The sequence below is a fragment of the Vicinamibacterales bacterium genome (assembly GCA_041659285.1).
In the GTDB taxonomy this organism is placed as follows: Bacteria; Acidobacteriota; Vicinamibacteria; order Vicinamibacterales; family UBA2999; genus 12-FULL-67-14b.
Map to the genome: position 1 here is coordinate 461,017 of JBAZYO010000001.1, position 115,057 is coordinate 576,073.

Sequence of the window (115,057 nt, forward strand, 5' to 3'; positions counted from 1 at the left end):
CGATCGATCGGGTGGCCGCTGAGGTAGAGGCCCAGGGCCTCCTTCTCGTGCGCCAGCAACTCCATTTCGGTCCAGGGTGGCGCGTCCGGCAGCCGGATGATGGAGAGGCCGCCCTCTTCCCCGCCGCCAAACAAGTCGGCCTGGCCCTGTTCCTTGTCCCGCTGGGTGCGGTTGCCGTGCTCGATGGCGCTGTCGACCGCGCCGAACAGCTTGGCGCGGCCGGCCACGAGCGGCACGCCCTGCGGGATCAGGCTGTCGCACGCTCCTGAGCGGACCAGCGCTTCGAGCACCTTCTTGTTGACGAGGCGCAGGTCGAGCTCTTCGCACAGCTGATGGACCGAGGTGATGCGCCCGGTGCGCTCGCGGACCTCGATCAGGCTGCGGATGGCGCCTTCGCCGAGGCCCTTGATGGCCGTCAACCCGAAGCGCACGCCCTCGGGGACCACCGTGAAGTGCAGCTGGCTCTCGTTGATGTCGGGCGGCAGCACCTGGATGCCGCGCTCGCGCGATTCGCTGATGTAGACGGCGAGTTTCTCGGTGTTCGCGGCTTCGATGGTCAGCAGCGCCGCGGCGAAGTGCTTCGGGAAGTTCGCCTTGAGGTACGCCGTCTGGTAGGCCAGGAACGCGTAGGCGGTGGAGTGCGACTTGTTGAAGCCGTAGCCCGCGAAGAACTCCATCAGCTCGAAGATCTTGCTGGCCTTCTTCTCGTTGACGTTCTTGGCCAGCGCGCCGCTCATGAAGGCCTCGCGCTGCTTGGCCATGACCTTGGGGTCTTTCTTGCCCATGGCCTTGCGGAGCACGTCGGACTGGCCCATGGTGAACCCGGCGACCACCGAGGCCATGCGCATGACCTGTTCCTGGTAGGCGATGACGCCGTAGGTGTCGGCGAGGATCGGCTCGAGGGACGGCAGGTCGTATTTCACCTGGCTGCGGCCGGCCTTGCGGTTGATGTAGTCGTCCACCATGCCGCCCTTGAGCGGGCCGGGCCGGTAGAGGGCGTTCATCGCGATCAGGTCTTCGAGCCGCTGCGGCTTGGCCCGGCGCAGGATCTCGCGCATGCCCGAGCTTTCGAACTGGAAGATGCCGTAGGTCTGGCCGTCCACGAACAGCTGATAGGTCCGGGCGTCGTCGAGCGGGATGTTGTCGATGTCGAGCACGGTCCCTTCCGTGCGCTTGATCTCCGACAACGCGTCCTGGATCAGCGTCAGCGTGCTCAGGCCCAGGAAGTCCATCTTCAGGAGGCCGACGCGCTCGACTTCCTTCATCGCCCACTGGGTCGTGATTTCGTCGCGGTTGCTCTTGTAGAGCGGCGCGTAGTCGGTGATCGGCCCGGGCGCGATCACCACGCCGGCGGCGTGGACGCCGGCGTTCCTGGACACGCCCTCGAGCCGCTTCCCCATCTCGAGCAGGTCGTTGACGCGCGAGTCGTTCTTCGCCATGTCGCGAAGCACTGGGTTCTCAGCCAGTGCCTTCTCCAGCGTCATGTCGAGCGCCGGCGGAATCTGCTTGGCAATGCGATCGACGTCCGCGTACGGCATGTCCATCACGCGGCCGACGTCGCGGATGACCGCCTTCGCCTTCATGGTGCCGAAGGTGATGATCTGCGAGACGTTCTCGCGGCCGTACTTCGCCGTGACGTACTCGATCACTTCCCCACGGCGGCGCTCGCAGAAGTCAACGTCGATATCGGGCAGCGACACGCGCTCGGGGTTCAGGAAGCGCTCGAAAATCAGGTCGTAGTGGAGGGGATCGACGTCGGTGATGCGCAGCGCCCACGCCACCAGGCTGCCGGCGGCGGAGCCGCGGCCCGGCCCGACCGGGATGCCGTGGTCGCGCGCGTAGCGGATGAAATCCCACACGATCATGAAGTACCCGGGGTACTCCATCTTCTTGATCATGGCGATCTCATAGACCAGCCGCTCGTCGTATTCCGCGATGGTGTGCCGAAGCTGGTCCTTCTCGTCCAGCTGCCGGAGCCGCTCGAGCCGCTGTTGGTAGCCCTCGCGCACCACGTGCTCGAAGTAGTCGTCCAGCGTGTAGCCTTCGGGCACCGCGAACTTCGGCAGGTGGTTCTGGCCCTGCGGAATGGTCACGTTGCAGCGCTCGGCGATGAGCAGCGTGTTCTTCATCGCCTCCGGATAGTCGCCGAACACCTCGGCCATCTGCGCCGCGGTCTTCAGGAAGAACTGGTCGCCGTGATACTTCAGGCGATTGACGTCGTTCACCGACTTGCCGGTGCCGATGCACAGCAGGATGTCGTGCGGCTTGTGGTCGCCGTGGCGCAGGTAGTGCACGTCGTTGGTGACCACCAGCGGCATGTCGAGGTCGCGAGCGATCGGGATCAGGCCGTTGTTGACGATGCGCTGTTCCTCGATGCCCTGGAACTGCATCTCGAGGAAGAAGTTGCCCTTCCCCAGGATGTCGCGGTACTGCGCCGCCGCGGCCAGCGCCTTTCCGGCCTGCTCGGCGCGAATCCCGCTGGCGACCTCGCCCTTGAGGCAGCTGCTCAGGCCGATCAGCCCTTCGGCATGCTGCGCCAGGATCTCCTTGTCGATGCGCGGCTTGTAGTAGAAACCCTCGGTGTAGCCGGACGACACCAGCTTGATCAGGTTCTTGAAACCGATCTCGTTCTCGGCCAGCAGCACCAGGTGGTTCGCGGTCTCACCCGGCGTGCCGCTCTTGTCGCGGCGATCGCCGGGCGCGACGTAGACCTCGCAGCCGAGGATCGGGTTGATGCCGCGCTTGCGGGCGGCGTCGTGAAAGACCACCGACGAGAACATGTTGCCGTGCTCGGTCACCGCCAGCGCCGGCATCTTCAGCCGCTGGGCCTCGTCGAGCAGCTCGTCGATCCGGCACGCACCGTCGAGCAGCGAGAACTCGGTGTGCAAGTGGAGGTGGACGAAGTCTTTCATGGCCGCCCGTGCCCTATTCCCACTCGATGGTTGAGGGAGGCTTCGAGCTGATGTCGTAGACGACGCGGTTGATCCCGCGCACTTCGTTGACGATGCGCGAGGAGATCGCGGCGAGCAGCTCGTGCGGCAGGCGCGCCCAGTCGGCGGTCATGCCGTCGAGGCTTTCGACCGCGCGCACCGCCACCGTGAACTCGTAGGTGCGCGCATCGCCCATCACGCCCACGCTCTGCACCGGCAGCAGCACGGCGAAGCTCTGCCAGACCCGCTCGTACCAGCCGGCCTTCCGGATCTCGTCGGCGACAATGGCATCGGCCTTCTGCAGCAGCGCGATCTTGTCGCGCGTGATGTCGCCGAGGATGCGGACGGCGAGGCCGGGACCGGGGAATGGCTGGCGGACCAGGAATTCCTTGTCGATGCCGAGGTCGCGGCCGACGGCGCGGACCTCGTCCTTGAACAGCTCGCGCAACGGCTCCACCAGCTTGAACTTCATGCCGGCCGGCAGGCCGCCGACGTTGTGGTGGCTCTTGATCGTGGCCGACGGGCCGCGGACCGACACCGATTCGATGACGTCGGGATAGAGCGTGCCCTGCGCCAGGAAGTCGAACTCGCCCAGCGCCTGCGCCTTCTCGTTGAACACGTCGATGAAGGTGCCGCCGATCAGCTTGCGCTTGGTCTCGGGATCGGTGACGCCGGCCAGCCGCGACAGGAAGATGTCGGTGGCATCGACAAAGTGAACCGGCAGCGCCAGTTTCTTGTAGCGCTCGACCACCTGCTGCGCCTCGTTCAGCCGCAGCAGCCCGTTGTCCACGAAGATGCACTGCAGGTGATCGCCGATGGCGCGGTGGATGATCGAAGCGGCGACCGTCGAGTCAACGCCGCCCGACAGGCCGCACACGACGCGGCCGTTCCCCACCTGGGCCTTGATGCGCGCCGTGGCCTCGTCGATGAACGAGGCGATGGTCCAGTCGCCGGTGCACCCGCACACGCCGAAGGCGAAGTTGCGCAGCAGGTCCTTGCCGCGGTCGGTGTGCGCCACTTCCGGGTGGAACAGCAGCGCGTAGTAGCCGAGCTCCGGCGCCTCCATCGCGGCGACCGGGGCGTTGTTGCTGGTGGCACACACGGTGAAGCCCGGCGGCGCGGCGGCGACGAAGTCACCGTGGCTGGCCCACACCTTGAGCTCGTCCGGAATGTCCTTGAACATGCGCGACGCGCCCGGCTCTCGCCGGACGATGGCGTGACCGAACTCGCGATGCGCCGACCGCCCGAGCCGGCCGCCGAGCATCTCGGTCATCAACTGCATGCCGTAGCAGATGCCCAGCGTCGGCACGCCGAGGTCGAGCACCGCGCGATCGCAGTGCGGCGCGCCCTCCTCGTCCACGCTGCTGGGGCCGCCCGACAGGATGACGCCCGCGGGCCGCTTGGCCTTGATGGCGTCGAGCGGCGTGTTGAACGGGAGTATTTCGCAGTACACCGACAGCTCGCGTAAACGCCGCGCGATCAGCTGGGTAAACTGCGAACCGAAATCAAGAACGAGGATAGTTTGATGGGCCACGAAATCTCGAATGAGGGGTACGCCACTATTATAGGGCTGATGGGCCTCCTGGTCGCGGCGGTGATCGTGATTCTGCAGGCGGTGGCCGCCACCGTCGCGCCGCTCGACCCGCGCTGGGCAATTCCTTTCGACTCGCCGCCGGCCGCCGCCGCTGGTTTCGACGCCACGACGGCCTACGTGCCGCTCAAAGGCGGGCAATTGGTGGCGGTCGATCTCGATCGCGGCACGGTGCGCTGGCGCCTGGACGTGGCCACACCGTTCACGCCCGCCACCGGCGATGGGCTGGTGTTCACCAACACCGAGTCATCGATTGAGGCGCGCGACGCGCAAACCGGGGCGACGCGGTGGCGGACTCCCCTGCCCGGCGGCGCCGCCGTTCCTCTCTATTGGGACACCGGGTGGCTGCTCGCCTCCACGCCAAACGGCGATCTCGCCGCCTTTCGGGCATCCGACGGAAACCTGGTGTGGCGCCAGCCGCTGGGGTCGCCCTTGGCCGCCGCGCCGGTTCCCGCGCTCGATCGCCTCTACCTGCCGCTGGCCGACAACCGGCTGGTCGCCGTCCTGCTCGCCACCGGCGAGACCGCCTGGAGCCGCACGCTGGCCAGCCGCATCACCGGCCTGCTCGCGCTCGACGACCAGCTGGTACTCGGCACCACCGGGCACGACGTGGTGAGCGTGCGCCTGGCGGACGGCCGGGAGCGCTGGACGTGGCACGTGGGCGGCGACGTGTCGGGGCTGCCCTCCGCGGACCAGAAGCGCATCTACTTCGCGTCGCGCGACAACGTGCTGCGGGCCGTGGATCGCAAGAGCGGCAACCTGCGCTGGAAGGCATCGCTCCCGTCACGGCCGGCCGGCGGGCCGCTGCCGCTGCCCAATATGGTCCTGATGCCGCTGGTGTCGTCAGAGATCGCGGGGCTCGATCTGGAGACCGGCAAGCCCACCGTCACCGTGAAGGCCGCCGGCGAGATTGGGCCGCAGCCGTTCTTCCGGCCTGGGGCGCGAGCCACGGCCGTGCGGTTGGTGACGGTCAGCCGCGATGGTCAGCTGCAGGGGTTTGCGCAGCGGTTCGAGCCCGTTCCGGGTCTCATTGACGTGCTCCCGGGCGTGCCGGCCGTGCCTTAGCCACTGATTAAAGGAATACAGCCGCAGATTAGACACAGATTCGGCACAGATTCTTCGACCCCTTTCACGCCCCCGCATTTCGCGACGGCCAACGCCTCCGCTCCGGCCGCGGCGCGCGTCCTCATCACATCGCGTCCCGCCGGTTGCAGGCTGAGTCAGGCCCCTCGACCAGCCACCGTCTTTTACCCGGGACCAAACGCGACGGTCGCCTGCACCTCAGGGCGAGGCCCTCCTGGCACGCTCTACGACTTCCCGGATGGCTTCGACGACTTTTGCAGGCTGATCCACCGCGACGAAGTGGCCGCTGTTTTCAGCGATCACCTGCCGGCCGATGGTCGACTCTCCCGCCAACTCGCGGTGGAGCTCGACCCACGTCGAGTAGAGCACGGCCTCTTCACCCTGAGGCGGCGTCTCTTCTCGCCGCGTCAGGACGATGAGTGGCAGATTGCGCAGCGGCGTCTTCCTCGCAGCCACCCTTGCCTGCCGCATCTGGGCGAAGCTCTCCTCAACGGCTGCTGTCTCGGCGAAGATCGCATCGACGGCGTTGGTCCTGTAGCCGATGGCGGTTGCTGCCGGCTGACCGTCGGGTGGCAACACGTTCATTCCTGCGACGTCGACCGGCATTCCGGCCAGACGCATGATCCCCAACCGCGAAGCAAGCTGGAACAGGCGCAGAGGCATCGCGTTGGGCTTTGCTGATGGGGACCGGATGAACTGGTCCTCATGGGCGGGATCAACCAGCACGATGCCAGCCACTTCCTCAGGGTAGCGATACGCGTACAGGCGGACGTTGCACCCTCCAAGCGAGGCTCCCACGAGCACGTGGCGTTGGCACCTGTGCGTTTCGAAGAAGTTCGTGGAGCTCGGCCACCATCCGCCCGCTGTTTCGGGGCCGCGGGCCGGCATCGCTCCAACCGTACCCCGCGCGGTCGTAGGCGAGCGTTTGCGCGAACTCCGCCACTGCCGCCGCTCAGCCGACCATTCGTCGCGAGCTGGTGCTCGATGCCGTGTTGTCGGCCGTGCGTCGACGGCGGCCCCGCGGCACGCTGATCCACTCCGATCAGGGCACCCAGTTTGGTAGCGATGCGTGGCGTCGATTCTGCCGTTCAAATCATCTCGAACCGAGTATGAGCCGGAAGGGCAATTGCTGGGACAATGCCGTCGCCGAGTCGTTCTTTAGCAGCTTGAAGAAAGAGCGAATCAAAAAACAGATCTACAAGAACCGCGAACTCGCGATCGCGGACGTGGCCGACTACATCGATACGTTCTACACTCGCACCAGGCGTCATAGCCATCTCGGAGGGGTCAGCCCCGAGCAGTTCGAAGCGGCTCATAAGATGCGCCGGCAACGTCTCCACTGAATCCTGGGAACTCCACCGCGAGCGGCGGCGCCGGTCACGCGAAGGAGTCTAAACCATCGGCCGCTCGTCGGCTGCAGCGGCTTGTTAGGCGGCGCTTCGAGTGCTAGGCTGGCCCCATGACGATTAAGGCCCGAGTCCACGACGGGCGTTTGATAGTCGATGAGCCAACGAGCCTGCCGGAGGGCACCGAGGTGCAGTTACTCCCCCTCGACCCTGGCGACTGGCTCGACGATGCCGACCGCGCTGCTTTACACGAAGCCCTTGCGCAGTCAGAGGCCGATGTAAGGGCAGGCCGGTTGCTCGATGCCTCGGATGTCTTGAAGAGGCTCCGGCCGCGGTGAAGGACCGCCGCGTTCGCTTCACGGCGACCGCCGGCCAACATCTGGACCTCGAGCGCACCTGGTGGCTCGAAAATCGCGATCATCAGGAACTATTCGCCACCGAACTCGAATCTGCGGTGAAGATTCTTGCGCTCTTGCCTGGGGCTGGCACCCCGTACCTTCGGACCGGACTCCTTGGACTGAGGCGGCTCTACTTGCGTAAGATTGCCTGCCACATCTACTACACGTTCAATGACGATGAAGTAATTGTCCGCGCCCTCTGGGGCGCCCGCCGCGAGCGTGGTCCGATGATCGAAGAATAGGCCTTCGTTGTCGCCCGCCTAACGGACGGCGCATAAGCCGCGGCGACCGAATGTCCGCATGATGCCACAACAGCTGAACGCCGACGGCTTCATGCGCAGGTTAGGCCGCGCAATCAGACCTCTGGCCACATCGGCGTGAAATAGTACACACCAACTGCACAGGCAGTGACGCTGGCGATGAGAAGCGCCGGCACCATCCTGCTGCCCGCGATTCGTGCGAGCGCGGCTCGAAGGATGGCCGCTACGACGATTGCGGCGCTCACGTAAACCGCTTCGCCCAGGTTTGCCAACGTCTTCGGCAACGCGCCTGAGATGATCAAAGTTAGCCACACCGCGAACGGCACGAGAAAGACCGTCAGCTCCCACCAATGCCAGCGCACGAAGCGACGCGTGAACCAGACTACGGGTGCAACTACCGGCAAAGTGATTACCGCGTGACCCAACCAAAGGATGGCCAAGACGAGAATATCGTCATAATCCAAATAATTCACGATGTCGGCCTAACTGTATCTATGCTGCGAGGCCGTCGGCCCATTCCGACCTTCCATAGCCGAATCTACGCAGCAAAGGACACCAGGCATCAACTCTCTGGTGACAGCGCAAGGTGCCAGCGTTGCGGATGATAGCACTCCGATGGACCGCTGCCCGCGAGGGCCTTCGCTGCCAGATCCGGGGCCGGGCCATCCCGAGCACTGCCCACCATCAATCCAACACAAAGCGTTTGTAATCGAGCGACGGTCGGCCCGATTCGATTGAGTCCGATTGGATCAAATCTGCGCCAAATCTGCGGCTGTCTTCTTATCCGTGGCTGCTGATGGCCGCGGCAAGCCGAGTGATGCCCTCGGCGATCTGTTCGTGGCTGATGCCCGAGAATGACAAGCGCGCATACTGGTGTCCGCGGCCGTCCACGAAGAACGCGCTGCCGATCACGAAGCTCACCTTCTCCTTCAGCGCCCGCTCGAACAGTTCCCGATCATCGACGCCCTCGGGCAGTTCAATCCACAGGAAGAACCCGCCGCGTGGTGAGGTCCACTTGACCCGGCCCGCCAGCGCCGACTGCAACGCCTGCTCCATCACCGCCCGCTTGGCCTGGTAGTGCGCGCGCAAGCCGGGCGCGATGCGATCGACCACGCCCCGATCCATCGCGGCGTGCACGATGCGCTGGTCGAACACGCTGCTGCAGATGTCGGCGGCCTGCTTGGCCAGTTCGACCTTCTGCGCAATCGCCCGCGGCGCCACCATCCACGCCACGCGCAGGCCGGGCACCAGCACCTTGGAGAAACTCCCGAGGTAGACCACGCGCCCGTCAGCATCGTCGGCCTTGATCGGCCGCGTGTCGGCGGCGGTCGCGGCGTCTTCGAAGTAGATCGCGCCGTACGGATCGTCCTCGAGAATCACCAGGTCATGGCGCCGCGCGGCGTCGAGCAGCGCGAGCCGCCGCGCCCGGCTCATGAGCAGGCCCGCCGGGTTCTGGAAGTTCGGCGTCACGTAGATGAACTTCGGGGTCTGCCCCTTCGCCCGGATGCCGGCGATGGCGGCATCGAGCGCCGCCAGGTCGATGCCCTCGGCGTCCTGCGGCACGCCGGCGAAGCCGGCCCGCAGGTTATGAAACGCGGCGAGGGCGCCGCTGTAGGTCGGGAGCTCGACCAGGATGACGTCGCCCGGATCGATCAACACGCGCCCGACGAGGTCGAGGCCTTGCTGGGAACCGGTGGTGATGACCATGTCTTCGAAGGCGCCGGTGATGCCGCGGTCCTTCAAGGTCTTGGCGATCAGCTGTTCGATCAGCGGGCGATAGCCGCGGGTGGCGCCGTACTGGAGCACGTTGCCGTCGCGCCGGGCCAGCAGCTCGGCGGTGATCGACTGGAGGTCGTCCCACGGGAACACGTCCGGCGAGGGGTATCCAGCGGCAAGCGAGATCAAGCCGGGCACCGCCGCGCCGAGAATGCCCGAGCGGCGGATGGCCGATTCCTGGAAGTCCTGGGCGGCTTTCGACAACTGGATCATGCGCGTGTCACCTGCTGCAAATGGCCGGGTGGCTGCACTTCGACGCCGGAGGGCTGCAGCGTGCAATGCAGCCGGGCGTAGGTCGCCACGCCGGTGAGACCAACGAACTGGAACACCACGCCGCGGACCAGCCACGCGAACACCTGCAGCGGCAGGGCGGCAAGGCCCACAAAGGGCACGAACGCAATCAGGCCGAGCGCGGCCGTCGCCAGGATCGAGACGCCCGTCGCCATCAGCATGAGGGCGAGGATGGCGGCGAGCACCTGCCCGATCTCTTTCGTCCGCCGCCGCATCAGGCGCGCCACATGCGGCACGGCCTCGTGCACGGCGCAGTCTTCCGCGGCGACGACCAGCTGCAACAGCAGGTAGACGAAGTTGACGAGCGTCACGGCGAGGATCAACGCCAGCGAGGCCAGCGCGACGGTCACCGGGCCGTCGAGCGCGCGCGTCACCGGCGGCCCGAACACCAGCGCCATGTAGCCGCCGAAGAGGAGCGCGTAGACCACGGTGAGCCCGATGCCGAGCCGCAGGTAGCGGGAAAACAGCGACCGCACGCCGCCGGTGAAGCGCTCGACGGTGGACTGGTTGGCCGGCGCCAGCGACGACAGCCGCAGCGGCGGCAGCTCGATCGGGCCGGCCGCGCGGTCGCCGGCCAGGAGCACGGTCACGCTCCCCGCCTTCACCGCAAACATCAACACCGACCCACCGGAGAGCACGAGCCCGAGCGCGACCAGGAACGCCGCGAGCGCGACCGGTTGCGCCAGCAGCACGCCCACCATGGTCGAGAGGATCTGCCCCGGCTCGAGCCTGAGCATCTCGAGGGGATCGCCGCCCACCACGAGCGCGACCAGCATGAGGCCGCCGACGATCGGTACGGCCAGCAAGGTCTTGAACAGGGTATCGGCGACAAACTGGACGAGGACGACTTGCCAGTTGGCCGCGGTGACCAGCGCACCGCGCTTGAGCGCGAACTTCAACGAACGTGGGACGCTAGACAGATCCACATTCTACAATGGCGATGCGGATGGCCTTCCCACCCTTCGTCGCCCGGAGCGCCCAGAAGCTGGCCTTGGGCGGAGCCGTGGCCGCGCTGGCAATCGGGATCGCCGCGTTCGTGGTCGAGCGTACGCAATTGGGGGCCGACCTGGCCGCGTCCCGGGCGCGGCTGCAGGCCGAGGTGTCCGGCCAGTTCGCCGCGCTGGGCAACCGCCTCGACCTGGCCGTCCGGGCGGTGTCGCTCGACGCCAACATCGTCCGGCTGGCCGAGCAAGGTGATGCCGCCGCCACGCGCAGCCTGTTCGACCAGGCCGCCGCCGGCGCGCGCACCTCGGCCGAGCCGGTCTCGGTCACCATCTACGGCGCGCAGAATCAGCCCGTGGCGTGGGTGGGCCGATCCGAAGACGTGCCCGACGCCCGGCTGACCGGGCCGGCGTCCCTGTTCCTGGCGCAGAGCACGCAGGGCCTGCAACTGGTTCGCGTCCAGCCGGTGGTGGACGCCGCCGACCCGGCCCGCCACATTGGCGCCGTGGTCGCCGAGGCGCCGCTGTCGCGCCACGGCCGCGCGCCGATGGCCGGTGCCGGCTTCGCCATCGAGACCAGCATCGTGCCCGTCTCGTTGCGCCCGCAGTTCGAGGGCGCGTCCGACGCCGGCCCCGACTCGTTCATCATCCGTACGCCGGCCGGCACGCCGTTGGCGTCCGTGCTGCTGTCTGACGCCGACCTCGAAGGCTCTCGCCAGCTGATTCGCGATCGCCGCTTCGCGGCCGAGATCGCGCTGGCCGCCATCCTGTTGCTGCTCTTCGCCGGGCCGCTGCTCGATTGGCGGCGCGCCACGCGATCGGCGCCGGCCGCCGCCGGTCTCACGCTGGTGATTGCGCTCCTGCTCGTCGGCGCCCGCGCCGTCCTCTGGATCGCGACGCGCCGAGTGGGTCTCGCCGAACCGGCGCTGGTGCCGTCGGCGCCGTGGGCGCCGGTGTCGGCCCTGCTGATGGCGTCACCGCTGGACTTCCTGCTCACCGGCGCGACCGCGCTGGCGCTCACCGCGCTGGCCGCCTCCACCTTCACCCTCTGGCGCCTGGCCCATCGTCCGGGTGTGGGCGTGATCGTGGTGGACAAGCCGTCGCTCGGGTGGTTCTTCCTGACGGTGCAGGCCGCCGCCGGCGCGGTGGTCGTGGCGCTGCTGATCGCGTACGGGTCGTTCCTGCGGACGGACGTGTCGCAGGTGGCGGTGGACATCCTGCGCTTCGCGATCGAGCCGCGCGACTGGGTGCGCCTGTTGGTGGTGGTGGGCCTGCTCGCGTTGAACGCGGCCGTGGTGGGCCTGGCGGTGGTGGTCCTGCGCGCGGCGGCGTCACCGTGGGTCTTTGCGACCGCACCCCGTCGCTGGCGCGTGCGCGGCGCGCTGGCGTGGTTGCTGCCGGCGGCGTTGCTCCTGTGGCCGGGCGTCGACGTCTACGCGCCGCTCGCGCCCACGTTGACGGTCGTCGCGTTTGCGGCCGCCGCGGCCTGGACGCTGCATCACTACGGGCCGTGGTTGCCGCGCGGATCGCAGGCCACGCGGCTGCTGGTGTCGCTGCTGGCCCTCGTGCTGCCGTCGGTGGTGCTGTATCCGTCGCTGGTCGATGCGGCGGCGCGGGCCCGCCGGCAGTTGGTGGAAGAGCGATACGCGCCGGAGGTGCTGAACCAGCGTCCGGACGTCCGCCTGAAGCTGGTGCAGGCGCTGGCCGAGATCGATCGGATCGAAGCACTGGATGACCTGGTGAGCGCCAGCGAGCCGCCGCCGGCCGGTCCGCCACCGACGGACGCGGCGTTCCTGGTCTGGTCGCAAACCAGCCTGGCCACGCAGCGCCTGACCTCGAGCGTGGAACTGCACAACACCGCCGGCGCCATGGTGAGCCGGTTCGCCATGAGCCTCCCCGATCTCGTCCAGGGCCAGGTCTGGCAGGAGAAGTCGTGCGAATGGGAAATGCCCGAGGAGGTGTCGCCGTTCTTCTCGGTCGAGCGCCGGCTGCTGCATGCCGGCCGCGCGATCTGCGTCACCGGGCCAGATGGCCGTCGCCAGGTGGCCGGTTCGGTGGTCGTGCACTCGATGCTCGACTACGCCAACCTCTCCTTCATCTCGGCGCAGGATCCCTACACCGCCCTGATGCGCTCGGGACAACCGCGGCCGGAGCCGCGGCCGCGCGCCGAGGTCGATCTCTACGTCTACGGCTGGAGCCGCCGCGTCCTCTACAGCTCGGTTGAGACGGCGCCGCCGTTGACCGAAGAGGTGTTCCGGCGCGCCTACGAATCGCGCACCCCCTTCTGGACGACGATTCCTCGCGAGTCCGGTTCGCTCGACGTTTACGTGATGAGCGACCGCGCGGGCATCTACGTGCTGGGGACGGCCGAGCCGACGGCCTTCGGCCACCTGGTGACCATCGCCGAGCTGATCACGCTGGTGTTCGCGGCGTTTGTGCTGATGGCCGGCGGCGGAGTGGCGGCGAACTTCATCCTGGCGCGCGCGCCGGCGACCGGCCGCGCGCTGCTGGCCGAGGTGCGGGCGAGCTTCTACCGCAAGCTGTTCCTCGCCTTCGTGCTGTCGGCGGTGGTCCCGGTGCTGGCGCTCGCCCTGGTGTCGCGTGCCTACATCGCGTCCCTGATATTGGCCGACATCGAGAGCGAAGCGACGCGCCTCGCCACCGTCGCCAGCCGCGTCGTCGAAGACATGGGCACGCTGCAAATCGGCCAGGCGGCGGTGGACGACAACATCATCGTGTGGCTGAGCCGCGTGATCGCGCAGGACGTGAACATCTTCGAGGGCCCCAACCTGCTGGCGTCGAGCGAGCGCAACCTGTTTTCGTCGGGCCTGCTGCCCACCCGCACGCCCGGCGAAGTGTTCCGGGCCATCCTGCTGGATGGCCAGCCGTCGTACGTCGGGCGCGAGGTGGCCGGCGACCTCGAGTACCTGACCGCCGCCACGCCGGTGCGCCTCCAGGGCGGGCGCCAGGCGGTGCTCACCGTGCCGCTGACCTCGCGCCAGCAGGAAACGCAGGCGCAGATCGAAGAGCTCGATCGCCGCGTGTTGCTGGCGGCGCTGCTGTTCATCATGGTCGGCGCCGGCATCGGCTACTACATGGCCGAACGGATCGCCGATCCGGTGAACCGGCTGATGCGCGCGACCCGCCGCATCGCGCGCGGCGACCTCGACGCGCGGGTGCTGGCCACCTCGTCTGACGAGCTGCGGCGCCTGGTCGAAGCCTTCAACCAGATGGCCGCGGACCTGCAGCGGCAGCGGCAGGAACTCGAGCGTACCAATCGCCTCGCGGCGTGGGCCGACATGGCGCGCCAGGTGGCGCACGACATCAAGAACCCGCTGACGCCGATCCAGCTGAATGCCGAGCACCTGCGCCGGGTGCACATCGATCAAGGCCGTCCCCTCGGCGGCGTGATCGACGAATGCGTGAGCAACATCCTCGGCCAGGTGCGCCTGTTGCGGCAGATCTCATCGGAGTTCTCGAGCTTCGCCTCGTCGCCCGAACCGCGGCCGGTCGACACCAGCCTGTTCGAGCTGGTGGCTGAGATCATCGACCCCTATCGGTCGGGACTCGCCGGCCGCGTCGTCATCGACACGCACGTGCCAACCGGCCTGCCCCTGCTCCGCGTCGACCGGATGCTGGTGGGCCGGGCGCTGACCAACGTGCTCGAGAATGCGCTGCACGCGATGCCGGGCGGCGGCACGCTGACCATCGATGCCGCGCTGGCGCCGGGAGGCATGGTGCAACTGCGCGTGACCGACACCGGCATCGGCATGGATGCCGAGGCGATGGCCAAGATCTTCGAGCCGTATTTTTCGACGAAGGCGATTGGGACCGGGCTGGGGATGACGATCGCGAAGCGGAACACCGAGGCGACCGGCGGGTCGATTCAGGTGGCGTCGGAGCGAGGCCGCGGGACCACCGTGACCATGACGCTGCCGCTGGCCTAGCTGGCGTCTTCGTGGCGGGCCGCATCCGGCGAGCCCTGTTCGGTGGCCGGCTCGCTCCGCCTCTTCCCCATCAGCGTCCCGACGAATCCCGAAATGAAATAGGAATACGCCAGCACGATCAGCACTTCGTGCGGATAGGTGACCAGCAGCGCGATGCCCGCGGCCACCAGCAGCAGCAAACGGTAACCGCCGCGCATGCCGAGGTCGAAGGTCTTGAAGCTCTGGAAGCGGATGGAACTCACCATCAGGATCGCCGGCACCAGCAGCATCACCAGGCCGAGCCAGGCTTGGGGCTTCGCGGCCAGGGCCTCCGGAAAATAGAAGACGGTGGCCGCTACCAGCCCGGCCGCGGCCGGGCTGGGCAGGCCGATGAAGTAGCGCTTGTCGGTGTTGGTCTGGATGTTGAACCGCGCCAGCCGCAGCGCCGCCGCGGTCAGGTAGACGAAGCCGACCGCCCACCCCATGCGGCCGAGCGGCTGCAGCCCCCACTGAAACGCGAGCACCGCCGGCGCCATGCCGAACGAGATGAGGTCGGCCAGCGAATCGAGCTGCACGCCGAACTCGCTGGTGGTGCCAGTCATGCGGGCAATGCGGCCGTCGAGCATGTCGAGCACGACCGCCACGCCGATGAACGGCGCCGCGGTGATGAACTCGCCGCGCATGGCATGGACGACGCAGGCCCAGCCGCAAAACAGGTTGGCCAGCGTGAACAGGCTCGGCAGCAACGACACACCGCGCCGGATGCCACGGCGGTCGTGGCTGCGGTTGAAGGCGTGCAGACGTAGGGGCGAACCGTGCCGCGATTCCACTTTACGACTCCAGCGTTGCGAGCGTTGTCTCACCGGCGACGACCTTGTCGCCAACCTTCACGCGAACCTTCGCGGAAAGCGGCAGAAACAAATCCATGCGCGATCCGAACTTCATGACCCCAAACCGCTGTCCCCGTTCGACGCGGTCGCCGACCTGCAGCCGGCACACAATCCGGCGCGCCAGCACGCCGACGATCTGGCGGGCGACAATCGGGCCGCCCGGGCGGTCGAACCAGACTTCGGTCCACTCGTTGAGCTGCCCCGCCTCCTTGCGGTAGGCGGGCAGGAACTGGCCCGGATGATACTCCACGCGGGTCACGGTGCCGTCAACCGGCGTGCGGTTCACATGCACGTCGAGGGGCGACAGGAACATGCTGATGGTCTGCCACTCCCCGGGCGGTGCGCCCGGACCGGCCGGGTCGCCGGCGACCATGATGCGGGCGTCGGCGGGCGACACCACGAGGTTGGCGCCAACCGGCGTCGCGCGGTCGGGATCGCGAAAGAAGAAGACGAAGAACGCGGCGAGGACGAGGAACGGAATTGACCACGCGCGCCCAAACCAAAGTCCGGCGCCAAGCGCCAGCACCACGGCCGCGCCAATAAAGGGCAGGCCGGCCCGATCGATAAACATCCCTTTGATAATAAGACGCCGGGCGTGGTTTCCCGGAAAATATCGAGCACCTCGGTCAGGTGCTCTCGGGAAACGACGCCCGGCGGGGCCCCTAGGCTGGCAGGGGGGACGCGCTCGTGCTGCTGCTGCGGTGCTCCCGCAACATCGTTTCCATCCGGTCTTTGATGTGGAGTTTGCGCTTCTTGAGGCTGACTTCTTCGACTTGCTCTTCGTCTGACAGGTAATGCTTGGCCTCGAGTTCGTGCAGGCGATTCTCGAGTGTGTGGTGCGTGGTGGCCAATTCGCGGAACTCCTCGTTGGTCTCGAGGAGCCGGTACTTTAAGTCCTCAGCCATCTCTCCGCCTCCCTTCCGGGGTCGGTGCGGGAACGCTTGCCGCCCCTATATCCGGACTCTACCACCACGGTTTTGCGAATTAAAGCGGCAAGATTTATCGCGACGGGTTCCGCACCAGCACCAGGGCGTCTTCCACCGGCTGGGTGTAGTAGTTGCGCCGCACTCCGGCCTCGGTAAACCCGGCCCTGGCGTACAGGCGCAGCGCGGCCGCATTCGACCGCCGCACCTCGAGGGTGGCGCTTTCGGCGCCCATTCGGGCAGATTCGGCCATCACATCCGCCAGCAGGCGGCTGCCCAACCCTTGTCCGCGCAATTCCGGGAGGACGGCCAGGTTGTTGATGTGGATTTGCTCGGCCACCCGCCAGAAGGCGCAGAAGGCCGCGACCGGGCAGTCCGGCGTGCGGAGCACGAAGATGTAGCAGACCTCGGGGCGCTTCAACTCGGCCTCGTACCACTCGCGGGTCGTCGGGTTGTTGAACGAGGCGTCCTCGATCGCCAGCACGCCGTCGAGGTCGGCGGGGCTCGACAGCCGCTCCACGATCACGGGTGTTCCCGCCGTTCGCGTTCAATCTCGACGTCAGGCCGGCGAACGTAGATGGGCGCCAGCTGATGCGGCAGGCCGCCCTCGCCCCGGGCCGCGCGCGCCAGGGCCAGGCGCCCGATGGCGGGCGCCAGCGCCGGCGGCGTCCGCAGGGTCCAGTGCCCGCCTCCGGCTGCGGTGATCACGCCGGCGTCGCGCGCCACGGCATCGCCGATGAAGACCACCGGCCTGCCCGCGATGTGCGCGCGCCACGCCTCGAGAACGCTGGTGGGGTGGGCGGCGAGGGGCGGCGCCAGGGTCCGCCCGGCCGACACGTCGAGCAGCGTCGCGAACACATCGCCGCGCTGGGCATCCATCCAGGGCGCCACCAGGCTGATGCCGTCGGTGGCGGCCTCGGCGGCGAGCGCATCCAGGGCCGAGACGCCAATCACCGGCCGGCCAAGGGTCATGGCCAGGCCTTGCATCGTCGCCAGGCCGATGCGCAGCCCGGTGAACGCCCCGGGTCCGGTGGCCACCGCCAGCAGGCCGAGGTCGCGTCGCTGCAGGCCGGCCAGCGCGAGCGCCGCCTCCATCTCGCCCGGCAGCCGCTCGCTGTGCGAGCGCGCGGCATCCCCCGGCACGAGGGCCAGGAGCTGATCGTCGCGCAGCACGGCGACACTGCCGCCGCGAGTCGTGGTGTCGAGGGCGAGAATGACCATGGTCGGGAACCCAGCCATCGTATACTCGACCACACGCCTTTTCGAATCGCACCGTGTCCCAAACCCCATCCCCTGGCTCTTCGGTGAGCCCGTCGGGCGCGCAGCTGACGCCGGCCATGCGCCAGTATTTCGAGGCCAAGCGCCAGTACCGCCACGCCCTGGTCTTTTTCCGGATGGGCGACTTCTACGAGATGTTCTACGAAGACGCGCTGGTGGCGTCGCGGGCGCTCGACCTGACGCTGACCTCGCGCTCGAAAGACTCGACCGGCACGCCCGTGCCCATGTGCGGCCTGCCCTACCACGCGGCGGATGGGTATATCGCCCGCCTGGTGAAGAAGGGCTACAGCGTCGCCATCTGCGAGCAGATCGAGGACCCCAAGAAGGCCAAGGGCCTCGTCAAGCGCGACGTGGTGCGGGTGGTGTCGCCCGGGACCCTGACCGATGCGGCCTATCTCGACGCGCGCGAGCCGGCGTTCCTGATGGCCGTGGTCGCGACCGCCGACTTCACCAAGGCCTCGTCGGACAAAGCCGGCGCCGGCGGGCGGCCCGCCGAGTACGGCGTGGCGCTCGTGGACCTCTCCACCGGCGAGTTCGACGTCGCCGAGTACTCGGGCGTCGAAGGCCTGGCCTCGCTGCGCGCCGAAGTCGCCGTGTTGCGCCCGCGCGAGATCGTGGTGGCATCGGGCCACGACGTGCGCGCCCTCTTGCCGGAGGTCGCGCAGCAGGCGGTGCCGGTCACCGAGATCGACGGCTGGCATTTCGAGCTGGAATCCGCCCGCCAGACGCTGCTCGATCAACTGCGGGTCAGCGGCCTCGAAGGCTTTGGCCTCGAGCGGCGGCCGACGGCCGTTTGTGCCGCCGGCGCCTTGGTGCGGTACCTGCGCGACACGCAGAAGGCCGACCTCGCCCACGTGCGCACCATCCGCCTCCGGCAGGCGGCGGACGGCCTGCTGATCGACCCCACCACGCTCAAGCACCTCGAGGTGGTGGAATCGATGGAGGGCGGCCGTGCCGGCACGCTGCTCGACGAGATCGATCGCACCGTCACGCCGATGGGTGGCCGGCTGATGCGGGCCTGGCTGCTCCGCCCGCTGACCGCGCTCGAGCCGATTCGCGATCGGCTGGACGCCGTGGAGGAACTGGCCGCCAAGACCACCGAGCGCGGCAAGCTGCGCGACACGCTGAAGTCGATCCAGGACCTCGAGCGGCTGATCTCGCGGATCGCCCTCTCCACCGCCAGCCCGCGCGACCTGGTCGCCCTCGGCCGCTCGCTGGCCGCCGTGCCGCGCCTCGCACTCATGATCACGGAGTGCCAGGCGCCGCTGATCCGCAGCCTGGTCGGCGAGCTCGACGACCTGTCCGACGTGCGGCAATGGGTGGAAGCCGCGATCATGGACGAGCCGCCCGCGCTCGCCCGCGACGGCGGCTTCGTGCGCGACGGCTTCGACCAGGATGTCGACGACCTGCGCACCATCAGCCGGTCCGGCAAGCAGGTGATCGCCGAGATGGAAGCGGGCGAGCGCACGCGCACCGGCATCACTTCGTTGAAGGTCCGCTTCAACCGCGTCTTCGGGTACTACATCGAGATCTCGAAATCGAACCTGCACAACGTGCCGAGCGACTACATCCGCAAGCAGACCATCGCCGGCGGCGAGCGCTACATCACGCCGGCGCTCAAGGAATACGAGGAGAAGGTGCTGGGCGCCGACGAGCGCATCGTGACGCGCGAGCTCGAGATCTTCGAGACGCTGCGCACTCAGGTGTCGGCCGAGGCGCCGCGCGTGCTCGACACCGCCCGCGCCGTCGCCGGGCTCGACGTGCTGGCCGGCCTGGCCGAAACGGCCACCGTCTGCAATTACACCAAGCCACACGTCCACGACGGCGACGAGCTGGTGGCGGTGGACGTGAGACATCCGGTGGTGGAACGCCTCGCCGCCGGCGCGTTCGTGCCCAACGACATCGAGCTGAACGCGACCACGCACCAACTGGTCATCCTCACCGGCCCCAACATGGGCGGCAAGTCCACCTATTTGCGGCAGGTCGCCCTGCTCTGCCTGATGGCGCAGACCGGCTCGTTCGTGCCGGCGCGCGAGGCCAAGCTGTCGCTGATCGATCGCCTCTACGCGCGCGTCGGCGCCTCCGATAACATCGCCCGCGGCCAGTCCACGTTCATGGTGGAGATGCAGGAGACCGCGCACATCCTCAGCGGCGCCACCTCGAAGAGCCTGGTCGTGCTCGACGAGATTGGCCGCGGGACCGCCACCTTCGACGGATTGAGCATTGCCTGGGCGGTGGCGGAATACCTCGCCACCAACCAGCGCGCGCGCCCGAAGACGCTGTTCGCCACGCACTACCACGAGCTGACCGACCTCGCCGACGCGCTCGGCGGCGTGGTCAACGCGCACGTCACCGCGCGCGAGTGGAAGGACGACATCATCTTCCTGCACAAGATTCTGCCGGGACGGTCGGATCGCAGCTACGGCATCCAGGTGGCGCGGCTCGCCGGCCTGCCGGCCACGGTGATTGCGCGGGCCCGCGACATTCTCGGCTCGCTCGAGCACGACGAGCTGGCCCGCGGCGGCAAGCCGTCGCTGAGCGGCACGCCGGCGGTACCACAGCAGCAGCTCGGGTTGTTCCAGGCCATCTCCCCCGCCGACGAGAAGCTGCGCGAGCGCATCCGCGAGGTGGACATTAACCGGACGACCCCGATCGATGCGCTGCAGATTCTCCAGGAGCTCAAGCGGTCCCTTGACGACTAGGTCGATCGCGGCACTCGTCGTGCTGTTCGGGCTCAGCGCCTGCCACAGCGTTCCCGCCAGGACCGGGGTCGTCACCCTCGCCGTTCTCAGCTCCCCCAACAGCCTCGACCCGCGCGTCGGCTCCGATGAAACCTCGCAGCGCGCGCACCAGCTGCTCTTCGACAACCTGCTCTCGCTCGACGGGCAGTTGCGCGTCACCGGCGGACTGGCGTCCCGCTTCGAACAGCGCGACCCGCTGACCTACGACGTCTTCCTCCGGGAAGGCGTGATGTTTCACGACGGCCACGAACTGACCGCCGCCGACGTGGTCTACACCTTCAGCTGCTTTATCGATCCGGCGTTCCTCTCGCCGCGCAAGGGCGCCTATCGCGTGCTCGACAAGGTGACGGCACTCGATCGGTATGCGGTGCGCTTCTCGCTCAAGGAACCGTTCGGCTCGTTCCCGATTCAGCTGGTGATGCCGGTGGTGCCGAAGGGCGCCGGGCCGGAGTTGCGCGACCATCCGGTCGGCACCGGGCCGTACCGGTTCGTGCGGTTCGCGGTGGACGATCGCCTGGAGCTGGCGGCGTTCCCCGGTTACTTCCGCGGCGCGCCCGCCAACGACGGTGTCGTGCTGAAGGTGGTGCCCGACGAGATCATGCGGGCGCTCGAACTGCGCAAGGGCACGGTGGACCTCGTCGTCAACGACCTGTCCCCGGACGTCGTCCACCAGCTGGCGGAAGACAAGGGCATGTCCATTGCCGAGTCGCCGGGAACCGACTACGCCTACGTCGGCTTTAACATGCGCGATCCGGTGCTGCGCGATCGCCGCGTGCGCCACGCCATCGGCTATGCCATCGACCGGCAGGCCATCGTCGATCACTTGCGGCGCGGGCTGGCGAGCCCGGCCGTCGGCATCCTGCCGCCGGTGTCGTGGGCGTTCGAGCCCAACGTGTTCCAGTTCACGCACGACGTCGCCAGGGCGACGGCGCTCCTCGACGAGGCCGGTTATCCGGACCCGGACGGCGCCGGGCCGGCCCCGCGCCTGCGGCTGACGCTGAAGGTGTCAACCAACGAGTTCATCCGCCTGCAGGCGGCGGTGATCCAACAGGACCTGAAGCAGGCGGGCATCGAGCTCGACGTCAGGTCATACGAGTTCGCCACGCTCTACGCCGACGTGCTGAAGGGGAACTTCCAGCTGTTCACGCTGCAATGGGTCGGCGTGTCGGACCCCGACATGCTGCGCCGCGTGTTCCACTCGAAGCAGATGCCGCCGTCGGGGTTCAACCGCGGCTACTACGAGAATCCGGAGGTCGATCGGCTGATCGACGAGGCGGGCGCCGCCGCCACCGATGCAGATCGGCGGCGGCTGTTCGGCGAGGCGCAACGACTGGTCGCGGAAGACGCGCCGTACATCAGCCTGTGGAACAAGACCAACGTCGCCGTGTCCCGTACAGGAATCGAGGGCGTCAAGCTGACGCCCTCGGCGGAATTCACGTTCTTGCGGGAGGTGACGAAGCGTTGACCACCGCCGCGCCGCGGGCCAGGCTGGCGGGCTAGCCTTTCAGCTTGTCGAGTTCGGCCTTGGCCTCGGCGGCCAGCGGCGACTCCGCATGCTTCTCCACGACCTGGGTCAGCGTCTTCTTCGCGTCTTCGGTCTTGCCCGCCAGGCGGTAGGCGCGGGCCAGCTCCATCAACACGGCGTCGAGCGGCAGCGTGGTGTTGGCCTGCTCCGACTCGGCTTTCAGCGCGGCGATGGCCGGGTCGAACTGCCCGGCGCGCAGCTGCGCCTCGGCCTTGCCCAACTTCGACATCCGCTGGATGACGCCCGCGCCGCTCGCAATCACCTGGTCGTAGTGCTTGATGGCGTCGTCGAAACGCCCGAGCGTCACCAGCGTGGTGGCAGCCTGATACCGCGCGGTGAGGCCGGAGTCGCTCTTGGGATACGCGTCGGCGGCGGCAATGAACTTCGGCAACGCCGCTTCCAGCTTCGCCCGCTGCGTGGGATACGTTCCCGGCGCCTGTCCGGGCGTTGCGGTCGGGTCGTTGGTGGTCCCGGCCGGCGGGCCCGGCGGCATCACCCGCGCTTCTTCAATCACCATTGCCTCAGCAAGCAGCGTCCGCGCCTTGGTGTCGATGCTGCGCTGCCACGCGGCGTAGCCGGCGATGCCGCCGCCGACGACCACGACCACGGCGACGATGGCCAGGAGAGTCTTCTGGTTCTGTGCGACCCAACCCTGCGCGCTCGTCAGCGCCATGGCCAGTTCGTTGTCCTTCAGGTGATGCCGTTCGGTAGTTTTCATGTGCGTTAACTCACCAAATCCCTAAATCCCTAACTCACCAAATCACCAAATCACCAAATCACCAGATGAATTTGGTGCGCCTGACAGGAATTGAACCTGTGACCCCCGGTTTAGGAAACCAGTGCTCTATCCAACTGAGCTACAGGCGCCTGCGCAGTGTGGCGTCCGGCTTTCTTGGCCGCCATAGCCGCTTGGCGGCGACGGCGGTAGCCGGACCGTCAGTACCGCAACACAGAATAGACCGGCTCCCCCGCCAATTTCGAGCGGCCATTAAGGAAGTCCAGTTCGATCAGGAATGCCGCCCCGATGACCTTGCCGCCGGTCTTCCGGACCAGGTCGATGGCGGCGCGCCCGGTGCCGCCGGTGGCGAGCACGTCGTCAACGATCAGGACGCGATGGCCGGTGGTGAGGGCGTCCTGGTGAATTTCGAGGGCATCGGTGCCGTACTCGAGGGCGTAGCTTTCCTGGTGCGTCGCCGCCGGCAGCTTGCCGGGCTTGCGGATCGGCACGAAGCCGCAGCCGAGAGTGATGGCCACCGCGGCACCGAGGATGAAGCCGCGGCTCTCGATGCCGACCACCTGGTCGATGTCTTCGCCCATGTAGGGCGCGGCCAGCGCGTCCACGGTGTCGCGAAACCCCTGCGCATCGGAGAGCAGCGTGGTGATGTCGTAGAACAGGATGCCCGGCTTGGGAAAGTCGGGCACGTGTCGGATCTTCGCCTTCAGATGGTCCATGGTCCTCATCAGCCTGTGCCCGTGGGCCGCCTGGCTCCGTTATCGAATCTCAAAACCCGTGTGGTGCAACGTGGGCGCAACGTCGTCCACCAGGACGCGCTCGACGCGCGACCGCGACGGCCCGCGCCGCAACGCCCGCTCGAACCGCTCCACGGACTCGGCCTCCCCCTCCGCCACGGCTTCGACCGTGCCGTCGGGGTGGTTGGACACGTGGCCGCTGAGGCCCTCGCGGCGCGCGGCGTCCTGGGCGAAAAACCGGAACCCGACGCCCTGCACGTGTCCGCTTACCAGGAACCTCCGGGCGACGCGCATCCCACCATTCTAGCTCAGCGGCCCCCGCCGCTGCCTGATCCTTGACTGTGCCCGGGCGCGAGGCGCATCATCAAGGTTTGCCTAATCCACCGCACGGGCGGCGGAGCGGGGGACCCAGGAACCGGGGCGAATCGCCTGCCGTGCAGCGCGACAGAGATCACCACCTCTGAGCCCGACAGCTAACCTCGCAGGCGGAGTGGAGTGACAGTGTTTGGACCTTTGAAGCGGCTGGTCGTCGGCCGCCCGATCGCGACGTATCAAGCCGACCATCATCGCTTTGGCCTGTTCGGCGGCCTCGCCGTCCTCTCATCCGACGCGCTGTCGTCGGTGGCCTACGCGACCGAAGAAGTCCTGCGGGTCCTGATGATCGGCGGCGTCGCCGCGCTCAGCCTCGGCCAGCCGATCAGCCTGCTGATTGCGGCCCTGCTGCTGATTGTCGTCTTCTCCTACCGCAAGACCATCCAGGCTTACCCGGGCGGCGGCGGCGCCTACATCGTGGCGCGCGACAACCTCGGGCCGAATTTCGGCCTCGCCGCGGCGGCGGCGCTGCTGATCGACTACACGCTGACCGTGGCGGTCAGCATCGCCGCCGGGGTCTCGGCGATCACCTCGGCGATCCCGTCGTTGCACGTCAGCCGCGTGATGTTGAGCCTCGGCTTCATCGGCATCCTGATGCTCGGCAACCTGCGCGGGCTCCGGGAATCCACCAAGCTGTTCGGCGTCCCGGTCTACGCGTTCGTCGGCGTGATGTTCGCGCTGATCCTCGTCGGCGGCTTCCGGGCGATGACCGGCACCGTCGTCCCGGTCGAGACCGCGGACCCGCTGCACACGCTCGGCATGGGCTCGATCACCCTGTTCGTGCTGCTGTCGGCGTTTGCCAACGGCTGCACGGCGATGACCGGTGTCGAGGCGGTGTCGGACGGCGTGCCGGCGTTCAAGGCGCCGTCGGCGAAGACCGCCACCCACACCCTCGCCCTGATGGCCGTGCTCGCCGTCACCATGTTCACGGGCATCAGCTATCTCGCCCACGTCTACCAGATTGTGCCCAGCGAAACCGAGACCGTGGTCTCGCAGATCGCGCGCGGTGTGTTCGGCGGGCGCAACGTCCCGTATTACATCGTGCAGGGCGCCACCATGCTCATCCTGGTGCTGGCGGCGAACACCGCCTTCGCCGATTTCCCGCGGCTGGCGTCGATCGTGGCCCGGGACCGCTACATGCCGCGGCAGTTCATGAACCTCGGCGACAAGCTGGCGTTCTCGAATGGCATCGTCGCGCTGAGCATCGCGGCGGCGGGGTTGTGCGTGGTGTTCGGCGGCGATCCGCACGCGCTCATTCCCCTCTACATGATCGGCGTGTTCCTGTCGTTCACACTGTCGCAGACCGGCATGTACCTGCGGGCGCGACGGTTGCGCGAGCCCGGCTGGCGCACCAGCGCCACGATCAGCGGCGTCGGTGCGATTGTCACGTTTTGCGTGTTGATCGTGGTCGCCGTGACCAAGGGCCTGGACGGGGCATGGATTGTCGTGGTCCTGATTCCGTTCCTGTCGATGATCTTCCGGGCGACCCGCAGCCACTACGACAACGTCGCTTCGCAGCTGTCGCTGGCGGGTCACGCGGTCGAGACCACGCCGCATGGGCACATCGTCATTGTCCCGATCGGCGGCGTGCATCGCGCGGTGATCGAGGCCCTGCGCTACGCCAGCTCGCTGGCCACCGACGTCCGCGCGGTCTACGTAAACGTCAACCCCGACTCGATGGCGGCGATGAAGCGCGACTGGCCGCAGTGGGGATCGCACGTCAAGCTGGTGGTGCTGCAGTCTCCCTATCGATCGATGACCGAGCCGCTGCTGGAGTACATCGATCGCCTGGAGCGCGAGAACCCGGAAGACTACATCACCGTGGTGCTGCCGGAATTCGTGGTCAAGCACTGGTGGCACCACCTGCTGCACAACCAGAGTGCCTTCACCCTCAAGGCTGCCCTGCTCTTCCGCCCGCGCGTCGTCACGACCTCGGTGCCGTTCCACCTGAAGGCCTAGCCCGCCACGACGCGGCGGCTGGTTACAGCTCCACTTGCATCCCGATTTCGACGACCCGTTCCGGAGGGATACCGAAGAACGTGGTCGCGCGAAGCGCGTTCCTGGACATCAGGACGAAGAGCCGCTCGCGCCACAAGGGCAATCCGGGCCGTTCCGTCGCCAGCAACGTTTCGGTGCCGAGAAAGTAGGTCGTGTCGGCCGGCACGATCGGGCGGCCGGCAAACGCGGCCTGCTCGAGCGCGGATGGCACATCAGGCGTTTCAGTGAAGCCATAGCAGAGCCGCACGCGAAAGAACCCCTGCCGCAACGGCGTCACGGTCACCCGCTCATCAGGCGGCACGGTTGGGCCGTCGCGGGTGACCACCGTCAGCAGGATGATCCGCTCATGCAGGATCTTGTTGTGGTGCAGGTTGTGCAAGAGCGTCGGCGGCGTGCCCTCGCTGTTGCTGGTCATGAACACGGCGGTGCCGGTGACGCGATGCGGCGGGGTGCCGGCGATGTCGCCGAGGAACTGCTCCAGCGGATACAGGCGATCGACAAACCGCAAGGCGAGCAGCGCGCGGCCCTGCTTCCAGGTTGAGAGCAGGACGTAGAGCACGAGGCCGGTGACCAGCGGGAACCAACCGCCGTGCAGGATCTTGGTGAAGTTCGCGGCCAGGAAGCCGAATTCGATCAGCAGGAACGCGCCGGCGAGCGACCCCGCCGTGACGCGGCTGACCCCCCACGATCCTCTGGCCACGAGATACGCCAGCATGGTCGTGATGACCATCGTTGACGACACGGCGATGCCGTACGCGGCGGCAATCGCACTCGAACTGCCAAACCCGATCACCAGGCCGACGGTCGCGACCATGAGCGTCCAGTTAACCTGCGGGATGTAGATCTGGCCCTTGTGACTGGCGGAGGTGTGCTCGATCCCCATGCGCGGGCAATAGCCCAGCTGAATGGCCTGATGCGTCATCGAGAACACGCCCGAGATCAGCGCCTGCGACGCGATCACCGCGGCCATCGTGGCCAGGATGACCAGCGGATACAGGGCCCAGGCCGGGGCCATCAGGTAGAACGGCGACGAGGCCGCGGCGGGCGTCTGCAGGAGCATGGCGCCCTGGCCGAGGTAATTCAGCACCAGCGCCGGAAAGGCCAGCGCAAACCACGCCAGGCGAATCGGCTTGCGGCCGAAGTGGCCCATGTCGGCATAGAGCGCCTCGCCGCCGGTCACCACGAGAAACACCGAGCCGAGGACGATGAACCCGTGGCTGCCGTTGCGAATGAAGAAGCCGACCGCATGCGCGGGGTTGAACGCCACCATCACCGAGGGATTCACCTGAATCCACGACACGCCCATCACGGCCAGGGTCACGAACCAGACCACCATCACTGGCCCGAACATGGCACCGACCTTCGCGGTGCCGCGGGACTGGATCAGGAACAAGCCGATCAGGATCGTCACGGTGATCAACACCACGTATGGCTCGAACACGTGCGTGGCGATGGCCAGGCCTTCGACGGCGCCCAACACCGAGATCGCCGGCGTGATCATGCCGTCGCCATAGAGGAGGGCCGCGCCGAACAGGCCGAGCGAAATCAGCGCCGCGCGGCTCCGCCGCGAGGCGTCGGCCTGCCGCGACACCAGCGCCATCAACGCCAGGATGCCGCCTTCCCCATCGTTGTCGGCGCGCATCACGAAGATCAGGTATTTGATCGACACGATCAGCGTGAGCGACCAGAAGATCAGCGACAGCACGCCCAGCACGTTGTCGGGCGTGGGCGCAATGCCGTGCGGGCCGTGAAAGCACTCGCGGAGCGCATAGAGGGGACTGGTGCCGATGTCCCCATAGACAATGCCGAGCGCCCCGAGGGTGAGGACGCCAAGCTGCCGCCCCCGGGGAGCCGGTGTTCCGCCGTGTGTCACTGGGGCTTCGCCGCGGGTGCCACGGGCTTCGCCGCCGGATCGACCGCGTCGACCTTCTCGCGCTTGAGCGCCGCGTTCAGGCGCGGCAGTTCGGTCCTGAGCGTCTGGCGCATCTTCTCCAGCTGCGCATCGAGCTGCGCCGACAGCTCGTTGAACACTTCCACGCTCTGATCCGTCGGCTTGCCGTCGGCGCTCTCGATCACGCCGGCCAGCGCCGCGATCTTGTTGTTCAACCTGATCGGGTAGTTCAGCGGATCCTGCCCGCTGCGGTTCTTCACCTGGTAGGCCTCTTCCTCCACCACCGCGAGCGGTTGCAGCAGGCCGTCGGCCAGCTTCTGGATCTCGACCTTCTTGCGCGCCGGCACCTTCTGCAGCCGCAGGTTCACCTGGTCGCGGATGTTGCGGATGTCGATCACCGCCTGGTTGGCCTCGCTGACCTTGTCGCGCACGCGCAGCGACAGCCGGAACTGCTCGAGCAGGTCGGCCTCGGCGATGCCGTCGGCCTGGAGCCGGGGATCGATCGTGATGGTGAACTCGCGCGTCCTGGTCTCACCATTGGCGGTGATGCGGACGGCGTAGCGCCCGGTCGGGGCGGCGGGACCGCGTTGCGGCTGCGCCGCCCACATGATCATCCCCGGGAAGACGGTGGCGCCTTCATAGCGCATGTCCCACGAGAAACGGTTGATGCCCGGTGCCGTGCTGACGCGCGCCGGGCCGGGGCCGAACGGGTTGTCGTCGCCGCCGGCCGGCGCGGTCCCGGCCTTCGCGGTGCCGGTGAAGGTCCGCAGCACGGTCCCCTGCGCGTCGAGGAACTCGATTTTCACCTCTGGCGCTTCCTTGTTCAGGTAATAGTCGAACGTCACGTTGCGGTCGCGGCCGCGCATCGGGTTGAGCGGTTCGAACAGGTGCAGCGTGTTGTTGGTCAGCTCCGGCGTCGCCTGGCGCAGCACGCCGATGTTGTCGAGCACGTAGAAGCCGCGGCCGTGCGTGCCGATCACCAGGTCGCGCTCCTCGACGACGATCCCGTGGACCGGGGTCACCGGCAGGTTGAGCGTCAGCGACTGCCACGTCGCGCCGTCGTTGAACGAAATGTAGATGCCGTGTTCGGTGCCGAGGTAGAGCAGGCCCCGGCGCTTCGGATCTTCGCGGATGGTGCGCGCGAAGGCGGTGTCGGGAATGGTGGTGACGATCTTCTGCCAGGTCTTGCCGAAGTCCGTGGTCTTGTAGACGTAGGGCTTGCGGTCGCCGAGCTGGTAACGGTTGCCCGCCAGGTAGGCAGCGCCGTTCTGGTGCGGCGACGCTTCAATCAGGCTGATGCGCGTGAAGTCCGGCAGGTCAGGCGGCGTGACCTTGTTCCAGGTCTTCCCGCCATCCTGCGTCACGTGCACCCAACCATCATCGGATCCGGTCCAGATCGTGTTGGCGTCCTGGCGCGACGGCGCGATGGTGAACACCACGGCGTAGGTCTCCACGCCGGTCTGGTCCTTCGTGATCGGGCCGCCCGACGCCTGCATCGTCTTTGGATCGGAGCGCGTCAGGTTGGGGCTGATCTTCTGCCAGTTCTGGCCGCCGGTCGTGGTGCGCCAGAGGTATTGCGAAGAGGCGTAAAGCGTCTTGGCGTCCACCGGCGAGTAAACGATGGGGAACGTCCACTGGAAGCGTTCCTTGATGTCGACGGCCGACCAGCCCATCGGGTTATTCGGGTAGATGTTGACCGCGCGCTGCTGCCCCGTTTCGCGATCCAGGCGGCTGAGGAAGCCGCCGTAGCTGCCGGCGTAGAACACGTTGAGGTCGTTCGGGTCGGGCGCGATGTAGCCGCTTTCGCCGCCGCCCACCGCGTAGAAGATCGGCGGCAGGCTGCCCTCGCCGCCACCGGGATTGGCCTGGCTGCCGACGCAGGCGGTGCTGTTGTCCTGCTGCGCGCCGCAGATGTGATACGGCGTGTGCCTGGTCGTGAACACGTTATAGAACTGCCCCGTCGGCAGGTCCTGGTCGGTCCACGTCTGGCCGCCGTTCACCGTGACGTTGACGCTGCCGTCGTTGGACTGCACCATGCGCTTGTTGTCGGTGGCCGAGACCCACAGGTCGTGGTTGTCGCCGTGCGGCACGCGGATGGTGCTCAGCGTCTTGCCGCCGTCGGTGGATCGGTAGAACTGCACGTTCAGGATGTAGAGCGTGTCCTTGTCTTTCGGGTCGGCGAGGATGCGCGTGTAGTAGAACGCGCGCTGCCGGAGGTTCCGGTTGTCGTTGATCAGCTTCCACGTGGCGCCGGCATCGTCCGAGGCGTAGAGGCCGCCCGCGGCCTCGTTCTCCACCAGGGTGTAGACGCGGTTGCCGTCAACCGGCGACACCGACACGCCGACCTTGCCCCAGAGGCCGGCAGGCAGGCCGGGGTTCTTCGTGATCTCGGCCCACGTGTCGCCGCCGTCGGTGGACTTGAACAGCCCGCTGCCGGGGCCGCCGCTCGACATGCCCCACGGCGAGCGATTCGCTTCCCACAGCGAGGCGAAGATCACATTGGGGTTCCTGGGATCGATCGACAGATCCACGCCGCCGGTCTTGTCGTCGCGGAACAGCGTGCGGCGCCAGGTCTTGCCGCCGTCGGCCGACTTGAAAATCCCGCGCTGAGGGTGTTCGTTGTAGACCTGGCCAAGCACCGCGGCATAGACGATGTCGCAGTTGGTCGGATGGACGCGGAGGCGCGCGATGGCCTGCGAGTCGCGGAGGTCGGTGAGGTGGTCCCACTTCGCGCCGCCGTCGGTGGTCTTGTAAACACCGTCGCCCTGGATGATGTTGCCGCGGAACTGCGTCTCGCCGCCGCCGATGTAGACCACGTCGGGGTTCGACTGGCAGACGGCGAGGGAGCCGATCGACGAGGTGGTGATCTTGCCGTCGGTCATCGGCGACCAGTTGCTGCCGCCGTCGGTGGTCTTCCAGGCGCCGCCGCCGGTGGCGCCGAACCAATACTCCATCGGGCGCGCGTCGCTGCCGCCGACGGCGAGCGAGCGCCCGCCCCGCGCGGGTCCGACACTGCGCCAGCGCATGCCGCTATACAGGCTCGGGTTCACCACGCCGCCGCCCTGCGCGGCGGTTGACGGTGACAGGTACAGGGCGCCGGACAGCGCAACGCCGGCCGCGATGCTCAGCGCCAGGACAGAATTCAACCGCTTCATGGGAATCTCCAGAGAATGCGACGTGCCCTGCAATTCTAGCCTGAACGTGTCCACGTCCGGCAACCACGGAGGACACGGAGCACACGGAGGACGTCTTGTTCGATCGGGTCGGGGCCTGCCGTGGTTAGCGCACGTGGGCGTCCGTCACTGCCGCGCGAGGCGGACTAGGCCGGCCGCATTGAGCACGAGGATGCGCAAGCGGCGCACCAGGGCAAGCGTCACGCCCGCCGCCGGGCCAATCCCGATAATCTGGGCGACGGCCCCTGATCCCGCTTCGTCGATTCCCAAGCGATATGGGATGAACTTGAAGGCGATGGTGACGAAGCGTCCGGCGCTCTCCAGCAGAAAGGCGTCAACCAGTGTCGCGCCCGACGCAGCCGGCAGCAGCCGCAACACCAGCCAGACCTCGGCGACCGCGGCGATGTGGAACGCGACTTCCCAGACCGCGACGTGCGCCAGCCGCAGGAACGGCCAGCGCAGCACGCCGTAAATGCGCGCCTCCACTTCGCGAAAGGCGTCGGCCGGCACCGACGCGCGCCCGGCCAGCCGCATGATCAACGGCGCGAAGCGAGACAGCACCGCCGGCTGCGACCGCGCCGCCCAGAGGCCGACCACCGCCGCCACGAGAATGGCGACGACAATCACCTCGGCAAGCTGCTCGAGTGCCGGCGGCACCGCCGCGCGCTGGAAGAAGAACCAGGTGCCCCCCAGCAGCACCATCGCCACCGATGCGGTGTAGAACGCGTTCTCGATGGTCACCGACGCCACGCTGGTGACGGTGGAGATCCGCGCCCGCGTCATCATGATCTTGGTGGGCTCGCTGGCCAGCAGGCCGAGCGGCGTGAGGTTGCCGAGCGCATCCGCCGCCAGCATCGCCGAAAAGGCCGCGCCGAATGAGAGGGTCCCGCCGCCCGATCCAGGTTCGTTCGCACACGCCATCCAGGCCCTCGACCGGCTGGCCATACGGGTCGCGCCGAGGATGACGACCAGGATGAACCACCACCCGACGCTGGTGACGCCGGAGACCACCTCCGCCCAGCCCACCCGGCGAATGGTGAAGACGAGCAGGGCCGCGCCGATCACGGCGACAATGATGTTCAGTAAGGAGAAGCGGGGACGCATCAGGGGCTGGATGTGCAGACTACAGCTTCTCGCCGCGGTCGAGACGGCCCAGATGGCGATCGAACGTGCCTAAGGGCAGGTGGCAACCGAGATCAGCCCCTGAGCCGTGAGCTTGGATTGGGCCAGGGCCACGCCGAATATTAGCACGGTAATCAGGGGGTGCCGTTGGTCCTTGCCACCTTCGCCGGCTTCCGGGACGGCGATGGCCATGAGCGACCGCGACGATCAAGACGCGCGTGCGCTCGACGCGGTAGACCACTCCAAAGGGATATCGCCGCAACAAGTGGCGACGCGTTCCGTGGTCGTACGGTGACCACGCGTTGGGCAACAGATGAATAGCCGACTCCGCCTCGGCGAGTTCAGCCTCGAAGCCCGCCGCCGCCGTGGCGCTGCGAGTGGCATACCACTCCGCCGCTGTCGCCGCTTCGACGACGGCCTCTTCGAGATACCCAAGGTCGAGGGCCACGCTGGGCTGCCGCGTGAATGCGCCGACGGGCTTCCGACCACGGCACGGTGGTCGCCGTGCCGGCGTCGACGCGATCGAGGCGCGCCCGAATCTCTGCAGACCAGGCAGCTTCGGCCTCGGCGTCCACCTCGTGCTCGAGGCTCTGAATCAATTCGCCGGCGAGCGCCGCGCGCTCTTCGTCCGAAAGACGGAGCGCCTCAGCGAGAAGTTGCCTCGAATCCATAGGCGATGATTAGCACTTCCCCCGAGCTTGGCCAGTGGATCTGGCTAACCTGTGGATCGAGGATTGGCCGCAGCCACCCGCCGCCATCGGTATAATCAGCGCGCTCAAGTTCGATTCCCAGTCGGTCCGCTGGAAACCGGACGCAAGGCGTGGTCCGGCTGAAGCCGGACGCTACAGGAGGCGCAATGGCAGAGCGGCTTGTTGGCAGCAACTACGTCACGCCCGACATCGTGGCCAAGGTCACCGGCCGCGCCCGCTACGCCGAAGACTTCCGCGCCGACGGCATGCTCTTCTGCAAGCTGATGCTCAGCGAGCGTCCCCATTCGCGCGTGCTGCGCATCGACACCCGCCGCGCCATGGCCCTGCCGGGCGTGCGCGCCATCATCACCGCGGACGATGTGCCGAAGCTCGGCGGGACCGCCGAGCACTGCCTGACCAACGAGCCGCTCTACGCCGGCGAGCCGATCCTGGCCGTCGCCGCGATCAGTGAAGAGATCGCCGCCGATGCCATCGACCTGATCCGTCTCGAGGTCGAACCCCTGCCCTTCGTGACCGATCCCATTGAGAGCCTTCGTCCGGATGGCCCCGACGCGCGCACCGACGGCAACGTGTGGGCCTCCGCCGCGCCGGCCCCCGGCCAGCCGCCTCGCCCGGTGATCCAGCGGCTCAAGTGGACCGAGGCGGAGTTCGCGGACGCCGCCGAGGGCCGCATGCCGATGGGCAAGGCGATGGAGGAATGGGCATTCGGCGATCTCGATGCCGCATTCACGGGCGCCGACCTCGTCCTCGACGAGACCTTCATCGTCCCCTCGACCGGGCATCACCCGCTCGAGACGCGCAGCGCCCTGGCGTTCTGGCAGAACGGCAAGCTGCACCTCCACTGCTCCACCCAAAGCGTGGTGCGCACGGTGGACTCGGTGGCGCGCTGGGTCGGCATCGAGCCGAAAGACCTGGTGCTGGTGTCCGAGTACACCGGCGGCGGGTTCGGCAGCAAGGGCGGCGGCGCGGTGTCGATGGCCATTCCGGCGTTGCTGTCGAAGAAGGCCAACGCGCCGGTGATGATGCGCATCAGCCGCGAGGAAGAGAGCTACATCGGCCGGGCCCGGACCAACATGGCGGGCCGCGCCAAGGTGGGCTTCGCCAAGGACGGCCGCATTCTTGCCCTCGACCTGTTCATCATCCAGGACAGCGGCCCCTACGGCCCGATGGGCGATCACCGATCCGCCGGAAACGCGGCGTCGCTGATCTATCAACCGGTGGCCATGCGGTGGCGCGCCGTGAACGTGGTGACCAACACGCCGCCGCGCACGCAGCAGCGGTCGCCCGGCCCGATGCAGGCCAACGGCATCATCGAGGGCGTGATCACGAAGGCGGCGAAGCAACTCGGCCTCGACCAGGTCGCGATCCGCCGCATGAACTCGCCCGAGGGCAAGGCTCTCTACGGCCCTGCCGACGCGAAGGGCGGGCGCCGGCACATTACCAGCGCATTCGTGAAAGAGGCACTCGATCGCGGCGTCGAGCTGTTCGACTGGAACACGCGCGTGGCGCGAGCCGGCCAGCGCCACGGATCGAAGGTCCGCGGCGTCGGCGTGGCGATTGGCCCACACGGCGCCGGCTCGATCGGCTATGACGGCCTCATGACCATTCGGCCCGACGGCAAGTTGTACGTGCAGTCGGGCGTGGGCAATCTCGGCACGCACTCGGTGATCGATCTCGCGCGCGTGGCGGCCGACGTCCTCGAGATGCCGTGGGAGAAGGTCGAGGTCCACTGGGGCGACACCAGCAAGGGCCTGCCGTGGACGTGCATGTCGGTGGGCAGCCAGACCACGCACGCCATGACGCGCGCCAATCACGCCGGCGCGATGGACGCCAGGCGGAAGCTGCAGGAGATCGCGGCGAAGGACCTGGGCGGCTCCCCAGACGATTACATGCTGGGCAACGAGCGCGTCTTCCGCACAGGCACTCCCGCGCGTGGGCTCACGTATGCGCAGGCGGCGCGGCGGGCCATCGAACTGGGCGGCCGCTACGACGGCCACGAGTTGCCGGACGACATTCACGCGGTCACCAAGGGGGCCGCGGCCATCAACGTCGGCGTCGGGCTGATGGGCGTGGCGAAAGACGTGTATCCCCGCGACGGCGATACCTATTCGTTCGTCGCCGGCTTCGCCGAGGTGGAAGTGGATGTCGAAACCGGCGTGGTCCGGCTGGTGGACTTCCTCAGCGTCGGCGACGTCGGCACTGTCGTGAACCCGCGCAGCCTGACCGCGCAGCTGAACGGCGGGTGCTGCCTCGGGATCGCGCACGCCATGTACCAGAAGCTGGTTTACGACCCTCACTACGGCCTGTCGCTGGCGCGCCGGTTCCACTACAACAAGCCCATGACGATCCTCGACATTCCCCACATGCGGGCCGAGGCGCTGAACATCGCCGATCCCGAGACGCCCGTAGGCGCGCGCGGCGTGGGCGAGCCGCCGGTCGGCGCCGGCTTCGGCGCGGTGCTGAACGCGATTGCGGATGCCGTTGGCGTCGACGCCTTCCGCCGCGCGCCGGTGACGTCAGACGTGGTGCTGATGTCGCTCACGCACGGCAAGCGGATGCACGAGCCGCTGCAGGCGCATATTTAGGACTCGTCCTTCGCTCTCGCTCAGGGCCCGGCCTTGACGTTGACCCGCGTGCGTTCGGTGAACTCCGAATCCGTCGCCGTGAGCTCCAACTCGTACACGCCTGCCGCGGAGAACGTCGCCTTCGTGCGTGCGGCGCCCGGAATCGTGAACGTCACCGTGCCGGGACCCTTCAGCATCTTCCACTCGACGACCAGGCCCTTGCCTCTCGGTAGTCCCTCGTCGTGCGCGCTGCCGAACAGGTTGAGTTCTTCGTTGAGCGCGACCGTCAGCACGGGCGGGTTGTTCGGCCGCGCCGTGACGCCGAGCACGCGCACCGTCGGCGGCCGGTTCAGGCAGACGCCCCGCGGGACCTTGGCGTAATCGATCTTCGACAACGCCGGCGCGCCCTCCACGAGGTTCCAGTTGGACTGGAGCATGCGCTCGCTGGTGCCGGTCGTGGTGCCGGCGTAGCCGAGCGTCCACTTCATCTTGCCGTCGAACTCGGGGCCCACCACCATCACGCACTGGAAGCGCCAATGGCCCGGCTTGAAGGTGATCGGCTGCATCCGGTCGCCCGGGGTCGGCGCGAATGAGTTGGCGGGGCCGGGCGGGATGGTCACGACGTCGGCGTTATGGCTGAAGTAGGCAAACGACAGGGTGAAGCTACCGTCGGGGTTCTTGAGAAAGCCGTCGTAGGCCGGGTAGATCGGCTGGTTCTGTTGGGCGTGCGCCACCGTTGCCAGTGCCAGGACCGCCGCCAACACGCTTGTTCTCGCGATCATCGTGATCCTCCGGCACCCCTGGAAGGGGTGCCCTACAGGTACCGGGCGCGTGAGTCGTAGGGCACCCCTTTATGGGGTGCCGCGTGAGTTCCGCGGTGCTAGAGTATGCCCCACAGGGAGGCCAGATGGTCACCGTTCGTCAGCTTGCCGGCGCTTCAGGGTTCGTGCTTGCCACGGCCCTGCTGTTATCCACACAGCCCGTGACCTACGCGCAGGCACAAGCCGCCGCGCCGGGGCCCACGTTCAACAAGGACGTGCTCCCCCTCCTGCAGCGGTCGTGTCAGAGCTGCCACCGGCCGGGCACGCACGCGCCGATGTCGCTGCTGACCTACCGCGACGCGCGGCCGTGGGCGCGCGCCATCAAGCAGAAGGTCACCAGCCGCGAGATGCCGCCCTGGCACATCGACCGCAGCATTGGCGAGTACCTCGAGGATCCGTCGTTGAGCGACCGCGAGGTCGAGGTGATTGCCGCCTGGGTGGACAAGGGCGCGGTTGAAGGCCGCGCGTCGGATGCGCCTCCGGCAAAAGTGTTCTTGCCCGACACCGAATGGACCTACGGTCAGCCCGACCTGATTGTCCGCATGGGGAAGGGCTTCAAGATTCCGGCCGAGGGGCCCGACTTCATTCCGGAAGAGCACGTCGATCCCGGCCTCACCGAAGACCGCTACGTGAAATGGGTTCAGATCATTCCTGACGCGCACCGTGCCGTCCACCACGCGCACGTCTACGTCGATCACCCGGAAGGCGTTGATACCGACGGGCTGAACCTGGGCATGGGCTCCAACGTCGGTAACTCACTGGATCTGATCGAGTACGGCGCCGGCAACGACGCCGACGTGTTTCCGGACGGCACGGCGAAGATCCTGAAGAAGGGCGCGCAGTTCCGGTTCGAGGCCCACTATCACCCTTACGGCGAAGAGACCTTTGATCGCATGCGCGTGGGCATCAAGTTCTACCCCAAGGGCGTGGTGCCGTCGCGTGTCGTGACGTCGCACCGCATCCGCACTGGTGTCGGCAACGACTGGGTGCTCAACCGCGAGCGCATCGAAGACCTGTTGCTGCGCGCCGGCCACAAGCTGTCGATCGACGAGCCGTCGATGCCGACCGGTGCGCTGATTGCCGAGAACCCGCTGCACGCCGCCGCGCTCCTCAGCATCCCGCCCAACTCGGTGGTGCAGCACGAGCGCTTCTGGCCGCTGCCGAAGCCGGCGCTGATCATCAGCTTCCAGCCGCACATGCATTTCCGCGGCTCCAAGTTGTACCTCGAAGCCATTCATCCGGACGGCCGCCGAGAGGTGCTGACCAGCGCCACGCACTACGAGCAGAACTGGCAGATCACCTACAAGTACAAGACGCCGCATCTCTTCCCCGCCGGCACCATCCTGCACACGGTGTCGACGCACGACAACACCGCCAACAACAAGCACAACCCCGACCCGACCGCGTGGATCGGCTGGGGCAGCCGGACGATGGACGAGATGGGACATGGGTGGACGGACGTCGCCTTCTTGACCGACGCGCAGTATCAGGAAGAGCTCGCCAAGCGGAAGGCGCAACGGAAGACCGCCACGACCGAGGCGCGCCAACAACAGTAGGAGTTGTCATGACGACGAGCAGGCTGCGTGCAAGCTTGATGGCCGTAGGTGTCGCGGCGTCGATCGCCTCAATCAGTGCCAGGCAACCGGCGGCCAAAGTGCTGAAGCTGCCACTGCGGTCGGATCCGCTGGCGAAGTGATGCCCGCTTCCGCGCTTCGCGCTTCGGCGAGGCAGGCTCTGGCCGTCATCGGTGTGGCGCTGCTGTCGGTTGGCTTGGGCGCGCAGTATGGCACCACCGGCGGCGAGTGGCGTACATGGGGTGGCGACCTCGGTGTCACCCGATACGCGCCCCTCGATCAGATTGACGCCACCAACTTCAGCAAGCTCGAAGTGGCCTGGCGCTTCCGCACGGAGAATCTCGGGAGCCGCCCTGATTTCAACCTGCAGACCACGCCGTTGATGATTGGCGGCGTGCTCTACGCCACCGCCGGCGAGCATCGCAACGCGGTCGCGCTCAACGCCGCGACCGGCGAGATGCTGTGGCTGCATCGGCTCGAAGAAGGTCAGCGCGCGCTGCGCTCGTCGCGACGCCTGTCCGGCCGCGGCGTCGGTTACTGGACCGACGGCAAGGGCGACGAGCGCGTGTTCTACGTCACCATTGGCTACCAGTTGGTCGGCCTCGACGCGAAGACCGGTCACCCGCTCAAGGACTTTGGCATCAACGGCGTCGTCGATCTGAAGAAGGACGCGGACCAGGATCTCGATCCGATCGAGGGCGAGATCGCGTGGAACGGCGCGCCGGTGGTGGCGAAGAACGTGGTGCTGGTGGGCGCCGCCCATCGCGCCGGGTCGGTGCCGCGCAGCCGGAAGAACGCCAAGGGCTACATCCGCGCCTATGATGCGCGCACCGGCAAGCGCCTGTGGATCTTCCACACCATCCCGATCTCCGGTGAGTTCGGCAACGACACCTGGCACGAAGGCTCCTGGGAGTACACCGGCAACACCGGCGTGTGGACCCAGATGACGGTCGATGAACAGTTGGGCATCGCCTACCTGCCGGTCGAGATTCCCACCGGCGATTACTTTGGCGGTCATCGCCCCGGCAACAACCTGTTTGGGGAAAGCCTGCTTGCGGTCGATCTGCAGACCGGCAAACGCATCTGGCACTACCAGCTCGTGCACCACCCGATCTGGGACTACGACATTCCGTGCGCGCCCATTCTCGTCGACATCACGGTGAACGGCCGCAAGATCGCGGCGGTTGCGCAGCCCACCAAGCAGGGCTTCGTCTACGTGTTCGATCGCAAGACCGGCGAGCCGGTGTGGCCGATCGAAGAGCGTCCGGTCGAGAAAGGCACGGTGCCGCGTGAGTGGTACTCGCCGACGCAGCCCTTCCCCACCAAGCCGCCGGCGTTCGAACGCCAGGGCTTCCTCGAAGACTACGTCGTCGATTTCACGCCCGAGATCAAGGCCGAAGCGCTATCGCTGGTTGCGAAATACAAGACCGGTCCGCTGTTCACGCCGCCGATCGTGCGTGGCGAGAACGGCAAGGAGGGATTGCTCTTCATCCCGAACGGCGCCAACTGGCCGGGTGGCTCGTTCGACCCAGAGACCGGGATGCTGTACGTCTATTCCCACACGCTGGTCCGCGTGCTGTCGATGGTTAACGATCCCAAGCGGTCCGACATGGCATACATCAGCGCCGGCAGCGCGTCCGAGGATGGCGGCGGCGGACTGTCGGTGAACGGGATCCCCATCGTGAAGCCACCCTGGGGCCGCATCACCGCGATTGATCTCAACAAGGGCGAGATCGCGTGGCAGATCGCGCACGGCGAGACACCAGACGCCATCAAGAACCACCCAGCGCTCAAAGGGCTTAACATTCCGCGCACGGGGCGGCCGGGCGGCGCCGGTGGTAGCTCTGGCGGCATCGGGACGCTGGTCACCAAGACGCTGCTCATTTCCGGCGAGGGCGGCACCGTGGCCATGCCCGGCGGCCAGCGCGGCGCCATGCTGCGCGCGTACGACAAGAAGACGGGGACCGAAGTAGGCGCGGTCGCCATGCCCGGTGCGCAAACCGGCTCGCCCATGACCTACATGTTCGGCGGCAAGCAGTACATCGTCGTCGCGGCGAGCAGCTCGATCCGGCCCGGCGAGTTGATCGCCTACAGGTTGCCCTGATGCGCACAGGAGTTCAAGAGTTTGAAACAGGAGTTCAGGAGATCAGAAGAAATGTATTGGCGTCTCCTATTCTCCTGATCTCCTGTCTAGTCCTTCTACTCTCCTGTGTGGCTGTGGCGGCCGCGGATCGATATGCCGGGATCGAGATCACGCCATTCGTGCACTCGTCCATCCAGTTCGAGTATGCGGGCAAGGTCATCCACGTCGATCCCTGGAGCGTCAGCGACCTGTCGAAGGCGAAGCCCGCCGATCTGATCCTGATCACGGACGACGTGGGCCATCACCTCGATGTGAAGGCCATCGCGCGCGTGCGAAAGCCGGGCGCGCCGGTGGTGATTGCGGCCAATGGCCTCAAGCAGGTGCCCGACGGCATCGTCATGAACAACGGCGAGGCCAGGCAGTTCGGGAGCTTCCGCGTCGAGGCGGTGGGCGCCTACGACATCAAGCCCGGCGATCCGTATCACCCGAAGGGCGAGGCCAACGGCTACCTCATCACCGTGGGCGGCAAGCGCATTTACGTGGCCGGCGTCACCGAGTGCGTGCCGGAAGTGAAGGCCGTGAAGAACGTGGACGTGGCGTTCTTCCCGCTGAACCTGCCGCTCGCCCGCATGGAACCCGCCGCGGCCATCGACTGCCTTGCCGCGATGGCGCCCAAGGTCGTGTATCCGTATCACTACGATCAGGAATGGGTGCGCCCCGTGCCGGTGGGCGGTTCAAGGCCGGTGCCGACGACCCGAGGGCTCCAGGAACTGAAGACGGCGCTCACCAGGCTCAAGATCGATGTTCGGTTCGCGGACTGGTATCCGAGATAAAGGTGCCGAGGTGCTTGCGGGCCTGGTTCGCTTCGACCTGGGGCTTCCGTACGTGCGAAAGGCCCGGTATACCCGGGCCTTCCTGGAAGAATTGGTCGGGGCGAAAGGATTCGAACCTTCGACCTCTCGGTCCCGAACCGAGCGCTCTACCAAGCTGAGCCACGCCCCGACTTGAGACAGCATACTCCATTGCCCGCCAAAAGGCACCAAAACTAAGTTGCCGCCCTTCTGGCACGGCCAACGGTAGCGGCTAACGCTCGAACTCGATCATCCGCTCCGACTTGCCCGTCATGAAGAAGCGGGCGCGCTTGCCGGCCAGGCGGTCCGTGCCGGAGCCGGCTTCGGTGCCGATTGCCTGCGGGTACCATTGCCCGCCGTTCAGGATCTTCGCTGGCGCCGACCACGCCCGCGGGTCCGCTGCCGTCGGCGAGAACGACACGTAGATCCCGTCCTGGCCGAACTGATCGTCTTTCGCGCGGTTCAACAGCATTACGTACTGCTCGAGATACGTATTCCAGTGGACCGACGCGCCCCAGAACACGTCGTTGGCGGACGACCGGTCGTGGAACGGCCGGCTGGCCTTCACCAGCGGAGTGCCGGCCGGGTAGGTGAACGGCGCGAACTCGTCCGGCCGCGCGGCAGGGAGCCATGCGCCGTCGTTCCAGATGGTCAACTTCCCCACCGGCGCGTCACGATCCGCCCACGCCATCCTCGCCACCGCGACACCTTGCCCGGCAGCGTCGCGTGAGTACTGGCTGAAGTAGAGATAAAGATCCTGGCCGTTGGCGTCGAGCACCGCCGTGACGTCGCCGACGCCGCCAAGCACGAACCGGTTCGCGGAATCGCACGCTTCGCTCCCCGGCGGCGCATCGAGCACAATGCCGAGGTCTTCCCAGGTGCCGCCCTGGTCGGTGGACTTCATGGCGCCAATGCGCGGCAACTGCCGCTCCGGCCGTCCGCAGAGATCCGCGGGACGCTCGTGGTGGTAGAACCCATACCACGTGCCGATGTCGTCAGGGACGATCGCCTCCATCCAAACGCCATCGCCAGGATGCGAACTGAACGCGACGGGATCGCCGCGGTGAAGGGTTTCGAGGCTGGTGCCCGCGGACCGCACCGGCACGCCGCCCCAGGACGTAATCACGAACAACCGGTTGACGCCGTCCACCAGCGACCACACCATCGGGTTGCTGGAGTCGATTTCGCCAGGCAGGTCGAACTTCGAGGCCGACACCAGCCGCGCCGTCGGCGTGCGCGTTGATTGGGCCTGGAGTGGCGACCACAGGAGCAAGGCCGCGCCAAGCACGGCGGCCGCGCCGTGGCACCATCCCGGCCAGCGGTTCCCTCCCGACCAGCGGTTCCCTCCCGACAAGCAGTGCCCTCCCGTCTATTTCAGCCCACTGACCAGCTTCTCGAGCATCTCGTAGGCGGTCATGTCGGGCTGCAGCGGCGTGACCGAGGCGTAACCATCCATCACGGCTTCGTAGTCCGACCGGCCGCTGTCGGGATGGTACTCGTCGAGGGCTTCTTCGATCCAGTAGTACGGGTTGCCGCGCGGATCGGTGCGCGAGTCGATCTGCGTCACGTGATTGCGCTTCGCCTGTGTCGTCACGCGCAGGCCCTTGGGCGTGCCCGTGGGCACGTTGATGTTCAGGAAGGTCCGCGACGGAATGCCGTGGGCCAGCACGTACTTCGCGACCGTGGCCGCGGCCGCCGCCGACGGGCCAAAGTCGTAGGTGGGTGTGCGCCGGAGCGACACCGCAATGCCGGGCGCGCCGAGCAGGGCCGCCTCGAGCGCGCCGGAGACGGTGCCCGAATAGGTGATGTCGTCGCCGAGGTTCCAGCCCTTGTTGATGCCTGACACCACCAAGTCCGGCAACCGCTTGAGGATGATCTCGCAGCCGATGTTGACGCAGTCGGTCGGCGTGCCGTCCACGGCAAACACGCCGTCGCGGACGGTCTCGATGCGGAGCGGCCGCCGCAGCGTCAGCGCGTGGCCGATGGCGCTCGCCTCCTGCAGGGGCCCGACCACCACGACGTCCCCCAGGGGCTTCATCGCCTCGGCGAGGGCGTGAATGCCCTCCGACTGCACTCCGTCGTCATTGGTAACCAGAATCAAGGGCATGGAACCACCGATCATACCAGTCCGTCGAACCTAGATATAATCGCGCACATGGAATGGTGGCTGTGGCTCGCCGGCGGTCTTGCGTTGGTGGTGGCCGAGCTGGTCACTCCCAGCGGCTTCTTCATCATCTTCTTCGGCATTGGCGCCCTCGCCGTGGGCGTGCTGGCCGCGCTCGGCGCCGTCCAATCCATCTGGATGCAGGGCCTGCTGTTCAGCGTCCTGTCCGTCATTTCGCTGCTGATCTTCCGCGGCCGGCTGAAGACGACGTTCCAGGCCCCTCCGCCGCCCTCGATTGACTCGTTCGTCGGCGTGCTCGCGGTGGTCCAGGAGTACCTGGCGCCCGGCGCGGTCGGACGGGTCGAGGTGCGTGGCGCGTCGTGGAGCGCCCGCAACACCAGCGAGGCGACGCTCGTTCCCGGTCAACGCGCCAAGGTGGCTGGCATCGACGGCCTGTTGCTCACGGTAGTTCCCGAATAATTCCGGCCGCCCATGAAGGGCGGCCCTACATGGAGTGCCCGAAATGGAAGGCGGCCTGTTCGTCATCGTCCTGCTCGCGGTCATCACGCTGGTCATCCTGGCCAAGACCGCGATCGTCGTCCCGCAGCAGAGCGCGTTCGTGGTCGAGCGGCTGGGCCGCTTCGCCGGCGTGCTCGACGCGGGGTTCCACATCCTCGTGCCGTTCATCGACGTCATCCGCTACCGGCACTCGCTCAAGGAAATGGCGCTCGACATCCCGGCGCAGATTTGCATCACGCGCGACAACGTGCAGGTGCAGGTGGATGGCGTGCTCTACCTCAAGGTGCTGAATCCGGAACGAACCTCGTACGGCATCACCGACTACATGTTTGCGATTTCGCAGCTCGCACAGACCACGCTGCGTAGCGAAGTGGGCAAGATCGATCTGGATCGCACGTTCGAAGAGCGCACCAACATCAACATCTCGGTGGTCGCCGAACTCGACAAGGCCACCGAGCCGTGGGGCGTCAAGGTGTTGCGCTACGAAGTGAAGAGCATCACGCCGCCGGCCGACATCCTGGCCGCGATGGAAAAGCAGATGCGCGCCGAGCGCGAAAAGCGAGCGGTGATTCTCACCTCGGAAGGCCAGCGCGACGCCGCCATCAACTCGGCGGAAGGCGAAAAGCAGCAGGTGATCAAGGCGTCGGAAGCGCGGCGCCAGCAGCAGATCAACGAGGCCGAAGGCCAGGCCTCGGCCATTCTCGCGGTGGCGACGGCCAATGCCGAAGGCATCAAGCGGGTCGCCGCGGCCACGCAGGCGGCCGGCGGCGCCGAGGCGATTCAGTTGAAGGTGGCCGAGCAGTACATCGCCGAGTTCGGCAAGGTCATCAACAACGCCGACACCATCATCCTGCCGTCGAACCTCGGCGACGTGGCGTCAATGATCACGACGGCCATGAATGTCGTGAACCAGGGCAAGAAGTAGCGCCGCCGTCAGGGCCAGGGCCGCGCCGGTCATGAACGCGACCGGCGCGCCGAAGGTCTGCCAGAGCAATCCAAAGAACAGGCCCGCCGCCAGGGCGCCAAAGCCCTGGACGGCCGCGTGCCACCCAAACGCGGTGGCGCGCATCGCGTCCGGCACGAGGTCCGCGATGAGGGCCTTCTCACTGCCCTCCACGGCCGCGGCGTAGACGCTGTAGACCAGAAACCACGCGATCAGCGCCCCGACCGAATGGCTCATCGCGAAGCCCGCGTAGACCACCGCGTAGATGGTCCAGCCCGAGACGATGAGCGCGCGCCGACCGAAGCGGTCCGACAGCGCGCCGCCCCGCATCGACAGCAGCGCCTTCACTGCGTGCTGAGCGCTCCAGAGAGCCGTGAGCCCCATCAACGGAACGCCGGATTGCGACAACTGCAACAGCAGAAACGCGTCGGAAGAGTTGCCGAGGGTGAACACCGACAGGATTACCAAGTACTTCTTCAGCGGCTTCGGCAACGGTGCTGAAGTGCTGAGGTGCTCGAGTGCTGCGGTGCTGGGGTGCTGAGGTGCGAGAGTGCTCGGCGTTTCTGGGACGCGGAGCAGGGTCAGCACGGCGAGCAAACCCGGGATGATCGTCAGGCCGAACAGCAGGCGGTAGTTGTCGGGCGCGAACCAGAGGAAGACCGTGGCGAGCAGCGGGCCGATCGACGCGCCCGCATGGTCCATGCCCCAGTGATACCCGAACACGCGGCCACGCTGGCCCGGCGGCGCCAGCGACGCCAGCATCGCGTCGCGCGGCGCGCCGCGCAGGCCCTTCCCCACCCGGTCGGTCACGCGCACGACGAACACGTGCCCCCACGACGTGGCCAGCGCGACGAACGGCCGGACCAGCGACGACAGCGCGTAGCCCGCCACAACGATCGGCTTGCGCGCGCCCAGGCGGTCGGACCAGCGTCCGGCGAACACCTTGAGCGCGCTGCTGGTGGCGTCGGCGGCGCCTTCAATGATGCCCAGGGTGATCGGCGGGCCTCCCAGCACTTGCGTGACAAAGACGGGAAGGAGCGGATACACGGCCTCGGTGGCCGCGTCGGTGAGCAGGCTCACCCACCCGAGCAGCTTGACGGGGCGCGGAAGCGGCGTGATTCTCAAGATCTAGCGGCCTGCCCTGAGCGAGTCCTAACGATCGGGGCGATAGGCAATGCAGTCGATTTCGACCCTTAGACCTTCGCCCGGAAGGCCGGCGGCCTGGATCGTGGTGCGGGCCGGCCGATGCTCGCCGAACATCCGCGAGTAGACCCCGTTCATCTGCTGAAACTCCTTCATGTCGAGCAGGAACACGCCGCAGCGAAGCACGTGCTGGAGGTCCGAGCCGCCGGCCCTGAGGATGGCCTGCACGTTCTTGAGGCACTGCTCGGTCTGCGCCTCGACGCCGGCGCCGGCCAGCTCGCCGGTAACGGGGTCGGTGGCGCCCTGGCCCGACACGAAGATCAGGCGCTCGAAATTCATGCCCGGCGAGTACGGGCCTACCGGTTTCGGAAGATTTGTGGCGTGAACGGGCTTGTGAATCGACATGCGGCATTATCATGAAGGCTCGTGCCGAGATACAAGCTCACGATTGAATATGCCGGGACGCGCTACAGCGGATGGCAGAAGCAGAAGAACGCCCGCACCGTCCAGGGTGAGATTGAACGCGCCGTTGGCGAACTGACGCGCGACAAGACCTTCGAGTTCATGGGCTCGGGCCGCACCGACGCCGGGGTGCACGCGCTGCGGCAGGTCGCACACCTCGACATCCGCAAGCCGCTGCCGGCCGAAACCATCCGCCGCGGCATCAACGACACGCTGCCGGCCGACATCCACATCCTGGCGGTCGACACGGTGCCGCACCGCTTCCACGCCCGCCACGGCGCGGTGGCGCGCAGCTACGTCTACCAGGTGTCGCGGCGGCGCAGTGCCTTCGCCAAGCCGTTTGTCTGGTGGGTGCGCGAGCCGCTCGACGTGGAGCGCATGCGCGCGGCGGCCGCGCGGTTCACCGGGATGCACGACTTTCAGGCCTTCAGCGACGACGACCCCGAGGAGAAGTCCACCGAGGTGTTGGTCGAAGAGGTCACGGTCGGTGAAGACGGCGACCTCATCCTGATCCGGGTGGCCGGCTCGCACTTCATCTGGAAGATGGTGCGGCGCATGGTCGGCGTGCTGGCCGAGATCGGCAAGGGCGGCATGGCCGTGGAGGACATCGGCGTCTTGTTGGCGCCTCCTCGCGACCCGGTCCGGCTAACCACCTCCGCCAAGGCTTCCGCCTCCGCCAAGGCTACGGCGGACAAGCCGGCGGTCAAGAGGCCGGACGCCACATCCCGCCCTACGCCGGCGGAGCTTACCGCGCCGGCATCAGGCCTGTTTCTAGAGCGAGTGTTCTACGAGGGCGACGGGCGGCAATGGCCGCTACGTCCCGCTGTGGCGGTGCCGTCTGCGCGCGAGTGATGTAGCGCTGGTAGCACTTGTAGCAGAGTGCGTAGTAGGGGTCCCACTTCGCGATGCCTTCCTGCCGGAAGAGGCTGCGGCGGTTCTCGCAGTGCTGGCAAACCTTCCGGGCGGCTGGCGCGGGTTGGCGGAAACGAATGCGAATTGTCATAACCACACCCTATTTGGCGCGCGTGACAGATCAGGTCAACCGGGTCACCGTTGCGTTCCATGGCACGCTCCTGCCTACTAATGCATACGTCGTGCCGCGCCCCAAAGTTCGAATCCTGGCCTGATTTCAGATCCCCATGGAACGCCATACCGAAATAGTCCGCCAGTGGCGCATCCTGCTGGCGCTCGAGGGCAAGGCCCGGGGGCTGACCCTGGCCGAAGCCCAGGCTGCCGTCGGTGAGGGCGTATCGGAGCGGACCATCCGACGGGATTTCGAGGCCCTGACCCAGGCCGGCTTCCCGATTGAAACCACCAAGCGCGATGGCAAGACGGCGTTCACCCTCAACCGGGACGTCTTCAAGGGCGTGGCTGCCGCCGGTTTCTCGCTGTCGGAACTGTGCGCGCTCTACCTCAGTCGAACCGTCCTCTCGGCGGTCACCGGCGGGCCGTTCCAAGACAGCCTGGCCTCCGCGTTCGACAAGCTGTACGAGGCGCTGCCGCCGGCACTGTGGAAGTTCATTGAGAGCCTGCCCGCCGCGCTCGGCGCCAAGGAACACGCGTCGCGGCCCCTGGCGAGCGGGTCGGCCACCAAGTCGATGGACACGCTGATGTCGGCCATTCTGGGCCGCCGCCGCGTGCGCATGCGCTACCACTCCTTCTCCAGCAAGAAGCTCAAGGACTACATTGTCGAACCCTACCGGCTGGCCTACGCGCAAGGCGGGTTGTACCTGCAGGCCTTCGTGCCCGACTACGCCGAGATGCGGACCTTCGCGGTGCAGCGCATCGAGCAGGCGGTGGCGCTCGAAGAGAGTTTCAGTCCCGTGGCCGACTCCCCCGCCGACGTGTTCCCGCACTCCCTCGGCGCGTTCTCGGGGACCCCGGAGCCCGTGGTCATCGAGTTCACCGCCGCCGAGGCGCCCTACGTTCGCGAGCGGCAATGGCACGCGTCGCAGGCGATCGACGAACTGCCGGACGGACGCATCCGCCTGACGCTCAACGTGGTGCTCGACTGGGAACTGCAGGCGTGGGTGATGGGGTTTGGACCGGCGGCCCGGGTCATCACCCCCAAGGCGTTTGCCGATCGCATTCTCGACAGCCTCGAAGAGACGCGCGCGACTTACCTCAGGACCTTGTAGGGATCGATCGGCATCCCCTGCCACCACTGCTTCTGATCGGTCATCTGGAAGATGGCGAAGTGCAGGTGCGGCGTATCAGGCGGCGCATTGCCCGAGGTCCCGACGTAGCCGAGCACGTCGCCGCGTCTCACGCGATCGCCGTCTTTCAACCCATCCACGTACCGCTGCAGGTGCGCGTAGTAATACACGTAAATGTTGGTGGGATCGAACTGGTACACGGTGATGCCGCCGGCCTCGCTGTTGAACAACCGGGCGATGGTGCCGTCTTCGACAGCGATCACGGGTGTATGACGGGCCGCCAGCATGTCGATGGCCTCGTGCTGCCGGGATGCACCGCGCTCCTCGTTGAACGAGTCGCGCACGTCCTCCCGCCTGGCGCCCTGGATCGGCAATTCGAGATGACGCCCGCGCAGGACCTCGACCGGATCCGCGGACACGGAGGGAACGGCCGCAGCGGTCTGCGCCGGCGGCGTCACCGCGGGCGGTGTCTCCGGCGGGCTCGGCCGCACCGCAACCACGGGCGGCTCAACCCGGCCCGCCGCTTCCGCGCGCCGGTCCGCGCTGGCCCATGGGCCGGCCGGGAACACGGTGAACAGCGCGGCCATCACGAGCATGCCGATCAGGAACCCGCCGGCGGCGGCGAACACCATCCACGAATACGCCGGCGACCCCTTTGTTGTCATTCGATGCCCATCGCGTCAGGGCAGCAGCTTCAAGCCGTCGCGAACCGGCGGGAGCAGTTGCCGGACGCCGGTATTTTCGCTGGGGCTCGCGCCGGCGAACACGCTCAGCAGGAACGCGCGCGTGTTGTGCCGTCTGGCCAGGCCAGCCTCCGACGAGAACGCCGCCTCCCACGAGTCGAGTGGCGCCGGCGAGAGGACCTTCGCAAACCACGCCTTCCACTCGTCGTCGGTGTGAAGTCCCCGCTGCGCGATGAACAGGACCGGGCGCGCCAGGCGGTCGGGTTCCCCCGCGTGATAGGCGACGGTCTGCCGAGGTGCGACTTGCTCGGCAATCGCGATCAGCAGGCGATCGAGGTGGGCCTTGTTGACCGAGGGGTTGAGCGCGAGTTGCAGGGCGAAGTCGGCGCCGTGGGCGACGCCGTGACGAAAGCCTTCGGTGTCGCTGAAGGCGCGGTAGTCCTTGACGTCCAGCAGGAAGTCGGCGGCGGCCAGCACCAGCGCGTCGCGTTCGCCTGGCGACATCCAGGGGGTGATGCGGTCGGTGCGCGCGACCTCGGCCATGACGAGCGCCGCAAACGGCGCGCGAAAGCCCTGCGCATCGCCGCCGGCCAGCATCGGCATCAGTGTGTCGCGCAAACGAACCAGCGTCGGGCGATCGAGCTGGCCCGCGCGCATCCAGACAGACAGTGCTTCGAACGCGACGCCATCGCGCAGTTGTGGATTGGGATCACCCAGACAAGCGGTCAGGGCGAGGGCAAGGGACTGTCGCTCGTTGGCGTCGGCGACGGCGAACTTCGCCGTCTTGAGCGCGGTCAGGCGGGCCAACGGCCATGCCTCCGGCGGGCACGTCAGCGCGACCGGTTGAGCCGCCGCCGGCGCCACCAGCATGGCGCTAAACGCAATCGCCGCGATGACCCGCTGTGGGTTGCGCATGCGGTTACTGGACGATGGACTGGGTGATGGCGGCCTTGAAGCGCTGCCGCAGACCGTCCGGACTGGCCGGCACGTTCTGGGAGAACAGCAGCACGACGAGCTGCTTCGCGGGATCGATGGCGAAAAACGTCCCGGCGGAGCCGTCCCAGCCGTACTCCCCGGTCGAGGTGAGGTAGCCGCGCGCGCTCGGCGTGACCACCACGTCGACGTTGCCGAGGCCCCAGCCCATGGCGCCGCCGCGCTGCTGCAGCACGGGCGCCGAGAGGCCGTTGGCCGTCATCGACTCCACGGTCCTGGCGCTGAGCAGCCGCACGCCGTCGAGCTCGCCCCGGTTCAGGAGCATCTGGCAGAAGCGGAGAAAATCCGGTGCGGTCGACACCAGGCCGACCGCGCCCTCGACCAGCGCCGGGCGCTTCGTGAACGGCACTTCTTCTTCGATCTCGAAGGGCGTGAGCCCACCGGTTGGCGCCACACGGTAGACCGTGGCGAGGCGCGCCTGCGCCTCGCCTTCCACCCAGAACGACGTGTCGTTCATCTCGAGCGGCTTGAGGATGCGATCGGTGACGAACGCGTCGAAGGGCTTACCCGACCACACTTCCACGAGACGGCCCAGCACCGTCGTGCCCTCGCTGTAGCGGAAGCGGGTGCCCGGGTCTTCCATCAACGGTGCTCGCGTGATGTTGGTGACGAACTGCGGCAACGCCTGCGTTCGCACGCGCACCTGCCGGGCGAGATACAGGTCCGACGACCGGTGGCTCAGTCCGGACGTGTGCAGCAGGAGGTCTTCAATCGTGATCGCCCGCGACGGCTTGCGCGACCCCTCGGGCGTCTGCACCATCACGTTCTTGAACTCCGGCAAGTACGCCGATACCGCATCAGTGAGACGGAACTTCCCTGCCTCGTGCAGCATCATCACCGCGACGGCGGTCACCGCCTTCGTCTGGGAGTAGATGCGAAAGAGGGAGCGCTCGGTCATCGGCGTGCGCATCTCCACGCTTTGCAGGCCGACCGGCTCGAGGTAGGCGATCTTGCCCTGGCGCGCGACCAGGCCGACCGCGCCGGCAATCTTGCGATCGCTGACGGCCTGCCGCAGCACGGCGGTGGCGTTCTGGAGGCGCTCGGCCGACATGCCGACCGAATCGGGTGTGGCGCGCGGGGTCGGTTGGCTTGCCCACCGAAGCTCTGAGAGCGAAGGTGGGACCGCGGCCAACAGGCCGGTGGCGAGGGCGAGGCCGCACAGGGTCAGGGCGCTGGCGTAATTGAACATCGTGGTTCGCATTCTATGGTGCCACGGGCTATGGCTGCTTGATCGCGGCGAGGGCGCGCGTGTGGGCTTCGGTCAAGGCGTCGGTGGCCGGTACCTTGATGTCCGGCGTCACGCCGTTCCCTTCCCAATTCCGGCGACTGAGAATGGTCAGTAACTGGCCGTTGGGGACTGTGATCTCGAACAGATCGTTCACCGGGTACGGGCGGCCCGGGTTCGCCGCGCCGGCGGTGGATTCGCCGATCACCACAGCGCGTTTGAGATCCTGGAGCAGAAAGGCCAGCCCTTCCCCACCCGAGAAGGAATTCTTCGAGGTCAGGACGAACACAGGGCGCTTGCCGTCGCGCCACGCCAGCGTATCGGCGACGGTTGCGTAGACTTCGCGGGTGCCGGTCCTTGGGATGACTTCGAACAACGGCTTGCCCGGTTCCTCGAACAGGTAGCTCATGAGCAGGGCCACGGTACCCGGCGAGCCGCCACCGTTGTTGCGCATGTCGAGGATCAAGGCCGCCGCCGGTTGCAGCAGCTTCATCGCCGCGGCGAGCGCGTCCCGGTGCTCCACCGGACGGAGGAAGTACGCCATGTCCAGCAGCCCGATGTTGCCGGGCAGGACCTCCGTTCGCCGAAAGCCCGCCGTCGTTGGCACATCACGTTGTGCCGGCGATGAACCTGTCGCGCTCGAGGGCCTGACAACCTGCACGGCGACGTGCTTGTCTCGGGTCACGTCATAGAGGTCGTGTGTCAGCAACTCAGCGAGTTCTTGTGGCGTTGCCGCCTTCGCGTAGCGCCCGCCGGCCAGGGCCGACGTCAGCGCTAACCGCACGGCGCCCGTGAGCGGGATGTCGAAGTACTCGCGGCTGAAGACGTCCACGACGCCCGTGACCGTGGGCGCGATCAGCCCGGGGGCGAGCGAGGCCGGCTGCGCCCCCCAGAGCGCGACGCCAACACACCATGTAGTGAACACGGCCGCCGCAAGGCGCCTCATTCCCGAGTCACCGCCGTGAGGTTCATCGTCAGGAGCACGCCAAGCTTGGGCAAATCGTTCACGCCGATGGCCGTGCGAGCCGGCCGATGGTCGCCCATGCGTTCCGCATAGGCCTGGTTCATGGCGTCGAAGTCCTTCATGTCGCGCAGGAACACGTTGACGTGGATGACATGGGCGAGGTCCGATCCCACCGACTCGAGCATCACGCGGAATGAATCGAGAATCTGCCGGGTCTGCGAGGCGACGTCGGGCCCTGCCAGCTCGCCGGTGGCCGGGTCAATCCCGGCGGTGCCGCCAATCGTGATCCACTGCCCGACTTTGCTGATGTGGCTGTACGGGCCGATGGGCCACGGCGTGCCCGGCGGCGTGGACGTGCTCACTTGTGACATGCGGACGGCCTGCCTTCCAGAGGGATTGAATGCGACCGTATGATACGCTCCGACCGATGGGCAGCGCGACACCTGTGGACGATGAGACTACCCTCATCGCTCAGCTCCGCGCCGGCGACGAGTCCGCGTACGAGCAAGTGGTGCGGACTTACGGCGGGCGGTTGCTGGCCGTGACCCGTCGCATCCTCGCCTCAGACGAAGACGCCCGCGATGTCGTCCAGGACGCCTTCCTCAACGCCTTCAAGAGCCTGGACCGTTTCGAAGGGAACTCCAAGCTCTCCACCTGGCTGCACCGCATTGCCGTGAACGCCGCCCTGATGAAGCTGCGGACGCGAAAGCGCAAGCCCGAGCAGTCGATCGAAACCCTGCTGCCGGCGTTCCTCGACGACGGCCATCACGAAGAGCGATTCAAGAGCTGGGACTAGCCGGTCGATGTAGCCATGGAACGGGCCGAGACCCGGAACCTGGTGCGGCAGAAGATCGACGAGTTGCCGGAGGGCTACCGTACCGTTCTCGTCCTGCGCGACATCGAAGGATTAGACACCGAGGAAACCGCCAACATGCTTGGGTTGTCCGTGAACGCCGCCAAGATTCGGCTCCACCGCGCCCGGCAGGCGCTCCGGACCATGCTGGCGCCACATTTCCGGAGGGACGGCGCGTCATGAAATGCCGCGAGCTGGCCGACTTCCTGATGGACTACGTGAGCGGCGAGCTCCCGGAGGAGAACCGCGCGCACTTCGAGCTGCACCTCTCGCGGTGCCGCAACTGCCACGAGTACCTGGCGCAGTACGAGAGCACGGTCAAGGCCGGCCGCATCGCTTGCGGTGAGATGAGCGACGAGCTGCCCGACAACGTCCCCGAGGACCTGGTCAAGGCCGTCCTCGCCGCCCGCAAGCTCGACCCCTCCAGCTAACCGCCCGGCACGCCAGGCACCTTAGGCACTCTAGGCACCTTCCGAGTTGACACGCCCCGTATCAAGTCCTACACTTGATCTGTGTCAACTTCAGAGCTGATCTTCATCTCCGTTGCCGCGCGCATGCTGAACATGCACCCGCAAACGCTGCGCAAGTACGAGCGGCTCGGGCTGGTGCGGCCGGCGCGCACGGTGGGCAGCATGCGGCTCTACTCGCACGACGAAATCGAGCGGCTGCGCTTCATCAAGCGGCTGGTGGATGACGCCGGCGTCAACCTCGCCGGCGTGCAGCAACTGCTGTCGGTCGCCGAGGCGATGCAGCGCATCCGCCCCCTGATGCGGCCGGGCGCGCTGCAGCGGGACGCGACGCGCCGGCGCCTGCTGCGTGAAATGGATCAACTGTCTGCCCTGCTGGGCCTGGACGCCGAGGGCTAGTCGTGGACTTCAAGGATTACTACACCACGCTCGGCATCGCCAAGACCGCCACCGAGAAGGAGATCAAGCAGGCCTTCCGGAAGCTGGCGCGAAAGTATCACCCGGACGTCAACGCCAGCGACAAGGGCGCCGAGGCGAAGTTCAAGGAAGTGAACGAAGCCAACGAAGTACTGAGCGACCCCGTCAAGCGGAAGAAGTACGACGAGCTGGGCGCCAACTGGCGCGCCTACGAGAACGCGCCGCCCGGCGCCGGCAGCCCGTATGGTGCCGGCAGTCCGTTCGGGGGCGGAGCCGGTGGTGGCGGGTTTCGGAACATGACCGAGGACGAGGTGTCCGAGATGTTCGGCGGCGGGGACGCCCCGTTCTCCGACTTCTTCACCACCTTCTTCGGCGGCATGGGCGGCGAAGACCAGGGGGCCGGGGCGCGCGGCGGCCGCGGCCGGTCGCGCGGCCGGAAGGGGCAGGATGTCGAGCACCCCTTCGAGCTGGACCTCGAAACCGCGTTGCGCGGCAGCGTCCAGCGGCTGCAACTGCGCCACGACGGTCACGCGCGATCGGTCGAGGTGCGCATCCCCGCCGGCGTCACCGACGGTTCGCGGGTGCGGGTCAGCGGTGAAGGCGGCCGCGGCACCGGCAGCGGGCCGAGCGGCGACCTCTTCCTGCGCGTGCAGCTGAAGCCGCATCCGGTGTTCGAGGTGAAGGGGCGCGACGTCTACACCAAGACCCGGGTGCCGGTGCCGACGGCGGTGCTCGGCGGCGAGGTTGACGTGCTGACGCCGGAGGCGAAGACGCTGCGGCTGAAGGTGCCCGCTGGGACGCAGAGCGGCCAGCGCTTCCGCCTGAGAGGCCATGGCTGGCCGACGGTCGGGAAACCAGACGAACGCGGCGACCTGTATGCGAATGTCGAAGTGGAGATTCCGAAGGCGTTGAGCGAGGAAGAGCGCGGGTTGTACGAGTCGCTCCGCGCGGCCGGTGCGTCGAGCCAGAGGGCGACCGCCAAGAGCGAAGGCTGAGGGACATCATGAATCTCAACAAGTTCACCGAAAAGGCCCAGGAGGCCGTGCTGGCCGCGCCGCAGTTGGCGTCGGAGTTGAACCACGCGCAGGTCGAGCCCGAACACTTGCTCGTCACGCTGATCGAGCAGCAGAACGGCGTCGTGCCAAGCGTGTTCCGCAAGCTGACCGTGGAGCCGGGCGCCATCGCCGGCGCGCTGCGCGCCCACCTGGCGAAGCAGCCGAAGGCCCACGGCGGCTCGGAGCCCCACCTCTCCCCGCGCCTCCGCGTGGTGTTCGACGCCGCCCAGGCCGAAGCCAAGGCGATGCAAGACGAGTACGTCAGCACCGAGCACCTGCTGCTCGGGATCCTGAACGAGCCCGGCAAGTCGGCGACGGTCGATCAGCTGAAGGCCAACGGGATCACGCGCGAGAAGGTGCTCGAGGCGCTGACCGCCGTGCGCGGCAGCCAGCGGGTGACCGACCAGAACCCCGAAGGCAAGTACGAGGCGCTCGAGAAGTACGGCCGCGACCTCACCGAGCTCGCCCGCAAGGGCAAGCTCGACCCGGTGATTGGGCGAGACGAGGAAGTGCGCCGGGTGATCCAGGTGCTGTCGCGCCGCACCAAGAACAACCCGGTCCTGATCGGCGAGCCCGGCGTCGGCAAGACGGCGATCGTCGAAGGCCTCGCCCAGCGCATCGTCCGCGGCGACGTCCCGGAGGGCCTGAAGAAGAAACGCATTGTCACGCTCGACATGGGCGCGCTGATCGCGGGCGCGAAGTACCGCGGCGAGTTCGAGGACCGGCTCAAGGCCGTGCTCAAGGAAGTGTCGGAGGCCGAGGGCCAGATCGTCCTGTTCATCGACGAGCTGCACACGGTGGTGGGCGCCGGCGCCTCGGAGGGGTCGATGGACGCCTCGAACATGCTGAAGCCGATGCTGGCCCGCGGCGAGCTCCACACCATTGGCGCCACCACGCTGGACGAGTACCGCAAGTACATCGAGAAGGACGCGGCCCTCGAGCGCCGCTTCCAGCCGGTGCACGTCGGCGAACCGACGGTCGAAGACACCATCAGCATCCTGCGCGGCCTCCGCGAGCGCTACGAGATCCACCACGGCGTCAAGTTCAAGGACGCCGCGCTGGTCGCCGCCGCCGTGCTGTCGCACCGCTACATCTCCGACCGCTTCCTGCCCGACAAGGCCATTGACCTGATGGACGAGGCGGCGTCGAAGCTGCGCATGGAAATCGACTCCATGCCGGTGGAGCTCGACGAAGTGCGCCGCCGCATCATGCAGCTGGAAATCGAGCGCGAGGCCCTCCGCAAGGAGAAGGACAAGGCGTCGAAAGAGCGCCTCGAGAAGCTCGAGAAGGAGCTGGCCGACCTCAAGGAACAGCAGACCGGGCTGACGTCGCACTGGGAGCAGGAGAAGGACGCGATCCAGTCGGGCCGCCAGTTGAAGGAACAGGTCGAGCGCGTGCGCGTCGAGGTCGAGCAGGCGCAGCGGTCCGGCGACTACGCGAAGGCCTCGGAGCTGCAGTACGGCCGCGTGCCCGAGCTCGAGGCGCGCATCAAGGAGCAGGAGTCGCGCCTGCAGAGCCTGCAGAAGGCCAAGAGCATGCTCAAGGAAGAAGTGGACGAGGAAGACATCGCCGAAGTCGTCGGCAAGTGGACCGGCATCCCGGTCAGCCGCCTGATGGAAGGCGAGGTCCAGAAGCTCCTCAAGATGGAAGAGCGGCTGCACCTCCGCGTGGTCGGACAGGACGAGGCCATCGTCGCCGTGTCGAACGCCATTCGCCGCGCCCGCGCCGGGTTGCAGGACCCGAACCGTCCGCTCGGCAGCTTCATCTTCCTCGGGCCCACCGGCGTCGGCAAGACCGAGCTCGCCCGCGCCCTCGCCGAGTTCCTGTTCGACAATGAGCACGCGATGGTGCGCATCGACATGTCGGAGTACCAGGAAAAGCACACCGTATCGCGCATGATCGGCGCGCCTCCCGGCTACGTCGGCTACGACGAGGCCGGCCAGCTCACCGAGGCGGTCCGCCGCCGGCCGTACGCCGTGGTGCTGTTCGATGAAGTCGAGAAGGCGCACCCCGAGGTGCTGAACGTCATGCTCCAGTTGCTCGATGACGGCCGGCTGACCGACGGCAAGGGCCGCGTCGTCGACTTCACCAACACCGTGATCGTCATGACCTCGAACCTCCGCGACCTGGACTCCCTGCGCGGGCACTTCCGGCCGGAGTTCATCAACCGCATCGACGACATCGTGTTCTTCCACACGCTCGACCGGGTGCACATCAAGAAGATCGTGGACATCCAGCTGAGCGGCCTGCTGAAGCGGCTGGAAAGCCGCAAGATCCGGATTACCCTGAGCGACGCCGCCAAGGACTTCCTGGTGGCTGAAGGGTATGATCCGGTCTATGGGGCCCGGCCGCTGAAGCGGGCCCTCCAGCGGCTCCTGCTCGATCCGCTGGCGCTGCGCGTGCTCGACGGCGAGTTCCGCGATGGCGACACGGTCGTCGTCGATCTGACGGCCGATAAAATCAGTTTCACGAAAGGTCAGCCCGTCAATGCCTAGCCCGACCGCGCCTCCCGGCGGTAACCCGAAAGACCGCCGGCAGGCGTCACCCAAGCCCACCGTGCTGTGGTGGGTGCTCGGAGCGCTCACCGTGCTGGCCGTTGGCCAGGCCTACTTCCTCACGCCGGCGGGACGGCAGATCTCGTACAGCGAGTTCAAGGGCATGGTCCGCACCGGCCAGGTGGCCGAGGTCGCCGTCGGCGACTCGATCATCCGCGGCACGCTCAAGAAGGCCGGCGACGACGGCGTCACCGCGTTTTCGACGACGCGCATCGAAGACCCGAAGCTGGTCGAGGAACTCGACGCGGCGACCGTGAAGTACTCTGGCGAGCTGGTGAGCCGCTGGCTGCCGGAAGTGCTCGGCTGGGTGCTGCCGCTCCTGCTGCTCTTCGGCCTGTGGTCGTTCTTCATGCGTCGCATGGGCGGCGCTGAAGGCGGCATCATGTCGTTCGCCCGCAGCAAGGCCAAGCTGATGGCTGAAGACGACGTCAAGACGACCTTTGCCGATGTCGCCGGCGTGGATGAGGCCGCCCAGGAACTGCGCGAAATTGTCGAGTTCCTGAAGACCCCCAAGAAGTACACCAACCTCGGCGGCAAGATTCCGAAGGGCGTGTTGCTGGTCGGCCCGCCGGGCACCGGCAAGACGCTGCTGGCCCGCGCCGTGGCCGGCGAAGCCAAGGTCCCCTTCTTCAGCCTGAGCGGATCGGAATTCGTCGAGATGTTCGTCGGCGTCGGCGCGGCCCGCGTGCGCGACATGTTTGCGCAGGCCGAAGCCAAGGCGCCGTGCATCGTGTTCATCGACGAGCTCGACGCGCTGGGCAAGGCGCGCGTCCAGAGCCCCATGGGCAGTCATGAAGAGCGCGAGCAGACGCTGAACCAGTTGCTGTCGGAGATGGACGGTTTCGACGCGCGCAAGGCCATCATCATCATGGCCGCCACCAACCGCCCTGAAGTGCTGGACCCCGCCCTGTTGCGCCCCGGCCGCTTCGATCGCCAGGTGCTGGTGGACAAGCCGGACGTCAAGGGCCGTGAAGACGTCCTGAAGATCCACGTCCGCAACGTGAAGCTCAACGCCTCCGTGGATCTGCGCAAGGTGGCCGCGCGCACGGCCGGCTTTGCCGGCGCCGACCTCGCCAACCTCGTCAACGAAGCCGCCCTGCTGGCGGCGCGGCGCGAGGGGACGACGGTGGAGATGATCGACTTCGACGAGGCCATCGACCGCCTGGTGGCGGGCCTCGAGAAGAAGCGCGTGATGAGCACCAAGGAACGTGAGATCGTGGCGTACCACGAGTCGGGCCACGCGATTGTGGCGACCGTGCTGCCCAACATGGACCCGGTCCACAAGATCTCGATCGTGGCCCGCGGCTTTGGCGCGCTGGGCTACACGATGCAGCTGCCCCTGGAAGATCGCTACCTGATGCAGAGGGGCGACCTGCTGAACCAGATGGCGATCCTGCTCGGCGGCCGCGCCGCCGAGGAGATTGCGATCGGCGAAATCTCCACCGGTGCGCAGAACGACCTCCAGCGTGTCTCCGACCTGGCCCGCTCGATGGTCACGGAATGGGGCATGAGCGAGCGGCTCGGCACCATCAACTTCGACCCGCCCCGCCGCAACCGCTTCCTGGACCTCGGCATGCCGGTCGAGCGAGGCCTCTACAGCGACGACACCGCCCGCCTGATCGATGACGAGGTGAAGCAGATCATCACCGGTGCGCACAACGAGGCCCGCCGCATCCTGCGCGACCAGCGCGAGGCGCTCGAGGTCGTGACCCGCCGCCTGCTGGAAAAGGAAGTAATGGAAGGCGACGAACTGCGCGAGTTGATGGCCGCGCACCCGGGCGCGGTCCCCGCCCCCGCGCACCCGTGAACCGCTGAGAACGACTGCCCGCGCCGCGCTGGATCCAACCAGCGCATTGCGCGAGTGCTAAACGCGGTTATAGTGTCGGCCGAGGTTCCTCCTTGGCCGAACTCTTTCACCAGATCTACAACCCCGTGGCCGGCAGCGTGCTGCTGTCGGCCCTTGTCGCCTCCATTCCGCCCATCCTGCTGGCGATTTGCCTGGCGGTGCTGCGCATTGCGCCCTGGAAGTCGGCGATTGCCGGCGCCGCGAGCGCCTTCCTGCTGGCGTGGATGGTCTGGGGCATGCCGCTGGGCCTCACCTTCGCCGCCGCCACCCACGGCATGGCCTTCGGGCTCTGGCCGATCTGCTGGATCGTGTTCAGCTCGGTGATGTTCTACAACCTCTCGGTCGAAAGCGGCGACTTCGACGTGATTCGGCGGTCGCTCGCCCGGCTCACCACCGACCGGCGAATCCAGATCCTGCTGGTGGCGTTCTGCTTCGGCGCCTTGATCGAGGGCATTGCCGGCTTCGGCGCGCCAGTCGCGATCACGGCGGCGATGCTGGCCGGTCTGGGGTTCGAGCCGATCATGGCCGCGGTGCTCGCGCTGATCGCCAACACCGCGCCGGTCGCGTTCGGGTCGCTCGGCATTCCGGTGACGACGCTCGGCGGCCTGCTCGCGCCCATGCTCGGGCACGACACCCAGACGACGACGCGGGCCTTGTCGGCGATGGTCGGCCGGCAACTGCCGTTCTTCTCGATGGTCATCCCGGCGTACCTGGTCGTGCTGTACGCCGGTTGGGGCCGCATGCTGGCGGTCTTCCCCGCCGTGTTCACGGCGGGCCTCTCGTTCGCGATCGGCCAGTTCCTGGTCTCCAACTACGTGGGGCCGGAGCTGACGGACACGCTCGCCGCCTTGTTCTCGCTGGCGTCGGTCGCGCTGTTGCTCAAGTTCTGGAGTCCCAAAGACGCCTATGTGGACGGCCGTCCCATGGTGGTGGAGAGCACCATCGACGCGGCGTCGCGCGTCAGCCGCGCGTATGCCACCTACGGCATCCTGATCGTCACGGTCCTGATCGGCCAGGTCGGCAACTTCGCCGGCCTGTCGCAACTGCAGCCGCCGGCCAACGTCACGGCACTCCTGCGCTGCGGCCAGATCGGCAATCGGCTGTGCCCCGACCCCTGGGCCGGTGAGAGCGCCGCGACCGATCCGCAAGGGTTCCGCTTTCCGGTGTGGGAGTTCAGCTGGCCCGGCGCCTTCAACCTGGTTGACGGTAAGCCGGCCCCGATTGTCCAGCGCGAAGCGCCGGTCGTGGCGTCTTCCTCGCCCTACGCGCTGACCTACCGGCTCGACTTCCTGGCCACGGCGGGCACGCTCGTGCTGTTCGCGACGTTCATTGCGCTGATCCCGATGGTGGTCGCGGGCGCACGGCCGGGCATTCTCGGCATCGCCTTCAGGAAGACGGCAACGCAGTTGCGGCTGCCGATCATCACGATCGCCTTCATCCTGTCGATTGCCACGGTCATGAATTATTCAGGCATGACCTCGTCGATGGCGCTCGCCCTGGCGCAAACCGGGTGGCTGTTCCCGTTCTTTTCCGCCTGGCTCGGCATGCTCGGCGTGTTCCTGACCGGCAGCGACACCTCGTCCAACACCCTGTTCGGGCCACTGCAGGCCACCACGGCCAAGGTGTCGGGCCTCGATCCGATCCTGATGGGCGCGACCAACAGCTCGGCCGGCGTGATGGGCAAGATGATCAGCCCCCAGAACCTGTCGGTGGGCGCCGCCGGCGTCGGCGCGGTCGGCCGGGAAGGCGAGATCTTCGCCAAGGTCATCTTCCACAGCCTGGCGCTGACCGGGCTGATGGGCGTGCTCGCCATGCTGCAGGCCTATGTCGTCCCCTGGATGGTGCCGACGCTCTGAACCGAAGGCGGAAGGGCTTCCGGCAAATTCATTGTGCAGCTTGGCCATGCGATTCTCAGGGGGCAGGCCGGGCTCGTGTACGCCTCGGCTAGAATACGCTGCAGCAGTGCCCCCTCACATGTTCGGCGTCTTCGTCTTCGATCCTGGCGCTCGCCAGTTGACGCGCGTCGGTGAGCCGGTTCACCTGACCGCCAAGGCGGTGGATCTGCTGACGCTGCTGGTCTCCAGGCGTCCGGAGGCGGTGGCCAAGAAGCAGATTCACGAGACCCTGTGGCCCGACACGTTCGTGACGGATGTCAGCCTGACCACCCTCATCTTCGAGTTGCGCACGGCGCTTGGCGAGTCCGCGCGGCAGCCCTGCTTCATCCGCACGGTCCATGGCTTCGGCTACGCGTTCCAGGCTGACAACGCGCAGAGCGACACCGACATTCGCGAGACGCAGTTCTGCGTCATCCACGACGGTCGCGAAGTGAGCCTGCGGCCGGGTGAGAACCTGCTGGGCCGGTCGCGGGACTGCCGGCTGCGACTTGACTCGACCAAGGTGTCGCGGCACCACGCGCGCATCACCGTGGACGGCGATGCCGCGTTGATCGAAGACTGCGGCAGCCGCAACGGCACCTCGGTGCGTGGTGTGAAGACCGACGGGCGCGTGCGCCTGGAGGACGGCGACGACATCGACGTGGCCGGCATTCGGGTGATCTTCCGCATTCTCGCCGGCGCCCACGGCACGGCAATGACCGAATGACCGTCCGGTTCGGCGACGGCGGCGGGCCGGGTCCGCTTACGTCGTCGGGGGCGCGGGCGGGTTGGCCTTCGGACCGGGTGCGCCCTCACCGGCGGTGAAGCCGCAGGCCTTGTGCGAGCCGTCGCAGAACGGCTTCTGCTGCGACTGGCCGCAGCGGCACAGGGCGAACGGTTTTTTCGGCACGACGTACTCGGCGCCGGTCCAGTCCACCAGCTTGACGTCCTCGCCCTCGACCAGCAGCGAGCCGTTCTCTCGAACCTTGATAGTGATCATTCGTCTCCAAACTCCGGCTGAAGCCGGAGGCTACATCTGAGCCGCGTTAGCCCTTCTGCATGGCAGAAAGGAACTCGGCGTTGTTCTTGGTCTTCGCCATCTTGTCGAGCAGCAGTTCCATCGCCTCGACCGGCGACAGCGGGTTGAGGACGCGGCGGAGCACGTAGACGCGGCTGAGATCCTCTTTCGAGATCAGCAGTTCTTCCTTGCGGGTGCCGCTCTTGAGGATGTCGATGGCCGGGAAGGTGCGCTTGTCCGACAGCTTCCGATCCAGGTGGATCTCCATGTTGCCGGTGCCCTTGAACTCCTCGAAGATCACGTCGTCCATGCGCGAGCCGGTGTCGACCAGCGCGGTGGCGATGATGGTGAGCGAGCCGCCCTCTTCGATGTTGCGGGCGGCGCCGAAGAAGCGCTTTGGTTTCTGCAGCGCGTTGCTGTCGAGACCGCCGGAGAGGACCTTGCCCGACGCCGGAATCACGGTGTTGTAGGCGCGGGCCAGGCGCGTGATCGAGTCGAGCAGGATCAGCACGTCCTTCTTGTGTTCGACCAGGCGCTTCGCCTTCTCGATCACCATCTCGGCGACCTGCACGTGGCGCTGGGCGGGCTCGTCGAACGTCGAGGAGATCACTTCCCCGTCCACCGAGCGCTGCATGTCGGTCACTTCCTCGGGACGCTCGTCGATCAGCAGCACGATCAGGTAGATCTCGGGGTGGTTCTTCGCCACCGATTGCGCGATGTTCTGCAGCAGCATGGTCTTGCCGGTGCGCGGCGGCGCGACGATCAGGCCGCGCTGGCCCTTGCCGATGGGCGTCATCAGGTCCATGACGCGGGCGGAGAGGTTGTCGGCCTCGGTTTCGAGCTTGACCCGCTCCAGCGGATAGAGCGGTGTCAGGTTCTCGAAGAACAGCTTCTCGCGCGCCTGGTCTGGGGCCTCGAAGTTGACGGCCTCGACCTTGATCAGGGCGAAGTAGCGCTCCCCTTCTTTCGGCGGCCGAATCTGCCCTGACACCGTGTCGCCGGTCTGCAGGTCGAACTTGCGGATCTGCGAGGGCGAGACGTAGATGTCGTCGGGACCCGGCAGGTAGTTGTAGTCGGGCGCGCGGAGGAAGCCGAAGCCGTCTGGCAGCACTTCCAGCACGCCTTCCGAGAAGATGAAGCCGCTCTGCTCGGTCTGCGCCTTCAGGATTTGGAAGATCAGCTCTTGCTTGCGCATCCCCGTCGCGCCGGCGACGTCCAGGTCCTTGGCGACCTGGGTGAGATGCTGGATGCTCATCTCCTTCAGCTCGGTGATGTTGAGCCCGGGCTTCTTGCTTTCGTTCAGGGCATGTTCGGCCGATTCGGCGGCGACATCAGGCTGGGGTGGGGGCTGGTGACCGCCACCGCGGTGCGGACCGTGACGCTTGTGACTAGGCATGCGGGCTATTCCAAAAAGGGTCTGACTCGGGTTGTAAGGTTCTGGAAAGGAGCGGAGCGGCGTCCGCGAGAACGAAACGAGGCAAAACCGGAAGAAACTCCCGGTAGTATACCAGAAGTGCATCGCATCACGCTCCCCCTGCTCCTCCTGGCGGCGGTCACGTTCTTTGCCGGCCTCGGCCGGGGGGCCATCACGGATTCGGACGAGGCGTTTTATGCCGAGTCGGCCCGGGAAATGGTGGCGTCGGGTGACTGGGTCACCCCCTATTACAACTACGAGCCGCGCTTCCAGAAGCCGGTGCTCTACTACTGGCTCACCGCGTCGGCGTCCCTCGTGCTCGGCGACACCGAGACGGCGGCCCGCTTCTGGGCGGCCATGGCGGGCCTGGGCCTCGTGCTGGTCACCGCGGCCGCCGGCCGCCGCTGGTACGACGAGTCAACCGGGCTGCTGGCGGGCGCGATTGTCGCCACCAACGTCGGCTACTTCTCGATTGGCCGCATGGCGCTGCCGGACCTGCCGCTGGCCTTCTGCATCACGCTGGCGATCTGGGCGGCCCTCGTGGCGACGCTCGAGCAGGAACGCTCCCCGCGCAAGTTCGTGCTGCTGGCCGCGCTGGCCCTCGGCCTGGGCGCGCTGACCAAGGGGCCCATCGGCCTGATCATTCCGGCCCTCGTGATCGTGCCGGTGCTGATGATCGAGCGGCGCTCGATCGCGCTGACGCCCAGCGACATCGCGCTCGGCATCGTGGTGATGCTGGGCGTGGCGGTGCCGTGGTACCTGCTGATGTGGTTCCGCCACGGCAACGACTACCTGCAGGGCTTCTTCATCGGCGACAACTTCGAGCGCTTCGCCACGGATCGGTTCAACGACCCGCGGCCGTGGTGGTTCTACGTCCCGATTGTCGCCGGCGGGCTGCTGCCGTGGACGCCGCTGGCGCTGGTCTGGCTGGGGCCGCTGACGCAGTTCGTGCGACGCCGGCGCGACGTTGGCACCATCGACCTCCGCCTGCTGTTGTGGGCGCTGTTGCCGCTGGCGTTCTTCTCGCTGTCGGTCGGCAAGCAGCCGCGCTACGTGCTGCCGGTGCTGCCGCCGCTCGCCCTGCTGCTCGCCTCGTCCATCGTCGAACGTACGCAGGAATGGCGCGGGTTCGACGGCGCGCGTTCGCGGCCGCGGCGCGCCACCGGAGTGGTGGCGGGGTCGCTGCTGAGCGGCGCGTTCTTCGTGGTGATGGGCGCGCTGCTCCACCGGCTGCAGCCCCTGCTGATCAACGTGGCGCCCATTTTTACGCAGGTGGCGGCCGGGCTGATCGTGGCCGCCGGCGTGTTAATCATCCTGGTGGCGTTGTCGGGGCAATGGCGCAACGCGCCCGCGGTGATCGCCGTTGCCGCCGCGATCACGCTGCCGGCGCTGCAGTTCGGCGGCCTGTCGAGCGGCGGCGACGACACCGTGCGCCAGATGGCGCGGCTGGTGCAGGCCAATCGCCCGGCCCAGGAGCCGGTCGGCACCTATCGCGTGTTCGTGCGCAACCTGGTGTTCTACTCGCACGCCCAGACGCTGGATATCATCACCGACGAGCAGGCCCTGCATTTCCTGGCGCAGCCCGGCCGCGCGTTGATGGTGGCGCCGGCGGACGTGCTCGATCGCCTCGAGCGCGAGGGGGGCATCACGCTCCATCGCATTGCGGAGCTTCCCTACTTCAACGAGGCCGGCGTGCGCGTGCGCACGCTGCTGTGGCCGGACCCGTCGCGCGACCTGACGCGGGTGGTGCTGGCCTCGAACCGCTAGGGGCGGCCCGCTAGGTCTGTCCGCGGGTGTCCCGCTTGATCCACGCGTCAATGGAATTGCGCATGGCGAGCGCCTTGCCCCCGGTATTGGGGAGCACGAGCCAGGCGCCGTCCTTCCGCTTCAACACCACGACCCCGCCATCCACTTTGGCGCCTTCAAAGTCGGAGCGGGCAAAGGCCCGGCGCCGGAACAGGCTGATCACCAGCAGCGTTTCAGGCTCGAGGACGAGGCGCGAGAACAGCGCGTCCAGCGTGGCGGCCAGGGCGAAGGCGGCCATCGCCGAACTGGTCACGCGCAGGAAGAACGAGTCGCCGTAGATGAAGAGGTACCAGGCGAACCAGACAAGGGAGAGGGCCGACGCCAGGATGAGGGCGATCACCCACGGCGCCATCCGGAACACGACGCGCGGGCCGCTCATCCGCCGCCTACCGGGTGACGGCGATCTTGCCGCTCTTCTCGAGCGAGGCGACGAACGTGAACATCCGGTCCACGCCCTCCTTCAACCGCTCGATCGAGGTCGCGTACGACAGCCGGAAGAACCCGGGCGCGTCGAACCCTTCACCCGGGGTGACGGCGACCGCCACCTCCTTCAGCATGGCCTCGGCCAGCTCGCCGGTGGTCCGGATGCCGGTCGGTGACAGCAGGTCGGCGACATAGGGGAACAGGTAGAACGCCCCTGAGGGCTTCACGCACACGAATCGCGGATCGGCGGTCAGCCAGCCATGCACCGCGTCGCGGCGCTTCCGGTATTCGTTCAACATCATCGTCACGCCGTCCTGCGGGCCGGTCAGCGCCGCGATGCCCGCCTTCTGCGTGATCGAGTTGATGTTCGATGTCGAGTGTCCCTGGAGGACATTGCACTGGGCGATCACCGCCTTGGGCCCGATGGCCCAGCCGCACCGCCACCCGGTCATCGCGTAGCTCTTCGACGCGGAGCTGCAGATGACGGTCCGGTCGGGCATGCGGTCGAGGAGGATCTTGACCAGGTTATGCGGGACCGGGTCGTAGATCAGGTGCTCGTAGGTGACGTCGGCGATCACCCAGATGCCGCGGGCCGCGGCCGCGTCGGCAATGGCGGTCATGTCGGCTTCCGAGATCAAGGCGCCGGTCGGGTTGCACGGCGAGTTGACGATGATGGCCTTCGTCTTCGGGGTCATCGCCTCGATGATGGCGCCGGCCTTGATGGCAAAACCGTCCTCGCGGTGCGTCTGCACCACCACCGGCGTCGCCTCGGCCAGCTTGATCTGATCGACGATGGTCGGCCAGAACGGGCCGTGCGTGATGACCTCGTCGCCCTGGTCGAACAGCACCATGGCGGCGTTGTAGAGGGCCTGCTTGGCGCCGGCGGAGATGATCACCTCGTCGGGCTTGACCGTGACGCCATAGCGCGAGTTGTAGTCGTGAGCGACCGCATCCCGAAACTCGAGCACGCCGGCCGACGGCGTGTACTTGGTGAAGTTCGCGTTCAGCGCAGCGTGGGCGGCGTCCTTGACGTGTTCCGGGGTACCGAAGTCCGGCTCGCCCGCGCCGAGGTCGACGACGTCGACGCCGGTGCGGCGAAGGCGGTCGGCTTCTGCGGACACCCTGAGGGTGGGTGACACGGTAACGCGGCTCATGCGACGTGCGAAAGTCATAGTCTGTTTCCTTGAAGCCTTTCAGTCTTCGATCTTCGGCCGGCCCGCGCGCTTGGCGTGCAGCCGTTCTTCGACAATCGGCGGCACCAGGCCGTCAACCTTGCCGTTGAGCATGAACACTTCCTTGATCAGCCGCGAGCTGATGTAGGTGTACTGCTCGGCCGGCATCATGAACACGGTCTCGATCTCCGGCGCCAGGTGGCGGTTCATGAGCGCCATCTGGAACTCGTACTCGAAGTCCGACACGGCGCGGAGGCCGCGCACCAGCACCGAGGCGTTCTTGCGGTGGGCGTAGTCGACGAGCAGGCCGTCGAAGGTCTCGACCTGCACGTTGGACCGCCCCTTGAACACGTCCTGGATCAGCGACACCCGCTCGCTTTCGGTGAACAGCGGTGTCTTCTCGACGTTGGCGAGGATGGCGACGATGATCTTGTCGAAAATCCGCGCCCCGCGCTCGATGATGTCCACGTGCCCGTTGGTCAGCGGATCGAACGACCCGGGATAGATGGCGATGCGGGGTGAGTGCTGGATAGTCATGCGTAAAAGCTCAGGGCGCTGTCGCCGGCGGTGACGGTGCGTGTCACCGACAACCCGGCCGGCGCCGGCGGTGCGACGCGGGAAGCGTGTTCGAGAACCAGCAGCGCGCCGGGGTTCCGCTGTCCGGCGGCGAGACCGACGGCGGCCTCGAGCCCGGCGTAGGCGTAGGGCGGGTCGAGCACGATGATGTCGAACGGACCGCCGCGAACCGGCCGCGCCAGCGCGCGTTCCACGCTGTCGCAAATGATAGCACAGCGATTTTGCTCGCCGCAGCGCTCGCGGTTCGCCTCGATTAACTGCACGGCGCGACGGTCCTGCTCGATGCAGGTGGCCGACGCGGCGCCACGGCTGAGGGCCTCGAGCGCGACGGCGCCGGTGCCGGCGAACAGATCGAGCACGCGCGCGTCGATGACGTGGGGCGCGATGATGTTGAACAACGTCTCTCGCAGCTTATCCGAAGTTGGGCGCAACCCGTCCCAGGTCGGCGCCTTCAATGTCCTGCCCTTATTGGTGCCGGTGATGATGCGCATGGCCCCTAACCGACCGTGATCAACCCGAACTGGCGCTGCCACACGCTGCGCACGTAGTCCTGCTGCGCCGGGGTCAGCGTGCCGCCGTCGACCCGCGCGCGCGCTTCCTCGTAGGCGCGCTCGAGCAGGTCGGCGTCGCGCATCAGGTCGCCGGCCCGCAGCGTCGGCAGTCCCGACTGGCGCGTGCCGAAGAAGTCGCCGGGGCCGCGCAGCCGCAGGTCGCGCTCGGCGATCACGAAGCCGTCGGAGGTGTCGGCCATCGCCTTCAGGCGCTCCCGCGCATCGTCCGACCACGGCGCCTGGTAGAGCAGCACGCAGGTGGAGGCGTGCTCGCCGCGGCCGATGCGGCCGCGCAACTGGTGCAGCTGCGACAGGCCGAACCGCTCGGCGTGCTCGACCACCATCAAGCTGGCATTGGCCACGTCGACGCCGACTTCCACGACCGTGGTCGAGACCAGGAGGCTCAACGCGCCGGCGGCGAAGGCGCGCATCACGCGCTCCTTCTCGTCGCCCTTCATGCGGCCGTGCAGCAACGCCACCGAGAACTCGGGAAACACCCGGGTCAGTTCCTCGGCCATGGCCGTCGCGGCCTTGAGGTCGATCTTCTCCGACTCCTCGACCAGCGGGTAGATCACGTAGACCTGGCGCCCCCGCTTGATCTCGTCGCGGATCATCGCGTAGACCTCGTCGCGCCGCGAGTCGGCCTTCACCAGCGTGCGCACCGGTTTACGGCCGGGCGGCAGGCCGCGAATCACCGATACTTCCATGTCGCCGCATTCGGTCAGCGCCAGCGTCCGCGGGATCGGCGTCGCCGTCATCACCAGCACGTCGGGGTTGAGGCCCTTGGCGGCCAGCGTGCCGCGTTGCACCACGCCGAAGCGGTGCTGCTCGTCGATCACCGCGAGGGCCAGGGCCTTGAACTTGACGTGTTCCTGCACCAGGGCCTGGGTGCCGACCACCAGGTTGATCTCGCCGCGCTCGATGGCCGGGAGCAGGTCACGGCGCGTCGCCGCGGTGACGCGGCCGGTCAGCAGCGCCGTGCGATACGGCCGTCCGTCGAGGGTCTTGACCATGGTGCGGTAGTGCTGCTCGGCCAGGATCTCGGTCGGCGCCATCACCGCGACCTGGAAGCCGTTCTCCATGGCGACGACCGCCGCCAGCACCGCCACGATCGTCTTGCCGGCGCCGACGTCGCCCTGCAGCAGCCGCTGCATGGGCCACGGCCGCTGCAGGTCGGCGACAACCTCCGCGAGCGCGTCGCGCTGCCCGGGTGTGAGCTTGAACGGCAGCACCGCGCGCGCGCACTGGCGAATGCGATCGTCGACTACGCAGACCAGCCCCTTGCGGACCTGCGCGTTCTCGTGACGCCGCAGCGCGAGGCCGGTCTGGAAGACGAAGAAGTCCTCGAAGATCAACCGGCGCTGGGCGCGGGTCGTAAAGGCATTCAGCGCCTCGACCGGCGTCGTCGCGTCGGGAAAATGCGCCTGCCAGAGGGCATCCCGCCGCGACGGCCAGCCTTCCTTCTTGAGGATGTCGTCCGGCACCGGATCGAACCCATCGGGCGGCAACTGCTCGAGCGCCTGCCAGACGAAGCGCCGCTGCATGTTGGGCGTGACGCTCCCGGTGCGTTCGTACACCGGCACAATGCGCCCGGTGTGCAGCGTGTCGGTTTCCCGGTTGCCGGCAGGATCAGCGTCGTCCTTGATGATCTCGAACTCGGGGTCGGTGATCTGGAGTCCGCGCGATCCCCAGAACTCCACCTTCCCGAACAGCACGATCTTCTGGTGCGGGTGGATGACGTCCTTGAGGAATGCCTGGTTGGGCCACACCACCTGGATTTGCCCGCTGGGGTCCTGCACCAGCGCCGAGAACAGGCGAAACCCGGGACGCCGGGTGTGGGCCAGTCCGGCGTTGAGCACTTCCCCGCTGATGGCCGCGGTCATGCCGGGCCTGAGGGAGATGATCGATTGCAGGCGGCTGCGGTCTTCGTAGCGCCGGGGAAACCGGAAGAGCAAGTCTTCAACGGTGTTGAGGCCGGCCTTCTTCAAGTCGGCCGCCTTGCGCGGCCCGACGCCCTTCAGATACTGCAGGGACAGCTGCAGGACGTCCTCGGCCATTGACGGCTATTGGACGACGATGAACTTGCCGGTCGCGACGTCGATGCGGCGGATGTCGGCGGGCAACTCGAACGTGTCGTCGATGGTGGCCCCCTTGGGATTGTCGGCGGTGCGCGTGAAGTAGTTGACCATCTGCGCGAGCAGCGACTTGGGCACCGGCACGCCGCTGACGTCCGCGCTCTCCAGTTCGAAGCGGCCCTTGCCGTCGGCGGTGATCACCCGGCCGACCGCGCTCACCGGCAGCTTGCCGGTCAGGTAGCTCGTCGGGTCGAACCAGCCGCCGCTGCTCTGCTTCTGGCGCACGACGTCGAGATCGACCACGGCGCGTCCGGTGACGCGGCCGTCACCGAGCAGCGAAATGGCCGGCTCGGTCAGGCCCGTCGGCAGGATCGGCGCCGACTTGAACTTCAGGTAGGAATTGGTTTCCGCTTCGCTGAACTGCGTGGGCCGTCCGCCGCGGGTGTCGAGGGCCGCGTTCGATTGCACGGCGACAATCTTCTTCTCGAACGACTCGGCCAGCTTCGGCGTGAGCGCGTCGTTGGCGGCCAGCGCCACGCCCACGGTCAGGCACAGGGCAATGGTTGACGTTGCGCGCATGCCTTCCATTCTACGCCTGCCGGGCGCCGAATCACCTCCGGCTGGAGCCTGAGGCTACTTTCCCGGGGGCGGCTGGTTCGGGCGGCGGATGGGCTGCTGCCCCGGCTGCTGGTTGGGACGGGTCTGCTGCCGTGCGCGCATGAGCAGCTCGATCTTGCGCCGTTCGATCTGTTCCTCGAACACGCGGAAGCGGGCCTGCTGCGTGACGTCGAGGATCTCGTCTAGCGCGTTGTAGGCCTTGCGCATTTCCGCGGCCGTGCGCGACTCCAGCTCCTGCAGCGCCGTCAGGCGTTCCTTGACCGTGGCGTCGTCGGCGCCCTTGGCGCGCGGATTGGTCATCCGCTGCAACTGCCCCATGATCTGGATTCGATCCTGCTGGTTGCGGCGCCGCGTGTCCTGGAGCGCGCGCAGGCGCGTCAGGAACTGCGGATATTGCTGGTCGCTCAACGACAGCGCCTGCTGGGCCTCCATCACGAGGTAGGCGTCGAAGAGTTTCTGGATTTCCGCCGGCGACATGTCGCCGTTGTCCAACCCCGGCAACGGCGGCCGCGCCGGGCCCTGCGGCTGCGCCTGGAAGTCCTGTGCCGACAGCGAGCCGCCCAGGAGCGCGCCCGTGATTGCCGCGGCGACGACGAAAGTTCGCATGGTCATGACTTGGCCCTTGTCAACTCCGCCTTCAGCAAGCGCGTGAGTTCCTGTTGTTCCGCCGCGGTGAGTTCGAGCACCGCCTGATCGGCGGCCCCCGGTTCGACCGTGAGCCCAGCCGACACCGCGGTGTCCCAATCGATGTCGCCGACCAGGTCCGCCACCACTACCCAGCTGTCGTCGCCGGCCGCGGCGGGTGCGACTTCGGTGTCCGTGTCGGGGGCGCCGGTGACGGCCGCCGTGGTCGTGACCGGTTGCTGGCGGGGCACCGCCACCATCAGCGCCATCACGATCAGCGCGAGCGCGCCGATCGGCACCAGCACGGGCCAGCGCAGCCAGTGGCGCCACCCGCCCGCGGTGAGCGGTTCGGCGTCAATCGCCGCGCGCACGCGTTCCGACAGGTGCTGCCAGTACAACGGCGATGGCTCGGGCACCGGCACGTCGCGGGTATCCCGGAGCACGGCGGCCAGGTCGGCCAGTTGCTGCTGGCATGGCGGGCAGGCGTCGAGGTGGTCCTTCCGGGCCGTCTCGAGCACGCCATCGAGGGCGTCAACGAGTTCGTCGGAGGTCAGGTGCGTCATGGTTCGTTACCCAGGATCTTCTTCAAGTTGGCCAGCGCGTGGAAAAAGTTGGCCTTGGTCGCGCCGACGGAGCTGCCGAGAATGTCGGCGATCTGCTGGTGCGACAGGTCGTGATACGTCCGCAGGATCAGGGTGGCACGCTGCTTCTTGGGCAGCGACGCAATCGCCCTGCGCACCGTCGCGGCGCGCTCCTCGCGCAGCAGCGCGCTCTGCGCCCCCTCGATGCGCGTGTCTTCGAAGTGGTCGGTGGACTCGATCGGCTCGGTCGCCGGCGTCTTCGCGCTCACGCGATTGAGGCACACATTCACCGCAATGCGATAGAGCCAGGTCGAGAGCGCCGACTGGCCCTTGAAGTTCTTGAGGCCGCGCCAGGCGCGCACGAACGACTCCTGCGAGAGGTCGCTCGCGTCTTCGTGATTGCTGACAAAGCGGTAACAGACCTGGTAGACGGTGCGCCGGTGGCGTTCGACGATGACGTCGAAGGCGTCCTTGCGGCCTTCCACCGATGCCGCGACCAGCGCCGCGTCGTCCATGTCCGCGAAACCGGCCGCGACCGGCGCGTCCGGGCCGGATGGCTTGGCCACCGTCACCGTCCACCCCGTTGACGCCGCCGGCGCCCAATTTTGTCGAACTGCCGATCCATGTGTCATGACCGCGTTCCTCTGCTGTAGGGATTAGACCGGCAGGGTCGCGGAAGGTTGAACGAAGTATGCGCCATCTTTCCGCGGGATTGACTTTCGCCTTTTGTTTGTTTACGCTTCCTGTTCAGGGCGAAGAAACGGAGCAACCCGATTTCTCCGGAGTGCACTTTTATGCAACCACTGACCAAGCGCCAGCGCGAAATTCTCGACTATCTCAATGAATTCATCCAGCAGCACGGCTATGCGCCGAGCCTGGAAGAAATCGGCGAGCGCTTCAACCTGTCGTCGCTGGCGACGGTGCACAAGCACCTCACCAACCTCCAGGAAAAAGGCTTCATTCGCCGGGCGTGGAACCGCAGCCGGTCGGTCGAACTGCTCCCCAGCCGCTCGGGCGGGCGCGCCATCGAACTGCCCATGCTGGGCTATGTCGCCGCCGGCATGCCGATCGAGGCCGTGGCCGGCAACGAGACCATCAGCGTGCCCGACTCGCTCGTCGCCGGCAAGCGCGACACCTACGTGCTGCGGGTGCGCGGCGAGTCGATGATCGACGAACAGATCCGCGACGGCGACTGGGTGGTCGTGGAAGACCGCAAGACCGCCGACAACGGCGACATGGTGATTGCGCTCGTCGGCGGCCAGGACGTGACGCTCAAGAAGTTCTACAAGGAAGCCAACCGCATCCGCCTGCAGCCCGCCAACCCCGCCATGCAGCCGATCTATGTCGAGCCGGACGGCTTGCAGATCCAGGGCGTGGTCGTCGGGGTGATGCGGAAGTACTAGGGGACTGACCCCGAGCAAGCAGTGCCGAGGGGTCTGTCCCCTTCGTGCTGACGATCCTGCGTTGGGGTCAGACCCCTCGAGCATTTCCCACTTGGGGTCAGACCCCGCGCTCTGGGGTGATAGCCTAGAGCCCAGCAGGCCCCAACATGAGCGACCGCAAACAGATCAACTTCACCATCGTCCCCGAAGACGGCGGACCCGAACCGCGCACCTACGCCAATTTCTGCGCGGTCAATCACACCCCCTTCGACTTCACGCTCACCTTCTGCGAGGTGCAGCCCTTGTCGGAAAAAGAGATCAAGGAAGCCGAAGCCGAGCACGTGGTGCGCGCGCCGGTGCGGGCGAAGCTGGTGCTGCCCGTGCAGTTCATTCCCACGTTGATTGCGGCGTTGCAGGAGAACATGCGCGTTTACTCCGAGTCGCACCAGGCGCCGCCGCCCCTTCCCCCGGGCAAGGGCCCCATTCACTAGGGCCGCGGATGACGCAGAGCGGCTCGCCACTCAAGTGAAGACTCCCCCGGCGGTCATGCGCATCTTCGACGCGCTCGATCGGCACCATCCCGGCGCCGACACGGAACTCGTGCATCGCAACGCGTTCGAGCTGCTGGTGGCGACGATGCTGTCGGCGCAATCCACCGACGCGCGGGTCAACCTGGTGACACCGGCGCTGTTCGCGCGATTCCCCGACGCGAAGGCGATGGCGGGTGCGGACACGCCGGAACTCGAGGCCCTGGTCCACGCCACCGGGTTCTTCCGGCAGAAGGCCAAGTCGGTGATCGGCATGTCGGCCATCCTCCTGGAGAAACACCAGGGACGGGTCCCGGCGTCGATGGCAGCGCTGACCGCGTTGCCGGGCGTCGGCCGCAAGACCGCCAACGTCGTGCTCGGGCACGCGCTGGGGGTCCCGGGTTTCCCGGTGGATCGGCACGTGCTACGCGTGGCCAACCGCATCGGCCTGGCTCACGGTGATGACCCGGTCAGGGTGGAGACGCAGTTGTGCGACCTGCTGCCGCCGGCGCGCTGGACCCGCGCGTCCGACACGCTGATTCTTCACGGCCGGCGCGTGTGCCGCCCGGCGCCGCTGTGCCCGCGCTGTCACGTGCGCCCCGACTGCGACTTCTACCGGACGGGCGCCGTGACCAAGCCGGTTGGCAAGGTCCGGCCGGGCGCCACATCGAGGGCAAAGCCGCACGCCACATCCCGACCGCGGGCTAAGGCCAAGAAGGCACGCCGATGACCCGCGAGGAGTTTCGGTCGCTCGTGCAGGAAGCGATCGACCTGATTCCGCGCCGCTTCGCCAGGGAGATCCACAACCTCGCCATCGTCATCGAAGACGAGCCCGCCGACGAACTGCTGGACGAGCTCGACGTGGATGACGACGGCACGCTTCTCGGCTTGTATCAGGGCACGCCGCTGAAGGAGCGCGGGTTTGGCTACGGCAACCAGCTACCGGATCGCATCACGCTGTTCCAGGGTCCCATCGAAGACGAATGCGACGGCGATGAGGACGAGATCATCGTGGCGATCGGCGAGACGTTGATCCACGAGCTCGGCCACTACTTCGGCATGGAGGAACACGAGATTGCCCCCCATGAAGAACGCTGGCTGCGGGGCGAAGTCGATCCCGACGATGAGGCCGCCGGCGAAGACGAAGACGAAGACGAGGAGCCGCAGCCGTGAGGGCCCGTAAGCGTTTTGCGCAGCACTTTCTCGAGTCCGCCTGGGTCACCAAGGTCGTCAAGGCCGTGGCGGCGAAACCGGATGAAGACATCCTCGAGATTGGCCCCGGCCGGGCCGCTCTCACGCGGCCGCTGGCGGCGCAGTGCGGCCGCATGCTCGCCGTGGAGGTCGATCGCGATCTGGCAGCGGAGCTCGAGGCCACCAAGCCCGCGAACCTGACCGTGATTGTCGGCGACGTGCTCGACGTGGACCTGGCCGCGGCGCTCTCGGAGTGGCTGGGCGGGACCCTGGGGCCGGGACATGCCGTCCGGGTGGTCGGCAACCTCCCCTACAACATCTCGTCGCCCATCCTGTTTGCGTTGCTCGAACTGGCGTCGTCAACCGGCGGCGTGCGCGACGCCATCCTGATGCTGCAGAAGGAAGTGGCCGACCGGCTGGTCGCCAAGGTCGGGACCGGAGACTACGGCGTCCTGACCGTGCTGACCGCCGTCCACGCCGACGTGACGCGCCTCCTCTCCCTGCCACCGGGGGCGTTCAGGCCCCAGCCGCAGGTGCATTCGGCCGTCGTCCGCCTGGCCTTCCGCCCACCCAAGGTGGAAATTCCCGACATGGACGGGTTCGTGCGGATGGTCCGGACCACGTTCACCCAACGCCGGAAGACCCTGGCCAACGCATTGAAGCCGTTTGGGGCGGAACGGTCGGTCTCGCCGGTGGCGGCGCTCGCCGCAGCCGGGATTGACGGCCGGCGCCGCCCGGAGACGCTGGATCTGGCCGAGTTCGCGGCCCTGTTCCGCGCCTTCCACGGCCACAGGTTAGACACAGATTAGACACAGATAAGCTAGAACCCGCCGGGCCGGAAGTTGAAGCTGTGCTATAGTTTCCGACGAAACCCGCCTCGTTTTACAGGCGCTCCCAGCGGCCTGAACAGGTGACCTTGCCGGCTCGCCAGAGTCCACGGTTGCCTTGCTAGTTTTCCCTGGGCGTGGAGTCACGCCCGGCTGGGATATCGCATGAGTGTGTCCGTGCCCGTGGCTCCGGCCGCGGCGCTTGCAGTCGACGTGGTGCCGCTTGGCGGCCTCGGCGAGTTCGGCCTCAACATGATGGCCATCTCGTGTGGAGATACCACCATCGTTGTCGACGCCGGCGCGATGTTCCCCGAGGCCGACCAGCTCGGCGTGGATCTGATCGTTCCCGACCTCGCTTATCTCGAAGCCCGCAAGGGCCAGGTCAAGGCGCTGGTCCTCACGCACGGGCACGAGGACCACATGGGCGGCGTGCCCTACGCGCTGCCCCACATCGACGGCCCCATCTACGGCACCCCACTGGCGCTGGCCTTTGTTGGCAAGAAGCTCGAGGAGCACGGGCTCGATCCCAAGACCGTGGACGTCAAGCCGGGCGACGTCATCGCGGTCGGTCCGTTCACGCTGGAATTCATCCGGGTCACGCACAGCATGCCCGACTGCGTCGCCGTGGTGATCCGCACGCCGCAAGGCGTGCTGCTGCACACGGGCGACTTCAAGGTTGACCAGACGCCGATGGACGGCGAGGCCTTCGACCTGCACCGCTTCGCCCAGCTCGGGGCCGAGGGCGTGCTGGCCATGTTCTGCGACAGTACGAACATCGATCGCCGCGGCTACACCGGTTCGGAGATGGACGTCGAAGACGCCTTCGAGGAGATCTTCACGAGCACCGAAGGAAAGATCGTCGTTGCCGCGTTCGCGTCGAGCCTGTACCGGCTGCAGATCGTGGCCGACCTGGCGGCGCAGTTCGACCGCAAGTTGGCCTTCGTCGGCCGCAGCATGAACGCGAACTCGGTGATCGCCCAGCGCCTCGGCCACCTGCACCTGCAGTCGGGCGTCGTCATCAAGGACGGTGATGTCTCGATCTTCCCCGCCCAGGACGTGGTCTGCCTGGTGACCGGATCGCAGGGCGAAGCCAACGCCGCGCTGTCGCGCATCGCCATCAACGACCACCGGCACGTGCGCCTGGTCGAAGGCGACCGGGTGGTGATTTCGGCGCGCGCGATCCCGGGCAACGAAAAGGCCATCGGCCGGGTGATGAACCACATCGCCCGCCGCGGCGTGGACGTGGTGACCGAGTCGAGCAAGCACGTGCACGTGTCGGGCCACGGGTCGGAGGAAGAGCTCAAGCTGGTGCTCTCGCTGGTGCGGCCCAAGTACTTCGTGCCCATCCACGGCGAGTTCCGCCAGCTGGCGCGCCACGCCAAGGTGGCGAAGTTCGTGACCCGCGGCCTGCCCACCGGGGTGGAAGTGCTGACCGCGGAGAACGGCGACGTGCTCCGCTTCGACGCCGACGGCGGCCGCATCGCCGACAAGGCGCCGACGGGCCGGGTCTTGATCGACGGCACCCGCGTCGGCGAGGTCGACGATGAGGTGCTGCGCGATCGCCGCCACATCTCGATTGACGGCATGGTCATGACGGTGGTCGCCATCAACGCGCGCACCGGCGTCATTGAAGGCGTGCCCGAACTGGTGGCGCGCGGGTTTGTCAGCGACGAAGGCACCGCGGACGTCCTGCTGGAAGGCGCCCGCGTGGTCGCCAACACGATCGACGAATGCAGCGTTGAAGAACGCACCGATCCCGGACTGATGAAGGAGCGCATCCGCACCGAGTTGCGGCGCTTCCTGAAGAAGCGGACCGGCCGGCGCCCGATGGTGCTGCCGGTTGTGATCGAAATCTGAGGAGACGACCGAGTGGCTGCATCAGGTTCTGCCCTATCGCGCCGCGTCAGTGAGGTGGTGGGCGTCGCCTTGTTCGCGATGACTCTCATCTGGCTGATCGCGCTCGCGACCTATGACCCCAACGACCCGGTGTGGTTCTTCAGCACCGGCACGCACGAGGTGCCGGCCAACTTCGCCGGGCGGGTCGGCGCGTTCCTCGGCGAGTTGTCGTTCCAGTTGCTGGGCTACGCGTCGTACCTGCTGCCCGCGGTGGTCGCCGTGGCCGGCTGGCATTACTTCTGGTGCCGCAAGATCGACGCCGCCTACACCAAGATGATCGGCGCCGGCATGCTGCTGGCCTGCGGCAGCGCCTTCCTGGGCCTGACCCTCGGCCGCGTCGACTTCGGGCCGCGGCCGTTCCGCGCCGGCGGCTATCTCGGTGAGTGGCTCGGCGGCTTCATGTCCGATTACCTCAGCCGCACCGGGTCGGTGATCGTCATCCTCGCGCTGATCGTCGCGGCCGTGATCATCTCCACCCAGGTCTCGTTCGGCCGCCTGTTCAGCGCGGGGTTTGGCGCGATCCAGGGCCTCGGCGGCCAGGGCATGGAGTCGTTCCGGCTGTGGCGCGAGGAGCGCCGCAAGGCCCAGCAACGCCGCGAAGTGCTGGAGAAGTACGGCAAGAAAGACACCGCGGTGGCGGCGAAGGCCGAGAAGGGCGACCGGAAGCCGGCGAAGATCGAACGCCCCGAACTGTCCCCGGCGGCGCGCGAGCGCGCGGCCGCCCGCGACCTGGACGAGGAGCCCGTGACCGCGGCCACCAGGGCGCTGCCGGTGGTCAAGAAGGCGCCGGCGAAGACGCCGATGGCCCCGTCCCTGCCCTTGCCCGAGCCGGAGCGCAACGTCGAGCGGCGACTGGGCGCGTACACGCTGCCGCCGGTGTCGCTGCTCGATGCGCCGAAAGCTGAACGCAAGATCGACGAGCGCGAGCTGATGGAATCCGCGCGGCTGCTCGAGGAGAAATGCCGCGAGTTCAACGTCGAAGGCTCGGTGGTGCAGATCCACCCGGGGCCGGTCGTGACGACGTTCGAGTTCAAGCCCGACGCCGGCGTGAAGTACTCCAAGGTGACCAGCCTGGCCGACGACCTCTGCCTGGCGATGCAGGCCGAGTCGGTGCTGATCGATCGCATCCCCGGCAAGGCCACGGTCGGCATCCAGATTCCGAATCCCAATCGCGAGGCGATTTCGCTGCGCGAGCTGCTGGAGTCTGACACCTACACGCGGTCCACCTCGAAGCTGACCTTCGCGCTCGGCAAGACGATTCACGGCGAGCCGTTCATGGCGGACCTGGCGACCATGCCCCACCTGCTGATCGCCGGGTCCACCGGCTCCGGCAAGTCGGTGGGCCTCAACGCGATTCTCACCAGCATCCTGTATCGCGCCACCCCGGACGACGTGCGGATGATCATGGTCGACCCGAAGCGCCTCGAGCTGGGCATGTACGAGGACATTCCGCACCTGATGACACCGGTGGTCGTGGATCCGAAGAAGGCCGCCAACGCGCTGCGGTGGGCCGTGCGCGAAATGGAAGAGCGCTACAAGACCCTCGCCGCCTACGGCGTGCGCAACATTGAACAGTTCAACCGCAACGTCCGCGCGGTGATCGAATCCGGCGAGCCGATTCCCGAAGGCAAGCCCAACCGGCCGCTGCCTTTCATCGTCGTCGTGGTGGACGAGCTGGCCGACCTCATGATGGTGGCCGGCAACGAAGTGGAAGAGTCGATCTGCCGCCTGGCGCAGATGGCGCGCGCGGTCGGCATCCACCTGATCCTGGCGACGCAGCGGCCGTCGGTGGACGTGATCACCGGCCTGATCAAGGCCAACCTGCCGTCGCGCATCTCGTTCCGGGTGTCGTCGAAGATCGACTCGCGCACGATTCTCGACAGCAACGGCGCCGAGCAGCTGCTCGGCAAGGGCGACATGCTGTTTCTGCCGCCGGCCTCGTCACGCCACACCCGGCTGCACGGCCCCTACATCTCGGAGCAGGAATCGGCGCGCGTCGCCAGCTTCCTCCGCAAGCAGGGCAAGCCGGTCTACGACCAGACCATCACGGAAGAAGCGAAGACCGCCAACCAGGAGCTGCTTTACGAGAAGGACGACCTCTACGATGAGGCCGCCCGCATCGTCGTGCAGGCCGGGCAGGTGTCGATCTCGTATTTGCAGCGCAAGATGCGCATCGGCTTCAGCCGCGCGGCGCGCCTGGTGGACATGATGGAGGCCGAAGGTTTGGTGTCGCCCGCCACCGGCGGCAAGCCGAGGGAAGTGCTGGTTGGCCGCGAGTACTTCGAGGAAGTGGACGCCCAACTCCGATGACGCAGGACAGCCAGCCTGCCCTGAGCGAGGTGGCCGGAGGCCACCGAGTCGAAGGGGGCCGCAGATGACGCAGATGACGCAGACTCTTGCGCTCAGACGCACGACGATGGCGGTTGTCATGGCGCTCGTGGTGTCGGCGTCCGCGTTCGCGCAGACGGCGCGCGAGCGCTTCGAGTCCGCGTCGGAGCGCGACGAGAAGGTGCGCGTCCTCCTGACCAACAACGCCGAGGCCGCGCCGGCCGATGGTGTGATGGCGCAGGCCGGCAAGGTGATCGCCTCGTTCGAGGCCCTGGTGCGCCGCTTCCCCACCAGCGGCTACGCCGACAACGCGCTGTGGCAGGCGGCGAGCCTGGCCGACGCGGCCTACCAGAAGTTCAATCGCCCCGAGGACCGGGACCGCGCGGCGCGCCTGTACCGCTGGCTGGTGCAGGAATATCCGACGAGCTCGCTGGTCAGGCGGGCGAATCAGCAGCTCGCGGCGTTGACAAAGCCGGGGATGCTCGCCACGCCTCAGCCGGCCGCCTCGGCATCGGTGGCACTCGTTGCTCCCGCTGCGCCTGTTGCAGTTGCCGCACCCGCGACCGCCGCCACCTTGATCGGCATCCAGCGCACGGTGCTGCCTGACACGGTGCGGGTCACGCTCGAACTCGACCGCGAAGTGACGTATCGCGAGGAACGCATCGCCGGACCGGCGCGTCTCTTCTTCGACCTCAAGGGCGTGCAGCTGACGCCGGCCCTGACGGACAAGGTGCTGAACTACCCGGGCGACATCGTGAGCAAGATTCGCGTCGGCCGCCATCCCGACAGCACTGTTCGCGTCGTACTGGACCTGGAACAGGTGTCGCGCTACAGCGTGTTCACCCTCTACAGCCCGTTCCGGCTGGTGATCGACGCGGAACGTTCGGTGCCGCGCACGGTCAAGAGCCCCGGCGTGGTCGCGCCAGACACGGTGGTGTCCGAACTGCCGCTCGCCGCCGCGCCCTCGCCGACCGAGATCAGCCGGCCCACGCCGGCGCCGCCGGCCGTTGCCGCGCCGGCTCTCGCACCGCGGACAACCACGGTCGCGGCGGCTCCCGCACCGGCGACGCCGCTCGCTTCCCCTCTCATGCCGGCCCCGGCACCGCCGTCGTCGCCCGCGGCCAACGGCGCGGGCGGCTTCTCGATGGCCCGCCAACTCGGCCTCGGGGTGTCCCGCATCGTGATCGATCCCGGCCACGGTGGCCACGACCCCGGCGTGCTGGGCAAGGGCATGAACGAGGCCACGCTCGTCCTCGACGTCGCGCTGCGGCTCGAAAAACTGCTCGCCAAGGAACCGGGTCTGGAAGTCGTGTTGACGCGGCGCACCGACGTCTACATTCCCCTCGAGGAACGCACGGAACTGGCGAACCGGCAGAGCGCCGACATGTTCCTGTCGATCCACGCCAACGCCAGCCGCAACCTCGCCGCCAAGGGCATCGAGACGTTCTTCCTCAGCTTCGCCTCGTCTCCCGAAGCGGAAGCCGTGGCCGCCCGCGAGAACTCGGCGTCGGCGCGGGAGATGCACCAGTTGCCGGACATCATCAAGGCCATCGCGCTCAACAACAAGCTGGACGAATCACGCGACCTCGCCAACATGGTGCAAGAGTCGCTGATCACCGGGTTGCGGAAATCCAACAAGGAAGTGCGGAGCCGGGGTGTGAAGAAGGCGCCGTTCGTGGTGCTCATCGGCGCGGCGATGCCGAGCGTGCTGGCCGAGATCTCGTTCGTCAGCAACAAGCAGGAGCTGTCGCTCCTCAAGACCGCGGCTTACAAGCAGAAGATTGCGGAATCGCTGTTCAACGCGGTGATGCGCTATCGGCGGTCGCTCAAGACGCAGACGACCATGGCCGCGCAGGAGCGCTAGACGCGGAACAGGTTGTGCTGGTTGCCGCGCGCCTCGATGATGGTGATGGCGCGGCGTGAGCGGTACCAGATATAGAGCGCCCCCGCCAGCAGGCCGGCCACGACGGCCGCCACCATGATCACGCCGGTAAGGCCGAAGGCCGCCACCGCCACGTCGACCATGCCCAGCTCTTTCGCCGGCTGGTCGGTGACAATCTGGACGATCGTCGGGGTGATGGCCTGGGGATCCTGCACGGATCGATTCTATTTCGGAAGGCCGCCTCTCGCGACGTCGATCAGCGTGCGGATCATGGCCCCGGTCGCGCCCTTGGGCTGCCACGGCTTGCTTTCCTCCGCCAAGGCAGTGCCGGCAATGTCCAGGTGGGCCCAGGGCCCGTCGCCGGCAAATTCCTTGAGAAACATCGCCGCGGTGATCGAGCCCGCGGGCCGTCCGGGGCTGTTGATCATGTCCGCAATCTCGCTCTTCAGCTGCTCGCGGTACTCGTCGAAGAGCGGCAACGGCCAGACCTTCTCGCCCGCGCTGGCCGCCGCGGCACGAATGTGGTCAACCCACGGCTGCGGCGTGCCGAACAGGCCCGTGGTGGTTTTGCCGAGCGCCACGACGACGGCGCCGGTCAGCGTGGCGACGTCGATCAGGTGCGTGGCGCCCAGCTGCCGCGCGTACCAGAGCGCGTCACCGAGGACCAACCGCCCTTCCGCGTCGGTGTTGTTGACCTCCACGGTCAGGCCCGAGGCGCCGCGCAGGATGTCGCCCGGCTTGGTCGCCTTGCCGCCCGGCATGTTCTCGGTCATCGGCACGATGGCCATGACGCGAATGGGCAGCTTCTGCAGCGCAATGGACCGCAGGGCGGCGACCACGGTCGCGCCACCGGCCATGTCGTCCTTCATCCGCTCCATGCCGTCGGCGGGCTTCAGCGAGAGGCCGCCGGTGTCGAACGTGATGCCCTTGCCGACCAGGCCCAGGGTCTGGCCGTCCGGCGCGCCGGCGGGTTCGTAGCGCAGCACGAGCAACCGCGGCGGCTCCACGCTGCCGCGGGCCACGCCCAACAGCAGGCCCATGCCGAGGGCTTCGATCTGCCGCTCGTCCAGCACTTCCGCCTTGATGCCCGGGACCGCCGCCAGGTCGCCCGCCTTTTCGGCGAGGATGCGCGGCGTGAGGAAATTGCCCGGTTCGTTGACCAGGACCCGCGCGGCGTTGATCGACTCGCCCGTGCCGCGCCCGGTGGCCGCGGCCGTGGCGGCGTCTGGCCCGGTGAGAATCACGGCGTCGGTGATGAAGAACGGGTGATCGTTGCGGCTCTTGTGGACGCCGTTGTCGAAGTTGGCGACGGTCAGGCCCTCGGCCACCAGCTCCACGCGCGCGGCGGTCGTCAGCGTGCCGGGCTCCACGTCGGCCCAGGCGATGCGGCCGTGACGCTGGGTCCGGGCGGCCTGCGCCGCCGTGACCGCCATGCGCCGGACGCGCTCGGCGTCGATTTCGGCCCGCGGCCCGCCACCAACGAACACGACCCGCGACGCACGCCAGCCCTTGCCCGGGGTGCGTGGCACGTAGATCTCGCAGGCCTTCGCGTGGAACTCGCCGCGCTCCAACGCCGAGCCCAGATCGCCGCCAAACACGGCGTCGTAGGCACCAATGGCCGACGCGGTGTGGTCCTGGGCGATGGGGATGATGACGAGGTCAACGTCGGCCGCGCCGGGGGTGGCGCTGCCCACGGATACACGAGGCACTTCGTAAGGAACGTGCATGTTGGGTTAGAATTCCTTTGCGCCCCGCCTGCGGGGACCTTGCCATGCAATTACAAACAGGCGTCGCTCAGGCAGCAATCCTGGCGTTCAGCGCGCTACTCATCATCCCGTCAAATGCCCTGCAGGCCCGCGCGCAGGGCGGTAACAAAAAACCTAGCTTATCACTCAAGGCAACGCCGGCCGTGTCGTTCGCGCCGGCGCGGATTGTGGTGGTGGCCGAGGTGAAGGGCGGGGCCGAAGACAACGAGGAGTTCTACTGCCCCACCGTGGAATGGGAGTGGGGCGATCTCACGACGTCAACCGCTGAAGCCGACTGCGAACCGTACGTGGCCGGGAAGAGCCAGATCAAGCGGCGCTACACCGTCGAGCACCAATACCAGAACGCCGGCGGCTTCCGCATTCGCCTGCTGCTGAAGAAGGGCACCAAGGTGGTGGCGTCGGCCAACACGTTAGTGCAGGTCCGCCCCGGTCTCGGCAATCCCGGCGGCGATCAGTAAGCGACGCTCGGCGCCTGCGGAGCGGTTCCAGTCGTAATGGGGGGCGGCACCGTGTGCCACCGCCCGAGCCCGGTCAGAATCGCCGCGCCCAGCCCAATCGTCCACGCCAGGAACTCAATCGCGAGGCCGACCATCAGCAGGGCGAATGCTCCAGGGCGAAGCGCGTCGGGGCCCACGCCAATCAGCCGCGCCGCCAGCGTCGGGCCGATGATCAGGAAGAACCCGATCGCCGTGGCCAGGAACGCATTTCCCGGCTGCCAGCCGAGGCGATCCTCAAGCCATTCGCCGAGCCGGCACGCCAGCGAAGTGAAACCCAGCACCAGTGCGAACACGGCAATCACCAGCGCGATCGGCACCAGCAGCGCCACGAACGGGATGCCGACGATGGTGATCGCGAGGCCGATGGACGCGGCAATCAGGAACGGCACGAAGAAGATCTCCGCGGCCAACCCGATCAGCGCGGCGCGGACCGGTTCGGCGGCGGCGGTCCGCCCGGTGCGCGCCACCGGCGCGCGGGCGACGATCAGCAGGAAGGCCATCAGCACCGCCAGCAGCGAGAGGCGCGCAAAGGTGCCGGCCAGGCTCAGCCAGCGGCCGAAGTCGCCGAACTCGAAGGTCGGGAGCCAGCCGAAGGTGCGCCGCGACCACTCGCCAAACGAAATGTAGTTGATGCTGCCGGTGTGGCGGGCGCCCTCGTCACGAAGCAGTTGGCCGCCTACCAGCACGATGTCGCCGCGCACGTCGGCGGTGGCGGTGAGCCGCAGATCACCGCCGACGACGACGATGCCGTCGCGGACGCGGCCGTCAACGGTGAGGGAGCCGCCCACCACCACGGCGGCGTCGGTCACCTCTTCGTTGCGCTCGATGTGGACGTCCTGCCCGATGGCAATGCGCGTCCCGGTCAGCCGGTAGGTGGTCACGTCCGTGACCTGCGCGGCCGCGGCGTTCTGAGACACGAAACCGGCCAGGACGAACGTCAGCAGCGCGTAACGCATCGGCACCTCAGATGTGGAATCCGGCTTCAGCCGGATGTGACCCACTCGTACGGACGAGGGTTGCCGGCGGTAAGTTCCCGTGCGCTCAGAACCGGCCCAGCGGCTCGGCCACCCGCAGTGTGGCGCCGGTCGCCGCGATCACTGCCGCGAGGGTCGTGTCGCTCGCGATCTCTCTCAGCAGCAGGCCGTCAGGCGTCACGTCGATCACCGCCAGCTCGGTGACGATCTGGTTGACCACCTTGACACCGGTCAGCGGCAGCGTGCACGTCGGCAGGATCTTGTGACCGCCGTCCTTCGTGGTGTGCTCCATCGCGATCACCACCTTGCGGGCACCGGCCACCAGGTCCATCGCGCCGCCCATGCCCTTCACCATCTTGCCGGGAATCATCCAGTTGGCGAGGTTGCCGGCTTCATCCACTTCGAGCGCGCCCAGCACCGTCAGGTCGATGTGGCCGCCCCGCACCATGGCGAACGAATCGGCGCTGCTGAAATACGACGTGCCCGGCAGCTCGGTGACCGTTTCCTTGCCGGCGTTGATCAGGTCGGCGTCCACTTCCGACTCGCGCGGATACGGGCCGACGCCGAGCATGCCGTTCTCTGAATGCAGCGTGATCTCGACGCCGGCCGGCACACAGTTGGCCACCAGCGTCGGCATGCCGATGCCCAGGTTCACGTAGTCGCCGTCGCGCAGGTCCTGCGCGATGCGGCGGACGATGCGGTCGCGCTTATCCATTGGTGACGGTCCGTTTCTCGATGCGCTTGACGTACGCCGGCCCCTGCAGCAGGCGCTTGACGTAGATGCCGGGGGTATGGATGCCGTCCGGATCCAGCGCACCGGCCTCGACCAACTCCTCGACTTCGGCGATGGTGTGGCGCGCCGCCGTCGCCATCACCGGATTGAAGTTGCGCGCGGTCTTCCGGTAGACCAGGTTGCCGGCGCGGTCGCCCCGCCACGCCTTGACGAACGCGAAATCGGCGCGCAGTGGTGCCTCGAGGATGTAGGTGCGCCCGTCGATGACGCGGCTTTCCTTGCCTTCGGCGATCAGGGTACCGGCCCCGGTGGGGGTGAAGAATCCGCCGATGCCGGCGCCGGCCGCGCGCATCCGCTCGGAGAAGGTTCCCTGCGGCACCAGCTCCACCTCGATCTCCTTCTGGAGGAACTGCCGCTCGAATTCCTTGTTCTCGCCGACGTAGGTCGAGATCATCTTGCGGACCTGCCGCGACTTCAGCAGCGGCCCGACGCCATAGTCGTCCACGCCGGCGTTGTTGCTGACGATGGTGAGGTTTTTCGTGCCGCGGCGCAGGAGCGCGGCGATCAGGTGTTCGGGAATGCCGCAGAGCCCGAAGCCGCCCATCATGATGCTGGCGCCGTCGGGGATCGCGGCGACCGCTTCGTCGGCGGTGGCCAAGACCTTGTTCATGGCCTCGATTATAGGCAGGAAGCCTTGGCCCGTGCCGCTTCGTCGAACAGCGCCCGGACCGCATCGCGGTCGTCCAGTCGATCGGACAGCGTGACCAGTTCGGCGGCGAGGACGCGAAGCAGCGGCTTCAGCTCCTGGCTGTTGGAGGCCAGCACGCTTTCCCACATGGCGGCGTGGCTCTGCGCCAGCCGCGTCGTGTCCCGCAGCCCCTGCCCCGCCCACTGCAGGTTATCGGGGCCGACCGCGCGCGCCACCGTCGCCATCAGCGCGCTGGCGACGATTTGCGGCAGGTGGCTGATGGCCGCCATCAGCCGGTCGTGCTCTTCGCCCCGGTCCGACAGCACGACGGGCTGCGCGCCCAGCGCTTCCACGAACTTGACCGCGCGCCGGACGGCAGCCGGTGCATCCGGGTTGGCCAGGAACCACGGGCGGCCGTCGAACAGGTCGGCCCGCGCCTCGGACGGCCCGGGCGTGGTACCGCCGGCCATCGGATGACCACCGACGAACTGCGGCAACGGCGCCGCGGCCGCCGCGGCCATCACCGCGCGCTTGGTGCTGCCGGTATCGAGGACCAGCGCCTGGGGATGGATGATCGCCCCGAGCCGCGGGAGGGTCTGGATGATCGCGTCCACCGGCATCGCCAGCACCACGACCAGCGAGTCGCCGATCGCGTCGAGCGGCTCGCCCCGATCGACGGTGCGGACCTCGAGGCCCGGCCAGCGCCGCGCCGCGGCCAGGGCCACCGAGGTGCCGATCAGCCCCGGCCCGACGATGGCGAGCCGCGGCTGCGTTTCAGGCACTCAGCGGGCCCAGCCCCTGCGGGCGACCGGTTCGAGGCAGATGCTGCGGCCGATCGCCGGCGCGATGATCCGCAGTTCCGCCATCAGCCGATCGAACTGCGCCGGGAACATCGACTGGGCGCCGTCGCTGAGCGCGTGGTCGGGGTCGTTGTGCACTTCGATGATCAGGCCGTCGGCGCCAGCGGCCACCGCGGCGCGCGCCATCGGCGCCACCTTGTCGCGGCGGCCCATGCCGTGGCTCGGGTCGACGAAGATCGGCAGGTGCGACAGTTCCTTGATGATCGGGATGGCCGAGAGGTCGAGCGTGTTGCGCGTGAACGTCTCGAAGGTGCGGATGCCACGCTCGCACAGGATGACGTCGGTGTTGCCGCCGGCCAGGATGTATTCCGCCGACAGCAGCCACTCTTCCATGGTCGCGGCGATGCCGCGCTTGAGCAGGATGGGCTTGCGCGTGCGCCCCAGCTCGCGGAGCAGCGTGAAGTTCTGCATGTTGCGCGCGCCGACCTGGTAGATGTCGGCGTACTTGCCAATCACCTCGATCTGGTTGGCGTCCATCACTTCGGTCACCAGCTTCAGGTCGTGCGCGTTGGCACCGGAGCGGAGCAGTTGCAGGCCGGCCTCCCCCATCCCCTGGAAGCTGTAGGGGGATGAGCGCGGCTTGAAGGCGCCGCCGCGGAGGATCTTGGCGCCGGCGCGCTTGACCGCCGCCGCGGTGGCGTGGACCTGCGCCTCGCTTTCCGCGGAGCACGGTCCCGCGATCACGATCACCTCGTCGCCGCCGATGCGGACGTCGCCGATGGTGATGATGGTGTCTTCGGGCTTGAAGGTCCGGCTCGCCAGCTTGTAGGGCTGGGTGATGCGCAGCACCTCGTGCACGCCGGCCATCAGCTCGATCAGCCGTGGGTCCACCTTACCGCCGCCGACCACGCCGAGCACGATGCGCGCGGCGCCGGTCGAGCGGTGGACGTCCATGCCCATTTCGACGAGGCTGGCGATCACCGCTTCGACTTCGGTGTCACTCGCCCGCTCTTTCATTACGACAACCATGATTAGTCCTTTACCTTCTTCTCGCGCGCATCACGCTCGGCTTCCAGGCGCTGAATGCGCCGGGCCTCGTCCATGATGCGTTCGTACAACCGCGCCACCGCGTCGCCGTCGAGCGGCCCCCCGAGTGTCTCGTTCACCTGCCGCACGTGCGCAATCACGGCGGCTTCGCGCGACGGTTCGTAGATCGGCCGGCCGAGCTCGTGCTTCAAGCGGCCAATCGAATACGCGCACCGCGCGCGGCTATCGAGAAGGCGGACGATCACCTCGTCGATCTTGTCGATCTCGTCGCGCAACGCGTCGAGGTTCAATTCCGCAGCCATCGCACGTACCGTTCCACCTCGTCCAGCAGGCCGGGGGCCTGTCCGTGCTCGGCAATCACTTTCACCAACGCGCTCCCGACCACCGCGGCATCGGCCCACTGGCCGACCGCCTTGATGTGCTCGGGCCGCGACAACCCGAATCCGAGCGCCAGCGGCAACGTCGTCTCCGCCTTCACGCGGGCGGCCAGGTCGCGCGCCGAATCGTCAATGGTGTCCCGCACGCCGGTCACGCCCAACCGCGAGATGCCGTAGAGGAACCCGCTGCCCAGTTCGGATGCCCGCCGAATCCGTTCGACCGTCGTCGTCGGGCTCAACAGGAAAATTGTATCAATCCCTGCCTCGGCGAATGCCGTCCGGAAGGCCTCGCCTTCCTCAGGGGGCATGTCCAGGGTCAGCACGCCATCCACCCCGGCCTTGCTGGCCTCCCGCACGAAGTTGTCCAAACCCATCCGGAGTATCGGATTGGCGTAGCTAAAGATGACGACCGGGGCCGAAATTTCCGGACGGATGGACGCCAGCATGCCCAGGACTTTGGGCAGCGTTGTTCCCGCGGCCAACGCCCGTTCCGTGGCCCGCTGGATGACCGGGCCGTCGGCCAGGGGGTCGGAGAACGGCACGCCCAGCTCGATGACGTCGGCGCCCGCCCGGTCGAGGCGCTTGATGATCTCGGCCGACCGCGCGAGATCCGGGTCGCCGGCGGTCACGTAGGTGACCAGGCCGGTCTGCTTGTTTGCGCGCAGCGTCTTGAACCGCTCGCTAATCCGAGACACGGCCGGCCTCCTTCAGAATCTGCTCCACGGTCTGCACGTCCTTGTCGCCGCGCCCCGACAGGTTCACCACCAACACCGCGTCGGGTCCGAACGACCTGGCGGCCTTGCGCACGTAGGCAATCGCGTGCGCCGACTCGAGGGCGGGGATGATCCCCTCGAGGCGGGCCAGGTCCTGGAAGGCCTCGAGCGCCTCCTGGTCGGTCGCGTAGTAGTAATCCGCGCGCCCGGTCGCCTGGAGGAATGCATGCTCGGGTCCGACGGCGGCGTAGTCGAGGCCGGCCGACACCGAATGCGTGGCTTCGATGTTGCCGTGCTCGTCTTGCAGGACGAAGGTGCGCGTCCCCTGCAGCACGCCGGCGGCGCCGCCGGCAAAGCGGGCCGCATGGCGGCCCGAGCGAATGGCCTCGCCACCGGCCTCCACGCCGATCAACCGCACGTTCGGGTCGTCGATGAAGGCGTCGAAGATGCCGATGGCGTTGCTGCCCCCGCCCACGCAGGCGATGACCGCGTCGGGGAGCCGCCCGACCTGGGCGAGGCACTGCTCGCGCGCTTCCTTGCCAATCACTGACTGGAACTCGCGGACCATCAGCGGATAGGGATGCGGGCCCAGCGCGGAGCCGAGCAGGTAGTGCGTGTCGTCCGGACGCGCCACCCAGTCGCGCATGGCCTCGTTGATGGCGTCCTTCAGCGTGCAGCTGCCCGAATCGACGCCGCGAACGGTGGCGCCGAGCAGCCGCATCCGGAAGACGTTGAGCGCCTGCCTCCGCATGTCTTCGGTGCCCATGTAGACCACGCACTCGAGGCCGAGGAGGGCGCAGGCGGTGGCGCTGGCGACGCCGTGCTGCCCGGCGCCGGTTTCGGCGACGATGCGGGCCTTGCCCATGCGCTTGGCGAGCAGTGCCTGGCCGAGCGCGTTGTTGATCTTGTGCGCGCCAGTGTGGGTCAGGTCCTCGCGCTTGAGCAGGATGCGGCCGCCGCCGCAGGCTTCGCTCAACCGCCGGGCGTCCCACAGCGGCGTCTCGCGGCCGACGTAGTGCTGCAGCAGCCGCTGCAGTTCCGCGGCGAACGCGGGGTCGAGCCGCGCCTCGAAGTACGCCTGTTCCAGCGCCTCGATCGGCGCGACCAGCGTCTCGGGCACGAAACGCCCGCCGAACGCGCCGTAGTAGCCGCGCGCGTCGGGATCCCGACGCCCAAACCAGGTTGTTGCCTTGCTCACACCGTCTCCTTGGCGGTTTGGATGAACCGCCGTAACAGGTCATGGTTTTTCACGCCCGGCGCCGCTTCCACGCCGGAGGCCACGTCCACCGCGTACGGCCGGACCGTTTGAATGGCCTCGCGCACGTTGGACGGCGTCAACCCTCCGGCCAGCACCACGCGGCGCCGGGCGGCCACGGCACGGGCCCGCGTCCAGTTCACCGTCTGTCCGGTGCCGCCGTGGCGAACCGGGTCGTTCGCGTCCAGCAGCACGGTGGTGTCATCGACCGCCGGCTCGATCGTCTCCGGTGCGCCGGCCCCCAGGTGCACTGCCCTCAGCACCGGGATGGGGCCACGGCCGCCCGCCCACGCCGGCACCTCGCCGTGGATCTGGGCAATGCGGAGGCCGGCGTCGGCCGCGCGCGCGACGTCATCCGCCGTGGGACTCACGAACACGCCGACCGGCGTCACAAAGGGCGGCAGGTTTCGAATGATTGCCCCGGCCGAGTTCACGTCCGTGTACCGCGGGCTCCCCGGCCACAGGACAAAGCCCAGGGCATCGGCACCGAACTCGACGGCCGCCTCCGCATCCTGACGCCGGGTAATCCCGCAGATCTTGATCGCCGTCATGGCCCACCTTCGCCAAGGCTACGGTGGGCAAGCGGCGTATCAAGCGAGGCGATCAGCCCGGCGAGGGCGGCGCCCGGGTCCGGCTCGATCATGAACCGCTCGCCGATCAGGAACGCCTGGTAGCCGAGCGCCCGCATCGCCCGCAAGTCGTCGCGGGTCTTGAGGCCGCTCTCGCTGATGCCGATGGTTCCCTTTGGAATCCGCGCGGCGATGACCTGCGAGGCCTCGAGGTCCACCTGCAGCGTCCGCAGGTTCCGGTTGTTCACACCGATGATCGAGGCGCCCGCCGCCAGCGCCCGATCGCATTCCTCGACGTTGTGCACCTCGACGAGGGCGGCGAGGCCGAGGCTGCCGGCGGCGGCGGCGAGGGCGCGAAGTTCCGCGTCGGTCAGCGCCGCCACGATCAGCAGGATGGCATCGGCGCCGGCGGCGCGCGCCTCGAGCAACTGGTACTCGTGCACCATGAAGTCCTTGCGCAGCAGCGGGATCGTCACGGCCGCGCGCACGGCCGACAGGTGGTCAAGGGAGCCGTCGAAGAACCCGGGCTCGGTCAGGACCGAGATGGCGGCGGCTTCCGCTCGCTGGTATCCGGCGGCGATGGCCACCGGCTCGTACGCCGTTCGCAGTACGCCGCGCGATGGCGAGCGTCGCTTGCACTCCGCGATGATGTTGATCGAATCTGGCCGCGACAGCCGGGCCGCGAAGGCGGAGCCGTTCGGCGCGACGGCCATGGCCCGCCGTTCGATCGCGGCGCGAGGCTCGCGCGCGATCGCGGCGTCCACGCGCGCGCGTGTGGCGGCGACAATCGCCTCGAGCAGATCGGGCGGGGCGACGCTCACGCGCTCGCTCCATTCGAGACGGCCACCAGGCGCGCCAGCACCTGGCGCGCCGCGCCGCTGTCGATGGCTGCGGCCGCTTGGGCGATGCCGGCGCGCACGGTGTCCGCCTGCCCGGCGATGAACAAGGCGGCGCCGGTGTTGAGGAGCACCACATCCCGGGCGTGGCCCTTGGCGCCGTCGAGCACGGCGCGGATGATGGCGGCGTTCGCGGTTGCGTCACCGCCTTTCAGCGCGTCCGGCGAGGCCTTGGCCAGGCCGAAGTCGGCCGGATGCACGTAGAAGGTCTGGACGGCGTTGTTCCGGCATTCCGACACCTTCGTATAGCCGGTGGTTGACAGCTCATCGAGGCCATCGGCGCCATGCACAACCCACGCCCGCTCCGACCCGAGCAGGGACAGCGACCGCGCCATCAGTTCCGTGAGGTCCGGCTTGGGCACGCCGACGATCTGCCGGGTGGGCCGGGCCGGGTTGGTCAGCGGGCCGAGCAGGTTGAAGGCCGTTCGCACGCCGAGATCTCTCCGGGCTTGCGCCGCGTGCTTCATCGCCGGGTGAAAGGTCGGCGCAAAGAAGAACGCGATGCCCACTTCAGCGAGGCAGCGCGCGGCGACTTCGGGCGCGGCCTGGATGTTCACGCCCAGCGCTTCGAGCACGTCGGCGCTGCCGCACTGGCTCGACACCGACCGGTTGCCGTGCTTGGCCACGCGCGTGCCGCACGCCGCCATGACGATGGCCGCGGCCGTGGAGATGTTGAACGTGCCCGAGCGATCGCCGCCGGTGCCGCAGGTGTCGAACACCGGGCCGGGCTGGACCGGCACCGCCACTGCATTGGCCCTCATCGTCTGCGCCAGCCCCACCAGTTCGGCCGGCCGCTCGCCTTTCATGGCCAGGCCGATCAGCAGCCCGGCGATCTGCGCCGGCGCCGCCTCGCCCTTCATGATCGAGGCCATGGCCGCCGCGGCTTCAGCGGTGGTCAGGTCTTCCTGGCGGCGGAGCTTCTCGATCAGGGCTGGGAACATGGCTACATCTCGAGGAAGTTGCGGAGAATGCGGCGGCCTTCGTTAGTCAGCACCGACTCTGGGTGGAACTGCACGCCGTGAACTGGCAGCTCGCGATGGCGGATGCCCATCACGAGGTTGTCTTCCTTCGTGCGCGCGGTGATCTCGAGCTCACGCGGCATCGTCGCCTCAGCCACCACCAGCGAGTGGTACCGCCCGGCCTGGAATGACGTCGAAATGCCGGCGAACACGCCCTGGCCGTTGTGCTCAATGGTGGAGGTCTTGCCGTGGATGGGCAGCGGCGCGCGGACCACGTCGGCGCCAAACGCGAGGCCGATGGCCTGGTGGCCCAGGCACACGCCCAGCACCGGCATCCGCGTCCCGAACTCCTTGATCACCGCGAGCGACACGCCCGCCTGCTCCGGCCGCCCGGGCCCCGGCGAGATCACGACGCGCGAATGGCCCAGCGCCCGCAGGGCCTCGAGCGGCGCCTCGTCGTTGCGGCGCACCACGATGGTGGCGCCCAGCTCGCCCAGATACTGGACGAGGTTGTAGGTGAACGAATCGTAGTTGTCGATGACCAGGACCATGTGTTCCCTACAACCCCGTCTGCGCGAGCTCCAGCGCCCGCAGCATGGCGCGCGCCTTGTCTTTCGTCTCTTCGTACTCCGCGGTCGGGTTCGAGTCGGCGACGATGCCGGCGCCGGCCTGGATGTAGGCCTTGCCGCCCTCCATCAGGATCGAGCGGATGGCGATGCAGAAGTCGAGGTTGCCGGCGAAGTCGAGGTAACCCACGGCGCCGGCGTAGAACCCGCGCCGCGTCGGCTCGAGCTCGTTGATGATCTGCATGGCCCGCACCTTGGGCGCCCCCGAGACCGTCCCGGCCGGAAAGCACGACACCAGCGCGTCGAGCCGGTCGCGGCCCTCGGCCAGCTGCCCTTCGACGACGGAGACCAGGTGCATCACGTGCGAGTAGCGCTCGAGCGCCATGAACGTCGGCACGCGCACCGTGCCGTAGTCGCAGACGCGGCCGATGTCGTTGCGCCCGAGGTCGACGAGCATCACGTGCTCGGCCTTCTCCTTCTCGCTGCGCTTCAATTCCTCGGCGAGGCGCACGTCCTCCTCGTCGGTCTTGCCGCGCGGCCGCGTGCCGGCAATCGGATGCGTGACGGCGTGGCGCCCTTCCACGCGGACCAGCATCTCGGGCGACGAGCCGACGATCGAGCGGTCGCCCATGCGGATGAAGAACATGTACGGCGACGGATTCACGTGGCGCAGCGCGCGATAGACGGTGAATGCATCCACCCCAACTTCAGCCTCGAACCGCTGCGACAGCACGACCTGGTAGATGTCGCCGGCCGCGATGTACTCCTTGGCCTTCCTGACGATCGACTCGTAGGCCTCTTGCGAGAAATTGGACACGAGGTGCAGTGCCTCGCCGCCGGTGCCGCGCTTCACCGACAGCGCCCGCTCCAGTTCGCCTTCGAGGAACTCGATCTTGGCGCACGCGAACTGGTACAGGGACCGGAGGTCTTCGTCACCGGAGATACGCGCGTTGGCGATCAGCAGGATGCGGTGCTGCACGTGATCGAAGGCCAGCACGGTGTCGAACAGCATGAACCCGGCGTCATCGCGCCCGGAGGTGTCGGCGTCGGCGCGGGCCGCGGTCGGCTCGAACCAGGCCGCGGTGTCGTAGCCCAGGTAGCCGACGGCGCCGCCGGTGAAGCGTGGCAGGCCCGGCACGAACGGGGACTGAAAGCTGTTCATCAGATCGCGCAGCGTGTCCACGAACGGCTTCTCGGCGTTGCTGCTGACGCCGGCCTTCTCGATCACGGTCTGCCCGTTCTTGCCGCGCAAGATCAGGAAGGGGTCCTTGCCCAGGAACGAGTAGCGTCCCACGTGCTCACCGCCCTCGACGCTTTCCAGGAGGAAGGCGTAGTCGGAGTGCTCGGCGATTTTCAGGAATGCCGACACCGGGGTCAGCAGGTCGGCCACCAGTTCCTTGCACACCGGCACAAATGTGGCCCGCTGCGCCAGGTCCACGAACTCTTCGAACGTCGTCTGCTTCATTGCTTCTCCATCACGCCGAGCCTGGCCACCGCCGCTTCGCGCATCACGCGGTCAGCCGGACGTTGGTCGGTCCACCATTCAAACTGCGCCTGGGCCTGAGCCACCAGCATGTCGAGCCCGCCGACGGTGCGGCAGCCGGCCTTGGCGGCCTCGCGCAAGAGCCGCGTTTCGGTCGGGTTGTAGACGAGGTCGTAGACGAGTTCGCCATCCAGCGGAAACTCCGGCGGCACGGGCGACTGGTCCGCGTGCGGCGCGGTGCCAACCGGTGTGGCGTTGACCAGGATGTCCCAGCTGCCGGGTACGGGCGGCCATTCACCGACCCTGGCGCCGGTGAGGGCGGCGATGGCGCCGGACTGCTCCGGCCGGCGCGCGCACAGCGTGACCCGGACCCCCGCGGACGCCAGGGCCACCGCCACGGACCGCGCCGCGCCGCCGGCGCCCAGGACGGTGGCGCGGGTGCCCTTGAGCTTGAGGGTGGATTCGAGCGGCGACAGGAAGCCGGTCACGTCGGTGTTGCACCCCAGCCACTTGGCCCCGACGCGGCGCAGCGTGTTGGCGGATTGGATGCGCCGGCTGACCGGGTCGCATTCGTCGGCCCGCTCGAACGCCGCCACCTTGAAGGGGGCCGTCACGCTCGCGCCCGACAGGTTCAACGCCTCCGCCAGAGCCATGAAGTCGTCGAAGTCAGCGGCGGCCAGCGGCAGGTAAACCGCGTCGAGATTGGCGGCGCGAAACGCGGCGTTGTGCATCGACGGCGACACCGAATGCGACACGGGCTTGCCGAGCACGCCGTAGATGGCGGTGCGGGCGCCGATGCGGCGGAAGCGGAACTCGTCCTGCATCCGCTGCAGATCGATCTGGCCGGGTGCGACGTCGTCGCCGGCGTAGGTCCAGCAGGAGCCGAACCAGCTGGCGAGGATGCGCGTGGCGACGCCGGCCTCACCCATGGCGATCCGGACCATCGGCACGCGCGTGTGCTGGGCCACGGTGCGCAGCGTGAGACAGTCGCTGAGCCGGTGGGCGGTGACCGCGATCTTGACCACTTCCGCCCCGCTCGCCAGCATGGCGTGGGCCTTGTCGTGCAGGTCGGCGGGCATGCCTGAGAAGTCGTGGTGCGACAGGATGATTCGACGGCCCCCGGTCTCGTCGATCAGGTCGGCGCACATGCCGTTCCACTCGAGATCGACATACTCGGCGCCGAGGGAAATGGCCTCGGAGAGAATCCGTCGGCGCTCTTCTTCGGATCCGGTAAACATGCCGCCTTCCGACGTGGGCCGGCAGGTGACGATGACCGGCTTGCGGCGTCCCGCCAATGCCCCTGCCGCGCTCGGGTCGCGCACCGAGTCGAGCCGGAGCTCGACGAGGTCGGCGTCACCCACCTGATCGCGCCGCGTACGCAGCTCGGCCATGGTGTCGGCCGTCACGGTCGCGCAGAGCTTGGCAGTCTTCACAAAATCACCAAATCACCAAATCACCAGATCCCAAATCGCCAAATAAAAAAGCGCCTCTCCCCCGTTTGGGTTGAAGAGGCGCTTCGGTCGAGCGTCAGATTGCTCGTGTTGGTTAGACGGACCGGTTAGCCTCTCCTGCTGGGCACCAATACCACCACGCGCGCACACGGCTCCCAATTCGGCCAAAAGACCGATGCTGGGCGGCGGCAGAGACGGCTCGCAAGCGCATGTGAACGTCGAAAGGCTAACAGACCGCGGCACTGGCGTCAAACTGCCGAGGTCGGCAGCGTGGCAAAGGCGCCCGGTTCCGGGCTTGCTTCGCCCGGGGGAACACCGTATAACCAGAGTAAGTCGCTGATTTCTGACACTTAAATGAACATACGCGTTTTCGCTCTCGCCGCTCTTGTGCTCGGTGTGCTGGTGGCCGCGCCGCGCGCCCAGACTCCGACCATTCCCCTCGAGGAGGTTCGGGTTGGCATGGTGGGCGTGGGCCGAACCGTGTTTTCGGGCACGCAGCTCGAGGACTTCAAGGTCCACGTGCTGGGCGTGCTCCGCAACGTGATTGGCCCCAAGCGAAGCTTGATCCTGGCCAGGCTCGAGGGCGGACCGCTCGCCAAGACCGGGGTGATTGCCGGCATGAGCGGCAGCCCGGTGTACGTGGATGGCCGCCTGATGGGCGCCGTCTCCTACTCGCTCGGCCAGTTCTCCACCGAACCCATTGCCGGGATCACGCCGATTGCGGAGATGCTCGACGCCACCATGATGCCGGCCGCCACCCCGGGCTCCCGGCCGGTGTCCATTACCTGGCCGGCGACCCCCAAACAGTTGATGGAAATCTGGGCGCACGACCTCGGCCGGTCGCGGGCGTTCGTGGACGACCCGTCGCAGGCCCTGGTGGTGTCGGGCGTCTCGGGAGAGCTGGGACGCATGGGATCGATGCTGAGGCCCATTGCCGTGCCGATGGTGGCTTCGGGGTTTGATTCCTCCGTAATCGATCCGATCTCGCCAGCCTTCGCGGCCGCCGGCTTTGTCCCGATGTCGAGTGCCGCGCAGGCACCCTCCGGCTCCGGCGGCGGCGGCAACGATCGCCGGCTCGCGCCAGGCGATGCCATCGGCGTGGCCTTGCTCACCGGTGACTTCGAACTCGGCGCCACGGGCACCGTGACCCACGTGGATGGCGACCGCGTCTATGCGTTCGGCCATCCGCTCTACAACCTGGGACCCACCCAGTTCCCGATGACGAAGGCCGAAGTGCAGGTGGTGCTGCCCAGCCTGATGTCATCGAGCAAGCTCGCCAGTTTCGGCGAGATCGTCGGCACCGTCCAGCAGGACCGGGCCACCGCCATCGCCGGACGCCTTGGTCCCGGGCCATCGCTCATTCCGGTGTCGATCACGCTCAACTCCGATCGCGGGCCGTCGCGCACCTTCAAATTCGGCGTGGTCCGCGACTTCACGTTCACGCCGCTCCTCACTTACCTGTCGGTGGCGAACGTACTGACCTCGTACGAGCGCGGCGCCGGACCGGCGTCGTTCGCCATCCGCGGGACCGCCTCCATCCGCGCCCAGGGCGACCTCTCGTTCGAAGACATGTTCTCGGGCGACCAGCCGGCCGGCGGCGCCGCGGCCTACATCGCGGGTCCGCTGACGGCGTTACTGAAGAATTCCGGCGAGGCGGTGGACGTCGACAAGATCGACCTGGTCATCGACGCGAGCGAGCAACAGCGCAGCGCTCGCATCGAGCGGGTCTGGCTGGACACCACGCGCCCACGCTCCGGCCGCGGCGCCGTGGTGTTCGTGGCCATGCGCAACGCGCGCGGTGAAGAAGTGGTGAGGCAGGTGCCCATCCAGTTGCCGGCCAACGCCACCGGGACCCTGCAGCTGGTGGTCGCCGACGCCGCCCGCACCACCGCCGACGATCGCCGTGACACCCGCGGCGCCGACATGCAGTTGGTGTCGCAGATGATTCGCAACTTCAATCGCGCCCGCAAGAACAACCGTCTCTACGTCCGGCTCACCTCTCCCGACACCGGCGCCGTCGTCAACGGCGAGCCGATGACGGCGCTGCCGCCCTCCGTGCTGTCGGTGCTCGAAGCCGACCGCAACAGCGGCACCGTCGGTGCCCTGCGGACCACGACCCGCGGCGAGTGGGAACTGCCCCTCGACTTCGCGGTCACCGGTTCGCGCCAGTTGACCCTCAGCCTCGATCAACCTTAAATGACCAGTCGATCCCTGTTTGGCGCGGCCCTGGCCGCTGGCTTACTCGCGGTGTCCACGCTGGCGGCGGCCCCCGGCTTCTGGCAGGCCGCGACGCAAGCCGATTTTCTCCGCGGCGATGTCGATCAGCTCTCGGTCGATGAACACGGGCGCCTGACGCTCGGCCCTGAACTCACCCGCGTCTACGACGCCGGCGTGCCGTTCGTGTGGACGATGCTGAGCGGCGCCGATGGCGCGCTGTTCCTGGGCACCGGCAACGACGGCAAGGTGATCCGCGTCGATCGCAACGGCCAGGGCACCGTGTTCTTCGACAGCAGCGAGATGGAGGTGCATGCGCTGGCGGCGGCGCCGGGCGGCGGACTCTACGTCGCCACCTCGCCGGACGGACGCATCTACAAGGTGGACGCGAAGGGTCAGGCCACGACCTTCTTCGATCCCGACGACAAGTACATCTGGTCGCTCGCCGTGGATCGCCAGGGCAACGTCTTTGCCGGCACCGGCGATAAGGGCGCGGTGTATCGCATCACCGCCGACGGCAAGGGCGACCGGTTCTTCTCCACCAAGGCCACGCACGCGGTGTCGCTCGCCTTCGACGCGGCCAACCAGCTGCTGGTCGGCACCGGCGCGCCCGGCCGCGTGTTCCGGGTCGACGCCGGCGGCAGGGGCTTCCTGTTGCTCGACACCACCTTCCAGGAGATCCACGCCTTGCGCGTCGATCCCAAGGGGGTGATTTACGCGGCGGCCCAGAGCAGCCGTTCGCAGACCGGCGGCGACACCCTCGCCGAGCCGGTGACCGTGCCGCCTCCGGTCACGACGTCGATCCCGAACGTCTCAACCGAGATCACGTCGATTACGGTGGTAGACATCCCCACCACGCCGCAGTCGGCCGGGTCGGGTGCGGCGGATCGCCGCAACTCCACTGGCGCGATCTTCCGTGTACAGCCCGATGGGCTGTGGGATCAGATCTGGGCGCCCGCCGAGGACGCGCCTTATGACATGGCGATTGAGCCCGATGGCGCGCTGCTGGTGGCGACGGGCGGCAAGGGCAAACTCTACCGGCTGAGCGGCGACCCGGTGCGATCGGTGCTCGTCACCCGCGTGCCTGCGCAGCAGGCCACCCACGTCCTCCGCGCCGCGGATCGGACCTACGTGGCCACCTCCAATCCCGGCCGGCTGATGGCCATTTCGTCGGCCCGCGCCAGCCGGGGCACGTTCGAGTCCGACGTCAAGGATGCCCGTCTCGTCTCGACCTGGGGCGTGGTGGCGTGGAAGGCGACGTCTCCCGCGGGCACCAAGGTCGAAGTGTTCACGCGATCCGGCAACACCCGCACGCCCGACGAAGCGTGGAGCGACTGGGCCGGCCCCTACGCCAGCGCCGAAGGCTCTCCGATTACCAGCCCCAAGGCGCGCTACCTGCAATGGCGCGCGGTGCTCTCCGGCGGGCCGGCGAGTCCCGTGTTGACGTCGCTGACGTCGGCGTACCTGCCGCGCAACGTCCGTCCGCAGGTGGCCGCCATCACCGTGCATCCGCCCGGCGTGGTCTTCCAGAAGCCGTTCTCAAGTGGCGAGACGGAGATTGCCGGCCTCGATGACGATGGCAGCGAGCGCCGCAACGCCGGCGCGGCCTCGCCCGGCGCCGGCGGGCCCGCCCTTGGCCGCCGCATCTACCAGAAGGGCCTGCAGACCTTCGTGTGGAAAGCGGACGATGACAACGGCGACGAGCTGACCTACGACGTGTTCTACCGCCGTGAAGGCGAGACCACCTGGCGCCTGCTCAAGGGCGACCTGCGCGACACGCTGCTGGTGTGGGACACCTCGTCGGTGCCCAACGGCACATACGTGCTGAAGGTGGCGGCGTCCGATGCGCGCGCGAACCCGGCCGATGCCTCACTGGTCGGCGAACTGGAGAGCAGCGGTTTCGAAATCGACAACGTGGCGCCCACGGTGCAAGCGGGCGCGGTCCGGCGCGACGGCGCGCGCTTCGTGGTGGCGGCGGATGTGCGCGACGCCGACTCGGCCATCACGCGTGTGGAGTATTCGGTGGATGCGCAGCGCTGGCAGGCGGCCTTCCCGCGCGACGGGATACTCGACGCGCGGCAGGAAGCGTTCGAGATCCGGCTCGACGCGGACGCGGCCGGGCGCACGCTGGTGATACGAGCGACCGATGCGTTGGGGAATGTCGGGACCGGCCAGGTCCAGATCCGGTAGGCGCTAGAACCCGAGGGCGAGCGCGGCGATTGGCCCCGCGGCCTCGAACGCCTCGGGCACAATCGGCTTCATCATCGGCGCGGCCTGGGGTTTCGGCCGGCCGGCGAAATCCACCGGAATCGGCAGCGGGCCGAGCGGCTGTGGCGCGTTGTGCAGGCGCAGCGCCTGCCGCGTCATCCCCATGCCATCGTCGTGGCGGGCCTTTACCGTGGTGTTGGACACGAGCCACACCATGCTGACCGCCACCGCGTCGCCGGTTCGCGCCTGGGCTGGCGCAAACTGCACGCGGTAGGCCTCGTTGAGCATGGCATTGACCACGGCGCGCTTGCCCAGTGGCTGGGCGTCGTTGATCACTTCAATTCCCTGCACGCGGCCTTCGCGCGAGACCACGGCCGACAGCGTGTATTCCGCATCCTCTTCCGACATTTCAATGGTGGGATCGGTGACGGCGCGCGGCGCCATCATGTCGTAGTTGAGCCGGACCGGGTTCGCGTTCGAGCCGGGATTCGCCAGCATGGAAATGACGCCGGCCAGCGAGTCGGGGCGTTCCTGGTTGGCGGCGTGGAGCACGCTCGCCGAACCGATGATGCAAATCAACGTGGCGACCGTGGCGCCAATGCCGGCCCATACCAGGTGCATGTCCTGGAACAGCGCGATCACTTGCGCACGGACCGAGAGCGTCTCTTCAACGCGCAGTTGCTCGACCACCTGCGCGGTGAGGCGCAACGGTTCAACGGCGGCGAGCTCGCCCACTTCCGAGGCCATGCCGCGCAGGGTCGAACCCAGGGTCGCAAGCTCTTCCGCGGCCAGGCTGCAGGTGACGCACTCGGTGAGGTGATCCTGGATGGCGAGGCGTTCGTGGAACGGCACCTCGCCGTCGTAGAACGCTTCGAGCCGCTCGCGCACGTAGGCGCACGGATGTTCGTGCATCATACGCGCACCCCCTGGAGTTGTTGACGCAGCGTCTGGCGCGCCCGCGTCAGGCGTGACTTGACGGTTCCCACGGCGACGCCGAGGGAGAACGCGATGTCGTCGTAACTCAGGCCATCGATCTCCCGGAGCACGATGACCGTCCGCTGATCGAACGGCAGCTGGTCGAGGGCGGTCCACAGTTTTTCCGCCAGCTCTTTCCTGGCGTAGGCGCGGTCGGGCGAGGTGTGCTCGCCGGGCTGGCGCAGGTCGCCGTGCGCGGCCACGTGCTGATCGAGCGAGACCTGGTCAGACTTGTGGCGGCGCCTCCACCAGCGTTGGCGGTTGCGGGCCTGGTTGATGCAGATGCGGTAGATCCACGTCTTTAGCGCCGACTGGCCGCGGAAGCTTTGGATGGTGCGGAAGACACTGAGGAAGACTTCCTGGGAGAGGTCGAGGGCCTCGTCGCGGTCGCCGAGCAGGTGCAGGGCCAGTTGATAGACCATGCGCTCGTGACCGGACACTAATTCCGCACAGGCCGCCTGATCCCCCGCGGCACAGCGCTCGATGAGCGCCGCCTCGTGGTTCCCGACTTCAGCCCAACCGAGTGCTCCGGCGTCTTTCATGACGGAATCGGCGCCAATTCGTAAGCCCATAGCCAGTGTATCAAGGTTAGAACCCGGCTGGCCGCGAAAGTTCCGCGCCTTTTGCTACCATCATCTTCGTGCGTCGAACCCTGGTGGCGGTCGTGTTCGTGGCCGTAGCCGGCGTGGCCGCCGCGCTCGCCTATTCCGCGCTCGCCAACGAGCGTGAGTTCGAGCGCCTGATCGCCGACGGCGACCGAGCCGTCGGCGCCGAACGCCAATTCCAGGCGATCGAGGCCTATTCCGGGGCCATTGCCCTCAAGCCCGACTCGATGCTCGGCCACCTGAAGCGTGGCGCCGTCTACCAGAGCCAGGCCGAACGCGAGGCGGCCCTGCGCGATTTGCGCCGGGCCGTCGAAATTGACCCGGGCGCCCTGGTCGCCATTGAATTGTTGGGCGACGTCAATGCCTCGCTCGGCCGCGCCGAACGGGCGGTGGAACGGTATGAGGCCTACATTGCCCTCGACGAACGCAACGCGCGAGTCCACTACAAGCTTGGACTCTCGCGGTACCGGGCCGGCCGGATCGACGAGGCGGCAGCGGCCCTGCAGCAGGCGCTCAAGTTCGATCCCGCGCTTGGCGACGCGCATTACGTGCTCGGCCTGGTCCTGAGGGATCAGAACAAGCTGTCGGCCGCCCGCAAGTCGCTCGAAGAGGCCACCCGCCGCTCCCCGGCCAGCCAGACCGCGGCGCGCGAAGCCCTGGCCGAGGTGTACGGGCTCGAGGGCGAGCACACCAGGGCCATCAACGAATTGGAGGCGCTGGCCGCGCTGGACCCGTCGCGGGCCGACCGCCTGGTGGCCGTGGGACTGGCGCAGGCGCGCGCGGGACACGAAGACGCGGCAGTGATCACGCTGGGGCGCGCCGTGGATCGGTTCCCCGACGCCCCGCAGGCCTACGCCGCCCTCGGGCATGTGTGGCTCACCAGCGCGCAGCGCCGCGGTGACCGGGTCGCGCTCAACAAGGCGGTGGAGGCCCTCGAGCAGGCCGCCAGCCGGTCCGATGCCAGCAGCGATACCTTCGCGGAACTCGGCCGCGCCTGGCGGTTGGCCGGCGACATGCGGGCCGCCGAACGCGCCTTGCGCCAGGCCGTGGCCCGCGTGCCGGTGCCGCCAGATGCGTATCTGCAGCTCGCCGACGTGACCGAGCGCGACGGCCGCATCCAGGACGCCCGGGATGCCCTTTTGAAGTACGCCACGCTGGTGGGCGACGACAAGCCGCTGGCGGCGACCTCGGCGCGCATTGGTGACTTGTCGATGCGGCTCGGCGAGCCGGCACTCGCGGCGCGCTGGTTCGCGCGCGCCATCGATGAATCCGGCCCGAGCACGGCGCTGCTGGCGCGCCTGGCCGATGCGGCGTGGAAGAGCGGCGACGTGGCCCGGGCGCATCAAGTGCTGGACGAAGGCCTCGCCGCGGAGCCCGGCAATCGCGTCCTGCTGCAGTTGAAGCGACGGCTGCCGTAGGTAAGACTGCTGCGTGGGGGCCAGACCCCTCCCCGCCAAATCCCGTCGGGGTCAGACCCCCTTTTTCGGATCGATCGCGTCGCGGAGGCCGTCGCCGAGGAAGTTGAAGCCGAGCACCACGATGGCGAGGAACAATCCCGGGAAGATCGTCAGGTGCGGGGCGTCGAGCAGGTGCACTCGCCCGCCGTTGATCATGGTGCCCCAGCTGGGCGTCGGCGGCTGAACGCCGAGGCCGAGAAAGCTCAGCGCCGCTTCCGACAACATCGCGCCGGCCATGCCGAGCGTGGCCTGGACCAGCACCGGCGGCAGTGCCGTCGGCATGACGTGCCGGGTCAGGATGCGGATGGTGCCGGCGCCCAGGGCCCGCGCCGCGACCACGTATTCGAACTCACGGGCGCGCAGGACCTGGCCGCGCACGAGCCGTGCATACCCGACCCAGCCGATGACGGCGAGCGCGATCACCACGTTGGTGAGGCTGGGACCGAGCACGGCGACCAGCGCGATCGCGAGCAGCATGCCCGGGAAGGCCATCAGCACGTCCATCACGCGGCCGATCACCTGGTCGATGCGGCCGCCGTAGTAGCCCGACACCGCGCCCACGACCATCCCGACCAGCGACGACACGCCAACCACGATGATGCCGACGAGCAGCGACACGCGCGCGCCGAGCAGCACGCGCGCGAGGATGTCGCGCCCGAGTTCGTCGAGGCCGAACCAATGCTGCCAGGTCGGGCCCTGCAGCCGGTTCGCGAGGTCCTGCACGCTCGGGTCCCAGGGCAGGACCCACGGCGCCAGCAGCGCCGACGAGACGACAATCGCGACAATGGCCACGCCGAGGCGCATCATTCGAGTCGAATCCGTGGATCGAGGACGCCGTACATCAGATCGGTGAGCAGGTTCACCGTGACGTAGGTCACGGCGATCAGCAGGATGCAGCCCTGCACCATCGGGTAGTCGCGGAAGCCGATCGACTGGATGAGCAGCCGCCCGATCCCCGGCCACGCGAAGATCGTCTCCGTGATGACGGCGCCCGTGAGCACCGCGCCGAACTGCAGCGCCACGATGGTGACGAGCGGAATCAGGCTGTTGCGCATGGCGTGCCGGAGCACGGCCGACGCCGGCGAGACCCCGCGCGCGCGAGCCGCCCGCACGTACAACTCGCCCAGTTCTTCAAGGAGGCTGGCCCGCGTCATCCGCGCGAGAATCGCGGAGAGCGCCAACCCCAGCGACACCGCCGGCAGCACCAGGTGCGCCAGCGTGCCGCGGCCCGACACCGGAAGCCAGCCCAGTTCCACCGCGAACACAATCGCGAGCAGCGGACCCAGCCAGAAGTTCGGAATCGAGATGCCGGCCAGCGCGAACGTCATCGCCGCGTGGTCGGCCAGGGTGTTCCGCCACACCGCCGCGACGATGCCGAGCGGGATGGCCAGCAGGAGTGCGACGGCCATGGCCGCAAACGCGAGTTCCGCGGTCGCCGGCACGCGCTCCGCGATCATGAGGGTGACCGGCTGGCCCGTGCGGAACGACTTGCCGAGGTCGCCGGTGATTGCGTTGCGGAGGAACGTCGCATACTGCGCCGGCAGCGGTCGATCGAGGCCGAGGTTCCCCCGCAGTTCGGCGATGTCTTGCGGCGAGGCGCCGTCGCCCAGCATGGCCTGCGCCGGATCGCCCGGCACCAGGTGAATCATCGAGAACACGAGCGTGGCCACCCCGAGCAGGACCGGGATCGTGAGCAACACCCGCCGGACGAGAAAGCGCACCACCGCGCTCATTCTAATGCGTGGATGGCCGGCGGTTTCTCGATCGCCGGCAGATCGAGCCGGGCGATCAGCTTCGTGAGTCCCTGTCGCGAGACGCCGAGTTCGCGGGCCGCGGCAATGGGCCGTCCACCCGCGCGGGCCAACGCCGCCCTCACGAAGTGGACCTCGAAGGCACGGCGCGCCTCCGCCAGCGTGGCCCGTCCCGTCATCGCGGTGGCGCGGGTGATGTGACCCGGCACGCCGCCCGGGCCGATCACGCCTTTCGGTGGTCCGGCCACCAGCATGGAGGCCAGCACGTTCTGCAACTCGCGCACGTTGCCGGGCCAGTCGTAGGCGCCGAGCGCGGCCATTGCGGACGGCGACAGCACGGCCCGGCTGCCGGTCCGCGCCGCGAGCATCGACCAGATGTGGCGAACGATCGGCGGCAGGTCTTCGAGGCGGTCCCGCAGTGGCGGAATGGCGATGCGCAGCACGTCGAGCCGGTACCGCAGGTCGGCGCGGAAGCGGTCCGCCGAGACTTCTCCGGCCAGCGGCCGATTGGTGGCGGCGACGATCCGGGCATCCACCTTCCGGGTGTGCGACTCCCCCAGCCGCCGCACCTCGCCTTCCTGGATCGTGCGCAACAGCTTGGCTTGCACGCGAGCGCTGAGCTCGGCGACTTCGTCCAGGAACAAGGTGCCGCCCTGCGCGTCCTCGAACAAGCCCAGGCGCTCGGCCACGGCTCCCGTGAACGCCCCACGGGTGTGACCGAACAACTCCGCCTCCACCAGGTCGTCAGACAGCGCCGCGCAGTTCAAGGCGCAGAAGCGGCGGTTCCGGCGGCCACTCGCCGCGTGCACCGCGCGAGCCACCAGTTCCTTTCCCGATCCGCTCTCACCTTCGATGAGAACCGGAAAGGGGGACGCTGCCGCGCGCAGCACCGCCTGCCTCACCTGCTGCATCGCCGCGCTCTCGCCCACCAGATCCGGAATCGGCCCGGTGACGTCTGCTGGTGACCGCATGCGTTCCGACACTTCGTAGACGGCCGGCGCCGCCGCCGTCGTGGCCAGCTCGAGGATGGTCGCGATGTCGTGGGCCACGACCGGCGCGCCGAGCGCCCAGTGGCACCACAGCGCGCCGGCCACGCTGGCGCCGTAACGAACCGGCCACGCCGCTTCCACGGCATGGCCGCGGTCGAATGGCGGCACCGCAATGCCGGTATCGAGCACACGCAGTGCGACATCGAGCTGCGCGGTTCGCGGCGTCGAGGCGCCGGCGTGCGCGACGGGCAACGGCCCCTCGCGATGCCGGACCACGAAGGCCACGGTGGACGCGGCCAGCTTCTCGCGGATCAGCCCCGCTGCCCGCGTCAGCGTCAGCTCGCCATCGTCCACTTGCTGGCAGACGCGAAGGATTTCCAGGAACGTGTCCGCCATCGCCGGCTCGGTGGTCACCTCGGCGGGGCCCGCGAGGATCTGGGCGCGCAGGGCGCCCGCCTCGTCACCATCCACGCTGAGCAAGGCGGCCCGCGCCTCCAACATCCGCCGCTGCGTGATCAGGCACCGGGCCAGGGCGCATCGCGCCGCTTCGTGTTCCGGTCCCGGCACGGTCAACAACACGCCCCACCTGGCGCTCGCCTCCGCATCGACAATGCGCCCGCTGGCGTGCAGCTCGCGCGCCCGCTCGATCAGCGCGTCGGGTCCGCCAATGGCGTCTTCGACACCGGCCTCGTGAACATGAAAGGCGGACGGCACGAACCTCGGCTGCCAGGCGCGGTTTCCCGTCGCCGTGCGGACCACCAGGTGAGGCCGCGCGTCCTTGGTGGCGAGGCGGAACAACGCCAGCGCGGCATCCGGCGACAACCTGGCGTCGGTGGCAAACACGACGAGGGAGCGGTCCTTCAGCCACGACGGCCATCGCCACCTGGCCTGCGACAGCACGGCGCCGAAGGCATCGGCGGCGAGGGGCACGAACCCGGCGAGCCTCGCCTCGCGCGCCAACAGCCGCTGGGTGCGGCTCCAGCTGGCCGTGGTCGGTTCGACCAGGTCGAGCGCGCGCGGACGTCCATCACGCGCATCGGCCAGCGCCGCCCGAAACGCGTCGAGGGTGGCGGAGGGATCGGAATCCACGGCGAAGCCGTCGGTGGGCCGCTCCCACACCTCGATGCGCGAGCGCCCGCGCAGGTCGAAGTCGATGAGCCACGCCTGCGCGCGCCGGGTGAAGAGCGCGGGCATCGGCTTGGCGCCGGGGCGCCGCATGTGCCAACGAATCCCCGCGCCCGTGGCCAGGTCGAGCGCGCGGCCTCCCGAAACGAGATAGCGATCGAGCATCAGCATGCCGGCGATCGTGCAAACGCGAGGCCCGGCGACAATGGGCGGAATTGCGAGTGGTACGGCCCGGTGCGCACCAGGGGGATCGCAGTTTCTTCGTATAGAATGCTCGTCGGATGCTGCGTTTTTTGACTGCCGGGGAATCTCACGGGCCAGGGCTCGTCACCATTCTCGAAGGCCTGCCGGCCGGACTGACTGTCGACATCGACGCGATGACGCTCGAGCTGCGCCGCCGCCAGGGCGGCTACGGCCGGGGCCGCCGCATGGTGATCGAGTCCGATCGCGCCGAGGTCTTGTCGGGCGTCCGGCGCGGCCGCACGACCGGGGCGCCCGTGGCCTTGCTGGTCCGCAACAAGGACTGGGAGAACTGGCAGAACACCATGCACGTGGAGCCGCAGGCGCCGGCGGGCGCCACCGGCGCCAATCGCGCTGCGGTGGTTCGGCCTCGGCCCGGACACGCCGACCTGGCGGGCGCCCTCAAGTACGACCACGACGATATTCGCGACGTGCTCGAACGCGCGAGCGCGAGGGAAACCGCCGCCCGCGTGGCCGCCGGCGCCATTGCGCGGCAGTTGCTCGCGGCGATCGGCTGCGAGCTGACCAGCCACATCACCGGCATCGGCGGCGTGGTGGTCGCGCCCGGCACGCACGTCACCTTCGAGGCGGCGACGGCAATGGACCTCGAAGCGCCGCTTCGCTGCACCGACAAGGCCCTCGAGCAGCAGATGATGGCCACCATCGATGCGGCGAAAGAGGCCGGCGACACCCTCGGCGGATCGTTCGAGGTCATCGCGCGCAACGTCCCGGTCGGGTTGGGCAGCTACGTCCAGTGGGACCGCAAGCTCGACGGCCGGCTGGCGCAGGCGCTGATGTCGATTCCCGCCATCAAGGCGGTGGCCGTGGGTGACGGCGTGGAGGGCGCCCGCCGCCCGGGCTCCCAGGTGCACGACGAGATCGTGGCCGACACGGCAGCGGCCGCGGCCGGCCTGCCGGTGCTCAAGCGGCCGACCAATCGCGCCGGCGGACTCGAAGGCGGCGTGACCAACGGCGAAGAGCTGCGCGTGACCGGCTTCATGAAGCCCATCTCGACGCTGATGAAGCCGCTGCGGTCGGTGGATCTCACCACGCTGGAAGAGGCCCCCGCCGCCATCGAACGCAGCGACGTCTGCGCCGTGCCGGCCGCGGCCGTGGTCGCGGAAGCGATGGTGAGCCTGGTGCTGGCCGACGCCGTGCTCGAGCGCTTCGGCGGCGACTCGATGGCCGACCTGCTCGCGCGGGTGAACGACGCCAACACCAAGATTCGCGGCCGCCTGTCGCGCCGCCCCTCGACGGCCCGGGTCTGATCCGTGCTGCGTCCCATCCTGCGGCTCGGAGACTCGATCCTGACCGCGCCGACGCGTTCCGTGGAGGCCATCACGCCGGAGATCGAAACGCTGCTCGACGACATGATCGAGACGATGTACGCCGCCCCCGGCATCGGCCTGGCGGCGCCGCAGGTCGGCGTGTCGCTGCGCATCTTCGTGGTGGACCTCTCGGTCGGCCGGGATCCGGCGGCGCTGTCGGTGATGATCAACCCGGAGTTCGTCGAACGCGAGGGCATGCAGCTCGAGGAAGAAGGCTGCCTGAGCGTGCCGGGATTCACCGCGACGGTCGCGCGCCCCAAGCGCGTGGTCGTCAAGGGCCTCAATCGCCAGGGTGACGAGTACCAGATTGAGGGCACCGGGCTGCTGGCGCGGGCCCTGCAACACGAGATGGACCACCTGCAGTCGTGCCTGTTCGTGGACCGGCTGCGCGGCATCTCGCGCGACCTGATTCTCCGTAAGATCAAGAAGATGGCGAAGGCCGGGAAATGGTGAGCGACTGATGGCGCTGCGCGTGGCGTTCTTTGGCACGCCGCAATTCGCCGTGCCGACGCTCGAGCACCTCGTGAAATCGCCTCACCAGGTGGTCGGTGTGATCACGCAGCCGGACCGGCCGCGCGGCCGCGGGCAGCAGGTCAGCGAGCCGGCCGTGAAGGCGCTCGCGGTGCCGTTGGGCCTTCCGGTGCTGCAGCCAGAGCGCCTGGCTCGCGATCAGTTCGAGGCGGCGTTCACCGCGCTGCACGCCGACATCGGCGTGGTGGCGGCCTACGGCAAGATCCTGCCCGACTGGCTGCTCGCCACTCCGCGCCTGGGCCTGATCAACGTGCACGCCTCGCTGTTGCCCCGCCACCGCGGCGCGTCGCCGGTGCACCGCGCCGTCATCGGCGGCGATGCCGCGACCGGCGTCACGATCATGCGCGTGGTCAAGGCCCTCGACGCCGGCCCGATGCTGTCGCGTGTGATCGTGCCGATTGGCGCCGACGACACCACGTCGAGCGTCGAGGCGGACCTGGCCGTTCGCGGCGCCGAACTCCTGGTGGCGACGCTGGACGACATCGAGGCGGGGCGGGCCACCGAGATACCCCAGGACGAATCGCAGGTGACCTACGCGCCCAAGCTGACCAAGGCCGAGGGCCTGGTGGACTGGCGGCGCGCGGCCGGCGACGTCCACAACCTGATCCGCGGGCTGTGGCCGTGGCCGCATGCCTACGCGTTCCTCCATGGCACGCGATACATCCTGCATCGATCGCGGATCTCGCCGATGACGGCCGCCGCCAGGCCCGGAACCATCCTGGCCGCCTCCGCGATTGACGGCCTGCACGTGGCCTGCGGCGAGGGCGCGATCGAGATCGTTGACCTGCAACTCGAAGGCAAGCGCGTCATGAGCGCGCGCGACGCCATGGCCAGCCGCGCGCTGACCGCGGGCGCGCAGTTTTCCACGACATGATCGCCCTGGCCCGCCGCGCGGCCCTCGATGCGCTCCGCCAGGTGGACGAGGAGCGGCTGGACATGGGCGAAGCGGTCGCCCGCGCCCGCAAGCCGCTCACCGACGAACGCGATCGCGCCCTGCTGCTCGAGATCGTGTCGGGCACGCTGCGGATGCGCGCCGCCATCGACCATCAACTCGCCCTGCGCCTGACGCGGCCAATCGGACGCCTCGACGCCATGGTCCGCGACATCCTGCGGATGAGCGCGTTTCAGCTGATGTACCTCACGCGCACGCCCTCCTCGGCGATCATCAACGACGCCGTCGATCTCACCCGCCGCGGCGGCAAGTCGAGCGCGACCGGCCTGGTCAATGCCGTGCTGCGCGCGCTCAATCGCGAACGGCAGAAGCTGGCCTGGCCGGAGCGACCGGCCGATCCCGCGAACGTGGACGCGATGGCCGGCTATTTCAGCGTCGTGCACTCGCATCCCGAATGGCTGATCCGCCGGTGGCTCCGTCGTCATGGCGCCGAGGCGACCGAGGCCTGGCTCAGGTTCAACAACCTGGCGCCCGCGCTGTGCCTGGTCGCCAACCGCACGCTCGCGTCGCGCGAGGCGCTCGAGGAGGAACTGAAGTCCGACGGCGTTGACACGCGGCACACGCCGCGCGCGCCGCACGGACTGCAGGTGATCAGCGGCCAGGCCCTCGGTACGCGGGCCTTTCGGGAGGGCCGCTGCCTGGTGCAGGACGAAGCGTCGCAACTGATCGCCGGGTTGCTGGCCGCGCAGCGCGGTGATCGCGTGCTGGACTTGTGCGCCTCCCCCGGGGGCAAGACCGTCGCCATTGCCGCCGACATCGGCTCGACCGGCTTGATCGTGGCCACCGACGTCCGGCGTCATCGCCTCCGGGTGCTGACCGAGACGCTGACCCGGTGCCGGATTGCGCGCGCCCGCGTCACGCAGGTGCCGCCCGCCGGCGTGCTGCCGTTCGCCGATGCCGCATTCGACCGCGTCTTGATCGATGCGCCGTGCTCCGGCCTCGGCACCGTCCGGCGCGACCCGGACATCCGCTGGCGCGTCGCGGAGTCCGACCTCCCCGCCCTGGCGGCCACGCAGGTGGACCTGTTGCAGCGCACCGCCGCCCTGGTCCGGCCGGGGGGCACGCTGGTTTACAGCACGTGCTCCAGCGAGCCGGAAGAGAACCAGCAGGTCGTGGCGGCGTTCCTGGCCGGCCATCCTGACTTCACGCTGGCCCGCGAACACCAGACGCTGCCGTTCAGGGATGGCCTGGAGGCCTTTTTCGGCTCGGTCCTCGAACGCCGCGCCTAACCTCCTGTAGTACCATTGACTGTTGTCCATGCCGCTCGGAACCAGAGTCTGGGGCCTTGGCAAGATCCTCTTGCTGACCGGGGCCCTCGCCGCCACCTTCCTCCTGTTTGCCGGCATTGCCATGCGTGTGGCGGTTCGCGCCCGGCAGGTCACGGTGCCGGAACTGGTCGGCCGTTCTCTCACGGAGGCCGCGGCATTGGCCTCAACCCTTGATCTCCAGTTGCGGGTCGAGCCGGTCACGCGCGCTGATCCCAAGGTCCCGGCCGGTCACGTCCTGCTGCAGGAGCCCACCTCAGGGTCGGCGACGCGGCGGCAGCGAAGCGTCCGCGTGGTGTTGAGCGCCGGCGTTCACGTGGCGCTCGCGCCGAGCCTGCTCGGCGAGACCCAGCGCTCGGCCGAGATCCGGGTGGCGCAAGACGGCCTGGCCATTGGCGCCGTCACCGAAATCCGCTCCGCCCTGTATCCGCCCGACGTCGTCGTGGCGCAGGACCCGCCACCGTCCACGCAAACGGCGGAGATTCGCCTGCTCGTGAACCGTGGCGAAGATCGCGCGACCTACGTCATGCCCGACCTCATCGGCTTGAACGGCGACCGCGCCGCGGACGTGATGCGCACGCGCGGCTTCCGGGTGTCGATCACCGCCCAGTCCGCCGCGTCGGCCATCCCGCCCGGTGTCGTGGTGCGCCAGTCGCCGGCGGGCGGGTACCAGGTCCACCCTGGCGACCCGATCGCCCTGGAGGTCAGCCGGTGACCATTCGACTGGCGCCGTCCATCCTGGCGGCCGACTTCTCCGCCCTCGGCCGAGACATCGACGCCGCGACCCGCGGTGGCGCCGACCAGGTGCATGTGGACGTCATGGACGGCCACTTCGTGCCGAACATCTCGATCGGCGTGCCGGTGGTGCGGTCGCTGCGCAAGGCTACCAGGCTGCCGCTCGACGTCCACCTGATGATCTCGGACCCGGACCAGTACATCGAGCCGTTCATCGACGCGGGGGCGAACATGGTGTCGGTGCACGTGGAAGTGCTGCCGCACCTCCATCGTACGATCAGCCAGATCAAGAAGCTCGGCGCGAAGGCCGGCGTGGTGCTCAACCCCTCGACGCCGGTAACCGCCATCGAAGAAGTGGCCGCCGACGTGGACTTCGTCCTGGTGATGTCCGTCAATCCCGGGTTCGGCGGCCAGGTGTTCATCCCGCGCAGTCTCGCCAAGATCCGCGCCGTGCGGGCGCTGCTCGATCAGGCGGGCAACACCGCCGCGCCCATCGAAGTGGACGGTGGCATCGACCTGGCCACGGTGGCGCAGGTGGTCGAGGCCGGCGCCGAGTGGCTGGTGGCCGGCCACGCCATTTTCGGCGGCGGTGACGCCGAGAAGGCGGCTCGCGCGCTCAAGGACGCGGCCGAACGCGCGGCTCGCGGCGGCGCCCGGTGACGGCCCAGCCGCGCATCACCTCGTCCAGCGTGCGCGTGCGCTACGCCGAGACCGACAAGATGGGCGTGGTTTACTACGCGAACTACCTGGTGTGGTTCGAGATCGGCCGCACCGACTGGCTCCGCGACACGGGCTGGACGTACCGGGCGATGGAGGAAGAAGGCCTTCAGCTTCCCGTGATCGAGGCGCACTGCGACTATCGGCAGGGCGCGCGGTACGACGATGAGTTGGAGATTCGGACGCGGGCGCACCAGTTGTCGCCGGTCCGCATTCGGTTCGACTACGACGTGGTTCGCCGTGTGGATGGCGCCGCACTCGCCTCCGGCCACACGGTCCACGCGACCATTGGCCCGTCGGGGCGCCCGGCCCGGCTGCCGGAGCGTGTAAAGGAGTGGTTCGCATGAGAGCACTGGTCACCGGCGGGGCGGGGTTCATCGGGTCGACCTTGAGCGAGCGCTTGCTCGAGCAGGGCGCCACGGTGCGGGCCATCGACGCCTTCACCGATTTCTATCCCCGCCCGCTCAAGGAGCGCAACCTCGAGAATCTTCGCGGCCGCGCCGGCTACGAGCTGGTGGAAGGCGATCTGCGCGAGCTGGATCTCAATGCCATGCTGGACGGCATCACCCACGTGTTCCACCTCGCGGCGCAGGCCGGCGTGCGGCGGAGCTGGGGCAAGGAATTCCAGGTCTATACCGGACTCAACGTGGACTCCACCCAGCGGCTGCTCGAGGCGTGCGTGGGCAAGCCCATCGAACGCCTGGTCTACGCCTCGAGTTCGTCGGTGTACGGAGACGACGCGCCCATCCCGATGGTCGAGACCGCGCTGCCCCAGCCGGTCTCGCCGTACGGCGTGACCAAGCTCGCCGCCGAACAACTGTGCCACCTCTACCACGTCAACTACGGCGTGCCCACGGTGTCGCTGCGCTATTTCACCGTCTACGGGCCGCGGCAACGGCCCGACATGGGGTTCAACCGCTTCTTTTCGGCCATCCTTGCGGACCGGCCGCTCGTCCAGTTCGGTGACGGCCTGCAGACCCGGGACTTTACGTTCGTGGCCGACGCGGTCACCGCGACGGCGGCGGCGGCAGTCCGCGGAGTGCCCGGGCGCGTCTACAATATTGGCGGAGGCGCGCGCGTCTCCCTGCGGGAGGTCTTCGACCTGCTGGCCCGCGTCTCCGGCCGAAAGGTCACGATCGATCAACAGGGCCCACAGAAGGGCGATATGCGCGACACCTACGCCGACACGACGAGGGCCCGTGAAGACATGGCCTTCGCGCCGTCGGTGACGCTCGAAGAAGGTCTTCGGGCCATGTGGCGCTGGATGGAAGCGACGAAAGCATGAGCGGGATTCGATTCGTGACGGTGCTGGCCCTGGCGGCCGCACTTGTGAGTGGATGTGCGGCGAAGACGGCGACGTTGCCGCCGGGCACCGCCGACGCCGATAAGTTCCTGTTCGACCGCGGCACCGAGGCGGCGAAGGACCGGAAGTGGCTGAACGCGCGGGAGTACTTCCGCAACCTGGTGGACAACTATCCGCAGAGCCCGTATCGCCCCGACGCCAAGCTGGCGC

104 protein-coding genes, 2 tRNA genes, 2 pseudogenes and 1 riboswitch (2 of these 109 running past the window's edge) are annotated in these 115,057 nt (G+C 67.8%); of the genes and pseudogenes, 47 read left to right on the forward strand and 61 right to left on the reverse strand.

Annotation, left to right across the window (positions count from 1 at the left end; all coding sequences use genetic code 11):
• Both dnaE and guaA read right to left on the reverse strand, forming a co-directional pair.
• Window positions 1–2,912 carry the 5' portion of a DNA polymerase III subunit alpha gene (gene dnaE, locus WC815_02085; GenBank protein MFA5907545.1) on the reverse strand. 610 nt of this gene lie to the left of the window's left edge, so 2,912 of the gene's 3,522 nt are visible here — the first part of the coding sequence; its start codon is at window positions 2,910–2,912; its stop codon lies off the left edge, out of view.
• 13 nt (window positions 2,913–2,925) lie between these two features.
• Entirely contained in the window at window positions 2,926–4,464 is a 1,539-nt protein-coding gene (gene guaA / locus WC815_02090) for a glutamine-hydrolyzing GMP synthase (GenBank protein MFA5907546.1), read from the reverse strand.
• 39 nt (window positions 4,465–4,503) lie between these two features.
• Between guaA and WC815_02095 the strand changes: the two genes are divergently transcribed.
• On the forward strand, window positions 4,504–5,586 hold the full coding sequence (locus WC815_02095; protein ID MFA5907547.1) for a PQQ-binding-like beta-propeller repeat protein: 1,083 nt from the start codon (window positions 4,504–4,506) through the stop codon (window positions 5,584–5,586).
• A 216-nt stretch (window positions 5,587–5,802) separates the two neighbouring features.
• On the opposite strand, the gene WC815_02100 is transcribed toward WC815_02095, so the two are convergent.
• Window positions 5,803–6,492 carry an alpha/beta hydrolase gene (locus WC815_02100; GenBank protein ID MFA5907548.1) on the reverse strand — a complete coding sequence of 230 codons (690 nt, stop codon included), beginning with the start codon at window positions 6,490–6,492 and terminating at the stop codon, window positions 5,803–5,805.
• 59 nt (window positions 6,493–6,551) lie between these two features.
• Here WC815_02100 and WC815_02105 point away from each other — a divergent pair.
• The 3 genes and pseudogenes from WC815_02105 to WC815_02115 all read left to right on the forward strand — a co-directional run bounded on the left by WC815_02105 (window position 6,552) and on the right by WC815_02115 (window position 7,590).
• Window positions 6,552–6,947, forward strand: a pseudogene (locus tag WC815_02105) (DDE-type integrase/transposase/recombinase).
• Window positions 6,948–7,063: 116 nt separating this feature from the next.
• Entirely contained in the window at window positions 7,064–7,288 is a 225-nt protein-coding gene (locus WC815_02110; GenBank protein ID MFA5907549.1) for a hypothetical protein, read from the forward strand.
• Window positions 7,285–7,590: a hypothetical protein gene (locus WC815_02115; GenBank protein ID MFA5907550.1), complete on the forward strand. Its 306-nt coding sequence runs from the start codon at window positions 7,285–7,287 to the stop codon at window positions 7,588–7,590. Before WC815_02110 ends, WC815_02115 begins: the two co-directional genes overlap by 4 nt.
• Window positions 7,591–7,703: 113 nt before the next feature.
• On the opposite strand, the gene WC815_02120 is transcribed toward WC815_02115, so the two are convergent.
• From WC815_02120 to WC815_02130, 3 genes are all read right to left on the reverse strand, one after another.
• Complete coding sequence (locus WC815_02120; protein ID MFA5907551.1) at window positions 7,704–8,081, reverse strand: hypothetical protein; 378 nt, start codon at window positions 8,079–8,081, stop codon at window positions 7,704–7,706.
• Between the two features lie 307 nt (window positions 8,082–8,388).
• Window positions 8,389–9,597, reverse strand: coding sequence for a PLP-dependent aminotransferase family protein (locus WC815_02125; GenBank protein MFA5907552.1), 1,209 nt, complete (start codon window positions 9,595–9,597; stop codon window positions 8,389–8,391).
• On the reverse strand, window positions 9,594–10,574 hold the full coding sequence (locus WC815_02130) for a hypothetical protein (GenBank protein ID MFA5907553.1): 981 nt from the start codon (window positions 10,572–10,574) through the stop codon (window positions 9,594–9,596). The genes WC815_02125 and WC815_02130 overlap by 4 nt, the downstream gene beginning before the upstream one ends.
• Before the next feature lie 47 nt (window positions 10,575–10,621).
• On the opposite strand from WC815_02130, the gene WC815_02135 reads away from it, so the two are divergent.
• Window positions 10,622–14,563 (forward strand): HAMP domain-containing sensor histidine kinase, encoded by a 3,942-nt coding sequence (locus WC815_02135; protein MFA5907554.1) that lies wholly within the window; start codon window positions 10,622–10,624, stop codon window positions 14,561–14,563.
• Here the strand turns inward: WC815_02135 and pssA are convergent.
• The 5 genes from pssA to tsaB all read right to left on the reverse strand — a co-directional run bounded on the left by pssA (window position 14,560) and on the right by tsaB (window position 17,594).
• Window positions 14,560–15,372, reverse strand: coding sequence for a CDP-diacylglycerol--serine O-phosphatidyltransferase (pssA, locus tag WC815_02140; protein MFA5907555.1), 813 nt, complete (start codon window positions 15,370–15,372; stop codon window positions 14,560–14,562). The genes WC815_02135 and pssA overlap by 4 nt on opposite strands.
• A gap of 1 nt (window position 15,373) precedes the next feature.
• Window positions 15,374–16,003, reverse strand: a complete 630-nt coding sequence (locus WC815_02145) for a phosphatidylserine decarboxylase (GenBank protein ID MFA5907556.1) — start codon at window positions 16,001–16,003, stop codon at window positions 15,374–15,376.
• 91 nt (window positions 16,004–16,094) lie between these two features.
• The gene (locus WC815_02150; GenBank protein MFA5907557.1) at window positions 16,095–16,337 is read right to left on the reverse strand and encodes a YdcH family protein; all 243 of its coding nucleotides are present in this window, start codon (window positions 16,335–16,337) and stop codon (window positions 16,095–16,097) included.
• A 94-nt stretch (window positions 16,338–16,431) separates the two neighbouring features.
• On the reverse strand, window positions 16,432–16,881 hold the full coding sequence (gene rimI / locus WC815_02155; GenBank protein ID MFA5907558.1) for a ribosomal protein S18-alanine N-acetyltransferase: 450 nt from the start codon (window positions 16,879–16,881) through the stop codon (window positions 16,432–16,434).
• Window positions 16,878–17,594 carry a tRNA (adenosine(37)-N6)-threonylcarbamoyltransferase complex dimerization subunit type 1 TsaB gene (gene tsaB, locus WC815_02160; GenBank protein MFA5907559.1) on the reverse strand — a complete coding sequence of 239 codons (717 nt, stop codon included), beginning with the start codon at window positions 17,592–17,594 and terminating at the stop codon, window positions 16,878–16,880. Before tsaB ends, rimI begins: the two co-directional genes overlap by 4 nt.
• Before the next feature lie 35 nt (window positions 17,595–17,629).
• On the opposite strand from tsaB, the gene mutS reads away from it, so the two are divergent.
• Complete coding sequence (gene mutS, locus WC815_02165) at window positions 17,630–20,335, forward strand: DNA mismatch repair protein MutS (GenBank protein MFA5907560.1); 2,706 nt, start codon at window positions 17,630–17,632, stop codon at window positions 20,333–20,335.
• Window positions 20,325–21,839 carry an ABC transporter substrate-binding protein gene (locus WC815_02170; protein ID MFA5907561.1) on the forward strand — a complete coding sequence of 505 codons (1,515 nt, stop codon included), beginning with the start codon at window positions 20,325–20,327 and terminating at the stop codon, window positions 21,837–21,839. Before mutS ends, WC815_02170 begins: the two co-directional genes overlap by 11 nt.
• Before the next feature lie 31 nt (window positions 21,840–21,870).
• On the opposite strand, the gene WC815_02175 is transcribed toward WC815_02170, so the two are convergent.
• The 4 genes from WC815_02175 to WC815_02190 all read right to left on the reverse strand — a co-directional run bounded on the left by WC815_02175 (window position 21,871) and on the right by WC815_02190 (window position 23,663).
• Window positions 21,871–22,617, reverse strand: coding sequence for a tetratricopeptide repeat protein (locus WC815_02175; GenBank protein MFA5907562.1), 747 nt, complete (start codon window positions 22,615–22,617; stop codon window positions 21,871–21,873).
• 72 nt (window positions 22,618–22,689) lie between these two features.
• A tRNA-Arg gene (locus WC815_02180) sits at window positions 22,690–22,766 on the reverse strand.
• Window positions 22,767–22,835: 69 nt separating this feature from the next.
• Window positions 22,836–23,351, reverse strand: a complete 516-nt coding sequence (locus WC815_02185) for an adenine phosphoribosyltransferase (GenBank protein MFA5907563.1) — start codon at window positions 23,349–23,351, stop codon at window positions 22,836–22,838.
• Between the two features lie 39 nt (window positions 23,352–23,390).
• Window positions 23,391–23,663: an acylphosphatase gene (locus WC815_02190; protein ID MFA5907564.1), complete on the reverse strand. Its 273-nt coding sequence runs from the start codon at window positions 23,661–23,663 to the stop codon at window positions 23,391–23,393.
• Between the two features lie 68 nt (window positions 23,664–23,731).
• A riboswitch (cyclic di-AMP (ydaO/yuaA leader) is annotated at window positions 23,732–23,872 on the forward strand.
• Between WC815_02190 and WC815_02195 the strand changes: the two genes are divergently transcribed.
• Window positions 23,871–25,700, forward strand: a complete 1,830-nt coding sequence (locus WC815_02195) for an APC family permease (GenBank protein MFA5907565.1) — start codon at window positions 23,871–23,873, stop codon at window positions 25,698–25,700. It overlaps the preceding riboswitch by 2 nt.
• 22 nt (window positions 25,701–25,722) lie before the next feature.
• Here WC815_02195 and WC815_02200 read toward each other — a convergent pair whose 3' ends face one another.
• The 3 genes from WC815_02200 to WC815_02210 all read right to left on the reverse strand — a co-directional run bounded on the left by WC815_02200 (window position 25,723) and on the right by WC815_02210 (window position 31,907).
• Complete coding sequence (locus WC815_02200; GenBank protein MFA5907566.1) at window positions 25,723–27,612, reverse strand: potassium transporter Kup; 1,890 nt, start codon at window positions 27,610–27,612, stop codon at window positions 25,723–25,725.
• Window positions 27,609–30,785: a hypothetical protein gene (locus tag WC815_02205; GenBank protein MFA5907567.1), complete on the reverse strand. Its 3,177-nt coding sequence runs from the start codon at window positions 30,783–30,785 to the stop codon at window positions 27,609–27,611. The genes WC815_02200 and WC815_02205 overlap by 4 nt, the downstream gene beginning before the upstream one ends.
• A gap of 144 nt (window positions 30,786–30,929) precedes the next feature.
• Window positions 30,930–31,907, reverse strand: a complete 978-nt coding sequence (locus tag WC815_02210) for a lysylphosphatidylglycerol synthase domain-containing protein (GenBank protein MFA5907568.1) — start codon at window positions 31,905–31,907, stop codon at window positions 30,930–30,932.
• A gap of 874 nt (window positions 31,908–32,781) precedes the next feature.
• Between WC815_02210 and WC815_02215 the strand changes: the two genes are divergently transcribed.
• Window positions 32,782–35,220, forward strand: coding sequence for a xanthine dehydrogenase family protein molybdopterin-binding subunit (locus WC815_02215; protein MFA5907569.1), 2,439 nt, complete (start codon window positions 32,782–32,784; stop codon window positions 35,218–35,220).
• Between the two features lie 20 nt (window positions 35,221–35,240).
• Here WC815_02215 and WC815_02220 read toward each other — a convergent pair whose 3' ends face one another.
• Window positions 35,241–35,981, reverse strand: a complete 741-nt coding sequence (locus tag WC815_02220; protein ID MFA5907570.1) for a hypothetical protein — start codon at window positions 35,979–35,981, stop codon at window positions 35,241–35,243.
• 125 nt (window positions 35,982–36,106) lie between these two features.
• Between WC815_02220 and WC815_02225 the strand changes: the two genes are divergently transcribed.
• From WC815_02225 to WC815_02240, 4 genes are all read left to right on the forward strand, one after another.
• Window positions 36,107–37,576 carry a hypothetical protein gene (locus WC815_02225; protein ID MFA5907571.1) on the forward strand — a complete coding sequence of 490 codons (1,470 nt, stop codon included), beginning with the start codon at window positions 36,107–36,109 and terminating at the stop codon, window positions 37,574–37,576.
• Between the two features lie 8 nt (window positions 37,577–37,584).
• Window positions 37,585–37,716 (forward strand): hypothetical protein, encoded by a 132-nt coding sequence (locus WC815_02230; GenBank protein MFA5907572.1) that lies wholly within the window; start codon window positions 37,585–37,587, stop codon window positions 37,714–37,716.
• Complete coding sequence (locus WC815_02235) at window positions 37,716–39,698, forward strand: PQQ-binding-like beta-propeller repeat protein (protein MFA5907573.1); 1,983 nt, start codon at window positions 37,716–37,718, stop codon at window positions 39,696–39,698. Before WC815_02230 ends, WC815_02235 begins: the two co-directional genes overlap by 1 nt.
• 107 nt (window positions 39,699–39,805) lie before the next feature.
• Window positions 39,806–40,510, forward strand: coding sequence for an MBL fold metallo-hydrolase (locus WC815_02240; protein MFA5907574.1), 705 nt, complete (start codon window positions 39,806–39,808; stop codon window positions 40,508–40,510).
• Between the two features lie 92 nt (window positions 40,511–40,602).
• On the opposite strand, the gene WC815_02245 is transcribed toward WC815_02240, so the two are convergent.
• The 3 genes from WC815_02245 to surE form a co-directional block, all read right to left on the reverse strand.
• Window positions 40,603–40,679, reverse strand: a tRNA-Pro gene (locus WC815_02245).
• Between the two features lie 81 nt (window positions 40,680–40,760).
• A complete protein-coding gene (locus WC815_02250) occupies window positions 40,761–41,882 on the reverse strand; it encodes a hypothetical protein (GenBank protein MFA5907575.1) in 1,122 nt (373 codons plus the stop codon).
• A gap of 15 nt (window positions 41,883–41,897) precedes the next feature.
• Complete coding sequence (gene surE / locus WC815_02255) at window positions 41,898–42,635, reverse strand: 5'/3'-nucleotidase SurE (GenBank protein MFA5907576.1); 738 nt, start codon at window positions 42,633–42,635, stop codon at window positions 41,898–41,900.
• A 48-nt stretch (window positions 42,636–42,683) separates the two neighbouring features.
• Between surE and WC815_02260 the strand changes: the two genes are divergently transcribed.
• Entirely contained in the window at window positions 42,684–43,112 is a 429-nt protein-coding gene (locus tag WC815_02260; protein ID MFA5907577.1) for an NfeD family protein, read from the forward strand.
• Between the two features lie 43 nt (window positions 43,113–43,155).
• On the forward strand, window positions 43,156–44,076 hold the full coding sequence (locus WC815_02265) for a stomatin-like protein (protein MFA5907578.1): 921 nt from the start codon (window positions 43,156–43,158) through the stop codon (window positions 44,074–44,076).
• Here the strand turns inward: WC815_02265 and WC815_02270 are convergent.
• Window positions 44,029–45,219: an MFS transporter gene (locus WC815_02270; protein MFA5907579.1), complete on the reverse strand. Its 1,191-nt coding sequence runs from the start codon at window positions 45,217–45,219 to the stop codon at window positions 44,029–44,031. The genes WC815_02265 and WC815_02270 overlap by 48 nt on opposite strands.
• Before the next feature lie 27 nt (window positions 45,220–45,246).
• Window positions 45,247–45,642: a Rid family detoxifying hydrolase gene (locus tag WC815_02275; GenBank protein MFA5907580.1), complete on the reverse strand. Its 396-nt coding sequence runs from the start codon at window positions 45,640–45,642 to the stop codon at window positions 45,247–45,249.
• A 21-nt stretch (window positions 45,643–45,663) separates the two neighbouring features.
• On the opposite strand from WC815_02275, the gene truA reads away from it, so the two are divergent.
• Window positions 45,664–46,551 carry a tRNA pseudouridine(38-40) synthase TruA gene (gene truA / locus WC815_02280; GenBank protein ID MFA5907581.1) on the forward strand — a complete coding sequence of 296 codons (888 nt, stop codon included), beginning with the start codon at window positions 45,664–45,666 and terminating at the stop codon, window positions 46,549–46,551.
• 287 nt (window positions 46,552–46,838) lie between these two features.
• Window positions 46,839–47,837 (forward strand): WYL domain-containing protein, encoded by a 999-nt coding sequence (locus tag WC815_02285; protein MFA5907582.1) that lies wholly within the window; start codon window positions 46,839–46,841, stop codon window positions 47,835–47,837.
• Here WC815_02285 and WC815_02290 read toward each other — a convergent pair.
• The 5 genes from WC815_02290 to WC815_02310 are packed head-to-tail and all read right to left on the reverse strand — an operon-like array spanning window position 47,819 to window position 52,091.
• Entirely contained in the window at window positions 47,819–48,520 is a 702-nt protein-coding gene (locus tag WC815_02290) for a peptidoglycan DD-metalloendopeptidase family protein (GenBank protein MFA5907583.1), read from the reverse strand. The two genes, WC815_02285 and WC815_02290, sit on opposite strands and share 19 nt — an antisense overlap.
• 15 nt (window positions 48,521–48,535) lie before the next feature.
• Window positions 48,536–49,453 carry a DUF2785 domain-containing protein gene (locus tag WC815_02295; GenBank protein MFA5907584.1) on the reverse strand — a complete coding sequence of 306 codons (918 nt, stop codon included), beginning with the start codon at window positions 49,451–49,453 and terminating at the stop codon, window positions 48,536–48,538.
• 4 nt (window positions 49,454–49,457) lie between these two features.
• Window positions 49,458–50,720 (reverse strand): serine hydrolase domain-containing protein, encoded by a 1,263-nt coding sequence (locus tag WC815_02300; protein MFA5907585.1) that lies wholly within the window; start codon window positions 50,718–50,720, stop codon window positions 49,458–49,460.
• Window positions 50,721–50,748: 28 nt separating this feature from the next.
• Window positions 50,749–51,702, reverse strand: coding sequence for a S41 family peptidase (locus tag WC815_02305; protein ID MFA5907586.1), 954 nt, complete (start codon window positions 51,700–51,702; stop codon window positions 50,749–50,751).
• Window positions 51,699–52,091: a Rid family hydrolase gene (locus WC815_02310; protein MFA5907587.1), complete on the reverse strand. Its 393-nt coding sequence runs from the start codon at window positions 52,089–52,091 to the stop codon at window positions 51,699–51,701. The genes WC815_02305 and WC815_02310 overlap by 4 nt, the downstream gene beginning before the upstream one ends.
• Before the next feature lie 56 nt (window positions 52,092–52,147).
• On the opposite strand from WC815_02310, the pseudogene WC815_02315 reads away from it, so the two are divergent.
• The 8 genes and pseudogenes from WC815_02315 (at window position 52,148) to WC815_02350 (ending at window position 61,514) form a co-directional block, all read left to right on the forward strand.
• Window positions 52,148–52,756 (forward strand): annotated as a pseudogene (locus tag WC815_02315) (sigma-70 family RNA polymerase sigma factor).
• A complete protein-coding gene (locus WC815_02320) occupies window positions 52,753–53,004 on the forward strand; it encodes a zf-HC2 domain-containing protein (protein ID MFA5907588.1) in 252 nt (83 codons plus the stop codon). Before WC815_02315 ends, WC815_02320 begins: the two are co-directional and overlap by 4 nt.
• Window positions 53,005–53,085: 81 nt before the next feature.
• Window positions 53,086–53,439, forward strand: coding sequence for a MerR family transcriptional regulator (locus tag WC815_02325; protein MFA5907589.1), 354 nt, complete (start codon window positions 53,086–53,088; stop codon window positions 53,437–53,439).
• Window positions 53,440–53,441: 2 nt separating this feature from the next.
• Window positions 53,442–54,452, forward strand: coding sequence for a DnaJ C-terminal domain-containing protein (locus WC815_02330; GenBank protein ID MFA5907590.1), 1,011 nt, complete (start codon window positions 53,442–53,444; stop codon window positions 54,450–54,452).
• Window positions 54,453–54,460: 8 nt separating this feature from the next.
• Window positions 54,461–57,007, forward strand: a complete 2,547-nt coding sequence (gene clpB, locus WC815_02335) for an ATP-dependent chaperone ClpB (protein ID MFA5907591.1) — start codon at window positions 54,461–54,463, stop codon at window positions 57,005–57,007.
• Window positions 57,000–58,874, forward strand: coding sequence for an ATP-dependent zinc metalloprotease FtsH (gene ftsH, locus WC815_02340; protein ID MFA5907592.1), 1,875 nt, complete (start codon window positions 57,000–57,002; stop codon window positions 58,872–58,874). The genes clpB and ftsH overlap by 8 nt, the downstream gene beginning before the upstream one ends.
• A gap of 92 nt (window positions 58,875–58,966) precedes the next feature.
• Window positions 58,967–60,769, forward strand: a complete 1,803-nt coding sequence (locus WC815_02345) for an L-lactate permease (protein MFA5907593.1) — start codon at window positions 58,967–58,969, stop codon at window positions 60,767–60,769.
• 106 nt (window positions 60,770–60,875) lie between these two features.
• A complete protein-coding gene (locus WC815_02350) occupies window positions 60,876–61,514 on the forward strand; it encodes an FHA domain-containing protein (protein MFA5907594.1) in 639 nt (212 codons plus the stop codon).
• 36 nt (window positions 61,515–61,550) lie between these two features.
• Here WC815_02350 and WC815_02355 read toward each other — a convergent pair whose 3' ends face one another.
• Both WC815_02355 and rho read right to left on the reverse strand, forming a co-directional pair.
• Window positions 61,551–61,787, reverse strand: a complete 237-nt coding sequence (locus WC815_02355; protein ID MFA5907595.1) for a CDGSH iron-sulfur domain-containing protein — start codon at window positions 61,785–61,787, stop codon at window positions 61,551–61,553.
• A 46-nt stretch (window positions 61,788–61,833) separates the two neighbouring features.
• On the reverse strand, window positions 61,834–63,201 hold the full coding sequence (gene rho / locus WC815_02360; protein ID MFA5907596.1) for a transcription termination factor Rho: 1,368 nt from the start codon (window positions 63,199–63,201) through the stop codon (window positions 61,834–61,836).
• A gap of 117 nt (window positions 63,202–63,318) precedes the next feature.
• Between rho and WC815_02365 the strand changes: the two genes are divergently transcribed.
• On the forward strand, window positions 63,319–64,986 hold the full coding sequence (locus WC815_02365) for a glycosyltransferase family 39 protein (GenBank protein MFA5907597.1): 1,668 nt from the start codon (window positions 63,319–63,321) through the stop codon (window positions 64,984–64,986).
• A gap of 10 nt (window positions 64,987–64,996) precedes the next feature.
• Here the strand turns inward: WC815_02365 and WC815_02370 are convergent, their stop codons facing one another.
• From WC815_02370 to WC815_02410, 9 genes are read right to left on the reverse strand one after another with little or no spacing between them, the layout of a single operon-like run.
• The gene (locus WC815_02370) at window positions 64,997–65,404 is read right to left on the reverse strand and encodes a hypothetical protein (protein MFA5907598.1); all 408 of its coding nucleotides are present in this window, start codon (window positions 65,402–65,404) and stop codon (window positions 64,997–64,999) included.
• Window positions 65,405–65,411: 7 nt separating this feature from the next.
• Window positions 65,412–66,620: a pyridoxal phosphate-dependent aminotransferase gene (locus tag WC815_02375; protein ID MFA5907599.1), complete on the reverse strand. Its 1,209-nt coding sequence runs from the start codon at window positions 66,618–66,620 to the stop codon at window positions 65,412–65,414.
• Window positions 66,621–66,641: 21 nt separating this feature from the next.
• Complete coding sequence (gene coaD / locus WC815_02380; protein ID MFA5907600.1) at window positions 66,642–67,157, reverse strand: pantetheine-phosphate adenylyltransferase; 516 nt, start codon at window positions 67,155–67,157, stop codon at window positions 66,642–66,644.
• The gene (gene rsmD / locus WC815_02385) at window positions 67,154–67,687 is read right to left on the reverse strand and encodes a 16S rRNA (guanine(966)-N(2))-methyltransferase RsmD (protein ID MFA5907601.1); all 534 of its coding nucleotides are present in this window, start codon (window positions 67,685–67,687) and stop codon (window positions 67,154–67,156) included. Before rsmD ends, coaD begins: the two co-directional genes overlap by 4 nt.
• Before the next feature lie 5 nt (window positions 67,688–67,692).
• The gene (gene recG, locus WC815_02390) at window positions 67,693–69,804 is read right to left on the reverse strand and encodes an ATP-dependent DNA helicase RecG (protein MFA5907602.1); all 2,112 of its coding nucleotides are present in this window, start codon (window positions 69,802–69,804) and stop codon (window positions 67,693–67,695) included.
• A gap of 6 nt (window positions 69,805–69,810) precedes the next feature.
• Window positions 69,811–70,401 (reverse strand): hypothetical protein, encoded by a 591-nt coding sequence (locus WC815_02395; protein ID MFA5907603.1) that lies wholly within the window; start codon window positions 70,399–70,401, stop codon window positions 69,811–69,813.
• A 54-nt stretch (window positions 70,402–70,455) separates the two neighbouring features.
• A complete protein-coding gene (locus WC815_02400) occupies window positions 70,456–71,052 on the reverse strand; it encodes a hypothetical protein (GenBank protein ID MFA5907604.1) in 597 nt (198 codons plus the stop codon).
• Window positions 71,049–71,627 carry a hypothetical protein gene (locus WC815_02405; GenBank protein MFA5907605.1) on the reverse strand — a complete coding sequence of 193 codons (579 nt, stop codon included), beginning with the start codon at window positions 71,625–71,627 and terminating at the stop codon, window positions 71,049–71,051. The genes WC815_02400 and WC815_02405 overlap by 4 nt, the downstream gene beginning before the upstream one ends.
• Complete coding sequence (locus tag WC815_02410; protein ID MFA5907606.1) at window positions 71,624–72,211, reverse strand: RNA polymerase sigma factor; 588 nt, start codon at window positions 72,209–72,211, stop codon at window positions 71,624–71,626. Before WC815_02410 ends, WC815_02405 begins: the two co-directional genes overlap by 4 nt.
• Before the next feature lie 228 nt (window positions 72,212–72,439).
• On the opposite strand from WC815_02410, the gene lexA reads away from it, so the two are divergent.
• From lexA to WC815_02450, 8 genes are all read left to right on the forward strand, one after another.
• Window positions 72,440–73,048 (forward strand): transcriptional repressor LexA, encoded by a 609-nt coding sequence (gene lexA / locus WC815_02415; GenBank protein MFA5907607.1) that lies wholly within the window; start codon window positions 72,440–72,442, stop codon window positions 73,046–73,048.
• 146 nt (window positions 73,049–73,194) lie between these two features.
• Window positions 73,195–73,518, forward strand: a complete 324-nt coding sequence (locus WC815_02420; GenBank protein MFA5907608.1) for a DUF3467 domain-containing protein — start codon at window positions 73,195–73,197, stop codon at window positions 73,516–73,518.
• Between the two features lie 55 nt (window positions 73,519–73,573).
• Window positions 73,574–74,284, forward strand: a complete 711-nt coding sequence (gene nth, locus WC815_02425) for an endonuclease III (GenBank protein MFA5907609.1) — start codon at window positions 73,574–73,576, stop codon at window positions 74,282–74,284.
• Window positions 74,281–74,727 (forward strand): metallopeptidase family protein, encoded by a 447-nt coding sequence (locus WC815_02430; GenBank protein MFA5907610.1) that lies wholly within the window; start codon window positions 74,281–74,283, stop codon window positions 74,725–74,727. Before nth ends, WC815_02430 begins: the two co-directional genes overlap by 4 nt.
• Window positions 74,724–75,554, forward strand: coding sequence for a 16S rRNA (adenine(1518)-N(6)/adenine(1519)-N(6))-dimethyltransferase RsmA (gene rsmA / locus WC815_02435; protein MFA5907611.1), 831 nt, complete (start codon window positions 74,724–74,726; stop codon window positions 75,552–75,554). Before WC815_02430 ends, rsmA begins: the two co-directional genes overlap by 4 nt.
• 183 nt (window positions 75,555–75,737) lie before the next feature.
• Window positions 75,738–77,429: a ribonuclease J gene (locus WC815_02440; GenBank protein ID MFA5907612.1), complete on the forward strand. Its 1,692-nt coding sequence runs from the start codon at window positions 75,738–75,740 to the stop codon at window positions 77,427–77,429.
• Between the two features lie 12 nt (window positions 77,430–77,441).
• Complete coding sequence (locus WC815_02445) at window positions 77,442–79,778, forward strand: DNA translocase FtsK (GenBank protein MFA5907613.1); 2,337 nt, start codon at window positions 77,442–77,444, stop codon at window positions 79,776–79,778.
• Window positions 79,779–79,851: 73 nt separating this feature from the next.
• On the forward strand, window positions 79,852–81,660 hold the full coding sequence (locus tag WC815_02450; GenBank protein MFA5907614.1) for an N-acetylmuramoyl-L-alanine amidase: 1,809 nt from the start codon (window positions 79,852–79,854) through the stop codon (window positions 81,658–81,660).
• Here WC815_02450 and WC815_02455 read toward each other — a convergent pair.
• Together WC815_02455 and WC815_02460 are read right to left on the reverse strand one after the other, a co-directional pair.
• The gene (locus WC815_02455) at window positions 81,657–81,893 is read right to left on the reverse strand and encodes a hypothetical protein (protein ID MFA5907615.1); all 237 of its coding nucleotides are present in this window, start codon (window positions 81,891–81,893) and stop codon (window positions 81,657–81,659) included. The two genes, WC815_02450 and WC815_02455, sit on opposite strands and share 4 nt — an antisense overlap.
• Window positions 81,894–81,902: 9 nt before the next feature.
• Entirely contained in the window at window positions 81,903–83,387 is a 1,485-nt protein-coding gene (locus tag WC815_02460; protein MFA5907616.1) for a leucyl aminopeptidase, read from the reverse strand.
• Window positions 83,388–83,449: 62 nt separating this feature from the next.
• Between WC815_02460 and WC815_02465 the strand changes: the two genes are divergently transcribed.
• Window positions 83,450–83,902: a hypothetical protein gene (locus WC815_02465; GenBank protein ID MFA5907617.1), complete on the forward strand. Its 453-nt coding sequence runs from the start codon at window positions 83,450–83,452 to the stop codon at window positions 83,900–83,902.
• On the opposite strand, the gene WC815_02470 is transcribed toward WC815_02465, so the two are convergent.
• The 14 genes from WC815_02470 to aroE form a co-directional block, all read right to left on the reverse strand.
• Complete coding sequence (locus tag WC815_02470) at window positions 83,896–84,897, reverse strand: polymer-forming cytoskeletal protein (protein ID MFA5907618.1); 1,002 nt, start codon at window positions 84,895–84,897, stop codon at window positions 83,896–83,898. The genes WC815_02465 and WC815_02470 overlap by 7 nt on opposite strands.
• A gap of 85 nt (window positions 84,898–84,982) precedes the next feature.
• Window positions 84,983–85,630, reverse strand: a complete 648-nt coding sequence (locus tag WC815_02475) for a CoA transferase subunit B (protein ID MFA5907619.1) — start codon at window positions 85,628–85,630, stop codon at window positions 84,983–84,985.
• Window positions 85,623–86,318, reverse strand: coding sequence for a CoA transferase subunit A (locus WC815_02480; GenBank protein ID MFA5907620.1), 696 nt, complete (start codon window positions 86,316–86,318; stop codon window positions 85,623–85,625). Before WC815_02480 ends, WC815_02475 begins: the two co-directional genes overlap by 8 nt.
• Window positions 86,319–86,326: 8 nt before the next feature.
• On the reverse strand, window positions 86,327–87,118 hold the full coding sequence (locus tag WC815_02485; protein ID MFA5907621.1) for a prephenate dehydrogenase/arogenate dehydrogenase family protein: 792 nt from the start codon (window positions 87,116–87,118) through the stop codon (window positions 86,327–86,329).
• Window positions 87,119–88,165, reverse strand: a complete 1,047-nt coding sequence (gene aroF / locus WC815_02490) for a 3-deoxy-7-phosphoheptulonate synthase (protein MFA5907622.1) — start codon at window positions 88,163–88,165, stop codon at window positions 87,119–87,121.
• A 2-nt stretch (window positions 88,166–88,167) separates the two neighbouring features.
• Window positions 88,168–88,485 (reverse strand): chorismate mutase, encoded by a 318-nt coding sequence (pheA, locus tag WC815_02495; protein ID MFA5907623.1) that lies wholly within the window; start codon window positions 88,483–88,485, stop codon window positions 88,168–88,170.
• On the reverse strand, window positions 88,470–89,255 hold the full coding sequence (trpA, locus tag WC815_02500; protein ID MFA5907624.1) for a tryptophan synthase subunit alpha: 786 nt from the start codon (window positions 89,253–89,255) through the stop codon (window positions 88,470–88,472). Before trpA ends, pheA begins: the two co-directional genes overlap by 16 nt.
• On the reverse strand, window positions 89,242–90,471 hold the full coding sequence (gene trpB, locus WC815_02505; protein ID MFA5907625.1) for a tryptophan synthase subunit beta: 1,230 nt from the start codon (window positions 90,469–90,471) through the stop codon (window positions 89,242–89,244). Before trpB ends, trpA begins: the two co-directional genes overlap by 14 nt.
• On the reverse strand, window positions 90,468–91,079 hold the full coding sequence (locus tag WC815_02510) for a phosphoribosylanthranilate isomerase (GenBank protein ID MFA5907626.1): 612 nt from the start codon (window positions 91,077–91,079) through the stop codon (window positions 90,468–90,470). The genes trpB and WC815_02510 overlap by 4 nt, the downstream gene beginning before the upstream one ends.
• Entirely contained in the window at window positions 91,076–91,918 is an 843-nt protein-coding gene (gene trpC, locus WC815_02515; GenBank protein ID MFA5907627.1) for an indole-3-glycerol phosphate synthase TrpC, read from the reverse strand. The genes WC815_02510 and trpC overlap by 4 nt, the downstream gene beginning before the upstream one ends.
• Window positions 91,915–92,934, reverse strand: a complete 1,020-nt coding sequence (gene trpD / locus WC815_02520) for an anthranilate phosphoribosyltransferase (GenBank protein ID MFA5907628.1) — start codon at window positions 92,932–92,934, stop codon at window positions 91,915–91,917. Before trpD ends, trpC begins: the two co-directional genes overlap by 4 nt.
• Before the next feature lie 2 nt (window positions 92,935–92,936).
• Window positions 92,937–93,503 carry an aminodeoxychorismate/anthranilate synthase component II gene (locus WC815_02525; GenBank protein MFA5907629.1) on the reverse strand — a complete coding sequence of 189 codons (567 nt, stop codon included), beginning with the start codon at window positions 93,501–93,503 and terminating at the stop codon, window positions 92,937–92,939.
• A 7-nt stretch (window positions 93,504–93,510) separates the two neighbouring features.
• The gene (trpE, locus tag WC815_02530) at window positions 93,511–94,983 is read right to left on the reverse strand and encodes an anthranilate synthase component I (protein ID MFA5907630.1); all 1,473 of its coding nucleotides are present in this window, start codon (window positions 94,981–94,983) and stop codon (window positions 93,511–93,513) included.
• Window positions 94,980–96,434, reverse strand: a complete 1,455-nt coding sequence (gene aroE, locus WC815_02535; GenBank protein ID MFA5907631.1) for a shikimate dehydrogenase — start codon at window positions 96,432–96,434, stop codon at window positions 94,980–94,982. The genes trpE and aroE overlap by 4 nt, the downstream gene beginning before the upstream one ends.
• 372 nt (window positions 96,435–96,806) lie before the next feature.
• Between aroE and WC815_02540 the strand changes: the two genes are divergently transcribed.
• Together WC815_02540 and WC815_02545 are read left to right on the forward strand one after the other, a co-directional pair.
• Window positions 96,807–98,648 carry a SpoIVB peptidase S55 domain-containing protein gene (locus tag WC815_02540; protein ID MFA5907632.1) on the forward strand — a complete coding sequence of 614 codons (1,842 nt, stop codon included), beginning with the start codon at window positions 96,807–96,809 and terminating at the stop codon, window positions 98,646–98,648.
• Window positions 98,649–100,856: a hypothetical protein gene (locus WC815_02545; GenBank protein MFA5907633.1), complete on the forward strand. Its 2,208-nt coding sequence runs from the start codon at window positions 98,649–98,651 to the stop codon at window positions 100,854–100,856.
• Window positions 100,857–100,859: 3 nt separating this feature from the next.
• Here WC815_02545 and WC815_02550 read toward each other — a convergent pair whose 3' ends face one another.
• Together WC815_02550 and WC815_02555 are read right to left on the reverse strand one after the other, a co-directional pair.
• A complete protein-coding gene (locus WC815_02550; GenBank protein MFA5907634.1) occupies window positions 100,860–101,789 on the reverse strand; it encodes an anti-sigma factor in 930 nt (309 codons plus the stop codon).
• Window positions 101,786–102,391: a sigma-70 family RNA polymerase sigma factor gene (locus WC815_02555; GenBank protein ID MFA5907635.1), complete on the reverse strand. Its 606-nt coding sequence runs from the start codon at window positions 102,389–102,391 to the stop codon at window positions 101,786–101,788. The genes WC815_02550 and WC815_02555 overlap by 4 nt, the downstream gene beginning before the upstream one ends.
• Before the next feature lie 98 nt (window positions 102,392–102,489).
• Here WC815_02555 and WC815_02560 point away from each other — a divergent pair, with 98 nt between their 5' ends.
• Window positions 102,490–103,872 carry a tetratricopeptide repeat protein gene (locus WC815_02560; protein MFA5907636.1) on the forward strand — a complete coding sequence of 461 codons (1,383 nt, stop codon included), beginning with the start codon at window positions 102,490–102,492 and terminating at the stop codon, window positions 103,870–103,872.
• A 51-nt stretch (window positions 103,873–103,923) separates the two neighbouring features.
• Here the strand turns inward: WC815_02560 and WC815_02565 are convergent, their stop codons facing one another.
• Genes WC815_02565 through WC815_02575 form a run of 3 tightly spaced genes read right to left on the reverse strand, consistent with a single transcriptional unit; the run spans window position 103,924 to window position 107,947 of the window.
• Window positions 103,924–104,718 carry an ABC transporter permease gene (locus WC815_02565; protein ID MFA5907637.1) on the reverse strand — a complete coding sequence of 265 codons (795 nt, stop codon included), beginning with the start codon at window positions 104,716–104,718 and terminating at the stop codon, window positions 103,924–103,926.
• Window positions 104,715–105,635, reverse strand: coding sequence for a nickel ABC transporter permease (nikB, locus tag WC815_02570; GenBank protein MFA5907638.1), 921 nt, complete (start codon window positions 105,633–105,635; stop codon window positions 104,715–104,717). Before nikB ends, WC815_02565 begins: the two co-directional genes overlap by 4 nt.
• Window positions 105,636–105,640: 5 nt before the next feature.
• A complete protein-coding gene (locus WC815_02575; GenBank protein ID MFA5907639.1) occupies window positions 105,641–107,947 on the reverse strand; it encodes a sigma 54-interacting transcriptional regulator in 2,307 nt (768 codons plus the stop codon).
• Window positions 107,948–108,057: 110 nt separating this feature from the next.
• Here WC815_02575 and aroC point away from each other — a divergent pair, with 110 nt between their 5' ends.
• The 9 genes in view from aroC to bamD are tightly spaced (at most 28 nt apart) and all read left to right on the forward strand, a layout consistent with a single transcriptional unit that may run on beyond the window.
• Window positions 108,058–109,284 carry a chorismate synthase gene (gene aroC, locus WC815_02580; GenBank protein MFA5907640.1) on the forward strand — a complete coding sequence of 409 codons (1,227 nt, stop codon included), beginning with the start codon at window positions 108,058–108,060 and terminating at the stop codon, window positions 109,282–109,284.
• A 3-nt stretch (window positions 109,285–109,287) separates the two neighbouring features.
• Window positions 109,288–109,797: a peptide deformylase gene (gene def / locus WC815_02585; protein ID MFA5907641.1), complete on the forward strand. Its 510-nt coding sequence runs from the start codon at window positions 109,288–109,290 to the stop codon at window positions 109,795–109,797.
• 7 nt (window positions 109,798–109,804) lie between these two features.
• Window positions 109,805–110,749: a methionyl-tRNA formyltransferase gene (gene fmt, locus WC815_02590; GenBank protein MFA5907642.1), complete on the forward strand. Its 945-nt coding sequence runs from the start codon at window positions 109,805–109,807 to the stop codon at window positions 110,747–110,749.
• The gene (gene rsmB / locus WC815_02595; GenBank protein ID MFA5907643.1) at window positions 110,746–112,056 is read left to right on the forward strand and encodes a 16S rRNA (cytosine(967)-C(5))-methyltransferase RsmB; all 1,311 of its coding nucleotides are present in this window, start codon (window positions 110,746–110,748) and stop codon (window positions 112,054–112,056) included. Before fmt ends, rsmB begins: the two co-directional genes overlap by 4 nt.
• Before the next feature lie 28 nt (window positions 112,057–112,084).
• Window positions 112,085–112,807, forward strand: a complete 723-nt coding sequence (locus WC815_02600; GenBank protein ID MFA5907644.1) for a PASTA domain-containing protein — start codon at window positions 112,085–112,087, stop codon at window positions 112,805–112,807.
• Window positions 112,804–113,487, forward strand: coding sequence for a ribulose-phosphate 3-epimerase (rpe, locus tag WC815_02605; GenBank protein ID MFA5907645.1), 684 nt, complete (start codon window positions 112,804–112,806; stop codon window positions 113,485–113,487). Before WC815_02600 ends, rpe begins: the two co-directional genes overlap by 4 nt.
• The gene (locus WC815_02610; protein MFA5907646.1) at window positions 113,484–113,891 is read left to right on the forward strand and encodes a thioesterase family protein; all 408 of its coding nucleotides are present in this window, start codon (window positions 113,484–113,486) and stop codon (window positions 113,889–113,891) included. The genes rpe and WC815_02610 overlap by 4 nt, the downstream gene beginning before the upstream one ends.
• A complete protein-coding gene (locus WC815_02615) occupies window positions 113,888–114,829 on the forward strand; it encodes an NAD-dependent epimerase/dehydratase family protein (protein MFA5907647.1) in 942 nt (313 codons plus the stop codon). The genes WC815_02610 and WC815_02615 overlap by 4 nt, the downstream gene beginning before the upstream one ends.
• Window positions 114,826–115,057, forward strand: partial view of an outer membrane protein assembly factor BamD gene (bamD, locus tag WC815_02620; protein ID MFA5907648.1) — the 5' end (the start) only. Its footprint extends 557 nt past the window's final position; only the first 232 of its 789 coding nucleotides appear in the window; the start codon lies at window positions 114,826–114,828; the stop codon falls past the right edge of the window. The genes WC815_02615 and bamD overlap by 4 nt, the downstream gene beginning before the upstream one ends.

Bases quoted from the DNA above. Each gene is read 5' to 3' on its own strand.
- WC815_02265 (MFA5907578.1), top strand. From the start codon at position 43,156: ATGGAAGGCGGCCTGTTCGTCATCGTCCTGCTCGCGGTCATCACGCTG.
- WC815_02575 (MFA5907639.1), bottom strand. From the start codon at position 107,947: ATGCTGATGCTCGATCGCTATCTCGTTTCGGGAGGCCGCGCGCTCGAC.
- coaD (MFA5907600.1), bottom strand. From the start codon at position 67,157: ATGACTATCCAGCACTCACCCCGCATCGCCATCTATCCCGGGTCGTTC.
- rho (MFA5907596.1), bottom strand. From the start codon at position 63,201: ATGCCTAGTCACAAGCGTCACGGTCCGCACCGCGGTGGCGGTCACCAG.
- recG (MFA5907602.1), bottom strand. From the start codon at position 69,804: ATGGCCGAGGACGTCCTGCAGCTGTCCCTGCAGTATCTGAAGGGCGTC.
- WC815_02185 (MFA5907563.1), bottom strand. From the start codon at position 23,351: ATGGACCATCTGAAGGCGAAGATCCGACACGTGCCCGACTTTCCCAAG.
- WC815_02480 (MFA5907620.1), bottom strand. From the start codon at position 86,318: ATGAACAAGGTCTTGGCCACCGCCGACGAAGCGGTCGCCGCGATCCCC.
- trpE (MFA5907630.1), bottom strand. From the start codon at position 94,983: ATGAAGCAGACGACGTTCGAAGAGTTCGTGGACCTGGCGCAGCGGGCC.
- tsaB (MFA5907559.1), bottom strand. From the start codon at position 17,594: ATGGCTGGGTTCCCGACCATGGTCATTCTCGCCCTCGACACCACGACT.
- WC815_02095 (MFA5907547.1), top strand. From the start codon at position 4,504: ATGGGCCTCCTGGTCGCGGCGGTGATCGTGATTCTGCAGGCGGTGGCC.
- WC815_02310 (MFA5907587.1), bottom strand. From the start codon at position 52,091: ATGTCACAAGTGAGCACGTCCACGCCGCCGGGCACGCCGTGGCCCATC.
- WC815_02510 (MFA5907626.1), bottom strand. From the start codon at position 91,079: ATGACGGCGATCAAGATCTGCGGGATTACCCGGCGTCAGGATGCGGAG.
- WC815_02525 (MFA5907629.1), bottom strand. From the start codon at position 93,503: ATGGTCCTGGTCATCGACAACTACGATTCGTTCACCTACAACCTCGTC.
- WC815_02150 (MFA5907557.1), bottom strand. From the start codon at position 16,337: ATGGCTGAGGACTTAAAGTACCGGCTCCTCGAGACCAACGAGGAGTTC.
- ftsH (MFA5907592.1), top strand. From the start codon at position 57,000: ATGCCTAGCCCGACCGCGCCTCCCGGCGGTAACCCGAAAGACCGCCGG.
- trpD (MFA5907628.1), bottom strand. From the start codon at position 92,934: ATGTTCCCAGCCCTGATCGAGAAGCTCCGCCGCCAGGAAGACCTGACC.
- WC815_02190 (MFA5907564.1), bottom strand. From the start codon at position 23,663: ATGCGCGTCGCCCGGAGGTTCCTGGTAAGCGGACACGTGCAGGGCGTC.
- WC815_02125 (MFA5907552.1), bottom strand. From the start codon at position 9,597: ATGATCCAGTTGTCGAAAGCCGCCCAGGACTTCCAGGAATCGGCCATC.
- WC815_02405 (MFA5907605.1), bottom strand. From the start codon at position 71,627: ATGACGCACCTGACCTCCGACGAACTCGTTGACGCCCTCGATGGCGTG.
- WC815_02290 (MFA5907583.1), bottom strand. From the start codon at position 48,520: ATGACAACAAAGGGGTCGCCGGCGTATTCGTGGATGGTGTTCGCCGCC.
- WC815_02465 (MFA5907617.1), top strand. From the start codon at position 83,450: ATGCAATTACAAACAGGCGTCGCTCAGGCAGCAATCCTGGCGTTCAGC.
- WC815_02400 (MFA5907604.1), bottom strand. From the start codon at position 71,052: ATGACCATGCGAACTTTCGTCGTCGCCGCGGCAATCACGGGCGCGCTC.
- WC815_02230 (MFA5907572.1), top strand. From the start codon at position 37,585: ATGACGACGAGCAGGCTGCGTGCAAGCTTGATGGCCGTAGGTGTCGCG.
- WC815_02235 (MFA5907573.1), top strand. From the start codon at position 37,716: ATGCCCGCTTCCGCGCTTCGCGCTTCGGCGAGGCAGGCTCTGGCCGTC.
- WC815_02450 (MFA5907614.1), top strand. From the start codon at position 79,852: ATGACGCAGACTCTTGCGCTCAGACGCACGACGATGGCGGTTGTCATG.
- fmt (MFA5907642.1), top strand. From the start codon at position 109,805: ATGGCGCTGCGCGTGGCGTTCTTTGGCACGCCGCAATTCGCCGTGCCG.
- WC815_02550 (MFA5907634.1), bottom strand. From the start codon at position 101,789: ATGATGCACGAACATCCGTGCGCCTACGTGCGCGAGCGGCTCGAAGCG.
- WC815_02355 (MFA5907595.1), bottom strand. From the start codon at position 61,787: ATGATCACTATCAAGGTTCGAGAGAACGGCTCGCTGCTGGTCGAGGGC.
- WC815_02475 (MFA5907619.1), bottom strand. From the start codon at position 85,630: ATGGATAAGCGCGACCGCATCGTCCGCCGCATCGCGCAGGACCTGCGC.
- WC815_02110 (MFA5907549.1), top strand. From the start codon at position 7,064: ATGACGATTAAGGCCCGAGTCCACGACGGGCGTTTGATAGTCGATGAG.
- WC815_02615 (MFA5907647.1), top strand. From the start codon at position 113,888: ATGAGAGCACTGGTCACCGGCGGGGCGGGGTTCATCGGGTCGACCTTG.
- WC815_02440 (MFA5907612.1), top strand. From the start codon at position 75,738: ATGAGTGTGTCCGTGCCCGTGGCTCCGGCCGCGGCGCTTGCAGTCGAC.
- WC815_02215 (MFA5907569.1), top strand. From the start codon at position 32,782: ATGGCAGAGCGGCTTGTTGGCAGCAACTACGTCACGCCCGACATCGTG.
- WC815_02220 (MFA5907570.1), bottom strand. From the start codon at position 35,981: ATGATCGCGAGAACAAGCGTGTTGGCGGCGGTCCTGGCACTGGCAACG.
- WC815_02540 (MFA5907632.1), top strand. From the start codon at position 96,807: ATGAACATACGCGTTTTCGCTCTCGCCGCTCTTGTGCTCGGTGTGCTG.
- aroC (MFA5907640.1), top strand. From the start codon at position 108,058: ATGCTGCGTTTTTTGACTGCCGGGGAATCTCACGGGCCAGGGCTCGTC.
- WC815_02370 (MFA5907598.1), bottom strand. From the start codon at position 65,404: ATGAGCGGCCCGCGCGTCGTGTTCCGGATGGCGCCGTGGGTGATCGCC.
- WC815_02565 (MFA5907637.1), bottom strand. From the start codon at position 104,718: ATGATGCGCCTCGGCGTGGCCATTGTCGCGATTGTCGTCTCGTCGGCG.
- WC815_02555 (MFA5907635.1), bottom strand. From the start codon at position 102,391: ATGAAAGACGCCGGAGCACTCGGTTGGGCTGAAGTCGGGAACCACGAG.
- surE (MFA5907576.1), bottom strand. From the start codon at position 42,635: ATGCCCTTGATTCTGGTTACCAATGACGACGGAGTGCAGTCGGAGGGC.
- WC815_02305 (MFA5907586.1), bottom strand. From the start codon at position 51,702: ATGAGGCGCCTTGCGGCGGCCGTGTTCACTACATGGTGTGTTGGCGTC.
- WC815_02430 (MFA5907610.1), top strand. From the start codon at position 74,281: ATGACCCGCGAGGAGTTTCGGTCGCTCGTGCAGGAAGCGATCGACCTG.
- WC815_02300 (MFA5907585.1), bottom strand. From the start codon at position 50,720: ATGTTCAATTACGCCAGCGCCCTGACCCTGTGCGGCCTCGCCCTCGCC.
- WC815_02145 (MFA5907556.1), bottom strand. From the start codon at position 16,003: ATGTTTATCGATCGGGCCGGCCTGCCCTTTATTGGCGCGGCCGTGGTG.
- lexA (MFA5907607.1), top strand. From the start codon at position 72,440: ATGCAACCACTGACCAAGCGCCAGCGCGAAATTCTCGACTATCTCAAT.
- WC815_02260 (MFA5907577.1), top strand. From the start codon at position 42,684: ATGGAATGGTGGCTGTGGCTCGCCGGCGGTCTTGCGTTGGTGGTGGCC.
- WC815_02275 (MFA5907580.1), bottom strand. From the start codon at position 45,642: ATGTCGATTCACAAGCCCGTTCACGCCACAAATCTTCCGAAACCGGTA.
- WC815_02285 (MFA5907582.1), top strand. From the start codon at position 46,839: ATGGAACGCCATACCGAAATAGTCCGCCAGTGGCGCATCCTGCTGGCG.
- WC815_02205 (MFA5907567.1), bottom strand. From the start codon at position 30,785: ATGAAGCGGTTGAATTCTGTCCTGGCGCTGAGCATCGCGGCCGGCGTT.
- WC815_02320 (MFA5907588.1), top strand. From the start codon at position 52,753: ATGAAATGCCGCGAGCTGGCCGACTTCCTGATGGACTACGTGAGCGGC.
- rsmD (MFA5907601.1), bottom strand. From the start codon at position 67,687: ATGCGCATCATCACCGGCACCAATAAGGGCAGGACATTGAAGGCGCCG.
- WC815_02375 (MFA5907599.1), bottom strand. From the start codon at position 66,620: ATGACTTTCGCACGTCGCATGAGCCGCGTTACCGTGTCACCCACCCTC.
- WC815_02600 (MFA5907644.1), top strand. From the start codon at position 112,085: ATGCCGCTCGGAACCAGAGTCTGGGGCCTTGGCAAGATCCTCTTGCTG.
- WC815_02135 (MFA5907554.1), top strand. From the start codon at position 10,622: ATGGCCTTCCCACCCTTCGTCGCCCGGAGCGCCCAGAAGCTGGCCTTG.
- WC815_02395 (MFA5907603.1), bottom strand. From the start codon at position 70,401: ATGCGCGCAACGTCAACCATTGCCCTGTGCCTGACCGTGGGCGTGGCG.
- clpB (MFA5907591.1), top strand. From the start codon at position 54,461: ATGAATCTCAACAAGTTCACCGAAAAGGCCCAGGAGGCCGTGCTGGCC.
- WC815_02470 (MFA5907618.1), bottom strand. From the start codon at position 84,897: ATGCGTTACGCGCTGCTGACGTTCGTCCTGGCCGGTTTCGTGTCTCAG.
- nth (MFA5907609.1), top strand. From the start codon at position 73,574: ATGCGCATCTTCGACGCGCTCGATCGGCACCATCCCGGCGCCGACACG.
- WC815_02100 (MFA5907548.1), bottom strand. From the start codon at position 6,492: ATGCCGGCCCGCGGCCCCGAAACAGCGGGCGGATGGTGGCCGAGCTCC.
- WC815_02225 (MFA5907571.1), top strand. From the start codon at position 36,107: ATGGTCACCGTTCGTCAGCTTGCCGGCGCTTCAGGGTTCGTGCTTGCC.
- WC815_02210 (MFA5907568.1), bottom strand. From the start codon at position 31,907: ATGCGTCCCCGCTTCTCCTTACTGAACATCATTGTCGCCGTGATCGGC.
- rsmB (MFA5907643.1), top strand. From the start codon at position 110,746: ATGATCGCCCTGGCCCGCCGCGCGGCCCTCGATGCGCTCCGCCAGGTG.
- pheA (MFA5907623.1), bottom strand. From the start codon at position 88,485: ATGGCTGCGGAATTGAACCTCGACGCGTTGCGCGACGAGATCGACAAG.
- WC815_02545 (MFA5907633.1), top strand. From the start codon at position 98,649: ATGACCAGTCGATCCCTGTTTGGCGCGGCCCTGGCCGCTGGCTTACTC.
- aroF (MFA5907622.1), bottom strand. From the start codon at position 88,165: ATGGTTGTCGTAATGAAAGAGCGGGCGAGTGACACCGAAGTCGAAGCG.
- WC815_02175 (MFA5907562.1), bottom strand. From the start codon at position 22,617: ATGAAAACTACCGAACGGCATCACCTGAAGGACAACGAACTGGCCATG.
- WC815_02420 (MFA5907608.1), top strand. From the start codon at position 73,195: ATGAGCGACCGCAAACAGATCAACTTCACCATCGTCCCCGAAGACGGC.
- WC815_02295 (MFA5907584.1), bottom strand. From the start codon at position 49,453: ATGCGCAACCCACAGCGGGTCATCGCGGCGATTGCGTTTAGCGCCATG.